General features: G+C 69.6%; 103 protein-coding genes, 1 tRNA gene, 1 other RNA gene and 3 pseudogenes (2 of these 108 running past the window's edge). 61 read left to right on the top strand and 47 right to left on the bottom strand.

All coding sequences use genetic code 11. The features are described 5' to 3' along the window. Positions 1-2 carry a 2-nt sliver of an ABC transporter ATP-binding protein gene (locus OHA30_RS15940; protein ID WP_328914503.1) on the top strand. Its footprint begins 1177 nt before the window's first position, so only 2 of the gene's 1179 nt are visible here; the start codon falls outside the window, past its left edge; only part of the stop codon is in view: it crosses the left edge, with 2 bases visible at positions 1-2. Next, a protein-coding gene (locus tag OHA30_RS15935; RefSeq protein WP_328914502.1) for an ABC transporter permease crosses the window boundary here: on the top strand, positions 1-1879 show its 3' portion. The gene continues 2 nt to the left of window position 1, outside the view; the window shows 1879 of its 1881 coding nt (coding positions 3-1881); the start codon is cut by the window's left edge — 1 of its three bases falls inside, at position 1; the stop codon is at positions 1877-1879. Before OHA30_RS15940 ends, OHA30_RS15935 begins: the two co-directional genes overlap by 4 nt. Here the strand turns inward: OHA30_RS15935 and OHA30_RS15930 are convergent. Continuing rightward, complete coding sequence (locus OHA30_RS15930) at positions 1860-2054, bottom strand: hypothetical protein (protein ID WP_328914501.1); 195 nt, start codon at positions 2052-2054, stop codon at positions 1860-1862. The two genes, OHA30_RS15935 and OHA30_RS15930, sit on opposite strands and share 20 nt — an antisense overlap. On the opposite strand from OHA30_RS15930, the gene OHA30_RS15925 reads away from it, so the two are divergent. From OHA30_RS15925 to OHA30_RS15900, 6 genes are read left to right on the top strand one after another with little or no spacing between them, the layout of a single operon-like run. Further along, a complete protein-coding gene (locus OHA30_RS15925) occupies positions 2053-3012 on the top strand; it encodes an ABC transporter substrate-binding protein (RefSeq protein ID WP_328914500.1) in 960 nt (319 codons plus the stop codon). The two genes, OHA30_RS15930 and OHA30_RS15925, sit on opposite strands and share 2 nt — an antisense overlap. Before the next feature lie 37 nt (positions 3013-3049). After that, entirely contained in the window at positions 3050-4138 is a 1089-nt protein-coding gene (locus tag OHA30_RS15920; RefSeq protein WP_328914499.1) for a cupin domain-containing protein, read from the top strand. 31 nt (positions 4139-4169) lie between these two features. Beyond that, a complete protein-coding gene (locus tag OHA30_RS15915; RefSeq protein ID WP_328914498.1) occupies positions 4170-4502 on the top strand; it encodes a hypothetical protein in 333 nt (110 codons plus the stop codon). Further along, the gene (locus OHA30_RS15910) at positions 4499-5656 is read left to right on the top strand and encodes an aromatic ring-hydroxylating dioxygenase subunit alpha (RefSeq protein WP_328914497.1); all 1158 of its coding nucleotides are present in this window, start codon (positions 4499-4501) and stop codon (positions 5654-5656) included. The genes OHA30_RS15915 and OHA30_RS15910 overlap by 4 nt, the downstream gene beginning before the upstream one ends. Then, a complete protein-coding gene (locus tag OHA30_RS15905; protein ID WP_328914496.1) occupies positions 5656-6396 on the top strand; it encodes a class II aldolase/adducin family protein in 741 nt (246 codons plus the stop codon). The genes OHA30_RS15910 and OHA30_RS15905 overlap by 1 nt, the downstream gene beginning before the upstream one ends. Before the next feature lie 5 nt (positions 6397-6401). Then, positions 6402-8000: an ethanolamine ammonia-lyase reactivating factor EutA gene (locus OHA30_RS15900; protein WP_328914495.1), complete on the top strand. Its 1599-nt coding sequence runs from the start codon at positions 6402-6404 to the stop codon at positions 7998-8000. Between the two features lie 50 nt (positions 8001-8050). Here the strand turns inward: OHA30_RS15900 and OHA30_RS15895 are convergent, their stop codons facing one another. Beyond that, positions 8051-8860, bottom strand: coding sequence for an IclR family transcriptional regulator (locus tag OHA30_RS15895; RefSeq protein WP_328914494.1), 810 nt, complete (start codon positions 8858-8860; stop codon positions 8051-8053). Positions 8861-8916: 56 nt separating this feature from the next. On the opposite strand from OHA30_RS15895, the gene OHA30_RS15890 reads away from it, so the two are divergent. From OHA30_RS15890 to OHA30_RS15880, 3 genes are read left to right on the top strand one after another with little or no spacing between them, the layout of a single operon-like run. Further along, a complete protein-coding gene (locus OHA30_RS15890) occupies positions 8917-10185 on the top strand; it encodes an FAD-dependent oxidoreductase (RefSeq protein WP_328914493.1) in 1269 nt (422 codons plus the stop codon). Between the two features lie 53 nt (positions 10186-10238). Then, a complete protein-coding gene (locus OHA30_RS15885) occupies positions 10239-11492 on the top strand; it encodes a cupin domain-containing protein (RefSeq protein WP_328914492.1) in 1254 nt (417 codons plus the stop codon). Next, positions 11489-12382, top strand: coding sequence for a fumarylacetoacetate hydrolase family protein (locus OHA30_RS15880; RefSeq protein ID WP_328914491.1), 894 nt, complete (start codon positions 11489-11491; stop codon positions 12380-12382). The genes OHA30_RS15885 and OHA30_RS15880 overlap by 4 nt, the downstream gene beginning before the upstream one ends. Before the next feature lie 560 nt (positions 12383-12942). On the opposite strand, the gene OHA30_RS15875 is transcribed toward OHA30_RS15880, so the two are convergent. Next, positions 12943-13215, bottom strand: coding sequence for a helix-turn-helix domain-containing protein (locus OHA30_RS15875; RefSeq protein ID WP_328914490.1), 273 nt, complete (start codon positions 13213-13215; stop codon positions 12943-12945). Positions 13216-13379: 164 nt separating this feature from the next. On the opposite strand from OHA30_RS15875, the gene OHA30_RS15870 reads away from it, so the two are divergent. Beyond that, positions 13380-13898 carry a helix-turn-helix domain-containing protein gene (locus OHA30_RS15870; protein ID WP_328914489.1) on the top strand — a complete coding sequence of 173 codons (519 nt, stop codon included), beginning with the start codon at positions 13380-13382 and terminating at the stop codon, positions 13896-13898. 191 nt (positions 13899-14089) lie between these two features. Here the strand turns inward: OHA30_RS15870 and OHA30_RS15865 are convergent. Together OHA30_RS15865 and OHA30_RS15860 are read right to left on the bottom strand one after the other, a co-directional pair. Then, a pseudogene (locus OHA30_RS15865) lies at positions 14090-14215 on the bottom strand (ADP-ribosylation/crystallin J1); the annotation flags it as partial. 53 nt (positions 14216-14268) lie between these two features. After that, on the bottom strand, positions 14269-15741 hold the full coding sequence (locus tag OHA30_RS15860; RefSeq protein ID WP_328914488.1) for an AAA family ATPase: 1473 nt from the start codon (positions 15739-15741) through the stop codon (positions 14269-14271). Between the two features lie 305 nt (positions 15742-16046). On the opposite strand from OHA30_RS15860, the gene OHA30_RS15855 reads away from it, so the two are divergent. From OHA30_RS15855 to OHA30_RS15830, 6 genes are all read left to right on the top strand, one after another. Beyond that, positions 16047-16613 (top strand): COG4315 family predicted lipoprotein, encoded by a 567-nt coding sequence (locus tag OHA30_RS15855; protein WP_328914487.1) that lies wholly within the window; start codon positions 16047-16049, stop codon positions 16611-16613. 387 nt (positions 16614-17000) lie between these two features. After that, positions 17001-17492 carry a signal peptidase II gene (locus OHA30_RS15850; protein ID WP_328914486.1) on the top strand — a complete coding sequence of 164 codons (492 nt, stop codon included), beginning with the start codon at positions 17001-17003 and terminating at the stop codon, positions 17490-17492. A 301-nt stretch (positions 17493-17793) separates the two neighbouring features. Beyond that, the gene (locus OHA30_RS15845; RefSeq protein WP_328917877.1) at positions 17794-18909 is read left to right on the top strand and encodes an isocitrate/isopropylmalate family dehydrogenase; all 1116 of its coding nucleotides are present in this window, start codon (positions 17794-17796) and stop codon (positions 18907-18909) included. Next, positions 18906-19538: a cysteine hydrolase family protein gene (locus OHA30_RS15840; RefSeq protein WP_328914485.1), complete on the top strand. Its 633-nt coding sequence runs from the start codon at positions 18906-18908 to the stop codon at positions 19536-19538. The genes OHA30_RS15845 and OHA30_RS15840 overlap by 4 nt, the downstream gene beginning before the upstream one ends. Then, entirely contained in the window at positions 19517-20512 is a 996-nt protein-coding gene (locus tag OHA30_RS15835; RefSeq protein ID WP_328914484.1) for a class I SAM-dependent methyltransferase, read from the top strand. The genes OHA30_RS15840 and OHA30_RS15835 overlap by 22 nt, the downstream gene beginning before the upstream one ends. Positions 20513-21219: 707 nt before the next feature. Further along, entirely contained in the window at positions 21220-23454 is a 2235-nt protein-coding gene (locus OHA30_RS15830; protein ID WP_328917876.1) for a glycosyl hydrolase family 18 protein, read from the top strand. A gap of 108 nt (positions 23455-23562) precedes the next feature. On the opposite strand, the gene OHA30_RS15825 is transcribed toward OHA30_RS15830, so the two are convergent. After that, on the bottom strand, positions 23563-24312 hold the full coding sequence (locus OHA30_RS15825) for a DUF4232 domain-containing protein (protein ID WP_328914483.1): 750 nt from the start codon (positions 24310-24312) through the stop codon (positions 23563-23565). 169 nt (positions 24313-24481) lie between these two features. Between OHA30_RS15825 and OHA30_RS15820 the strand changes: the two genes are divergently transcribed. The 3 genes from OHA30_RS15820 (at position 24482) to OHA30_RS15810 (ending at position 28863) form a co-directional block, all read left to right on the top strand. Further along, positions 24482-26023: a helix-turn-helix domain-containing protein gene (locus OHA30_RS15820; RefSeq protein WP_328914482.1), complete on the top strand. Its 1542-nt coding sequence runs from the start codon at positions 24482-24484 to the stop codon at positions 26021-26023. A gap of 567 nt (positions 26024-26590) precedes the next feature. Then, positions 26591-27280 carry a polyprenyl diphosphate synthase gene (gene uppS, locus OHA30_RS15815; RefSeq protein WP_405786095.1) on the top strand — a complete coding sequence of 230 codons (690 nt, stop codon included), beginning with the start codon at positions 26591-26593 and terminating at the stop codon, positions 27278-27280. Between the two features lie 173 nt (positions 27281-27453). Next, complete coding sequence (locus OHA30_RS15810) at positions 27454-28863, top strand: oxygenase MpaB family protein (protein ID WP_328917875.1); 1410 nt, start codon at positions 27454-27456, stop codon at positions 28861-28863. Between the two features lie 47 nt (positions 28864-28910). Here OHA30_RS15810 and OHA30_RS15805 read toward each other — a convergent pair whose 3' ends face one another. After that, positions 28911-29939 (bottom strand): aldo/keto reductase, encoded by a 1029-nt coding sequence (locus OHA30_RS15805; protein ID WP_328914480.1) that lies wholly within the window; start codon positions 29937-29939, stop codon positions 28911-28913. A 120-nt stretch (positions 29940-30059) separates the two neighbouring features. Here OHA30_RS15805 and OHA30_RS15800 point away from each other — a divergent pair, with 120 nt between their 5' ends. The 11 genes and pseudogenes from OHA30_RS15800 to OHA30_RS15750 all read left to right on the top strand — a co-directional run. Next, positions 30060-30686: a TetR/AcrR family transcriptional regulator gene (locus OHA30_RS15800; protein ID WP_328914479.1), complete on the top strand. Its 627-nt coding sequence runs from the start codon at positions 30060-30062 to the stop codon at positions 30684-30686. Positions 30687-31494: 808 nt separating this feature from the next. Then, on the top strand, positions 31495-32475 hold the full coding sequence (locus tag OHA30_RS15795; RefSeq protein WP_328914478.1) for a 2-oxoglutarate and iron-dependent oxygenase domain-containing protein: 981 nt from the start codon (positions 31495-31497) through the stop codon (positions 32473-32475). A gap of 182 nt (positions 32476-32657) precedes the next feature. Further along, a complete protein-coding gene (locus tag OHA30_RS15790; protein ID WP_328914477.1) occupies positions 32658-33413 on the top strand; it encodes a class I SAM-dependent methyltransferase in 756 nt (251 codons plus the stop codon). Continuing rightward, positions 33410-34720 carry an ATP-grasp domain-containing protein gene (locus OHA30_RS15785; protein ID WP_328914476.1) on the top strand — a complete coding sequence of 437 codons (1311 nt, stop codon included), beginning with the start codon at positions 33410-33412 and terminating at the stop codon, positions 34718-34720. Before OHA30_RS15790 ends, OHA30_RS15785 begins: the two co-directional genes overlap by 4 nt. Continuing rightward, positions 34717-35415, top strand: a complete 699-nt coding sequence (locus OHA30_RS15780; RefSeq protein WP_328914475.1) for a 7-cyano-7-deazaguanine synthase — start codon at positions 34717-34719, stop codon at positions 35413-35415. Before OHA30_RS15785 ends, OHA30_RS15780 begins: the two co-directional genes overlap by 4 nt. Before the next feature lie 19 nt (positions 35416-35434). Beyond that, entirely contained in the window at positions 35435-35797 is a 363-nt protein-coding gene (locus tag OHA30_RS15775; protein ID WP_328914474.1) for a 6-pyruvoyl trahydropterin synthase family protein, read from the top strand. A gap of 277 nt (positions 35798-36074) precedes the next feature. After that, the gene (locus OHA30_RS15770) at positions 36075-36704 is read left to right on the top strand and encodes a 7-carboxy-7-deazaguanine synthase QueE (RefSeq protein ID WP_328914473.1); all 630 of its coding nucleotides are present in this window, start codon (positions 36075-36077) and stop codon (positions 36702-36704) included. Continuing rightward, complete coding sequence (gene folE / locus OHA30_RS15765; protein WP_328914472.1) at positions 36705-37304, top strand: GTP cyclohydrolase I; 600 nt, start codon at positions 36705-36707, stop codon at positions 37302-37304. A gap of 238 nt (positions 37305-37542) precedes the next feature. Further along, positions 37543-38994, top strand: a complete 1452-nt coding sequence (gene ectB / locus OHA30_RS15760; protein WP_328914471.1) for a diaminobutyrate--2-oxoglutarate transaminase — start codon at positions 37543-37545, stop codon at positions 38992-38994. A 41-nt stretch (positions 38995-39035) separates the two neighbouring features. Continuing rightward, positions 39036-40454, top strand: coding sequence for an MFS transporter (locus OHA30_RS15755; protein ID WP_328914470.1), 1419 nt, complete (start codon positions 39036-39038; stop codon positions 40452-40454). Between the two features lie 129 nt (positions 40455-40583). Continuing rightward, positions 40584-40688, top strand: a pseudogene (locus OHA30_RS15750) (RNA polymerase subunit sigma-24); the annotation flags it as partial. A 47-nt stretch (positions 40689-40735) separates the two neighbouring features. Here the strand turns inward: OHA30_RS15750 and OHA30_RS15745 are convergent. Both OHA30_RS15745 and OHA30_RS15740 read right to left on the bottom strand, forming a co-directional pair. Further along, on the bottom strand, positions 40736-41107 hold the full coding sequence (locus OHA30_RS15745; protein WP_328914469.1) for an ArsR/SmtB family transcription factor: 372 nt from the start codon (positions 41105-41107) through the stop codon (positions 40736-40738). Further along, complete coding sequence (locus OHA30_RS15740) at positions 41104-41571, bottom strand: SRPBCC domain-containing protein (RefSeq protein ID WP_328914468.1); 468 nt, start codon at positions 41569-41571, stop codon at positions 41104-41106. The genes OHA30_RS15745 and OHA30_RS15740 overlap by 4 nt, the downstream gene beginning before the upstream one ends. A gap of 303 nt (positions 41572-41874) precedes the next feature. Here OHA30_RS15740 and OHA30_RS15735 point away from each other — a divergent pair, with 303 nt between their 5' ends. Next, entirely contained in the window at positions 41875-43356 is a 1482-nt protein-coding gene (locus OHA30_RS15735) for an MFS transporter (RefSeq protein WP_328914467.1), read from the top strand. A gap of 164 nt (positions 43357-43520) precedes the next feature. Here the strand turns inward: OHA30_RS15735 and OHA30_RS15730 are convergent, their stop codons facing one another. Together OHA30_RS15730 and OHA30_RS15725 are read right to left on the bottom strand one after the other, a co-directional pair. After that, positions 43521-43850, bottom strand: a complete 330-nt coding sequence (locus OHA30_RS15730) for a hypothetical protein (protein WP_328914466.1) — start codon at positions 43848-43850, stop codon at positions 43521-43523. A 606-nt stretch (positions 43851-44456) separates the two neighbouring features. Then, complete coding sequence (locus OHA30_RS15725; RefSeq protein ID WP_328914465.1) at positions 44457-44822, bottom strand: hypothetical protein; 366 nt, start codon at positions 44820-44822, stop codon at positions 44457-44459. Between the two features lie 151 nt (positions 44823-44973). On the opposite strand from OHA30_RS15725, the gene OHA30_RS15720 reads away from it, so the two are divergent. From OHA30_RS15720 to OHA30_RS15700, 5 genes are all read left to right on the top strand, one after another. Then, positions 44974-45333, top strand: coding sequence for a hypothetical protein (locus OHA30_RS15720; RefSeq protein WP_328914464.1), 360 nt, complete (start codon positions 44974-44976; stop codon positions 45331-45333). Beyond that, a complete protein-coding gene (locus OHA30_RS15715) occupies positions 45330-46412 on the top strand; it encodes a DUF4388 domain-containing protein (RefSeq protein ID WP_328914463.1) in 1083 nt (360 codons plus the stop codon). Before OHA30_RS15720 ends, OHA30_RS15715 begins: the two co-directional genes overlap by 4 nt. Next, positions 46409-46792: a roadblock/LC7 domain-containing protein gene (locus OHA30_RS15710; RefSeq protein WP_328914462.1), complete on the top strand. Its 384-nt coding sequence runs from the start codon at positions 46409-46411 to the stop codon at positions 46790-46792. Before OHA30_RS15715 ends, OHA30_RS15710 begins: the two co-directional genes overlap by 4 nt. 106 nt (positions 46793-46898) lie before the next feature. Continuing rightward, a complete protein-coding gene (locus OHA30_RS15705; RefSeq protein WP_328914461.1) occupies positions 46899-47444 on the top strand; it encodes a GNAT family N-acetyltransferase in 546 nt (181 codons plus the stop codon). Between the two features lie 360 nt (positions 47445-47804). Beyond that, positions 47805-49055 carry a chitinase gene (locus tag OHA30_RS15700; RefSeq protein ID WP_328914460.1) on the top strand — a complete coding sequence of 417 codons (1251 nt, stop codon included), beginning with the start codon at positions 47805-47807 and terminating at the stop codon, positions 49053-49055. Positions 49056-49194: 139 nt separating this feature from the next. Here OHA30_RS15700 and OHA30_RS15695 read toward each other — a convergent pair whose 3' ends face one another. Both OHA30_RS15695 and OHA30_RS15690 read right to left on the bottom strand, forming a co-directional pair. Beyond that, positions 49195-49839: a dihydrofolate reductase family protein gene (locus OHA30_RS15695; protein WP_328914459.1), complete on the bottom strand. Its 645-nt coding sequence runs from the start codon at positions 49837-49839 to the stop codon at positions 49195-49197. A gap of 251 nt (positions 49840-50090) precedes the next feature. Next, positions 50091-51509 (bottom strand): metallophosphoesterase, encoded by a 1419-nt coding sequence (locus OHA30_RS15690; protein WP_328914458.1) that lies wholly within the window; start codon positions 51507-51509, stop codon positions 50091-50093. A 487-nt stretch (positions 51510-51996) separates the two neighbouring features. Between OHA30_RS15690 and OHA30_RS15685 the strand changes: the two genes are divergently transcribed. From OHA30_RS15685 to OHA30_RS15675, 3 genes are all read left to right on the top strand, one after another. Continuing rightward, a complete protein-coding gene (locus OHA30_RS15685) occupies positions 51997-52644 on the top strand; it encodes a DUF4291 domain-containing protein (protein WP_328914457.1) in 648 nt (215 codons plus the stop codon). A 14-nt stretch (positions 52645-52658) separates the two neighbouring features. Then, entirely contained in the window at positions 52659-53735 is a 1077-nt protein-coding gene (locus tag OHA30_RS15680) for a hypothetical protein (RefSeq protein ID WP_328914456.1), read from the top strand. Between the two features lie 325 nt (positions 53736-54060). Beyond that, entirely contained in the window at positions 54061-55794 is a 1734-nt protein-coding gene (locus tag OHA30_RS15675; protein WP_328914455.1) for a ricin-type beta-trefoil lectin domain protein, read from the top strand. Between the two features lie 187 nt (positions 55795-55981). Here OHA30_RS15675 and OHA30_RS15670 read toward each other — a convergent pair whose 3' ends face one another. The 4 genes and pseudogenes from OHA30_RS15670 to OHA30_RS15655 form a co-directional block, all read right to left on the bottom strand. Beyond that, entirely contained in the window at positions 55982-56449 is a 468-nt protein-coding gene (locus OHA30_RS15670; RefSeq protein ID WP_328914454.1) for a hypothetical protein, read from the bottom strand. A gap of 58 nt (positions 56450-56507) precedes the next feature. Beyond that, the gene (locus tag OHA30_RS15665; RefSeq protein ID WP_328914453.1) at positions 56508-56714 is read right to left on the bottom strand and encodes a hypothetical protein; all 207 of its coding nucleotides are present in this window, start codon (positions 56712-56714) and stop codon (positions 56508-56510) included. A gap of 249 nt (positions 56715-56963) precedes the next feature. After that, a pseudogene (locus OHA30_RS33995) lies at positions 56964-57191 on the bottom strand (RHS repeat-associated core domain-containing protein); the annotation flags it as partial. 1646 nt (positions 57192-58837) lie between these two features. Then, positions 58838-60043, bottom strand: coding sequence for a DUF6531 domain-containing protein (locus tag OHA30_RS15655; RefSeq protein ID WP_328914451.1), 1206 nt, complete (start codon positions 60041-60043; stop codon positions 58838-58840). A 594-nt stretch (positions 60044-60637) separates the two neighbouring features. Between OHA30_RS15655 and OHA30_RS15650 the strand changes: the two genes are divergently transcribed. Further along, the gene (locus OHA30_RS15650) at positions 60638-62410 is read left to right on the top strand and encodes a hypothetical protein (protein WP_328914450.1); all 1773 of its coding nucleotides are present in this window, start codon (positions 60638-60640) and stop codon (positions 62408-62410) included. A 409-nt stretch (positions 62411-62819) separates the two neighbouring features. Here OHA30_RS15650 and OHA30_RS15645 read toward each other — a convergent pair whose 3' ends face one another. After that, entirely contained in the window at positions 62820-63173 is a 354-nt protein-coding gene (locus OHA30_RS15645; protein WP_328914449.1) for a hypothetical protein, read from the bottom strand. 527 nt (positions 63174-63700) lie between these two features. Between OHA30_RS15645 and OHA30_RS15640 the strand changes: the two genes are divergently transcribed. Together OHA30_RS15640 and OHA30_RS15635 are read left to right on the top strand one after the other, a co-directional pair. Further along, positions 63701-64087 carry a hypothetical protein gene (locus OHA30_RS15640; RefSeq protein WP_328914448.1) on the top strand — a complete coding sequence of 129 codons (387 nt, stop codon included), beginning with the start codon at positions 63701-63703 and terminating at the stop codon, positions 64085-64087. Positions 64088-64398: 311 nt separating this feature from the next. Continuing rightward, a complete protein-coding gene (locus OHA30_RS15635) occupies positions 64399-64623 on the top strand; it encodes a hypothetical protein (protein WP_328914447.1) in 225 nt (74 codons plus the stop codon). A gap of 987 nt (positions 64624-65610) precedes the next feature. Here OHA30_RS15635 and OHA30_RS15630 read toward each other — a convergent pair. Beyond that, a protein-coding gene (locus OHA30_RS15630) for an IS3 family transposase (protein ID WP_328911668.1) occupies positions 65611-66857 on the bottom strand; the annotation gives its coding sequence in 2 pieces (ribosomal slippage) (positions 65611-66575 and positions 66575-66857; 1248 coding nt in all). A 950-nt stretch (positions 66858-67807) separates the two neighbouring features. On the opposite strand from OHA30_RS15630, the gene OHA30_RS15625 reads away from it, so the two are divergent. Together OHA30_RS15625 and OHA30_RS15620 are read left to right on the top strand one after the other, a co-directional pair. Further along, on the top strand, positions 67808-68215 hold the full coding sequence (locus tag OHA30_RS15625; RefSeq protein WP_328914446.1) for a hypothetical protein: 408 nt from the start codon (positions 67808-67810) through the stop codon (positions 68213-68215). A 234-nt stretch (positions 68216-68449) separates the two neighbouring features. Next, positions 68450-68776: a hypothetical protein gene (locus OHA30_RS15620; protein WP_328914445.1), complete on the top strand. Its 327-nt coding sequence runs from the start codon at positions 68450-68452 to the stop codon at positions 68774-68776. On the opposite strand, the gene OHA30_RS15615 is transcribed toward OHA30_RS15620, so the two are convergent. Next, entirely contained in the window at positions 68769-69869 is a 1101-nt protein-coding gene (locus OHA30_RS15615; RefSeq protein ID WP_328913296.1) for an ISAs1 family transposase, read from the bottom strand. The genes OHA30_RS15620 and OHA30_RS15615 overlap by 8 nt on opposite strands. A 575-nt stretch (positions 69870-70444) precedes the next feature. Between OHA30_RS15615 and OHA30_RS15610 the strand changes: the two genes are divergently transcribed. Next, positions 70445-70930 (top strand): hypothetical protein, encoded by a 486-nt coding sequence (locus tag OHA30_RS15610; RefSeq protein ID WP_328914444.1) that lies wholly within the window; start codon positions 70445-70447, stop codon positions 70928-70930. 319 nt (positions 70931-71249) lie between these two features. Then, on the top strand, positions 71250-71894 hold the full coding sequence (locus tag OHA30_RS15605; protein WP_328914443.1) for a hypothetical protein: 645 nt from the start codon (positions 71250-71252) through the stop codon (positions 71892-71894). A 225-nt stretch (positions 71895-72119) separates the two neighbouring features. On the opposite strand, the gene OHA30_RS15600 is transcribed toward OHA30_RS15605, so the two are convergent. From OHA30_RS15600 to OHA30_RS15580, 5 genes are all read right to left on the bottom strand, one after another. Continuing rightward, entirely contained in the window at positions 72120-72968 is an 849-nt protein-coding gene (locus OHA30_RS15600; protein WP_328914442.1) for a hypothetical protein, read from the bottom strand. 102 nt (positions 72969-73070) lie between these two features. Next, positions 73071-73880, bottom strand: a complete 810-nt coding sequence (locus tag OHA30_RS15595) for a hypothetical protein (protein WP_328914441.1) — start codon at positions 73878-73880, stop codon at positions 73071-73073. A 195-nt stretch (positions 73881-74075) separates the two neighbouring features. Further along, on the bottom strand, positions 74076-75014 hold the full coding sequence (locus tag OHA30_RS15590) for a restriction endonuclease (protein ID WP_328914440.1): 939 nt from the start codon (positions 75012-75014) through the stop codon (positions 74076-74078). Between the two features lie 549 nt (positions 75015-75563). Beyond that, positions 75564-75896 (bottom strand): helix-turn-helix domain-containing protein, encoded by a 333-nt coding sequence (locus OHA30_RS15585; RefSeq protein WP_328914439.1) that lies wholly within the window; start codon positions 75894-75896, stop codon positions 75564-75566. Further along, positions 75893-76279, bottom strand: coding sequence for a type II toxin-antitoxin system RelE/ParE family toxin (locus OHA30_RS15580; protein WP_328914438.1), 387 nt, complete (start codon positions 76277-76279; stop codon positions 75893-75895). Before OHA30_RS15580 ends, OHA30_RS15585 begins: the two co-directional genes overlap by 4 nt. A gap of 376 nt (positions 76280-76655) precedes the next feature. On the opposite strand from OHA30_RS15580, the gene OHA30_RS15575 reads away from it, so the two are divergent. Beyond that, positions 76656-77246, top strand: coding sequence for a DUF4240 domain-containing protein (locus OHA30_RS15575; RefSeq protein ID WP_328914437.1), 591 nt, complete (start codon positions 76656-76658; stop codon positions 77244-77246). A 606-nt stretch (positions 77247-77852) separates the two neighbouring features. Here the strand turns inward: OHA30_RS15575 and OHA30_RS15570 are convergent. The 5 genes from OHA30_RS15570 to OHA30_RS15550 all read right to left on the bottom strand — a co-directional run bounded on the left by OHA30_RS15570 (position 77853) and on the right by OHA30_RS15550 (position 84878). Continuing rightward, positions 77853-78443: a hypothetical protein gene (locus OHA30_RS15570; RefSeq protein WP_328914436.1), complete on the bottom strand. Its 591-nt coding sequence runs from the start codon at positions 78441-78443 to the stop codon at positions 77853-77855. Positions 78444-78450: 7 nt separating this feature from the next. Then, positions 78451-80109, bottom strand: a complete 1659-nt coding sequence (locus OHA30_RS15565; protein WP_328914435.1) for a DEAD/DEAH box helicase family protein — start codon at positions 80107-80109, stop codon at positions 78451-78453. Between the two features lie 18 nt (positions 80110-80127). Then, positions 80128-82530 (bottom strand): ATP-binding protein, encoded by a 2403-nt coding sequence (locus OHA30_RS15560; RefSeq protein WP_328914434.1) that lies wholly within the window; start codon positions 82528-82530, stop codon positions 80128-80130. 205 nt (positions 82531-82735) lie between these two features. Continuing rightward, complete coding sequence (locus OHA30_RS15555) at positions 82736-83530, bottom strand: very short patch repair endonuclease (protein ID WP_328914433.1); 795 nt, start codon at positions 83528-83530, stop codon at positions 82736-82738. Between the two features lie 4 nt (positions 83531-83534). Continuing rightward, on the bottom strand, positions 83535-84878 hold the full coding sequence (locus OHA30_RS15550) for a DNA cytosine methyltransferase (protein WP_328914432.1): 1344 nt from the start codon (positions 84876-84878) through the stop codon (positions 83535-83537). Positions 84879-84994: 116 nt separating this feature from the next. On the opposite strand from OHA30_RS15550, the gene OHA30_RS15545 reads away from it, so the two are divergent. Next, positions 84995-85834, top strand: a complete 840-nt coding sequence (locus tag OHA30_RS15545) for a GIY-YIG nuclease family protein (protein WP_328914431.1) — start codon at positions 84995-84997, stop codon at positions 85832-85834. Between the two features lie 207 nt (positions 85835-86041). Next, complete coding sequence (locus OHA30_RS33990) at positions 86042-86377, top strand: Eco29kI family restriction endonuclease (RefSeq protein WP_405785576.1); 336 nt, start codon at positions 86042-86044, stop codon at positions 86375-86377. 344 nt (positions 86378-86721) lie between these two features. On the opposite strand, the gene tyrS is transcribed toward OHA30_RS33990, so the two are convergent. The 15 genes from tyrS to OHA30_RS15465 form a co-directional block, all read right to left on the bottom strand. Further along, positions 86722-88128, bottom strand: coding sequence for a tyrosine--tRNA ligase (gene tyrS, locus OHA30_RS15535; protein ID WP_328914429.1), 1407 nt, complete (start codon positions 88126-88128; stop codon positions 86722-86724). Positions 88129-88226: 98 nt separating this feature from the next. After that, on the bottom strand, positions 88227-89180 hold the full coding sequence (locus OHA30_RS15530; protein WP_328914428.1) for a glycosyltransferase family 2 protein: 954 nt from the start codon (positions 89178-89180) through the stop codon (positions 88227-88229). Continuing rightward, the gene (locus OHA30_RS15525; protein WP_328914427.1) at positions 89177-90313 is read right to left on the bottom strand and encodes a hypothetical protein; all 1137 of its coding nucleotides are present in this window, start codon (positions 90311-90313) and stop codon (positions 89177-89179) included. The genes OHA30_RS15530 and OHA30_RS15525 overlap by 4 nt, the downstream gene beginning before the upstream one ends. Further along, positions 90310-91032, bottom strand: a complete 723-nt coding sequence (locus OHA30_RS15520; RefSeq protein ID WP_328914426.1) for a class I SAM-dependent methyltransferase — start codon at positions 91030-91032, stop codon at positions 90310-90312. Before OHA30_RS15520 ends, OHA30_RS15525 begins: the two co-directional genes overlap by 4 nt. A 19-nt stretch (positions 91033-91051) precedes the next feature. Then, positions 91052-92131, bottom strand: a complete 1080-nt coding sequence (locus OHA30_RS15515; protein ID WP_328914425.1) for a hypothetical protein — start codon at positions 92129-92131, stop codon at positions 91052-91054. Continuing rightward, the gene (locus OHA30_RS15510) at positions 92128-93057 is read right to left on the bottom strand and encodes a radical SAM protein (RefSeq protein ID WP_328914424.1); all 930 of its coding nucleotides are present in this window, start codon (positions 93055-93057) and stop codon (positions 92128-92130) included. Before OHA30_RS15510 ends, OHA30_RS15515 begins: the two co-directional genes overlap by 4 nt. Next, positions 93051-94241, bottom strand: coding sequence for a hypothetical protein (locus tag OHA30_RS15505; RefSeq protein WP_328914423.1), 1191 nt, complete (start codon positions 94239-94241; stop codon positions 93051-93053). The genes OHA30_RS15510 and OHA30_RS15505 overlap by 7 nt, the downstream gene beginning before the upstream one ends. A gap of 74 nt (positions 94242-94315) precedes the next feature. Further along, positions 94316-95374, bottom strand: coding sequence for an alcohol dehydrogenase catalytic domain-containing protein (locus OHA30_RS15500; protein ID WP_328914422.1), 1059 nt, complete (start codon positions 95372-95374; stop codon positions 94316-94318). Next, positions 95371-96138, bottom strand: a complete 768-nt coding sequence (locus tag OHA30_RS15495) for an HAD family hydrolase (RefSeq protein ID WP_328914421.1) — start codon at positions 96136-96138, stop codon at positions 95371-95373. Before OHA30_RS15495 ends, OHA30_RS15500 begins: the two co-directional genes overlap by 4 nt. 130 nt (positions 96139-96268) lie before the next feature. Then, on the bottom strand, positions 96269-96847 hold the full coding sequence (locus tag OHA30_RS15490) for a flavoprotein (protein ID WP_328914420.1): 579 nt from the start codon (positions 96845-96847) through the stop codon (positions 96269-96271). Then, on the bottom strand, positions 96829-98064 hold the full coding sequence (locus OHA30_RS15485; protein ID WP_328914419.1) for a helix-turn-helix domain-containing protein: 1236 nt from the start codon (positions 98062-98064) through the stop codon (positions 96829-96831). The genes OHA30_RS15490 and OHA30_RS15485 overlap by 19 nt, the downstream gene beginning before the upstream one ends. A 164-nt stretch (positions 98065-98228) precedes the next feature. Continuing rightward, positions 98229-99983, bottom strand: coding sequence for a relaxase/mobilization nuclease domain-containing protein (locus OHA30_RS15480; RefSeq protein ID WP_328914418.1), 1755 nt, complete (start codon positions 99981-99983; stop codon positions 98229-98231). Continuing rightward, a complete protein-coding gene (gene mobC, locus OHA30_RS15475) occupies positions 99973-100605 on the bottom strand; it encodes a plasmid mobilization relaxosome protein MobC (RefSeq protein WP_328914417.1) in 633 nt (210 codons plus the stop codon). The genes OHA30_RS15480 and mobC overlap by 11 nt, the downstream gene beginning before the upstream one ends. Positions 100606-100976: 371 nt before the next feature. Then, the gene (locus OHA30_RS15470) at positions 100977-101975 is read right to left on the bottom strand and encodes a DUF2637 domain-containing protein (RefSeq protein WP_328914416.1); all 999 of its coding nucleotides are present in this window, start codon (positions 101973-101975) and stop codon (positions 100977-100979) included. 353 nt (positions 101976-102328) lie between these two features. Then, the gene (locus OHA30_RS15465) at positions 102329-103492 is read right to left on the bottom strand and encodes a DUF3631 domain-containing protein (RefSeq protein ID WP_328914415.1); all 1164 of its coding nucleotides are present in this window, start codon (positions 103490-103492) and stop codon (positions 102329-102331) included. 386 nt (positions 103493-103878) lie between these two features. Here OHA30_RS15465 and OHA30_RS15460 point away from each other — a divergent pair, with 386 nt between their 5' ends. The 5 genes from OHA30_RS15460 (at position 103879) to OHA30_RS15440 (ending at position 109342) form a co-directional block, all read left to right on the top strand. Further along, positions 103879-104397, top strand: coding sequence for a helix-turn-helix domain-containing protein (locus OHA30_RS15460; protein WP_328914414.1), 519 nt, complete (start codon positions 103879-103881; stop codon positions 104395-104397). Between the two features lie 126 nt (positions 104398-104523). After that, positions 104524-104829, top strand: coding sequence for a helix-turn-helix domain-containing protein (locus OHA30_RS15455; RefSeq protein WP_328914413.1), 306 nt, complete (start codon positions 104524-104526; stop codon positions 104827-104829). A gap of 10 nt (positions 104830-104839) precedes the next feature. Beyond that, the gene (locus tag OHA30_RS15450) at positions 104840-106063 is read left to right on the top strand and encodes a tyrosine-type recombinase/integrase (protein ID WP_328914412.1); all 1224 of its coding nucleotides are present in this window, start codon (positions 104840-104842) and stop codon (positions 106061-106063) included. A gap of 157 nt (positions 106064-106220) precedes the next feature. After that, complete coding sequence (locus tag OHA30_RS15445; protein WP_328914411.1) at positions 106221-106811, top strand: hypothetical protein; 591 nt, start codon at positions 106221-106223, stop codon at positions 106809-106811. Beyond that, positions 106808-109342, top strand: coding sequence for a toll/interleukin-1 receptor domain-containing protein (locus tag OHA30_RS15440; protein ID WP_328914410.1), 2535 nt, complete (start codon positions 106808-106810; stop codon positions 109340-109342). Before OHA30_RS15445 ends, OHA30_RS15440 begins: the two co-directional genes overlap by 4 nt. Before the next feature lie 5 nt (positions 109343-109347). Here the strand turns inward: OHA30_RS15440 and OHA30_RS15435 are convergent, their stop codons facing one another. Next, a complete protein-coding gene (locus OHA30_RS15435; protein ID WP_328914409.1) occupies positions 109348-109893 on the bottom strand; it encodes an NUDIX hydrolase in 546 nt (181 codons plus the stop codon). Positions 109894-110413: 520 nt separating this feature from the next. Continuing rightward, positions 110414-110501 (bottom strand) — tRNA-Ser (locus OHA30_RS15430). Positions 110502-110573: 72 nt separating this feature from the next. Here OHA30_RS15430 and ffs point away from each other — a divergent pair. From ffs to OHA30_RS15405, 5 genes are all read left to right on the top strand, one after another. Beyond that, an RNA gene (gene ffs, locus OHA30_RS15425) (signal recognition particle sRNA small type) lies at positions 110574-110670 on the top strand. Positions 110671-110958: 288 nt separating this feature from the next. Next, positions 110959-113238, top strand: coding sequence for a DNA polymerase III subunit gamma and tau (locus OHA30_RS15420; protein WP_328914408.1), 2280 nt, complete (start codon positions 110959-110961; stop codon positions 113236-113238). 148 nt (positions 113239-113386) lie between these two features. Next, positions 113387-113722: a YbaB/EbfC family nucleoid-associated protein gene (locus tag OHA30_RS15415; protein ID WP_328914407.1), complete on the top strand. Its 336-nt coding sequence runs from the start codon at positions 113387-113389 to the stop codon at positions 113720-113722. A 162-nt stretch (positions 113723-113884) separates the two neighbouring features. Then, complete coding sequence (gene recR, locus OHA30_RS15410) at positions 113885-114484, top strand: recombination mediator RecR (protein ID WP_328917874.1); 600 nt, start codon at positions 113885-113887, stop codon at positions 114482-114484. After that, positions 114477-115274, top strand: coding sequence for a DUF5063 domain-containing protein (locus OHA30_RS15405; RefSeq protein ID WP_328914406.1), 798 nt, complete (start codon positions 114477-114479; stop codon positions 115272-115274). The genes recR and OHA30_RS15405 overlap by 8 nt, the downstream gene beginning before the upstream one ends. Positions 115275-115343 lie beyond the last annotated feature (69 nt).

The following is a 115343-nucleotide window of genomic DNA, read 5'->3' as shown; positions in this document are numbered from 1 at the left end:
GACCGGCCTGCTGCCGACATCGGCCCCCGAAGAGGGCGAGGAACTGCCCGGACCCGTGCGCAGGCTGATCAGGGCCCGCCGCTCCAGCGGTTCGCGGACGGCCGGAGTGGTCGTACTGCTGCTGGTCGCCGCCGTCACGCTGGTGCCCATCGCGCTGCTGCTGGTCAACAGCCTCAACACCGCGGGCCCCGGCGACCCGGCCCACTACGGCCTGGAGAACTGGCGGACCGCGTTCGGCGACGGCGCGCTGTGGCGCTCCGGCTGGAACACCGTACGGCTGGCCGTGCCCCGGGTGCTGATCGGGATCGTGATCGCCACGGTCATCTCCTGGCTGATCGCCAGGACCGACATGCCGGGCGGCCGGATCGTCGAGGTCTTCCTCTGGTTCGCGTTCTTCATCCCCCCGCTGTCGATGACGCTCGGCTGGATCCTGCTGCTCGACCCGGCCAACGGCGCCCTCAACCAACTGGTCAGGGACATCCCAGGACTGGGCGGCGTCACCAACGGCCCGTTCAACATCTACAGCTACTGGGGCATCGTCTGGGACCACCTGACCACCACCACGGTGCCGATCATGGTGATCCTGCTGGTGCCGGCCTTCCGCCGGATGAGCCGGTCGATGGAGGAGGCCGCGCAGACCTGCGGGGCCGGCCGGCTGCGGACCCTGGTGATGATCACCGTCCCGGTGATGCGCCCGGCCATCGTCGCCGCCGCGCTGCTCAGCTTCGTCTACTCGCTCAAGACCTTCGAGATCGAGCTGCTGCTGGGCACGCCGATCGGCCTCAACGTCTACTCCACCCAGATCTACAACTGGCTGGAGGCGTCCCCGCCCGCCTTCGGCGTCGCCACCGCGCTGGGCTCGGTGTTCATCCCGATCCTGGTCATGCTGGCGATCATGCAGCGGTACGCCACCCGCAACCGCAGCTACATCACCGTCGGCGCGCACACCTTCAACGACGAGCCGATCCGGCTCGGCCCGGTGCGCCGCTGGGTGGTCGCCGGGGTGCTGGGGCTCTACACCTTCGTCGCCGTGGTGCTCCCGATGGGCGCCATCGTCGTGGGCTCGCTGATGCGGCGGTTCGGCTTCTTCCAGCTGACCCACCCCTTCACCACCGCCCACTGGTCGGCGCTCTTCGAGGACAACCTGTTCGCGTCCTCGGTGCGCAACACCCTGCTCATCGGGCTGTTCGCCACCCTGATCGGCGTCCTGGTCTACTTCGCGGTCGCCTTCGCCGTCGTCCGCAGCCAACTCCCCACCCGGGGCGGCATCGATGTGATGGCCTGGCTGCCGGCCGCCGTACCGGGCATGCTGCTCGGCCTGGGACTGCTGTGGGTCTACCTCGGCACCCCGCTGCGCACCGTGCTCTACGGCAATCTGTTCGGCCTGGTCATCGCGCTGGTCATCAGCCACATGGCCACCGGCACGCAGCAGTTGAAGGCCGCCATCCTCCAGATCAGCCCCGATCTGGACCGGGCGGCGCGGATCTGCGGCGCCAGCCCGCTGCGCGCCTACGTCCACATCCTCTTCCCGCTGCTCGGCCCCTCGGTGGCCGCGGCCGGAATCCTCACCTTCAACGCCGCCGTCAGCGATGTCAGCACGGTGGTCCTCCTGAGCAGCAACAACTCCCGGCCGCTGTCCCTGCTGTTGCTGGAGTACAGCACCAGCGGCGCGCTCGAACAGGCATCCGTCCTGGGTGTGCTGATGAGCGTGATCACGGTCGGAGTGGCGCTGCTGGCCAGGGCGGTCACCAGCGGCCGGCTGCGCAAGCCGAAGCGCCGGGTCCGGACGACCGGCGGCCTTCCCCCAACGTCCCCGCGCTCCACAACGAAAGCAGGTGCGTCATCAAGAGACACAGCACTCACCGCAACTGGAAGCTGATCTGCGCCGGTATCGCCGTCGCCTTCGCCGCCACCGCGTGCGGTTCGAGTTCCGACTCGGGATCGGGTTCCGACTCCACCGCCAAGGGCGGTACGACCGGCGAGGTCAACAGCCTCTGCCCGTCCCCGACCGGCGCGCTGGTCGCGGCGGCGAAGAAGGAGGGCAAGGTCGTCATGTCCGGCTCGCCCACCGACACCATCCGCCAGCAGCTGCCGCAGGCCTTCCAGAAGACCTACGGCGTGACCCTCGACTACATCGGCACCAGCGGCCGCAACAACGCCGCCAAGCTCCAGTCCGAGCGCAAGGCCGGGATCTACTCCCAGGACGTGTTCGTCGGCGGCGCCGACACCATGGCCAACAGCTACCACGCGCAGGGCTGGCTCACCCCGCTCACCGACGTACTGACCCCGCAGGAGCTCGACCCGAAGTCGTGGCTCGGCGGGAAGGTCCCGTTCGTCGACCCCGACCAGCAGATCCTCAGCATCAGCAAGTACGTCAGCGTCCCGATCGTCATCAACAGCGCCAAGGTCAAGTCCGGCGAGATCAGCAGCTGGAAGGACCTGCTCGACCCGAAGTGGAAGGGCAAGATCGCCATCATCGACCCGCGCACCCCGGGCGGCTCGATCTACAACGTCGGCATGTTCCAGTCCGACCCGGCCTACGGCGAGTCCTTCGTCAAGGCGCTCTACAAGGACCAGCAGCCGGTGCTGATCACCGACTCCCGGCAGGGCACCGACGACCTGTCCAGGGGCAAGTACGCGGTCGCCCTGGCACTGGGCCAGCTCGACGTCAGCAAGGCGATGGCCGACGGGCTGCCGATCGAGGTGGTCGCCCCCGACCTGGAGCAGACCACCAGCGGCTTCGGCTTCCTGGCCGTCTCCAACAAGCCCCCGCACCCGAACGCCGCCAAGCTGCTCGCCCAGTGGCTGGCCTGCCCCGACGGCAACAAGGCGTGGAACACCGCCTACGACAGCGCCAGCACCCGCGTGGACGTCGCGCCGCCGACCGACCTGCCCGCCTGGGAGGTCCCCAAGCCCGGCCAGACGTACTTCGACACCAACTCGTGGGAGTTCCTGACCAAGGGCGTCGGCGAGGCGACCACGCTCATCAAAAGCCTGATCGGCTCCAACTGACCGCGGCGCGCCAACCATTCAGCAAGGAGACATTCAGATGACGGTGGCCGAAACCGAACTGCCCACGATCAAACGCCCCACGGCATACGACCAGTGGCTGACGGACGAGGGGCTGAAGGTCGTCGAAGGGCTGTTCATCGAAGACCTGAACACCGTCGAACTGGGCGACTGGGCACGGCGCGGCTGCCGTGCCGCGGTCGCCCGGCTGGAGGGCGCCGAGGACGTCAACGACGCCCACATCATCGAGATCGCCCCCGGCGGGGAGATAGCGCCCGAGCGGCACCTCTACGAGGAGATCACCTATGTGGTGGCCGGCCGTGGACTGACCGAGGTGTGGAACTCCGCCGGGGACCGTACCCGCTTCGAGTGGAAGGCCGGCAGCGTCTTCTCGGTCCCGCTCAACGCCTACGCCCGGCACTTCAACAGCAGCGGGTCGCAGCCCGCCCGCTTCTACACCGTGACCAGCGCCCCGCTGGTGATGCGGCTGTTCCACAACCGGGCCTTCGTCTACGACTGCGACTTCGACTTCACCGACCGGTTCGGCGCCGGAAAGGACGACTTCAGCGGCGCCGGCACCGAGTACCAGTCCCGGGTCTGGGAGAGCAGGTTCATCCCGGACGCGGCCGGCATCGAGCTCAAGTCGTGGGACGCGCGCGGCGCCGGCGGCAGCAACGTGATGCTGGAGATCGCCGACAACAGCCTGTGCGGCCATGTCTCGCAGTTCCCGGTCGGCACCTACAAGAAGGCCCACCGGCACAACGCCGGCGCCCATGTGATCATCCTCGGCGGCACCGGCTTCTCGCTGCTGTGGCGCGAGGGCGAGCCGGTCCGCAAGGTCGACTGGCGGGCGGGCTCGATCGTGGTGCCGCCGGAGCAGTGGTTCCACCAGCACTTCAACACCGGCCCCACCCCGGCCCGCTACATGGCCCTGCGCTGGGGCAGCAAGAAGTACCCCATGTTCCGGCAGTTCCTGATCGACCGCCCCACCACCGAGGGCGGCGACCAGATCGAGTACCGGGACGAGGACCCCTCGGTCCGCGCCACCTTCGAGGCCGAACTGGCGAAGCACGGCGCCACCAGCCGGATGGACGAGGTCTACGCCAAGGCCGCCCGGCAGACCCGCTGACCGGACCCGACCCCCGCAGGAAGGAGGCGAGATGGTCGCCCTGGAACGCCGTTTCGACGAGGACTTCCACATCGCGGCCGACGCGTCGACGCTGTCGGTCGACTTCTGGAGCTATCTGAACGCCCTCCAGGCCCGGCTCGGCTGGACCCCGGCCGACGACCGGACCTGGGTCTGGCTCGAAGAGCTGGAACGCGACCTCGAACCGCTCATCGAGACCCTGCCGGAGGGCGACGCCGAGCCGTATCTGCGCCGCCTCGCGGACGCCTGGGCGTCGCACGGCGGGCCCGGGGAGCGCGACGACCTCCGACAGGGTGTGGCCGCCATGCTGCGGCAGGCCCTGCGGAACCAACAGGAGCAAGCATGATCAGTGAAGCCGAGAACGAATTCCTCACCCGGGTCGGCCCCGGCACCCCGGCCGGTGAACTGCTGCGCCGCTACTGGCAGCCGGTCGCCCTCACCGCCGACCTGTCCCCGGACAAGCGCACCAAGCGCATCCGGGTGCTGGGCGAGGACCTGGTCCTCTATCTGACCGACGACAACACCCACGCCCTGGTCGCCGAGTCCTGCGCCCACCGGCGGGTCTCGCTGTACTACGGCTTCGTGGAGGGCTGCGCGATCCGCTGCCCGTACCACGGCTGGAAGTACGACAGCAGCGGCCAGTGTCTGGAGCAGCCCTTCGAGCAGGAGAACCGGCGGGCCCGCGAACGCGCCAAGATCGCCGGCTACCCGGTCCGCGCCTACCGCGGCATCGTCTTCGCCTACATGGGCCCGGGCGAGCCGCCGGTGCTGCCGCAGTGGGACGTGCTCGACCGGCGCGACGGCCATCTGACGCTCTTCGTGGAGCAGGACCTCCAGTGCAACTGGCTCCAGCCGATGGAGAACGCCGTCGACACCGTGCACACCTTCTGGCTGCACGGGCACACCATGCACGTCAAGGGCATCGACCGCGGCAGCTACTACTACCGCCCGATCGAGAAGTACTCCTTCGAGCAGTTCGAGTGGGGCATCATCAAGCGCCGCGTCTACCGCGACAAGACCGGCGCGGTGGAGGAGGAGACCGGCCATCCGCTGGTCTTCCCCAACATCCTGCGGCTGCCCGAGGGCCCGCTCCAGGCGATGCACTGGCGGGTGCCGGTGGACGACGAGCACACCATGCTCATCCGGGCCGGGCTGCGCCCCGACCAGCCGGGCGAGGAGCGGGTGCACGACGAGGAGCCCAGCGTGGTGCGTCTGCCCTCGGAGATGACCGCCGACGGCGACCACGTGATGGACACCTTCACCAGCCAGGACCGGATGGCCTGGGAGACCCAGGGCGCCGTCTACGACCGCACCAAGGAGATGCTGGGCGCGGAGGACAAGGGCATCGCGATGTACCGGCGGCTGCTGCGGCAGCAGATCGAGCTGGTGCAGGCGGGTGAGGACCCGATGGGTCTGATCCGTGACCCCGCCCTGGCCAAGGTCGCGTTCGACGTGTCCCAGGGCCAGGCGCGGGTGGCCGTGGCCGAGGGCAGGGTGTGATGGCGCCGGCGGCCGAGCGCGTCGCGGCGGCGGAGCGGATCGCCGCGGCCTGCCGTGTCCTCGGCCGCCTGGGCCTGACCCGCGAGCCGGCCGGCCATGTCAGCATGCGGCTGGCCGACGGGAGCGTGGCCGTCAAGGCCCGCGGTCCCGCCGAGACCGGACTGCGGTTCGCCGGGGCCGACGACGTGGTGGTGGTCGGTCCCGACGGTGAACTGCTCTCCGGCGCACCGGGGTTGAAGCCTCCGCAGGAGGTCGCCATCCACCTCGCGGTGTACCGGGCCCGCCCGGACGTCGGCAGCGTGGCGCATGTCCATCCGCTGATGCCGGTGCTCTTCGGCGTCTGCGACGTACCGCTGCTGCCGCTGATCGGCGCCTATGACCCGTACGCGCTGCGGCTGCTGGCCCGCGGTGTGCCGACGTACCAGCGCGCCGTGCTGGTCACGGACCGCCGGCTGGGCGACGAGCTGGCCGCGGTGCTCGGGTCGGGCGGCGCCTGTCTGATGCGCGGCCACGGCGTGACGACCGCGGGGGAGACACCGGAGGAGGCGGCGCTGAACGTCATCAAGCTCAGCGAGCTGGCCGAGCTCAACTTCCGGGCCCGCCAGCTCGGTGAGCCGCGGCCGATCGACGCGGCCGACCAGGAGTCCGTCGTCGGGACCGGCCGCACCCGGCCGGAGCTGATCGAGTCCACCTGGCGCTTCTACCGCCGTCTGGCGGACGAGCCGACCGGGGAGAGGTGAGAGCGGTGTCCGACACCGACACGGGGACGCGGGCCGCGGCCGAGGTCCATGGCCACAGCCACGGTCACAACCACAGCCACGGTCACAGCCATGGCCACGGTCACGGTCACCATCACGACGACCACGCCGTGGACATCTGGTCCGACGACCCCGACCACCCGCTGTGGGAACGGGATCAGATCGTCCTCACCAGCGTCGGCATCGACATCGGCTCGGCCACGAGCCAGTTGCTGCTGTCCCGGCTGACCCTGCGGCGGCTGGGACGGGAGATGTCCAGTGCCTTCGCCGTCGTCGAGAAGCGGATCGTCCACGAGTCGCCCGTCGTCCTGACGCCGTACGCCGAGGGGCTGCGGATCGACGAGGAGCGGCTGCGGGACTTCGTGGACCGGACGCTGGCGGAGGCCGGCGTCTCGGCCGACGAGGTGGACACCGGCGCCGTCATCCTCACCGGCGAGGCGACCCGGCGGCACAACGCCCGGGCCATCGCGGACCTCTTCGCCGCCCGGACCGGCCGCTTCATCTGCGCGGCCGCCGGGCACGGCATGGAGGCGGTGCTCGCCGCCCACGGCTCGGGCGCGGTGGCCAGGAGCGAGCGCGGCGGGCGGGTGCTCAACATCGATGTGGGCGGCGGCACCACCAAGCTGTCGGTGGCCGAGTCCGGCGCCGTACGGGAGACCGCCGCGCTGCATCTGGGCGGACGGCTGGTCGTGGTCGACGGCGCGGGGCGGATCGTCCGGCTGGAACCCGCGGGCGCCCGTCTGGCGGCGGCGCTCGGTCACGACTGGTCGCTGGGGGACACCGTCCCACCGTCCCGGCTGGCGGAACTGGCCGCGCTGATGGCCGACCAGGTCCTCTCTGCGGTGCTCGGTACGTCCGCGCCCGGTTCGGTTCCCGGTGACGGTCTCGACTGGACGCGGCTCACCGAACCGTTCGCCGCCCGGGGTCCGTACGACGCCGTGCTGTTCTCCGGCGGTGTCGCCGAGTACGTCTACGGGCGCGAGTCCAGGGAGTTCGGCGATCTGGGGCCGATGTTCGGGCGTGCGCTGGCCGGGCGGGCGGGGCGGTTGCCCGGTCCGGTGGAGGACTGCGGGCGGGCGATCAGGGCGACGGTGCTCGGGGCGTCCCAGTACACCGTGCAGGTCAGCGGGAACACCCTGCACGTCAGCGATCCCGGTCTGCTGCCGATGCGCGATCTGCGGGTGCTGCGACCGGAGTTCGCGTGGACCGAGGAGGTCGACCCGGAGCTGGTCGCGGCCGCGGTCCGGCGGCGGCTCACGGAGTCGGCGGTCGGCCCGGACGACGCGCTGGCCTTCGGCTTCGGCTGGAGCGGTGCGCCGAGCTTCCGGCGGCTGGACGCCTTCGTCACGGGGATACGGCTCGGTCTGGAGGAGCGGATCGCGGCGGGCCTGCCGCTGTGTCTGCTCTTCGACGGCGACATCGCGCAGACCGTCGGCGCTCTGCTGCTCGATCAGGGTGTGACGTCCCCGGTCGTCTCGGTGGACGGCATCACCGGCACCGCGTTCGACTATGTGGACGTCGGCGCGGTGCTGGCCAAGTCCGGGACGGTCCCGGTCTCGCTCAAGTCATTGGTGTTCGCGCTGTGACCGGCGGCTCGGCAGGTGCCAGGCCGCCGCCGCGGCCAACGGTTCCCCCCTCAGGCGGACTCGTTGAGCGCCTCGCTCACCGACGCCTGGGCCTGGACCACCAGGGGCGCCAGCGCCCTGGCCTGCTCGATGGTCTCCAGCCGGGACCTCGGGACGGCCACCGCGATGGCCGCCAGCGGATAGCCGATGAGGTCGTAGATCGCCGTCCCCACCGCGCTGATGCTGTTCTCGCCCTCGCCGAAGTTGATCGCGTATCCGATCCCCCGGATCTCACGCAGATCGGCCTCCAACTCGCCCCAGGTGGAGATGGAGGCGGGCGTGCGGGTGTCCAACTGCCGGGTCGGGTAACGGCGGCCCAGGTCGGTGCTCGGCAGAGCGGCCAGTATCGCCTTGCCGCCGGCCGTGCAGTGGGCCGGCAGCACGATCCCGGTACGGGTCGCCACGCGCACCGCCCGGGAGCCCTCGACACAGTCGATGAAGCGGACGGAATTGCCCTCCAGCAGCAGCAGACTGGCCGTTTCCTGGGTCTGCTCGCTCAGCTGCTCAAGCACCGGACGCGCCGCGTGCCGGATGTCGACCCGGCCGATCGCGGCGAGTCCGATCTCCAACAGGGCGCGGCCTGGCCGATAGACGCCGTTGGGCTTGTCCTGCGTCACAAAGCTCTGCCGGCGCAGTGCCGTCAGCAGCCGATGGGCGGTGGACCGGGCGACGCCCAGCGCCTCCGCGGCCTCGGCGACGCGCAGGGCCCGTCTCTCGCCGATGAGGTGCAGCAACTGAAGGGCGTTGTCGACCGATGACAGGCCCGCCTGCGGCTCGTAAGGCGCGGGGACGTGGGGGTCATCGTGGATTGTGTTCTTCATGAAGGAATAGTAGCGCCAAATCTTCCAAGGCGCGGAATAATCACTAAGGTTGGGCTATGACATTCGTGGCGAATCATCGTGAGCTGCCCGTACTCGTGCTGGGGGGCGGCCCCGTCGGCGCCACCGCGGCATGGGCGCTGGCCCGAGCAGGCGTGGAGGTGCACGTCATCGAGCGCGAACCCCAGCCGCGTACCGACTGGCGCGCGTCGACGTTCCACCCGCCGACGCTCGAACTGCTCGACGATCTCGGCCTGTCGGGACAGATGCACGCCGAGGGGCTGACGGTGCCGCGCTACCAGTACCGCGACCGCCGCTCCGGACTGGTCGCCGAGTTCGACTTCGGCGTGCTCAAGGACGAGACAAAGTACCCGCACCGGCTCCAGCTCAACCAGCAGCACCTGGTCCGGATGCTGGTCGAACGGCTCACGGACGCCCCGAACGTCACCCTGCACTACGGCGTCACCGCCGACGCGATCACCACCGGCGCGGACGGCGTGACCGTCTCGGGCCGAGGACCGTCCGGCGAGGTGAGCCTGCGCGGCAGCTTCCTGATCGCCGCCGACGGCGCGAGCAGCACCGCCCGCGGGCTGCTGGGCGCCCGGTTCGAGGGCTTCACCTACCCCGAGCGCTTCCTGATCGCCAGCACCTCGGCCGACTTCCGCGCGCTCATCCCGGACATCGCCGACGTCAACTATGTCGCCGACCCCGACGAATGGCTCTTCCTGCTGCGCACGGTGGAGTCCTGGCGCGCGGTGTACCCGGTGCCGGTGGACCAGACGTACGAGCAGGCCACCGACGCCGCCGAGATGCAGACCCGGTTGCAGGGCATCGCGCCGCTGCCGTCCGGCTACCCGATCATCGACTACCAGGTCTACCACGTGCACCAGCGGGTGGCGGACTCGTTCGTCTTCGGCCCCTGCGCGCTGATCGGCGACGCCGCCCACATCAACAGCCCGCTCGGCGGGGTGGGACTCAACAGCGGTATCCACGACGGCGTCGACCTGGCCCGCCGGCTGGTCCGGATCCTCCAGCACGACGCCGACGAGGAAGCCGAGCTGGCGGCCTTCAACTTCGTACGGCGGCAGGTGGCCGTCGAGTATGTCCAGGCCGACACCAAGAAGAACACCGAGCGGATCGGCGAGCGCGACGAGGCCAAGCGGCAGGCCAACCACGACGAGATGCGGGCCGTCGCGGGCGACCCCGACCGGGCCAGGGCCTGGTGCCGGCGTGCCTCGCTGCTCGAATCGGTGGCCCGCTTCGGAATCGGACTGCCGCCGCAGGAGGTCCGCCGCCGTATGGACGCGGTGGCGAACTCGACCATATGAGCCGACCGTTGCCGCCGGGCCCGGCCGGGCGCGGCGCAGGCGAAAGAGACGCTATGACGTACGGAACGACCGCGTCCGCGCGGGACGGGGAAGAACTCCCTTCGGGAGAGCAGCTGTCGACCGATGGGGAGGCGCCTGGTGGTGGGGAGGCGCCGGCTGACGAGGAGGCCCAACTCGCCTCCCTCTACCGGGACCTGGCCGCCGTGGACCTGCATCCGCTGTGGACGATCACCCGCAACCTGCTGCCGCCCACCCCGCGCCCCCGCTCGGTCCCCTGGCTGTGGAGCGCCCCCGTGCTGACCGACCTCGCCGAGCGTGCACTGCGCCTCGTACCGGTCGAACGCGGCGGTGAGCGACGGGTGTTGAGCCTCGGCAACCCCGGCCTCGGCGGTCTGCCCTACGCGGCCGGCACCCTGTGGGGCGCCATCCAGTGCCTCGGCCAGGGCGAGACGGCCCCGGCCCACCGGCACACGCCCGGCGCCATCCGCTTCATCCTGTCCGGGGACGGCGTCGCGACCACCGTCGACGGCGACGTCTGCGACATGCACCCCGGCGACCTGGTGCTCACCCCGTCGTGGAACTGGCACGACCACAGCAGCACCAGCGACGGCCCGATGCTCTGGTTCGACGGGCTCGACCTGCCGATGATCGAGGCGCTGGACGCGGTCTTCTTCGAGCCCTACCCCGACCTCCGGCAGCCGGAGGAGACCCCGCACAACCGTTCCGAGACCACGGCCGGACCCGGTCCGCGCTTCGTCAGCGGCGCGGTCCGCGACGTGGTGGACGGCCGGCACTCCCCGCTGCTGGTCTACCGATGGACCGACACCGACCGGGAGTTGACCCGGCTGGCCGCCGAGAGCGCAGAGCCGCTGGTGAGCCTGGAGTTCGTCAGCCCGCAGACCGGCGCCAGCGTGCTGCCGACCATGAACTGCGGCATGCACCGACTCGCCCCCGGAGCACACACGTTGCCGGTCCGCCGTACCGGCAACGCCGTCTTCGTCGTCTACCGCGGCTCCGGCTCCTCGGTGATCGACGGTCAGCGGTTCGACTGGTCGGCCGGCGACATGTTCGTCGTACCGTCCTGGGCCGCCGCCGAGCACACCAGCGCGGAGGGCGCCGACCTGTTCAGCATCGGCGACAGCCCCGTACTGCGGGCGCTCGGCATCTACCGCGAACTGACCCTGGCCGCACCCCAGTCGGTGACCGGTGTCTTCACCCCGGCCACGCCGGCTGCTCCGGCTGTTCCGGCCACCCCGGCTGCTCCGGTTACGTCCGCCGCCACGAACCAGGACCAGGTGCGCTCATGAGACTCGCCCTCTTCGACGACAACCGGCTCGGCGTCGTCATCGGCGACGCCGTGGTGGACGTGACCCACGCGCTGCCCTGGCCGCACGACCCCGACCCGCTGCTGGCCGGCTGGTGGCGCCGGCTCTGCCGGGACTTCGCCGAGGTCGCCCCCGCCCTGGGTGCGGCGGCCGACGCGGGCCCGCGGCTGCCGCTGGACTCCGTACGGCTGGCGGCGCCGGTGCTCGGCCCGACGAAGATCATCGCCTCGGCCAGCAACTACCAGGCCCACGTGGACGAGATGCACTCGGTGCAGGAGCGCACGCTGGGGCAGGTCGAGTCGTGGATGATGAACTTCGACGTCTTCCTCAAGGCGCCGTCGTCCATCACCGGACCGCGCGGGCCCATCGTGCTTCCGCGCGCGGTGCTGGACGAGGGCAGCGAGATCCACCACGAGTCCGAACTGGTCGTGGTGATCGGCACCGGCGGCAAGGACATCGCGGTCGAGGACGCCCTCGACCATGTGCTCGGCTACACGATCGGCCTGGACATCACCGTACGCAGCCCGGCGGACCGTTCCCGCCGCAAGAGCTACGACACGTTCAGCCCGTTGGGACCCTGGCTCACCACCAGCGACGAGGCGGGCGACCCGGCCGACTTCGACATCCGGCTGACCTGCGACGGCGAACCGCGTCAGGAGGTCAACACCTCGGATCTGATCACTCCGGTGCCGCGGATCATCTCCTACGCCTCGCGCATGATGACCCTCAACCCCGGTGATGTGATCTTCACGGGGGCGCCTCCCGGTGTCGGGCCGATCGTGCCCGGTGATGTGCTGGACGCGTCGATCAGCCGCTTGGGCGGGATGCGGATGGCGGTCGAGGCGGAGGGGATCGCGGGGGCCGCGGGCTGAGCGATGGGGCTCGGTGCCGTCCGGCCGGGGGCCTCGGAGTGGGCGTGGGCGCGCGCGCCGACGCGCGTTGTGGGCGCTTCGGCGGGTCGGTCGGTGCGCGGGTGGGGGCCTGGCGGCCTGATCGGTGCGCGGTGGCATGCGGGTGACCTGCGCCGACACCGGCATTTCGGTGACTGCCGGACATGGCACGGCTGCTCGCCGTAATGTGACGAGCGGTCGGCCATTCGTCCGCTGCTTCCTCCTCCGTACACCCGGTACGGATGTAAGGAGAACGGAGCAGCACCGAGTGAAACATCGGAAGCCGAGGAGGCTCCGTAGTATCGATCGCTTACGCGTGACCTGGTGCATCATCCAGATGGCAGTCTGGATCCATCAGCACGTCAGCGACCGGTAGTTCGGCCGGCGGAGGCCGTTGTCGCCTAAAGATTGCGGCCTCCGCATTCCTACGCGTCTCATGATGGCCGATAACCCCCAGGTGCACACCCCCCGTCTCACGACTTTGGCATATGCCATTTCTGCGGGTTCGCGGGAATCGGCGATCGTCCCGGTCCTGTCGGCGGTCAACCGGTGTCCTCGGGGGACTTGGCCGTGCCGCCGGTGTGGCGTTTGCGTTCCAGGGCGACCAGGGGACAGTTCAGCGCTTCGGCGATCTTCGTGAGATTGGCCGGCGTGGCACTGCGCCAGCCGGACTCGATCTCCCCCATGAGCTGTTCGGAGATGCCGACCAGATCGGCGAGGGCGCGCTTGGTCAGCCCGGCCTTCTCGCGTGCCCATGTGACCGCCTCGGGCTCCTGGTGGAGCCTGCTCGGACGGGTGCGGGGGCGGGGTGTCATGTGGAGAAACTAGCGCGTACTAGCGCTTTTGCACAAGTAGTCCGTGCGAACTACGCGCACTGTGCCTCGTACTGACGTGCATATGCGCAGGCAGTCCGGGGTAGGTTCGGGTTCTAGCGGGGTAGAACTGGACGCGGAGCGCGTAGTTGTGCGAAGCTCGTCCTATGACTGAGCGCCCGGCCGCACCGCCCGAGGGTGAGTTGATCAAGACCGCCCTGGTGGCATCACGAATCTCGCAGCGAGAAGCAGCGCGGCGAGCAAACATCAGCGACACCCGGTGGCGGCAGATCGTCTCCGGCTACCAGTCCATCGGCGGCTCGAAGGTCAGCTTTCGCAGCCCGGCGGACACGGTGGCCCGGATGGCACGCGTCGTCGATCTGCAACCGGAGCAGTTGGAGGCAGTCGGCCGCGATGATGTCGCGACCGCGCTGCGCGCCATCGTGGCCAAGGAGCGGGAGGAGGAGTCCGCACCGTTCGTGGACGGCTCGGTGAGCCGTGTGGACGAGCGCTGGCACATGCTGGAGGCGCTGCTGCGCCAGGCCCGGGTGGGGCTCAACCCGTCCGAGTACAGCACGCTCGTCGGCCGGATCAATGTCTTCTTCGCCCAGGCCCCCGAGTGGCAGCCGCCGGACGGTCCGGCGCCCGCCGAGGGTGGCCGCCGATCGAAGAAGACGGACGCGTAGCGCGTCCTCCGCCCCAACCGTCACCTACCCATCCACCCACCCCGGCCCGCGCGCACCGCGCGCGGGCCGCTTTCTCATGCCCCGCCCCGCCGCCCGCGCGTGCGCAGTCCGCCCCCAGCGCGCTAGTACCGCAACCCCTTTACCCCCCACCGGATTTGCCGTCGGCCCGGGTCGCCGGCCCGGGTCGCGGGTCACGGCTCCGGAGTGAAGGTGTGGGTGAGTCGGATCGGGCCGACGATGTGGCGGTTGAACTCCGGCAACTCCTCGGCCGGTACCCACAGTTCGAGGATCGTCCGGCCGCCGGCCTGACGGACCGGCGCGCTCCCGGCTGCGCCATCGGATGTCCCGGCGCCCGGGCGCCGCTGACGGCTCACATCTGCCCGTAGAGCGTCGTGAGATCGATGAGGTGAAGGTCAGGGGCGGTTTCTGCGGCCGTCCGCGCCTTGCCGTTGAAACCGGCCCCGCTGAAGCAGAGGAGTTGCGTGCGCGTGGTGTCGTAGCGCCCGGTCCGGGCGATGAGCGTACGGATGTGCTGGAGCCGCTCGATATGGGCGATTCCCATCGTGTCGTTCCACTTGGCCTCGCCGATGGCCAGCAGGGGCGGCTTTCCACCGTCGGCGATGCCGACGACGGCCACGTCGATCTCGTGTCCGACATGGGTGCCGGAGTCGTGGACCGCGCCGTGCCCGACACGGGCGGGCAGCCCGCCGAAGAGGTCGGGGTCGGCGTGATGCAGGGCCCAGTCGCGGCAGACCTGTTCGAAGTGCGGACCGAGGACATTGCTGACGTAGCGGCGTCGGCTGGCCTGCCACACCCGCGCCGCGCTTCCCGGCCGCTCCAACTGGTCCCACACCGGCCGCATGACGGCGTGGTAAAAACCGATCAGCGGTTCGGCGATGCGGTACGTGGGCCGGTTCTCGCGGAAGACGTCGGCATCCCGGTGCAACAGCCCGGCGTCTTCAAGGACGTTGATGGGGTGGGCGACATCCGTTGCCTTGCGCTCCAGATAGCCGGCCATACCGCCCCGGGTCCTGTTGCCATCCGCGACAGCGGCCAGGACGCTCAGGTACAGCGCCGTGTCCCGTAGATCCGGCTCTTCGGCGAGCAGATAGCGGGCCTCGCGGAAGAGCGGCGTCTCGGGGTTGAGAACCGTGCGCACGACCCAGTCGTCGAAGTCCTCCGGGCCGCTGGGGGAGTCCCCGCGGGCGAATTCACGGCGGTAGGCGGGGGTGCCGCCGACGATCGCGTTGACCCGCATGGCCAGCTGCGGATCGGTGATGTCCCAGAACCGCGCGGCGAGGCGGTAGTCCAGGGGCCGTACGAGCAGTTCGAGCCCCGCCCGTCCCCGCAGAGGCGCGTTGCCCGACAGCAGCTTGCCCATGAAGGAGAGAGCCGAACCGCACAGCAGCAGCCGGGCACGGGACGCGGTGCGCTCTTCGCGCAGCGGCCGGAATGCCTCCTGGATGATCGAGGGGAGTTCCGGGTTGGCCTTGGCGAGGTACGGGAACTCGTCGATCACCACCGGCACCGGCCGTTCGGCGCCGAGCGCCAGTAGGGCGTCGATCGCTTCCGCCCAGTCGGCGAAGTGGAAGGGGCTGGGCGGCCGGACGTGTGCGGTGAGCATCGTGCTCAGACGTCGGAGCGACTCGGTGTCGGCTGCCTCGGTGGCCCCGAAGTAGAAACCTCCGGCCGCGCGGCATGCGGCGTCGAGCAGGAAGGTCTTGCCCTGGCGTCGCCGCCCGGAGACCACACCGAGGGTGGCCCCGGGCTGGGGGTCGCTGATGAATCGGGTCAGAGCGGACCACTCGTAGTCACGGTCGAACATCTCGGCGGGTTTGAGCACGGACACATCCTTCGCGGTGGGCCGCCGGTCCTTGAGCGGTTCGGGAGAATAGAGAAGCGTACTTCTATAAAACGTACCTCTATCTTCCTCGGTCTGCTCGGCGTGGCGGGAAGGGGTGGCTCCGGACGCGGCGGAGATCGGCTGTGCCCGGTGATTTTCGCGCCCAGGCCGCTCCCCGGGCCGCTCCCCGGACGGCTCTGCCGCGTGGCCGGACCGTGGACGCCGTTGTGTAGTGGGGACGGGCGGCCCCGATCAGCGCGGGCCGTCGGCTGCCCGTCCAGGGCGGACGGATCAGAGGAGTCCTCGTGAGGCACGTCAGAACTTTCGCCGCCGTCGCCGGAAGCGTACTCGTCGCGGTCGCGGCGACCGCCTGTTCCACCGGCACCACCAACAGCTCGTCCAGCACCGGGGCCGCCGCCGCCCCGAAGTCCTCCAGCGACGCGTACGCGCCCGAAGCCGTGGCGAGCTCCACCACGGCGACGGTCTCCACGAAGTCGGAGTCGCTGGGCAAGATCCTCGTCAACGCCAAGGGCCTGACCCTCTATCTCTTCGAGGCCGACAAGACCAGCAAGTCGACCTGCACGGGTGCCTGCGCCCAGGCGTGGCCGCCGCTGACCGTCAAGGGGAAGCCGACCGCGGGCTCCGGGGTCCAGAGCAAGCTGCTCTCGACCACCAACCGCTCGGGCGGCACCAAGCAGGTGACGTACAAGGGCCACCCGCTCTACCGCTTCGCCGGCGACAAGAAGGCCGGTGACACCAACGGCCAGGGGCTCAACAACTTCGGCGCCAAGTGGTACGTCCTGGGCGGCAACGGCAAGGCGATCACCTCGAAGTCGTCGCAGAAGCCGTCGTCCGGCGGCGGGGGCTACTGACCTCCGGCGACCCGCGCTGACCCCCGCCGACCCCCGCTGACCCTTTCGGCGGACGGCCGCCATGCCGTCCGCCCCGCCGTCTCGGCGGACGGCCGCCATGCCGTCCGCCCCGCCGTCTCGGCGGACGGCCGCCATGCCGTCCGCCCCGCCGTCTCGGCGGACGGCCGCCATGCCGTCCGCCCCGCCGTCCGCCGTACGTCCGCTGCCGCAGTACCTCCCGGTGTACCCCCGGCCGTACGTCCCCGGCGCCTCCCGCCGTACGTCCCCCGCCGTACCCCCGCCGTCGCGCCGGGTGATCCGGGTCTCCTCGGCGGTACGCCCCCTTGGCCGTCGGCGGGCGGCGCGTACGCTCGGTGGAAGGCGGGGCAGGGGACCGGGAGGTGTGCGGTGCGGCGGACGTATCTGCTGTGGGTGACGGCGGCCATCGGGCTCGCGGTGGACCAGAGCACGAAGGCGATCGCCGCGGTCGTCGTCGAGGGCCGGGAACCCACGCACGCGTTCGGCGGCGCGGTGACCTTCGCGGCCTTCCGCAACTCGGGCGCGGCCGGCTCGTTCGCGCCCCGCGCCACCCTGGTCTTCACACTCCTGGCGTGCGCGGTGCTCGTCTTCATCGCCCGCGTGGCGCCCGCCGTACGTTCCCCCGGCTGGGCCGTCGGGCTCGGCCTGCTCTTCGCGGGCGCGGGCGGCAACCTCGCCGACCGCATCTTCCGTACCCCCGGCTTCGGCCGCGGTGCCGTCCTGGACTTCATCCGGATCGGCGACTCCGGGACCTTCAATCTGGCCGATCAGTGCGTGACGCTCGGCGCCCTGCTGATCATCGTCCAGACCTTCCGCGGCATTCCCATGCGCGCCGGAGCCCCGTTGCCCAGCCACTCGTAGCGCGTCCGGCGGCCCGCCCGGCCGCTTTTTCGCGGCTCACCGTGTACGCGTCCGGAACCGCGCGGCCGCGTCTTATGCGCGGATATCTGGAATTCACCCCTTCGGGTGAACCGGACCGGCTTCCCCATAAGCGTGTCGGCCGTCGGCCGGATAGTGAGGGAATCGCCGCGCTCCGGTGTGCGACCGGACGGGAAGGGCGATATTCGGGCATTCCTGAATTTCCTCCGCGCAAACCCGTGAGCGACGACGACCGGAAGAAGAATGACGCGTCTCTGGGGACTGAGGTGATGTGAGCAGCATGGTGAACCCTGCCATCGGACTTGCTGTGGGACGGGGAACGGGAGCGGAACTCGCGGCCGTCTTCGAAAGGGTCCTGGACGGAATCGGCCGGCTGTATTCGGTCGGAATCGACGTCGTGCGGTCGCCGCGGACCTATCACTCGTATGTGTCGCTGAAGGCCGAGAGCGGGATCGAGCGGGTCCGCGAGCTGACGCGGGAGGACGCCGAGCACTACGAGCGCTTCTGCCGGACCCGGGCGGACCTCGGCACCACGGCGATCTTCCGCACGGCGATCAACGCCCAGTCGCTGTACCTCGTACGGCAGCGGTTGCAGGCGGTGAAGGTGGACGTCATCGCCGCCGGGGACACCTCGCTGCTGCTGGTCAGGGACGAGGCCCAGGGCTTCTACACCGGTGAGAACGAGCATTCCCCTGGCCTGGTCACCCGTACGACGACCTTCAGCCGGGAGATCACCGAGAAGGTCATCGCGTTCGCCCTGGAACGGGCCGGGCGGGAATGGCCGGACGGCCGGATCGACCAGATCGTCATGGCCTACAAATTCCATTTGCTGGACCGCGCTCTCGACGACTGGGTGGCGGAGATCTCCGCGCGGCACGGGGTGGAGATCAAGCTCTTCCAGCCGGACACGGTGAACCGCAATCTGATCGAGTACGGCCCTTCGGCCCGCACGCTGATCATCGCCGGAAACGAGTGGGCCGACATCATGCATGTGGTCCTGCTCGACCGTTTCGGCTCCGAGCGGCAGGAGAACCGCTGCACGGAGAATGTCCATCTTCACCCGGACGTGGCCGGGCTGGTCGAGTACCAGACCGTGCACGGTTCGGCCGACGACCTCGCGGGGCGGGACACGGTCAATCCGGTGGCGACCGTACGGGCCGCGGCGGCGATCGCGGAGCGGCACGCGGGCTGCGCGGGCGCGGTGCGCGTGGTGGAACGGGCGCTGGAGGCCGTCGTGGACAGGGGCATCGCCACGCCGGACCTCGGCGGGCGGCACTCGACCACGGAGGTGGTGGACGCGATTCTCGACGCGCTGGAGCCGCTGAGGGACGAGGTGCCGGGGCCCCGGGGCGACGGCGGGCTGACCGTGGCCGGATCTCCGCTGGCCACCGGCTCATGACCGCCCGGGAGGGGACGGCGCTGGTCGTCGTCGACGTGCAGAACGACTTCTGCGCGAGCCCGGTGGCCCTCGCCCGGTACCGCGGCGACCCCGCGCGGCTGGACGCGGTGACGACGAACGCCGCGCGGGCCGTCGAGGCGGCGCGGGACCTCGGTACGGAGGTCGTCTTCGTCCGGTTCACCGGGGACACCGAGCACCAGGGGCCGAGCTGGCGGCGCCGGGACCTCGTCCTGGGCAAGGAGCCGAAGTGCCGCGAGGGGACGTGGGGCGCCGAGTTCCACAAGGTGGCGCCCGCGCCGGACGAGGCGGTCTTCACCAAACGGGCCTGCTTCGACGCCTTCCTCAGCGACGGGTTCGAGGAGCATCTCGTCCGGCGCGGCATCGGGCATCTGGTGTTCGTCGGCCTGTTCACCGACGTCTGTGTGGACTCGACCGCGCGCACCGCGTTCCAGAAGGGCTTCCATGTGACGGTGCTGACGGACTGCACGACGAGTTTGCACCTGCCGGACGCGGAGATTCTTGGATACATGACCCGTGTGTACGGCGCCCGTACGACGACCCACGACCGGTCGGCCTTGTGGTCGCGGCTCACCGAGGAGGAGGCGACATGGTCGGCACAGCGCGTCTGAACTCCGGTGCGGCGGGCGGCGACGACGCGGGCGGCACAGTCGCGGACCCGGAGCCCGGCGGGCGCGCGGTGGGCGTCGACGCCGGCGCCGTGGGCGTCGACTCGGGTGTGGCGGCCGGTGTCGGCAGGACCGCGCTCATGGTCGCCGCGGCGCGGGCCATCGAGGCCCACCGCCCCGACGCCCTGGCACGGGACGTCTACGCGGAGCACTTCGTACGCGCCGCGCGGGCGTCCGCCGACTGGCCGGTCCGTCCCGAGGACGTGCCGGACGGGGACGGGAATCCGCTGTGGGGACGGCTGGGCCGTTACTTCGGTCTGCGGACCAGGGTCCTGGACGACTTCCTCCTCCGGTCGGTCGGCGAGGGCATCCGCCAAGTGGTGCTGCTCGGGGCGGGGTTGGACACGAGGGCGTTCCGGCTCGACTGGCCGCGGGACTGCGCGGTCTTCGAGGTCGACACGCCGGACGTCATGGCGTTCAAGCGCGATGTGCTGGGCGGGTTGGGCGCCGTCCCGAAGGCGTTACGCGTACCGATCGCGGCCGATCTGCGCGACGACTGGGTCGGGGCGCTCACCGACGCCGGCTTCGACCCGGCCGTTCCGACCGCCTGGCTGGCCGAGGGGCTGCTGCTCTACCTTCCGCATGTCGCCGAGCGGCAACTCATCGCCACGGTCGACCGGTTGAGCGGTGGCGGCACCGCCATGGCGTTCGAGATCAAGCTCGGCTGGAACACACCGGGGGCCCACACCAATCCGGTCTACGCCGCCGCGAGGGAGCAGATCGGCGTCGATCTGCTCGCGCTGTTCGACGGGGAACCGCGGCCCGACTCGGCCGGTGAACTGAGGGACAGGGGCTGGACCGCGTCGGTCCACTCGCCCTTCGACTTCAGCCGCCGGCACGGCCGGGGCCCGCTGCCGGAGCCGAACGACGCGCTGGCGGGCAACCGTTGGGTGTTCGCGCACAAACCCCCTGAGTAGCGGCGCCGTTCACGCGGGCGTCCCGGTTCGCGCGCGTCGGCCGTCGGTGACGGCCGACGACGCACCCATGACGATTCCGCCCGTACGCCACGGGCGATTCCCGCCCCGCCCCACGGGCGGAAGCTCCAGCCCGAACACGCCGACGTAGCCCCCTCCGTCCGCGCCTCCGATCCGTCGACTCCCCGACCCCCCCGCCGCGGCGCATGGTGAAGGCCCGGATCGACAAGCTCGACCGGGTGCGGTGATCCGTTCCGTGGGTGGCGGGTGGCGGGTGGCGGGTGGCGGGCGGCGAGTGGTGGGCGAGGCCGTACGTACGCGGGTGCGGCGGCTCGCCTTGACGGGGTCGGCGGGATCACGGGAAGGTAAAATTCCCGAAATTGGTCTAGTCCTCTTCTAGCAGCGGCAACGCCGTCGGAGTCGGCCGCTCCAAGCGAATTGGTATAGTCCAATCTTTGACAGGTGCATTGTCATGCAAGGGGGCTCTCCGCTGTCCTGAGAGCGCGGTAAACGACAGCGCAGAGGCGTCCGGTGCCCTGGGCAGTACGACACACCTCTGCGATCCACGGCCCGGCGACGGGCCGTGTCGGCATCCCCCCACATCAAGGAGAGACGTGTCCAGAGGACTCAGATCCCCACAACCGCCCCGGCCCCCGCGGTCCTTGGCCCACGTGCGCAAGCGGCTCGCCGCCGGACTGGCGACGATCGCCATGGCGCTGGCCGGTCTCACCGGCCTGGGCGCCCACGCCGCCCAGGCCGCCGGGCCGCTCACCGCGCAGTTCAGCAGCACCGGCAGCGGCTCGTCCTGGTCCGGCACCTACGTCGTCAAGAACGGGACCTCCAGCGCCGTCAACGGGTGGACCCTGGAGTTCGACCTCCCGGCCGGCGTCACGATCACCAGCGAGATGTACGGCACCAGTACGGTCAGCGGCTCGCACGTCGTCGTCTCGCCCGCCTACTACAACTCCACGGTCGCGGCGAACGGGTCCACGTACCCGTACAGCTACACCTTCCAGGCCTCCGGCCCGCAGACCGCGCCGACCGGCTGTCTGATCAACGGCGACAAGTGCGACGGCAGCCCCGCCGTACCGCCCAACGCGCCCACCGGAGTCACGGTCGCCGACGCCACCGCCCACACGGTGACCCTGTCCTGGACCGCAGCCGCCAAGGGCGACTTCCCCGTCGCCTCCTACGACGTGCTGCGCGGCGGCAGCGTGGTGACCTCCAGCGCCACCACCTCGGCCACCGTCCAGGACCTGTCCCCGGCGACGTCCTACCAGTTCACGGTCCGGGCCAAGGACACCCGCGGCAACCTCGGGCCGGCCAGTGGCCCCGTCACCGCGACGACCTTCGACCCGGCGACCGACACCGTCCCGCCGACCGCGCCGGGCAATCTGCGGGCCGGCACCGTCACTTCCAGCACCGTGCAGCTCTCCTGGGACGCGGCCACCGACAACAACCGCGTGGCCGCCTACGACGTCTACCGGGGCACCGCGCTCGTGACGTCCCTCCCGGCCGACACCCGTACGACCACGGTCTCCGGCCTGGCCCCCGCCACCGCCTACTCCTTCACCGTCAAGGCCCGTGACCTCGCCGACAACCCCTCGCCGGCCAGTAACGCGGTCTCCGTCACCACCAAGGACCCGGTGGCCGACGGCGGTTACGCCAAGGTGGGGTACTTCGTGCAGTGGGGCATCTACGGCCGCCAGTACTTCGTCAAGAACCTCGACACCTCGGGCGCCGCGGCCAAGCTGGACGTCATCAACTACGCGTTCGGCAACATCGACCCGGTCAACCTCACCTGCCTCAACGGCGTGACCAAGGGCACCACCGCGGACCCGGAGGACCCCAACCAGGGCGACGGCGCCGGTGACGCCGAGGCCGACTACGGCCGGGCCTTCCCCGCCTCCCAGTCGGTCAACGGCCAGGCCGACGACGGCTGGGGCAAGCTGCGCGGCAACTTCAACCAGCTCAAGGAGCTGAAGGCCAAGTACCCGAAGCTCAAGGTCGTGATGTCGCTGGGCGGTTGGACGTACTCCAAGTACTTCTCCAACGTGGCCGCCACCGACGCCTCCCGCAAGAAGTTCGTCAGCTCCTGCATCGACATGTACATCAAGGGCAACCTGCCCGCGTACGAGGGCGGGGGCGGCCCGGGTGTCGCCGCCGGCATCTTCGACGGCTTCGACATCGACTGGGAGTGGGCCGGCTCGCCCGACGGCCACCCCGGCAACCACTGGAGCACGTCGGACAAGGCCAACCTCACCGCGCTGCTCGCCGAGTTCCGCACCCAGCTCGACGCGCTCGGCGGCGACCACAAGCTGCTCACCGCCTTCACCCCCGGCGACCCCAACAAGATCGCCGCCGGGTGGGACCTGCCGCAGGTCTCGAAGTCCCTGGACATCGAGAACGTCCAGGGCTACGACTTCCACGGCTCGGGCAGCGACAACTCCTGGGAGCCCAACCGCACGGGCGACCAGTCCAACCTCTACCCCGACGCCCAGTCGCCGTACCCGAACGACTTCAGCATCGACGGCGCCGTGCAGGCCTACCTCGACGCCGGAGTGAGCCCGCGCAAGCTCACCATCGGCTTCCCGTTCTACGGCCGGGGCTGGCAACAGGTGGCCGACGGCGGTGCGCACGGCGAGTGGCAGAGCGCCAACGGCGCCGCGCCGGGCCAGTTCGCGGAGGAAGCGGGGACCCGGGGGTACAGCAACCTCATCTCCAGCGTGCCCAACCTCACCATCTACCACGACGAGCAGTCCGTCTCCACCTACGGCTACACCGGAGCGAACGGCCAGTGGTGGTCCTTCGACGACGCCTGGTCCATCGGCAAGAAGGCGGCGTACATCAAGTCCAAGCATCTGCTCGGCGCGATGATCTGGGAGATGTCCGGGGACACGGCCAACGGGTCGCTGCTCACGGCTCTCAACACCGGCCTCCAGTAACCGGGTTACCGTCGGCCCGCGTCGACCCGATGTGACGCGTCACCGGCTGTGAGGCCCCGCCCCGCCCGCGCATCCCGCGCGGGCGGGGCGGACACCGTACGGGCCGGGTCAGGTCTGGGTGTCCGCCGAGTCCATGGAGGCGACCGCGTCCGCGACCGTGGCGCGGTAGAGGCCCAGCTTCGGCTTGAGGACATGGGCGCCGGAGCCGAGCGGGAAGTTGAGCGTGTCGGCGTTGGGCATGTGGTCCCCGTCGGCGAGGACGTCCAGCTCGTCGATTCCCTTGACGGTACCGGTGGTCGCGCCGCTGGGGTCGAGGTTGACCACCGCGTAGGCGGTCCGCCCGGCGTACACCGGGTACGCGGGGGCACCCCCGAGGCCACTCGGGACCAGCGGCCGCACGGCGTGGCTGAAGTCCGCGGCGTGCGAGTCGGCCAGGTAGATCCGCGGGTAGTAGCTCAGGCCGCAGGAGGACGCGCCGACGTTGCGCACTTCGATCACCCGCTGGGTGGGCGCCGCGGCCCGGGTGACCACGTGCACGGACAACTGCCCGCTGGAGCAGGGGTGCTTGTAGGCGTAGCTGTCACTGGTGGCGTTGTCGCCGCCCCCGCTCTTGGCGGCCGGTCCGCTGCTGCCCGAGGCGGCGCTCTCCGTACCGCTCCCGCCCGCCGACGCCGGAGCGGACGGCGTGGAGACCGGCGCCGCGCTGCCCGCGGGGGCCACGGGGACCGACGAGGAGGAGGCCGGCCGCGAGGGCGCCGATTCGCTCACCGGGGTGGTGGACCCGGCCTGGCACGCGGTGAGGGCGACGGCGCCGAGCACGAGGACGGCGGTGGAGGACAGAGCGGATTTCACGGACATGGTGGTCATCCTTCACGGTGAGCGGTTGGGATGCCATCACCCTGGGCCGTGTCCTGTCCCGGATGCCACAGTCTTGCCACAGTAGGGGACGCTGGAACGATTCCACCCACTCTGAGCTGCGATGATGGCATCTCCTGGAATGTCTGCCCGGAACGAGGGGGAGGGTGGAATGACCACGCACATCGAGGATTTCGCGCGCGAACTGCGCGGGCTCAAGGAACGGTCGGGGCGCAGCTACGGCGTGCTGGCCACCCGGCTGCACGTCAGCACCTCGACGCTGCACCGTTACTGCAACGGCGCGGCGGTGCCCGGCGACTACGCCCCGGTGGAGCGCTTCGCGCGGCAGTGCGGCGCGACGCGGGAGGAGCTGGTGGGGCTGCATCGGCTCTGGCTGCTGGCGGACGCCGCTCGGCGGCGGGAGCCGCATCGCGGGGCGGCGAGGGGGTCGGGCGGGGCGGGTACGCCGGGCGCGGCGGTCGACGCTCGCGCTTCCGGTGGCGAGGGTTCGTCGGCTGACGTTGGTGCGGACGGTGGGCCGGGCGGCGCGGATGGTGCGGGGACTACGGACACTCCGGGCGGCGCGGGTCCGGGAGGGTCCGCCGCGCCGGGGGCGAGCGCTCCTGAGACGGCGGCCCCTGAGACGTCGGCCCAGGAGACAGCGGCCTCGGCGAAGGACGTTCCGCGAGTGGACGTTCGGCAGGGGGACGTTCCGCCGACGGGCGTTCCGGAGACGCGCGCCCCGGCGGCCGAGGCGCCGCAGGGAGAGATCCCGGCGGTGTCGCTCGCGCCGACGCCCGAGGCCGACGGTGAACGGCCCGCGCGTCGCCCGCGCCGGACCAAGGTCGTACTGGGAGCCGTCGCCGTCATCGCCGCCGTGCTTCCGCTGGTGCTGCACAACACCGGCCGCGAGGCCGACGACACGCGAGCCTCCGCGCCCGGCCCGCGCGTGACGGCCGGCGCGGGGGCGACGGCACCGACGAGCGCGTCCGCGCCTCCCCCTGCTTCCGCGTCGACATCGGCTGCGGCTGCGGCTACCGCTTCGGCGCCCGCGTCCGTTTCCCCTCGGACCACGCCGCCGCGGACCCCCGTGGACACGCGGCCACCCGTCCAGGTGACCGTACTGTCGAACAACTGGGACATCCAGTGCGGCCAGTGGTTCCTGCTCACGCGGCCACCGGGGAAGGTCCCGCCGCCACCGTCGTTGCAGGAGACGAACGCCTGGGCGGCCGCGCTCGGCGGCGTACCGGCCGGGGATCTGCGGTTGCAACTGACCGCGCAGGGCGTACCCGGCCGCCCGGTGGTGCTGCACGCCCTGTATGTGCGGGTCGTCAGCAGCGGCCCGGCCCCCAAGGGGAGGGGCTACACGCCCGCGTCCGGTTGCGGCGGCGGGATCGAGCCCGCGTCGTTCGACGTCGACCTCGACCCGGCCGTACCCCGCGCGCGTCCCCTGCCCGGCTCGGGGGAAGACCGGCCGGCCACCGTCACCGACTTCCCCTTCCAGGTCTCCGCCGCCGACCCGCAGGTCCTCGACGTGGACGCCCACACCGCGGACCACGACGTCAGCTGGTACCTGGAACTCGTCTGGAGCTGCGGCGACCGTCAGGGCACCCTCAAGGTCGACGACAACGGCCGGCCCTTCCGCACGGTGGGCCTGAAGGGCGCCCCCACCTACTTCTACGACGGCGAGAACTGGGCCCCGGCGATCTCGTAGAGCCCACGTAGAGCCTCGTAGAGGTGAGCCGTACGTCCACGGGCTCCCCACACGGCCGGCCCCAACGTACTGAAATCGTACCGACGTACTACGGGTGAATGTGGGCGGATCGCCACGTACCCGGGGCCGGGGAACGGCACTCTGCTGAGTGTGTGTCGAAGTGGCGCCTGCGGCGGCGGGCGCCTCGAACCGTCCGTGACGCGACCCGGTCCGCCGTTCGCGGGAACGGCACTCGCCCGCGGATTCGACCGGTTCGCGGTGGACGCGCGGCGCACGCGGAGGAGCCCGGACGCGGCAGGGCAGCGGCCGGGCTCCCCACGGCGGTGCCTCGCGGTGAGGAGGCGCCACGCGCGAGGGCGGAGCGGGGACTGTGCGGTGACGGCCGAGGGAGCACGCGTGACGGGTGAACGGGCCTCGGCCGAGCGGGCGTTGGCGGAAGGCGCCTCGGCTGTGCGGGCCGGTGGGGCTCCCGCTTCGTCGCCCACCTCGCCGTCGGCCTCGACGTACCCGGCACGTCCGGCCGGCGAGGACCGACGCGGGGCCGTACCGCGCCACGTCGCGTGCGTGATGGACGGGAACGGCCGGTGGGCGTCCCAGCGGTCCCTGCCGCGGACGTCGGGTCACCGGGCGGCGGAGACCACGGTGATCGACGTCATCGAGGCCGCGCGGACGGCGGGGGTGGGCTGGTTGAGCCTGTACGCGTTCTCCACCGAGAACTGGCGACGCCCGAGCGACGAGGTCGACTTCCTCATGCGGCTCGTGCGCCGGGTCGTACGCAAGCACGCTCCGCTGCTGCACGCGCGCGGCATCCGCTGCCGGTTTCTCGGTGTGGCGGACCCGAGGATTCCCGCGCCGCTGGCCCGGGACTTCGCCGACCTGATGACGCTGACCGAGGAGAACCGGGGCATGACCCTGACCGTGGCGTTCGACCACGGCGGACGCCGGGACATCGTCGAGGCGGCGAGGTCCCTGATCCGCAGCGGGGTGGCGGCCGAGGCCGTCGACGAGCGGCACTTCGCCGCTCATCTGCCCTTTCCCGACACCCCCGATGTGGACCTCGTCATCCGGACCTCCGGCGAGCAGCGCATCTCCAACTTCATGCTCTGGCAGGTGGCTTACGCCGAGTGGGTCTTCCCGCCGGTGCTCTGGCCCGACTTCCGCGCGCCGCACTTCCTGGAGTGCCTGCGCGGCTACCAGCAACGCGATCGCCGCTTCGGCGGCGTGACGCCGTACGCGATCGGAGAACAACACCCGTGACGGACACCGGCAACAGCCGCCCCAAGCGCACGCGTTCAGCAGCCGACGGTCACGAGGGCGGCGACGGCCCCGACCGTGCGTCCGCGAAGGAACGGCCGGGCGCGGAGGAACAGCCGGCCGCGAAGGAACGGCCGGCCGCCGAGGCACCCGCTTCCGAAGCGCGGCCCGGGTCCCTGTTCGGCCCCGACTCGCAGTTCCACCGGTTCTTCAACGATCCGCGCTGGGCCCTGGCGATGGTCAGGGCGACGGTACTCGAGGCCGCCCACCCGCAGATCGGCGCGGCGCTGATCGACAACTCGACCTTCGTGGCGCACCCTTGGCGACGGCTGCGCAACACCCTGCTGAGCCTGCAACGCATGTTCGGCGAGGACGACCACGTGCGGCAGCGGGAGGCGGCGCGGCTCAACCGTATGCACGCGCGGCTGAGCGGCACCGACGCGCGGCACCGGCCGTACGACGCGATGGACCCCCAGGTCCGCGCGTGGGTGGTCGCGACGCTGTTCGAGAGCTCGGTCACCATGTGCCGACTGAGCGGACAGCCGCTCGACCAGACCTCCCTGGAACGGCTGTACGCCGAATTCCGCGCCTTCCTCGCGGTGTTGGACGGCGGGGCCGGTCATCTGCCGCCCACCGTGCAGGAGTTCTGGCCGTACTACGACCGTGTGGTCGAGGAGGAGCTGGAGAACACCGAGGCGCTGCGCATCATCCTCTACAAGCTCTTCGACCACCTCCCGGCGCCGCCGCTGCTGGACGGCCTGCCCACCGTGTGGGCGGCCGGCCGCGCGCTCGCCGGCCCGCTCATCGGCACGATCACCGTGGCGTCCCTCCCCGAGCCCTTCCGTCGGCGGGCCTGCCTCCCCGAGATCCCCGGCGCCCAGACGCTGATGCAGAGCGCCTACATGGCCGCCGGTCTGGCCCGCTTCCTGCCCGACAACTGGCTCCAGACCGAGAGCATCACCAACCTGCTCTACCTCTCCCCGGACAGCGACGACCCCCAGGCCGCGACGCTCGCCGCGCTGCGCGGCCGGATGAAGCGGGCCGGCGCGCTGTTCCGGCTGGTCACGCCCTTTCCCGCGCAACGCGGTCCCGCCGAGGAGGGCGGGCAGCGGCGGAGCGCCGACGAGTTCTTCACGGCGGTGCTGGACCAGACCGGGGACGGCTATCTCGACTGGCCCGATCTCGCCGCCATGGCACGGGAGTTGTCCTCCCGCCTCGACCTGGACGAGCCGGAGGAGACCAGGCTCTACCAGGCGTACGCCGACTGGTGGCGCGAACTCCAGGCGGCCCTCGACGCCGACGGTGACGGCCGCGTCAGCAAGGAGGAGTACGCCGCCGCCGTCCCCTCCCTCGCCGGTCCCGCGCTGATCAGGGTCGCCGAGGTGCTTTTCGACGTCACCGACAAGGACGGCAACGGGTTCATCGACGCGGACGAGTACCGGGCGCTGTTCCGGACCGGCTTCCGGCGCACAGTGGCCGGCGCGGACCCGAGGTACACCCGCGGCGCCTTCGTGCGGGACTTCCTCTCCTTCATGTCGGCCCGCCACCACTCCACCCCCTACGACCCCCTCCTCACCCAGGCCTGACCCTTCCGCGGGCCTTTGGGAGGTGGGGTGTTGGGAGGCTGGGTAGGTCAGGAGGCGGGGCGGGATTCGGGGGTGCGGCGGCGCAGGTGGGGGTGCTCGATGGCCGGCGGGTCGTAGGCCATGTCCAGGGCTCCGATGTCCGTGCCGGGAGGCACCACCGCGTCGATCCGGTCCAGCACCTCGTCGCTCAGCTCGGTCGACGCCCCCGCGAGCAGGTCGTCGAGGTGGTCCCCCGTGCGAGGGCCGATGATCGCGGAGGTGACCCCGGGGTGGGCGATCGCGAAGGCCATGGCCAGGTGCGTCAGTGACATCCCGGCGTCCTCGGCGACCGGGATCAGCCGCTCGACCGCGTCGAGCCTGCGCTCGTCGCTCAGGTGCTTGAAGCCGTAGCTCGCCCGCAGGCTCTCGGTCGTCAGGCCTTTGCGGTAGCGGCCGGTGAGCAGGCCCTGCGCGAGCGGGCTCCAGACCAGGGCGCCGATGCCGTAGCGCTCGCAGACGGGCAGTACCTCGCGCTCGATCCCCCGGTTGAGGATCGAGTACGGCGGCTGCTCGGTGCGGAACCGCTCCAGGCCGCGCCGCTCGGCGACCCACTGCGCCTCGACGATGTCCGAGGCGGGAAACGTGGAGCTGCCGATGGCCCGGACCTTCCCCGCGCGTACGAGGTCGGTGAGCGCCGAGAGCGTCTCCTCCACGTCGGTGTCCGGCGCGGGCCGGTGGACCTGGAAGAGGTCGACGTGGTCGGTCCCCAGCCGGCGCAGGGAGTCCTCAAGCGCGCGGACCAGCCAGCGCCGCGAGTTGCCCTGCTGGTTGGGGTCGTCCCCCATCGGGAGGTGCGCCTTGGTGGCCAGTACGACATCGTCCCGGCGGCCCTTGAGCGCCTTTCCGACGATCTCCTCGGACTCGCCGCGCGAGTAGGCGTCGGCGGTGTCGACGAAGTTGACGCCCGCGTCCAGCGCCTTGTGGATGATCCGGACGGAGTCTTCGTGATCGGGGTTTCCGGCGGCGCCGAACATCATGGCGCCCAGGCAGTACGGGCTGACCTTGATGCCGGTCCGGCCCAGTGTGCGGTACTTCATGGATCTCCTTGTGCGTTGGCCCACGCCTGAGGCGGCGCGCTACGCTGCATAAACGGAACAGCGTTCAGCGTTCGGTCCAGACGATACGGAACAGCGTTCCGTTTAGCAACAGGGAGCACCGTGAGCGAGGACACGACCCGGGAAGCCGGCTCCGGCGCGTCCGAGGGGCAGCCCCACAAGCGCGTACGGGCCGACGCGCGACGCAACACCGACGCCCTGCTCGCGGCGGCCGCGGAAATCTTCGCCACCCAGGGCGTCGACGCACCCGTACGCCAGATCACCGCCAAGGCGGGCGTCGGGGCCGGCACCCTCTACCGCCACTTCCCGCTGCGTTCCGACCTCATCGCCGCGGTCTTCCGGCACGAGGTCGACGCCTGCGCCGACGCCGCGCCCTCCCTCGCGGCGCGGTACGAGCCGGTGGAAGCGCTCGCCCGGTGGCTCCAGCGCTTCGCCGTCTTCATCGCCACGAAGCGCGGACTCAGCGCGGCCCTCCACTCGGGGGACCCGGCGTACGACACCCTGCCCGGCTACTTCCAGCAGCGCTTCATACCCGTGCTCGGCGCGCTCCTCGACGCCGCGGCGCAGGCGGGCGGGATCCGCTCCGACATCGACCCCGACGACCTGCTGCGCGCCACGGGCAATCTGACCCTGCCCGCCCAGGAGGACGGCAACGGTCATACGCGACGCATGGTCGGCCTGCTCGTCGACGGACTCCGTTACGGTGCCCCCGCCCGGGAAGCGCGCTGAGCGAGCGTTCAGGTGAACGCGGTGTCGGCGTACGGACTTTAGCGTGAAATAATTCCCGCATACGCCCCCGGCGGCGGTATGCTCATACGCTCGTGGCCGTATTTCCCGCCTGCTCGACATCACGGAGTGACGGAAACGTTCCACCGGTTGAAAAAGGCCCGGTGGAATTCTCCGTGGAGATGTAAAGTTTACGGTTGGATCATCGGATAATGATCGTTATGTACGCCGGTGATAAACAGCGCGAACGGGGGGATCGTGCGGCCGGCCGCGCGCCTCGCGTCTCACGCGGAATGCGCCGTTGACAGAGGTCAGGGCAGCGGCTGAGACTGGCCGGGTGGGTGATCGTGTGCCCGAGCCGATTTCTTCGGGGAGTCCCGAAGGGATTTGGCCGGGAATTCTCGAAAGCCCGCCGATCGGCCGTGAATCGGCAGGCAAAAGAGGGGCGTTTCGGCGACATCGTGCCGCCGGCCCCGCCTGACGTCCGACCGAATTCCAGCGCACCGAAACGCCTTTCCGTACGGCCGGTGAATGCGCACTCCGACCGTACGTGGGCCCGACGATTCCCGGGCAGCGGCGGCACCCCTCCGCCCGTTGCACGTCCCCCCGATTTCCCGGCCGATCAGCCTTTCCGGGACGGGACAGGACGGACCGGACGGACATGGTCCGCCGCCGCGACGCCCGTACCCCACCGCTCGCCGATTCCGCGTGCCCGCGTCCCCTCTCCTCTCCCGCCCGCACACCCCAGCCGTACAGGTACCGAACACCCCCGGTCGCCACAAGCCCGGGCCGCTTCAAGGAGCGTCCAGAGATGAGCACCCAGATCCCCACCGTCGACCTGAAGGAATGGCAGAGCGCGGGACCCGACCGGCTCGACGAGATCGCGTCGGACGTGGACCTGGCCCTGCGACAGACCGGCATGTTCCTGCTGACCGGCCATGACGTACCGCGGGCGAGCGGCGAGGACTTCCGCGACGCGGGGCTGTCGTTCTTCCGGCTGCCCCGCGAGACCAAGCTCCGCTACGAGATCCAGGGGCAGTACGACAACGGCTGGCGCGAGGTGCACCGCAACGTCGGGATTCCCGACGCCGCCGGCGACGACAGCGCCGCCGACCTGCACGAGTCCTTCTACGTGGGCCCCACACACCGCACCGGTGACCCCCACGTCGACGGCCTGTTCTACCCGGCCAACCGCTGGCCCGACGAACTGCCGCGGCTCCGGGACGCGGCCGATGTCTACACCGCCCACATGGTGCGGGTGGCCGCGCAGGTCAACGGACTGATGGCCGATGTGCTCCGGCTCCCCCGGGATTTCTTCAACTCCCTTTCCCGGAAGGCGACGTGGACGCAGAACGTCAGCTGGTACCCGTCGCTGTCCCGGCTGGGCCAGGTCAGCACCGGCCGCATGCGCAACGCGCCGCACACCGACCTGGGCACCTTCACCCTGCTCAACCGCCAGCCCGGAAAGGGCGGTCTGGAGGCGTGGAACGAGGCGAACGGCTGGTTCCCCCCGGCCTACGACCAGGACTCCGACACCCTGATCGTCATCCTCGGCGACCTGATGGAGCTGTGGACGGACGGCCGTTGGCGGGCACTGCGGCACCGGGTGCCGGCCCCCGGCCCCGAGGCCGCCGACGAGGAACAGGTCTCCCTGGTGTTCTTCTTCGAGGCCGACCCGCTGGCCCTGATCGAGCCGATGAACGTACCGGTCGGCGGCGGTCGCGGACTGGAGGCCGAGGTGGCGGGCGAGTCGATCCTCGGCAAGCTCGGGGTCCCGCTGACCCCGGCGTAAGGGCCGTTGCCGTGAGGGCCGCCGCCCTGCGCCGGCCCCCGGCGTGAGCGACGGCGTCCCGCGGACACCGGCCGACGAACCGCCGTCGCGCCGACCGCGCCCGACAACCGCCGCCCCCAGTCCGCCCGCAGCCCGCTCCCTTGCCGACAGCCCGACCCGGCCCGAGAAAGGCGACCGACGCCGTGACCAACCCCGCGTTCTACTCGAAGGTGGCCGGACAGTTCGGCGGCTACCCCGACTGGCCTCCCCGCGACACGCATTACCCCGAGGGCGACCCCGAGGAGTTCTTCGACACCGTGCTGACCGCACTCGGCGGCGGAGGGCGCCTGCTGGACGTCGGATGCGCCGACGGACGCAATCTGCTGGCGCTGGCCGACCGGTTCGCGCAGGTCCGCGGCATCGACATGTCGCCCGAGATGCTGGCGGCCGCCCGCCGCAACCAGCGCGAGGCCGGGCTCGACCACGTGGTCTTCGAGGTGGGCGACGCCGCGGCCACCCGGCTGCCCGACGGTTCGGTGGACGTGGTCTCCTCCCGGCGCGGACCGCTGTGCCCGGCCGAGTTCCACCGGGTGCTCGGCGAGCGGGGCGCGGTGGTGCATCTGGGCATCGGCGAGCAGGACGCAAGGGCCCTCAAGGAGACCTTCGGACGCGGGCAGAACTACGGCCGCTGGCACACGGTCCCGCCGGCCCAGGAGGGTCAAGTGCGGCTGGAGGAGGCCGGGTTCTGCGTCGAGCACCGCGCGTTCCGGTTCGACGAGCACTTCCACTCGGCGGACGACCTGCGCGGATTCCTGCGGAAGGTCCCGATCTTCGAGGACTTCGACCCGGTCGCCGACAAGGAACGGTTCGACGCCTACGTCGAGCGCGCGACCTCGGAACGCGGCGTCCACCTGGCCCGGCACTGGTTCGTGCTCGTCGCCCGGAAGGGGATCTCATGACCGGCCGAGGCCCGTACGACATCCTGGTGGTCAGCTCCTACAAGCCGCTGCCGGCCCCGCTGCTGGCGAGCGAACTCATCGGCCGGGTGTCGGTCGTCACCGAGCCCGAGTTCGCCGACTTCTACGGGCCCGCCGCGCAGGTGACGACCGTCGGCAGCGTCGACGACCTGACGGCCGTGCGCGACGCGGCACTCGGCATCTTCGCGGAGGGCCGGGTCGACGCCGTCCTGACCCCCACGGAGGCCGGCATCGCCGCCTCGGGACTGCTGCGCTCGCACTACGGCGTGCAGGGCATCGGGTACGAGACCGCCAACATCTGCTCCAACAAGTACGTGATGAAGCGGACGTTGGCGGCCGCCGGAGTGCCGGTCACCCCCTTCCGACCGGTGCACCGGCTGGCCGATGTCCCGGCCGCCGCGGCCGCGCTGGGCTGGCCGGTGGTGGTCAAACCCACCTTCGGCGGCGGGGCGTTCAACGTGGTCGAGCTCCACTCGCCGGGCGCCTTCGAGGAGTTCGCCGCCGAACGGCGCTCGGCCGGTCTGCGCGGGCAACGGACACCGCTGCTGGTCGAGTCCCTGGTGGAGATGGAGGCGGAGTACCACTGCGACGCCGTGGTGCACGAGGGCGAGCCGCTGTTCGCCGCCGTCTCCCGCTACCACGGCCCGGTCCTGCGCAGTCTCGGCGGGCTGCTGGGGTCCTACCCGCTGCCCGACACGCATCCCGACCGGGAGACGGCGCTCGCCCTGCTCCGCGACGTGCTGAGCGCGGTCGGTCTGCGTTCGGGGGTCGCGCATGTGGAGATGTTCCGTACCGCGTCCGGGATGCTGGTCGGCGAGATCGCCTGCCGGCCGCCGGGCGGCGGACTGGTCGAGGGGCTCGCCGTCCAGTACGGGGTCGATCTGTGGCAGGCGTTCCTCGAAACCTCGCTGGGGCTGCCGCCGACCCTGCGCCCCCGGCACGCCGGACACATCGTGGCCAACTCCATGCTTCCGGCCAGGGCGGGGCGCATCACGGCGATCACCCCGGCCGAGAAGCTGGCGGCGGTGCCGGGGGTGCTCCGGGTCACCATGACCCGCGGCGTCGGCGACGTCGTCGACCCCGACCTCTACTCCACGTCGCACACCGGTGTGGTGCTCTTCGCGGCCGACGACGAGGACGAAGTCCCCGGTCGGCTGAAGGAGTTGGCGCGGCTGTACGAACTCGACGTGGCGCCGGTCCAGGGGCCGCGGGAGTTCGGCGTCGTGCCACTCGGCCCGGTACCTGCGGACGCCGCCGGCCACGACGCCCAGGTGGGGAGTGTCCGATGACCAAGATCGTCGCCGTTGTCTCCGGCGGAATCGACTCCGTGACGATGGCCCACCAACTGGCCGCCGAGGGACACCGGTTGCATGTCCTCGCCGTCGACTACGGGCAGCGCCACCGCAAGGAACTCGACTTCGCCCGCGCCACCGCCGAACGGCTCGGCTCCCCGTACGACGAGGTCGATCTGACCTCCGTGGGCCGCCTGTTGCGCGGTTCGTCCCTCACCGACCCCTCGGTGCCCGTCCCGGACGCGCACTCCGCCCCTGCCGGGCCCAACCCCAACATCGTGCCGAACCGCAACGCGCTCCTGCTGGCGGTGGCCTACTCGGTCGCCGTGGTCGAGCAGGCGCAGGCGGTGGCCTTCGGGGTGATGGCGGACGACGTGGGCCCCTCCGACACCTCAGTGGCGTTCCTGGAGGCATTCCTCGCCATGGAGCGGATCGCGACCCGGGGCCAGGCCCTGCCGGGACTGGATCTGCTCGCGCCGCTCATCACCCTCCACAAGCACGAAGTGATCCTGCGCGGAACGGAGTTGGGCGTTCCGTGGGGCGAGACCTGGACGTGTTTCCGCGGGGAGGAGCTCCACTGCGGGGTGTGCGCGGCGTGCGTCGAGCGGCGTACGGCGTTCACGGCCGCCGAGGTCGAGGACCCCACCGCGTACCGGAACAGCGAGAAGGACGTCCTGGAGCGGACGTTGTGAATCGGAAGGGACATCGCGCATGACAGTGCGGATCACCAAGCAGTTCGCCTTCTCGGCCAGCCACCGGCTGGAGGGCCTCGCCGAAGGACACCAGTGCGGACGCCTGCACGGCCACAACTACCTGGTCGAAGTGGAACTGGCCGCCGAGGTCGATCGGTTGACGCCGACCGGATTCGTCCGGGACTACGGCGAACTGGCGCCGTTCAAGGCGTGGATCGACACCACCGTGGACCACCAGCACCTCAACGACGTCGTCAAGGCCAATCCGACCGCGGAGAACCTGGCCAGGTGGATGTACGAGCTGTGGTCGGAGCAGTTCCCGGAGCTGTCCGCCGTCCGGATCTCCGAAACGCCGAAAACCTGGGCCGAGTTCCGGCCCTGAGACAACCCCGGGGCCGTGTGCTCGCGGGGCCTGACACCGGTCGGGTTTTACCTGCCCCGGGCCGACGGGCGCCCCGGCCCTACGGACCCGCGGGCCCGTAGGGGAACCCGGCCTCACGGGCTCGGCAGCAGCCGGGCCCGAACCGCACCCGCTCGCGCGGCGACCACATCGAGGAGGTGGTGCCAGTGGATCCGCAGATCGTCGTCAACGAAGTCTTCGGCCCCACCATAGGGCCGTTCAGGGAGAAGGCCGTTCACTCGGCCGGCGGTGCGCCTTTGTGCGCCTGGGGGGCTGCAATCTGACCTGTCGCTGGTGCGACACCCCCTACACCTGGGACTGGCGGGGGACGAGCGACGCGGGGATCGCCTACGACCCCCGCAAGGAGCTGCACCCGCGTTCCATCGCCTCCGTCGCCGACGAGGTGTCCGGGCTCGGCGTGGACCTCGTGGTGATCTCCGGCGGCGAACCGCTCGGCCAGCAGTTCCGACTGGTCCCGCTGGTCGAACGGCTCACCAAGCGCGGCATGGAAGTCGAGATCGAGACCAACGGCACTCACGCCCCCCACCAGGCACTGGTGGCGGCGGGCGTCCGGTTCAACGTCTCGCCGAAGCTGGCCCATTCGGGCGTCCACACCGACCGGCGGATCAGGCCGGACGCGCTGCGGAGTCTGGTCGGCACCCCCGGCACCGCCTTCAAGTTCGTCTGCCGCGACCTCGCCGACCTGGACGAAGTCGGCGACCTCGTACGGCGCTTCGCCATCGACCCGGTGTGGATCATGCCGGAGGGCCAGAGCGCGGAACACGTCAACGCACATGTGCAGAACCTTGTGGCCGCGGTGATCGAGCGCGGCTGGAATCTCACCACCCGACTGCACATCTTGATCTGGGGACAGGAAAGAGGCGTCTGAGTGAGCACAGATGTGGAAACCGAGTCCGTCACCGCCACGCTGGACATCCAACGCGTACGGGACCCCGATCCGCTGGTCGACCTCGCCGTCAGGCTGTTGAAGGAGATCGGGGAGGACCCGAGCCGCGACGGACTCCAGGAGACGCCGGAGCGATTCGCCCGCTGGTGGCGGGAGTTCACCGACTACAACCCCGGTACCGTGTCCACCCTGTTCGAGACGACCAGGACCGGTCAGCTGGTGCTCGTCTCGGGCATCGAGGTCTGGTCCATCTGCGAGCACCACCTGCTGCCGTTCAACTGCTCGATCAGCGTCGCCTACCGCTCCACCGAACGGCTGCTCGGGCTCTCGAAGTTCGCCCGTATCGCCCACCAGCACGCCCACCGGCTGCAACTCCAGGAGCGGCTGGTCGCCGACATCGCCGCCGACATCATCCGTATCACCGGCAGCGAGGACGTCGCCGTGGTCGGCCACGGCGAACACCTGTGCATGACGATGCGCGGCATCAAGACCAGCGCCCGGATGACCTCCACCTCCATCCACGGCGACTTCGGCCGGGCCGGGCCGGCCCGTGACGAGCTGCTGACCTTCCTCCACACCTGACCGGGCTCCGGGGCGGACGGCACATCCCGGCCGCCCCGGGACCCGTACCCCGCCCTCCACCGGCGCCGTACCCCGCCCTCCATCGGCGCGTACCCCGCCCGCCCTGGGCGCCGCCGTATCCGCCGTACCCCGCCCGTCCGCCCTGGGCGCACCTCCCGTTCGCCCCGGGCGGCATACTCCGCCTGTCCACCCCGGGCGCCACGCCCGCAGCCACCCACCTCCATGAACGGACCTCCCGATGGCCATGTCCGATGCCTTGGAATCAGAGGTACGCAGCTACTGCCGGTCCTGGCCGGTGGTCTTCGACCGCGCCGCGGGCAGTCGCCTGTACGCCCGGGACGGGACACCGTACCTGGACTTCTTCGCCGGTGCCGGAGCGCTCAACTACGGTCACAACAACCCGGTGTTGAAGGCGGCGTTGTTCGACTACCTCAACCGGGACGGCGTCGTCCACGCGCTCGACATGTTCACCGTGGCCAAGTCCGAATTCCTCGAAGCGCTGGCCGACGTGGTCCTGACGCCACGTCATCTCGACTACAAGGTCGTCTTTCCCGGCCCCGGCGGCGCCAACGCGGTCGAGGCCGCGCTGAAGTTGGCCCGACTGGTGACCGGACGGCACTCGGTCGTCAGCTTCACCAACTCCTTCCACGGCATGACGCTCGGCGCGCTCGCGGTGAGCGGCAACGCGTCCAAGCGAGCCGCCGCCGGTGTGCCGCTCACCCATGTCACCACGCTCCCGTACGACGGCTATCCGGGCGGCGGCGACGCCCCCGCGCTGCTGGAGCGGCTGCTGACCGATCCGGGCAGCGGGTACGACCTGCCGGCCGCCGTCATCGTCGAGACCGTGCAGGGCGAAGGCGGCCTCCACGCGGCGAGCGGCGCGTGGCTGCGCGCGCTGGCCGAGGTGTGCCGCCGGCTGGACGTACTGCTGGTGGTGGACGACGTGCAGATGGGCTGCGGGCGCACCGGAGCCTTCTTCAGCTTCGAGGACGCGGGCATCACCCCCGACATCGTCTGCCTGTCGAAGTCGATCGGCGGATACGGGCTGCCAATGGCGCTCACCCTGATCCGGCCGGACCTTGACGTGTGGCGGCCGGGCCAGCACAACGGCACGTTCCGCGGCGTCAGCCCGTCCTTCGTCACCGGGGCCGAGGCCCTGCGGACGTACTGGGCGGACGGCGATCTGGAGAAGTCGGTACGGGCCAAGGGGGAGCGGCTGCGGGCCGTGCTCGGCGAGGTCGCGCGGGAGTTCCCCGAGGCGGGGGCCGAGGTGCGGGGGCGGGGGATGGCCGTGGGGCTGCGCTTCGGCGCGGCCGGGGGAGGCGGTCCCACCGCGGCGCAACTGATCTGCGCCGCCGCCTTCGAGCGCGGGCTGCTCGTGGAGACCTCCGGGGCGGCCGACGACGTCGTCAAGCTGCTGCCCCCGCTCACGGTCGGCGAGGACGAGTTGGACGAGGGGCTGGAGATCGTCACCGCCGCGGTGCGGGCCGTGCTCACCAGGGTGTCGGAGCGGCCGCCGGTGGTGCCGGCGGCGGGTCGGCCGGGCGCGGGTCGGCCGGACGCGGATCGCTCCGATGCGGGCCGGTCCGATCCGGGCCGTCCCGGAGCGGATGGGACCGCATCGGATGGAAACGCGGCGGGTGGGACCGGCGCGGTTCGGCCCGGTGCGGGGGAGAGGACACCGGTGTGACTCTGGGCGGGTCGGCCCGGAGCGAGGGGGAGGAAGGCGGTGTGGCCCTGACCGGGCCGGCCACCCGCCGATCGACTCTGCGCGAACGTCTTGGGCTGCCCCGTACCCGGGGCGCCGGCCCGCTGCTGACGGCTGCCCTGGTGGACAGCCTGGGGACCGGGCTCTTCCTGCCGTACGCGCTGCTGTACTTCCTCGACACCACCAGGGTGCCGCTGCCCACGATCGGACTCGCGCTGTCCGGGGCCGCGGCCCTCGCGCTGCCGTGCTCCGCGCTGTTCGGTCCGCTGGTCGACCGCTTCGGCGCCCGGAGTTCGGTGGTGCTGGCGAACGTCGCCCAGGCGGCCGGCTTCATCGGCTACCTCGGGGCGGGCTGCGCGGGGCAGATCGTGGCCTACGGGTTCCTCGTCAACGCGGGCCAGAATCTGTTCTGGACGGCGAACGGGGTGATGGTCGCGCTGGTCGCGGAACCGGAGGACCGGGTGCGGTGGTTCAGTTTGCTGCGGGTGGTGCGCAACCTGGGCACCGGAGTGGGCGCGCTGCTGGCGACGTCGGTCGTGGCGGGTGCGGGGTCGGTCGGCGGGCGGGCGGTGGTGGCGGTCAACGCGGGCAGTTTTCTGCTGGCGGCCGCGGTGCTCGCGCGTCTGCGGCCGGGGGAGTCGCCGCCCGGGGCGGTGCCGGCCGACGTGTCCGCCCACGTATCCGTTGACGTATCCGTTGATGTGCCGGCCGCCGCACCCGCTTCTCCCGTGTCCGCTGTCGTGCCCGCGCAGGTCCGTGAGCGGCGGAGCCTTGGCGTCCGGGAGCCGCGGCGTCCCGGCTACCGCGAGGTCCTGGCGGACCGCCGATTCACGGCACTCAACGCCACCACGGTGATATTCGGACTGTGCCTGCTGGGACTTCCGCTGATCCTGGTGCTCTACGTCACCAGGACACTCGGCCAGCCCACCTGGGTGGCGGGGGCGCTGCTCGCGGGAAACACCGCGCTGATCGTGACCCTCCAGACACCGGTCACCGAGGCGCTGCGCCCGTTGCGCGGCACCCGTCTGCTGCGGCTGGCGTCCGTGCTGTTCGGGGCCTCCTTCGCGCTGCTGTGGGCGGCGCACGCGAGCGGCACCCGGTGGATCGTGCTCTGCCTGGTCACCGGTGTGGCCTGCTACACCGCCGCCGAGATCATCGCGTCCCCCGTCCTGACCGATCTGGTGGCCACGCTGGCGCCGACGGGCCTGCGGGGGCGGTACTTCGCGCTCAGCCAGATCTGCTGGAGCCTGGCCGCGGTGCTGGGCCCCAGCGTCTTCACCCGCCTGATGAACATCGGAACGGTCCCGCTGTGGGGCACCCTGCTGGTGGTGTCGGTCGGCGCGTTCGTCCTGGTCGCCGGCATCGAGGCCGCCCCCGGCACCTCCCCCACCCCCACGGAGGCCCCTCCCCCGACGCCGGCCCCCGACCCCTCCCACCCCTGACCCCCGTCCCGTCCCGACCCGCTCAGCGGAACCGTCGGCCCGCCGAAACGGCCCCCCGAAACGGCCCCCCGCCGCTGGAACGGAGTTCGGCTCACCCCCTGTGCCGTCGGCACTGAGCACCCCGGGCCTGTGCGCGCGGTGTTCGTTCTGGCGTACGACGAGATCGCCGAGGCCGTCGACGAGAGCCCGGCCGCGGTCCGCCGGATCACCCTCCGGGCACGGGCCCACGTGGCCTTCCCACCGTCCCCTGTGGCCTACGGATCAGTGTCAGTCGCTGATCTTCACGTCGTGCGGCTCGGTGCGTCCTTCCCGGGCTCGTCGTTCGCGTCCTTGCCGCGCTGGATCGTCTCGGCGATGCGCTTGATGCGCCGGAGGCGGGAGTCCCAGGCGGCGCCGACGTCGGCGAGCTGGGCTGTCGCGCGGGCGAGTTGGGCCTGATCGACGCGGAACTGCCGCTCGCGGCCGACGGTGGTGGCACGTACCAGGCCGACCCGGTCGAGGACGGTGAGGTGCTTGGCCACCGCCTGACGGGTCACCGGCAGATGCTCGCTGAGGCTGGTCGCCGTACCGCTGCCTTCGCTCAGCAGCAGGTCGAGCATCCGGCGCCGCGTCGGGTCGCCGACCGCCGACCAGAGGTCGTCGTCGACTGTCACCGTCGTACGTCCGCTCCGACCTTCGCGGCGTACGTCTCCAGCCGCGCCAGGTAGAAGTCCCAACCGGTGGTGTGATCGCCGTACTCGGCGGCGACCTTCGCCTCGTCCCAGCCGCGCTCGCGGAAGCCGCTCTCGGTCATGCGCAGGAGCGTCCCGTTCCCGGCGGGTTCGAGCGCGAAGACGACCAGGTTGGAGTTGCCTGGTGCGGCGGACTCCCCCTCCTCGTGGGTCCACCGGAAGGAGAACAGCCGCGGCGGTACGGCGTCGACGACCGTGAACTGCACCCAGGTGAGGCCCTGCGAGACGTCCCCGAAGCCGATCCGCCCCGCCCCGCCGGGCACGGCCGGGAACTCGACCTCGTCCGGCCACCACTCGCGCAGGTGCGCGGGGCTGCTGACCACGTCGAAGACGACCTCGGGTGAGGCGTCGATGTGGATCTCCCGCTCGATCGTTCCGAATTCCATGCTCTCCACCTTCTGCAACTTTTGGTTGCACCCCAACGTACTCGGCGCTCAGCTTGCATGCAACCTTTGGTTGCATAAACCTCCCGGCGCCGACGTCGGCCCTGCCCGGGGGCGGCGTCGGCGCCGGGTCCGGCCGTCCGACCTCGACCGACCTCCGGACAGGGGCAAGGAGCGGGTGGGGGTTCACCCGGGACGAGTGTCGATCGGGTGACTTCAGCGGCTGCGCCTGACGGGAGCGCGGCGGTCACGGTCCACGATGGGACGGAACGCCGCCTTTCCCACCTAACGAGGAGAAATCGACCGATGCGACAGGGCCCGCTGGCCGGACGTTATCCCGCGGTGGCGGCGATGGTCGTGTTCGCCCTGGTGCCTTACCTGGCCCTCTCGGCGGCTCTGGGGCCCATCACGCCGCTCGTCGCCGGGGATCTGCACATGAGCCCGCAGGCGATCAGCCTCACGACGGGCATGGCCAACGCCGGCTACGCGGTGGGAACGGTCCTGGCCGTGCAGTTCGCCCAACGGCTACCGCAACGGCGGATGCTGCTCGTCTACGGCATCCTGCTCGTGATCGGCTCGGTGCTCACCGCGGCGGCGACCGACTCCGCGATGTTCATCGTCGGCCACGTCCTACAGGGCCTGTGCACCAGCCTGCTGCTGATCGCGGCCGTACCGCCGCTGATCATCGGATATCCGGCGACCAGGCTGCGCACGACCGCCGTGATCATGAACGTGTGCATCTTCGGCGCCGTCGCGCTCGGTCCGGTGCTCGGCGGCGTCCAGGCCAACGCCCACGGCTGGCGGCCGCTGTTCTGGACCATCGCCGGAATCGCCGTGGCGGCGCTCGTACTGTCCGCCCTCACCTTCCAGGAGACCCCGCCGCTCAATCCGGACGCCCCCATCGACGTCATCGCGCTCGGGCTGGCCATCGTCGGGTGCGTGTCCGCGTTCTACGGCGCCTCGGAGCTGCTCACCCACCCCTTCGTCGCGGCCCCCACCTGCGGGCCGCTGATCGGCGGGCTGCTGCTGATCGTCACCCTCTTCGTCCACGAGTACACGACCAAGCGTCCGCTGCTGTGCGTGGGGAGCCTGTTCAGCACGCTTCCGGTCGCCGGCATCATCGCCGCCATCTGCGCGGCGGCCGCGTCGGTGTCGGCGATCTCACTGACCCAGGCCACGCTCGCGCACCGCGTCACGCCCCTGCACCTGGGGCTGCTCTATCTCCCCGAGTTCGGCGGCGCGGTGGTCGCCGCGGTCGTCTTCGGCACGGTCTTCCGCACCCACCTGCTGCACTACTTCGTCCTCGTCGGCCTGCTCCTCCTGAGCGTCGGCGTCGTGATCATGAACGGCGCCGCCCCGCCCACGTCCGCGCTCACCGCCGTGGGCTCGGGGCTGGTCGGCATCGGCGTCGGCGCCTCCGTCGTTCCGGCCCTGTTCATCGCGGGCTTCTCGCTGCGGTCCAGCAGTGTGCAGCGCGTGTTCGCGATCGTCGAACTCATGCGGGCGGTGGCGGCGTTCATGATCGCCCCGGTCCTGCTGTACGTCGCCGCCTCCGTCGGGAGAAACGCCGACTCGGGTACGAGGACGGCTCTGTGGATCTGCTTCGGGATCTCCCTCGCGGGCGCGGTGCTCGGCGTCGCGCTGTACGTACTCGGCCGGGTGCGCCCGCCGACTCCGTCGGTGGACGGATGGCTGACCGGCGACCGTACGGGATGGGACTCCCCGCCCCTCCTCGCCCGCTTCCCCCGCTTCGCGCGGAGCGGCGACCGCGACGACGACGCCTGCTAGTAGCGGTCGGCGGGCGTACGAACTGCTGCTCGGCGGTGCGGTTCGCCGATGGAACGACAGGTGTCCACAGGCCCGTCGAAAGGACCTGACAGGCGCCCCACGGGCGGACAGCCTCGGGAGCGGGCCGACGGTGTCCCTGGGCCTGGCAGCGTGCCGTTACGGGGTCAGTCGGCGGGCTTCGGGTCGATGCCCTGCGCGCGGGCGAGGGCGGACAGGACGTCCCCGATCGTGCCCAGCTGCCGGTCGATCGCGTCGAATCGCTCGTCGATGCTGCCGAGCCGCTCTTCGATCGTGTCGAGTCGCTGGGCGATCGTGCGGTCCCCCGTCGCGCCGATGGCGTCGCCGAGGGCGTCGATGTTCCCGAACGCGGTGCGCTGCTGTTCGCGTATGGTCGCCAGCTGCTCGCTGTGCTCGGCGAGGGTGCGGCCGGTGCGGAACGCCTGCGCCTCCAGGTCCCGCAGCCGTCCGTCGTACACCACTGTCTCGTTCGCCATGCCGCTCTCCCGCCCACCGGCCACCAGTGCCCCCACGTTACGCGAAACTACGCGCGTGCGAGGAGCAGTCCCGGTGCTCACCAGGTTGCCTCTTCCTGGCCGACCCGAACAGTGCGTAGTCCATGGAGCGGGTGCCGGGGCCCGGCGTCGTCATGGCCGCGCTGTGCCGGGCGCTGACCGACCCTTGGTCCGGTCACCCAGGCCACTCAACGCGTTGTGGCGGTGACCGCGGTATTCACCGTAACCGCGTATTCGCGGCGCGTGAGTGATCGGCGTGACGCCTGATATGCGCAGAGGCGCGGGCGCAAAACTTATGCGAAAGGCAAGAGTCGCGCAGGGCGACGTGCTTCTCACGCTGCGTGCGGAAGAGAAGTCACGCCGGTCCCGCGGTGGCCGCGTGGCGGACGGGATACATGTTTTCTGTGAGATGCACAGAGGAAATTGGTGATTTCGGCGGACGGTGGATTACCGGGGAGGCGGCGTCCCGCCGCATATTCATTTTCGGTCGATCGGCTTCAGCCGCCCGGGGCGTCGGCCGGGCGGCGCGGCGACCGTCTGTCCGCCCGTCAGTCCGGCGTTCGCCCTGCCGTGTTCCGTCCGCCGGGATCAGATCTGTACTTCCCCCTCGACCTTCCTGAGCACGTGACGGGCGAGCGCCAGGTTGGCCCGGTCGCGATCGAGGGCGAAGTAGAGGAAGAGCGACCCGCGAGTGCCGCTGAGCAGCCGGATCAGGTGATACTGCGTTCCCAGGGTGATGAGGATGTCCTCGATCGTGTCGTCGATCGTGAGCATCGACAGCGCACGGACCTTCGCACGCACCACCTCGGTGTTGCCGGCCGCGGCCACCTCCAGGTCCAGCCCCCTCCCGCCGCCGAGGGTGCCGAGCGCCATGCCGCTCTCGTAGTCGACGAGCGCCACTCCGATCGCGCCTTCGACGGTCATCGCTTCTTTGAGCGCCGACTCAATGTTCATGGGAATTCCTTTGGTTCAAGGCAGGTCCACCGTGGCCCTGACCATATGGGCGCGGGGCCGGTGTGAGCGGAGAATCACCATACGCGCTCACAGATGAAAGAGTTCGGCGTTAAAGTACTCTGCCAGGTGATCGAAAGTGAAGGGGTGCCCCGTGGACGCGCTGGAGTCGATGCTCGGCGAAGTCCTTTCTGTTGCCGGTGCGTCCGGTGTGGCTCTGGTCGACGCGGTGACCGGGTTCACCTACGCCGAAACCGGCGACTGCGCCGCGGCCGGAACCGGATTCGAGGTTTGCCATCTGCTGAACCTCATCCAAGACCGGCTGCACGAGGCGGGCGCCGAGGGCGAGTTGGAGAACGTGGTGGTGACCGGAAGCCGGACCTACCACATCGTGCACGTCGTACCGTGGCAGGGCGACCCGGTGCTGATGTCGGCCCTGCTCGACCGGTCGGAGGCAAATCTGGCGCTGGCCTCACGTCAGGTCGCGGCGGCTTGCAAGGACTTGCTCGCATGACGGCTGTTCCCGAGCACCGCCGGGAGCCCCGGAACGTACCCTCGTTGCTCTCCCGGTTGCGGCAGGACCGTTTCACCGGTGCGGTCGAGGTGGAAGGCGGCCCGGGCGGCACGCTCTTCCTCCACGACGGACTGGTCGTCGCGGTCGAGTCGCCGGCCGCCCCCTCCGCCCGCTCCCTGCTGTTGAGGTCCCAACGGATCGACGAGCAGGACTGGGAGGCCGCGCTCGCGGCGGTCACCGAAAGCGAACCACTGGCATCGGTACTGACCGGTCGAGGACTCATCACGGCCGCGGAACTGTTCGTCGTCTGCACCGCCGCGGTCTTCGACGGTGCTTTCGCGATGTCCTTGCAACCGGCGTCGGGTTGGCGAACCGATCCCGGTCGCGTTCCCGAACTGGCCGCCCGGCCAGGCCAGGAGCCGGCCCGACTCACGGAGGAGACCGCACTGCGCCTGCGGACGCTGCGCGAACAGTGCCCCTCCGTCGGTGAGTTCGCCCGTACCCCGGTCCGGCCCGCGGCCCGTGCCGATCTGGACGTGCTCGACAACCGCAGCCGTACGCTGCTGCTCAGCGCCAACGGGCGCCGTACCCCGCGTGACCTCGCCTTCGCGGTGGGGCGCGGGGTGTACCCGGTGATGCTCGACCTCGCCCGGCTGACCGCCCGCCGGTTCGTCGTGGGGGACACCGGCCTGCCCTCGTCGCGCCCCCTGCTGACGGCGCGTGCCGCCGACCCGCCGACCATGCCCCAGACCGTCGCCGCGGCGCTGCCCCGGCGACGTCCGGGCGGCAACCTGCCGCCGGGCCGACCCGCGGACGGCCCCTCCGGGACCTCGGCCGACCAGCGGAACACGGTCGGCGGCCTACGCCTGATCCGTGCCGCCCTCCTGGCCCCGACCGCCGCCATGGGCGGCGCGGAGGAGCCGCCCGGGGTTCCCGGCCGTGCCGTCGCCGGGGCGGCGGAGCCACCTGACGTCGAATCACCTGTTGTCGGATCACCTACCACCGCAACACCTGTCGCAGAACCACCTGTCGCCGTGCGTGGGACAGAGACCGGCCGCCCCGAGGAGACCGCACCATGACCAGTTCCGCCCCGTACGAAGCGCTCGTAGCCTCGCTCAAGTCCTTGCGCGAACGCGTCGTGGGCGTCAACGAGACGGTGATCTCCACCTCCGACGGGCTGCTCGTGGCCGCCGACACCGTGGCCGTGCAGCCCGAGTCGGTGGCCGCGCTCGCCGCCGCGAGCCTTGGGCTCGGCCGCCGTACCGCAGCGGAGGTCGGCCTCGGCGGGCTGCGCGACGTCGTCACCCGCTGCAACGGCGGCTACGTCGTCGTACTGGCCGTCGGCGACCACGCGCTGCTGGTGATCCTGGCGGACGAGGGCTTGGACCTGCCCGGTCTGCACCGCGAGTCACGGGCCACGGTGGATCGGCTGCTGTCCCTGCTCGGCGCCGCCGCGTAGTCCGCCGGGCCCCGTGACGTCACGTGGTGTCCGCGGATTCCGGCGAACCGACGGCCGGCCCCGGTTATCCTGCGTCGTTCCGAACAGGCCAGGGAGGTCCCACACCATGAGCAGCACCACGTCGCCCTTTCCCGATCGGATCGGGCTCACGGGGGAAGGTCTCGTCCTGCGCGACTGGACGGAAGCGGACCTGGCCGCGATGCCGGAGCTGTTCGACCACCCCGACATCGCGTACTGGACACCGATCGTCTCCCCCTTCGACGAGGCGGCCGCCCGCGCGCGACTGGACCGGGACCGGCAGTTGCGGGCGGAGGGCACGGCCATCCTTCTCGCCATCACCGTTGACGGCCGCGCGCCGCTGGGCGAGGTCATGCTGCGGCGTTCCCCCGAGGGCACAGAGCTCGGCTACGCGGTCGGCCCGGCTCACCGCGGCCAGGGGCTGGCCGTGCGCGCGGTACGGGTGATGGCCGCGTACGCCTTCGAGCAACTGGGCGCGGAGCAGGTGATCCTGGAACTGGAGGCCGAAAACGCCGCCAGTGTGGCCGTGGCCACCAAGGCGGGTTTCAGCCTGCTCGATGTGCCGCTGATCGAAGGAGAGGAGAAGGGCCGGCCCTTCGCCCTTCAGACGTGGGGCCTGAGCGCGGGCAGGTGACGGGCCGGGGACGCATCTCGCCTTCGGCGACCTTCGGCGACCTTCGGCGACCTTCGGCGACCTTCGGCGACCTTCGGCGACCTTCGGCGAGCGCTGGCGACGTCCCGCGACGTCCCGCGACCTCCGGGGCCCGGTCCCGGCGCGGTCCGCGACGCCGATGTCCTGAGAAGCCGCGTGCCGACAAGGGCCGCGAAGCTCTGTGCGAGGTCGGGCCGGTCCTCCTCGGTGGCGATGGGGTCCCGGGAATCAGGGAAGTTGGTCTAGTCCTCTTGACGCGGTGTGCTCGCGCGCTGTTTGGTACATACCAACTCAGGCCCGAGACGCACGCTCCCCCCACCACTTCACGCCCGAGGGACTTCCATGCACCTTGCGAAATGGGCGGCTTCCGCCTCCGCGCTCACGCTCGCGACCGCCGGTGCGGTCTTCGCCCTGGCCCCCGCCGGCAACGCCGCGGCGACCGGCGTCTACGCCGTGGCCCCCTACGTCGACATGTCGAACAGTCAGGAAGGTCTGCTCGACGCAGCCATCACCGGACATGGGCTCAAGTCCTACACCGCGGCCTTCGTGCTCGGTTCGGGCTGCAAACAGATCTGGGGCGACACCCTTCCCATCGGCGCCGACTCCTTCACCGATCCGCTGATCGCCAAAGCGAAGTCCGAGGGCGCCTCCGTCATCATCTCGTCCGGCGGCGCGAGCGGTCTGCCGCTGGCCTGGACCTGCTCCACCCAGAGCTCGATCGACGCCGGGTACCAGGCCCTCATCAACGCCTACGGGGTCACCCAGCTGGACTTCGACATCGAAGGCGCCGCGATCGCGGACACCGCCGCCGCGGCACGGCAGATGCAGTCGATGAAGAACCTCAAGGCGTCCAACCCCAACCTCAAGTTCTCGGTGACCCTGCCGGTCCTGACGAGCGGGCTGACCAACGACGGCGTGAACATCCTCAAGGCCGCCAAGAACATCGGCATCAAGATCGACGTGGTCAACATCATGACCATGGACTTCTACGCGGGCACCGGTACCCAGATGGGCCAGGGGTCGGTCTCCGCGGCCCAGGCCACGCTGTCCCAGATGCAGTCCGTCGACTCCGGCTACGCCTACGCCAACCTCGGGATCACCCCGATGATCGGCAAGAACGACGACGGTTCCACGTTCACCCTGGCGGACGCCCAGACCGTGGAGAGCTTCGCCGCGCAGCACGGCGTCGGACGGCTGGCGTTCTGGTCGATCAACCGGGACCAGCCGTGCGGCGGCAGCGCCAACTCGCTGTCCACGTGCAGCCAGATCAGCCAGAGCAGCCTGGCGTTCACCGACACGTTCATGAAGTACGCGGGTGGCTCGGGCGGGACGACGACCGGGGGGACGACCACGGGCGGGACCACGACCGGGGGCACCACGACCGGTGGGACCACCACGGGCGGCGGCACGACCGGTGGGACCACCGGAGGCACGACCTGCACCACCGCCTCCTGGAGTTCCTCGCAGATCTACACCGGTGGCAACACGGTCTCGTGGAAGGGCCACAAGTGGAACGCGAAGTGGTGGACGCAGGGCGAGGAGCCCGGAACCACCGGCGAATGGGGTGTCTGGCAGGACCTCGGCGCTTGCTGAGCCGCTGACCCGGGAACGTCCTACGGTCTGGCCCCCGACCCGGGGCCAGACCGACCATGGTTTACGGATCCCCGGATCCCCGGAGCGCCGAGGACGTCGACGACGCCGCCGACACGGACCCGCCCGTCGCGGGGCTGCTTCAGCCGTCGTGCCCGGCCCCGCGATCGGGTGCGCTCATGTCGCCCGTCCCGGGCGTGCCGTCGGCGAGCCCGTAGCGCAGGTACACGGTGCCCCGCCCACCGGCCGCCGGCGGTTGGAGGAGTGTGAGGTTCGTGGGCACCGCGCCGCCGTCGAAGACCTTCTTCCCGACGCCGAGCACGATCGGGTGCACCCAGAGGTCGAGACGGTCGAAGAGCTTCTCGCGCAGGAGGGTCTGCACCAGGTTCAGGCTCCCGACGACCTTCACGTGCTCGTGCCGGTCGCGGATCTCGCGCACCGCGCCGGCCAGATCCGGGCCGATCTGCGTGGACCCGGCCCACGAGAGGTCGGGCCTGCCTCGGGAGGCCACGTACTTGGGGACGCTGTTGAAGAGCGTGGCGATCTCGTTGTCCTCGCCGCCCTCCTGGTGCGGCCAGTAGGCGGCGAAGATGTCGTACGTCCGCCGGCCGAGCAGGAGGGCGTCCGTTCCCTCGTACGCGGCAGCGACCTGCGCCCCGGAGACCTCGTCCAGCAGGGGTGCCTGCCAGCCCCCGAACGGGAACCCCACCGGGTCCTCGTCGGGGCCGCCGGGCGCCTGCCCGACGAGGTCGAGGGTGGCGAACAGTTCGATGTGGATGAGGCCCATGCCTTGCTCCCGATGAGTCGGTTGTACCGGTCGGGAGGTAGACCTGTGGGCGCCGGCGGACTCATCGCTGCGACGCGCCCGGCTTCGTACCCGTCGACCGCCTCGCCCGCCTCGCCCGGTGCGTCCCGGTGCGTCGCTCACCACCCCGACCCGCGGTCAGCGTCCTTGCGACGCCCGGCAGCCGCGACTTTCGCCGCCGGCCCGGCCCTTAGTGATGCCGGGGGCGCTCGCCGCGAGGGGTGTCGGCCCGGTCAGCTGTCGTCGACGCCCGTGCCCGCCGTGAGGTCCGTGCCGTCCGCGGTCCTGCCTCCGGTGCGCTCTGCCGTGGCCGCCTCGCCGCCCGACCGCAGGGTGAGCAGCGTGATCTCGCTCGGCGCGAAGACCCGGAAGGGCGGCCCCCAGAAGCCGGCGCCCCGGCTGGTGTAGAGCTGTGTCCGCTCGCCGTGCCTGCTCAGGCCGTGCACCACCGGCTGGTCGATCCGGACGAGGAAATTGAACGGCCAGATCTGGCCGCCGTGGGTGTGCCCGGAGACCTGGAGGTCGATGCCGGCGGCAGCGGCCTGTCGGACGTACTTGGGCTGGTGGGCGACCAGCAGGACCGGCCGGTCCGGGTCCGCCCCCGCCAGCGCGCCGAGCAGGTTCGCGCGGTGCCCGGCCAGGCCGGAGGACTCCGCGGTCACATCGTCCACGCCCGCGAGGACGAGGAAGTCCCCGCCGTGCTCCACCACGACATGGCGGTTGTGCAGCGGTTCCCAGCCCAGTTCCGCCATACGGTCCAGCCAACCCTGGGCCTCACCGAAGTACTCGTGGTTCCCCGTGACGTAGACCTTCGCCAGCCGTGACCGGATCGTCCCGAGAGGCGCGGACTGCTCCCGGCGCTGGGCGGGGGTGCCGTCGGCGATGTCGCCGGCGTGGACCACGACGTCCGCGTCGAGCGCGTTGACCGCCTCGGTGACCCGCGCCGACCAGGCGGCCCGGTCGATCGGCCCGAAATGGGTGTCGGCCAGCACGACGACACGGGTGCCGTCCAGACCGCCGCCGAGCCGCGGGACGTGGACGTCCAGCCGCTTCACCCGGGGCACGCGCATGGCCTCGTAATGTCCCCAGGCCAGCAGCACCGCCGAGACCACGGCGACGGCCACGGCGATGATCCTGGCCCGGTCGGCGCCGCCGACGTCGAGCCCGATCAGCACGAGATGCGCCAGGCCGCCCAGCGCCGACCAGGTGAACAGCACCCAGACCACGCCGAGGGTGCTGTCCGCGACGCGAGCCGCCCGGTCGACCCGCCGGTGCCCGTGGCCCGCGGCCATCAGGAACGGGAAGGAGACCAGCCAGGAGGCGAAGACGACCGTGCCGGCCAGGAAGACCGGGAACGGCCAGTCGGCGCCGGAGGCGAACAGCGTCCACCAGGGCAGGAAGAACAGCATCGCGAGGACGAGGAGGACCACGGTCCCGCCCAGTCGCCGACGCAGCGACCGCCGAGGACTCGCGCCCCCGCCCGCGGCCTCGGCGCCCGGCACGGCTGCCGACTCGCCCGCGGCCTCGGCGCCCGGCACGGCTGCCGACTCGCCCGCGGCCTCGGCGCCCGGCACGGCTGCCGACTCGCCCGTGGCCTCGGCGCCCGGCATGGCTGCCGACTCGGCCTCGCCCTCGGGCCGGGCGACAGCCACGACGCTCTCCGACCCCCCACCGGCCGACCGAGGACCGGACTCCGCCCGGATGGATTCGCTGTCCGTCACTGCGCCGCCCTCACATTCGCCGTCCCGCCGTCAGTCCCCATCATCCGGCACACGCTGTCCCATGGAATCGTCCGGACCCTGCTGCCCGTCGTGCGGCCGGGCTGCCGTGGCTTCCATGCCGCTTCCACCGGCCGTCGTGACCAGGTTGTCGAGCCGCGTGCGCCGAAAGGCCGTCCGCCACCGCCGAACCCTGAGCGAATCGCGGCCGCGGGCCCCCGACTCCACCTCGCTGCTCCCGCCGGGCACGATCAGCCCCGACCTGTACGTCGCCACCACGAGACGTGCCCGGCCTCGCCATGATCCGATGCGCCGGTTCCGACCTCGGCGCAGAGAGCGCCGCCCATTGATCACCGCCGGGCGTTTGCCCGGCGGTGAAAACCCGGTGGCCTGCGGCGGTGACGGTTGCGAGCATGTATCCGTGTCTGTCGTGCCGCGCGAGATACGCGCCCTCCATTCCGCCGAGACGATCACGGTCTACCAGGCGTACTCCCCGGAGATCGCTGACCCGGCAGCGGCTCAGGGGCGCTTTCCCGATGGATACGACCGTGACCGGATGACATGGATCAAGCCGTCGTTCTTGTGGATGATGTACCGCAGTTCCTGGGGTTCTGCCGTGGGGCAGGAGCGGGTGCTGGCCATCCGGATCCGCCGTGACGGGTTCGCGTGGGCTTTGGCCCACAGCGCGTTGTCGGGCTACGACGGCCGTGTGCACACTTCGCGCGACCAGTGGAAACGCGAGATGCGTCGCAGCCCTGTGCGTATCCAATGGGACCCTGAACGGGACCTCGACCTGCGCCCGATGCCGGGGCGTTCGCTGCAGGTCGGCCTGCGCGGTGAGGCCGTCCACCGCTACCTGGACGAGTGGATCCTGGGGATCGACGATGTCACCGAACTCGCCCACGCAGTCCACGAACTGGCCCGTAAGGGGCTGGTGGAGCAGGCTTCCCGGCTGTTGCCGGTCGAACACCTCTACCCGGTGTCCGGCGTACTCGCCTCGCGCATCGGTGCGTCGCGTGCAGAGCCTCGGGTGGGCGACGGGCAGACGGCGGCTCGGACCGGCGCGTGAGGGGAATGCGGCGGGTGGGCGATCTCGAGTTCTACACCGATGTACTCCGCTCCGGTACCGTCCTGGGGCTTGATGCTCACAGCACGCCGGAGCAGGTGGAGGCCGTGTTGGGCGCGGATTTCGGTGAGCACCGGACGGGTAGGGCGATGATCCGCGATTTCGGGCTGGTCGAGTTCACCTGGGAGCTTGCGTCGGCCGGCAGGTCGTGGCGGGGACTGCACTTCGCCGTGCAGGTCCATCGCTTGGAAACGGCCGGCACGGAAGTGGTCAACCCCGCGATCCGGGCGGCGTACGGCATATTCCCCGCCACGCCACCCCGACTGGGAGACGTCAGGGCTCTGCTGGATACCGAGCACTGGCCGCTCAGGGAATTGCCGGGCGCTGACCCGGGGTTTCGCGAGATGTGGCAGCCGGAGAGCGGTTCCAGTGTCCTCGTCGGTCTCCGGGAGAGCGCTCTGTCCTCCGAGCCCGAGGATCTGCCCGTCTACCGGATCGGCGCACCGTGCACCCACGGACAAGCCGTCCGGAGGGCCATGGGTCCCGTCGGCCGACGCCCAGCGCTGGACCGCCTCGACCACCTTCGAGGACTCTCCGCAGAGACGCGCGCGGACTGGCTTGCCCGTCGAGGTCCGCGGCCTGACGAGGGGCGGGCCAACTGGTGGCTCTATCACTTGGAGGTCATCGACTTCCGCATCTCCCAGCGGGGTGATGAGCAGGGCGCCTGGATCGAACTCAAGCTCTGGCTCCTCGACCAGGGCGAGCGACAGGGGTTGTTCACCGCCATGGCCACGGCGGAGTCCCGTGCGTGGTTCGTCGCGGCCCTCCACGACCGCTACGCCCCGCTGTCCGGTCAGACCGTGGTTCCGGACGCCGACAGCCTGGTCCGGGACTGTCTGGCTACGATCCCCGGCACTCCCGCGGATCTCGCCCGCCGTGCCGACCTCCATTCGTACTCCCGCCCCGAACTGCTCCGTTCACGCCGGGCCGGCAACCTCATCCGGGCCGCAGAGCAACACCGCACCCGTCTTCGGGACCCTCTGCCGGCCGCGTGTCTGGACGGCTGGTCCGACCTGCGGCCGCAGTTGGTGTGACGGTGAGAGCAGGCGCAGCCCCCCTCGGGTGAACGGCGGACGGTCCCGGACACGCGCGAACGGGACCACGACTGAGAGCGGACGACCTCCTCGTACCTCCGTGGGAGACCTGCTCGGTGTTCCGGGATCGGTGGTGCTCAGAGAGGGGGGACGCGTCTGCCGTCTTGTCGAACCTCGAACCGATCGACAAGCTGTGTACATGACATCCTCAAGGTGTCTGTCCCGCGGCACGGGCTGACGTCCGTCGGCGTCATGCTGGGGCAGCCCGCCGGATGGGAGCGTAGCGGACACGCGAAATCATGCCTTTTCCCCGGAGGTCAGACATATGCGCTTGAATTTTGCAGGGCCGCGGCGCGGCGGGTGGAAGAGAGCGCTCGTCCTGCTTCCCGTCCTCGTGGTCACGGTGGCGGCCACCGTCGTCGTGACGCTGAACGCCGAGGCGGCAGTGCCCCCGACGCCGTCGGGCTTCACGCTCACCTGGAGCGACGACTTCAACGGCGCTTCCGGCACCGGCATCGACCAGAGCCTGTGGAAGTACGACACCGGGCCGGGCAGCAATTTCGGCACCGGTGAGATCGAGACCATGACCAGCAGCACGTCGAACGTCTACTACGACGGCCAGGGCCACCTGGTGCTCCAGGCCCAGCACTCCGGTTCCGACCCCCGGGGCGGATGGACGTCCGGGCGCGTGGAGACCCAGGCGGCGACCTTCGGCGCCCCGGCGGGCGGAGTCGTACGCATCGAGTCCGTCCTCCAGCAGCCCAACGTCACCACCGCCAACGGCGCCGGCTACTGGCCCGCGTTCTGGATGCTCGGCGCACCCCTGCGTGACGGTGTGACCTGGCCGAAGTCCGGCGAGGTCGACATCATGGAGGACATCAACGGCCGCAGCTCCGACTTCAGCACCATCCACTGCGGCGTGAACCCGGGCGGCCCGTGCAACGAGTCGACCGGCATCGGCTCGGGTGAGCGCGCCTGTTCGGGCTGCCAGACCGGCTTCCACGACTACGCGGCGGAGATCGACCGCTCGGTGTCGCCGGAGCAGATCCGGTTCTACCTCGACGGGAACAACTTCTTCACCGTCAGCGCCAACCAGGTGGACGCGACAACCTGGTCCGACGCGATCGATCACCCGTTCTTCATCATCTACGACCTGGCGATCGGCGGCGGCTTCCCGGACGCCTTCGGCGGTGGCCCCAACGCGGCCACGGTCTCCGGCGGCAAGCTGGTCATCGACTCGGTGGCCGTGTACAACAAGGGGCCCGGCTCCGGGGGCGGCGGCGGTGGTGGTTCGGTGACCGGCCAGACGATCACCGGTCCGGGCGGCAAGTGCGTGGACGTGGCGGGTGACGACACCGGCGGCGACGGCACCGCGGTCCAGCTGTGGGACTGCCAGTCGGCCGCCAAGGACCAGCACTGGACCTGGAGCGGCCAGACCCTCCAGACCCTCGGCAAGTGCCTGGACATCGCCGGCGGCAACAGCGCCGCGGGTACGAAGCTGCAACTCGCCACGTGCAACAGCGGCGGCTACCAGGCATGGGTGCGGCAGACCGACGGCTCGCTGCGGAACCCGATCAGCGGCCGGTGCGTCGACTCGCCGTCGGGCGCCACCGCGAACGGCACGCGGTTGCAGATCTGGGACTGCAACGGCTCCGGCGCCCAGAACTTCGCCATCGGCACCCCGATCTACGGTCCGGGTGGCAAGTGCGTGGACGTGGCGGGTGACGACACCGGCGGTGACGGCACCGCGGTCCAGCTGTGGGACTGCCAGCAGGCGACCTCGCTCGACCAGAAGTGGACCTGGAGCGGCCAGACCCTGCGCACGCTGGGCAAGTGCCTGGACATCGCCGGCGGCGTCAACGCGGCAGGCACCAAACTCCAGTTGGCCACATGCAACGGCGGGGGTTACCAGAACTGGGTCGCCAACGCCGATGGCTCGATGTCCAACCCGACCACGGGCCGGTGCGTCGACTCTCCGTCGGGCGCCACGGCGAATGGCACGCGGCTGCAGATCTGGGACTGCAACGGCTCCGGCGCCCAGAAGTTCGCCCTGGCATGAGAGCGAGGGGGATCCCGGCCGCCGGCGGAGACCGGCACCTGCTCGACCCGGACAGTCCGGCTGCCCCCAGGGAGCCCACCGGCCCGCGACCGTCACCGTAAACCGCTCTCCGGACCGACCGGCCCGGGCGGGTTGTCCCGACCCGCCCGGGCCGGAAGGACACCGGCCGCGGAGAAGGCCCGCCCACTCAGGAGCGGCGGCCGCGCAGGGCCCGCCAGGCATCCCCGACCGCGTCCTCGGACCGCAGCCACCAGCCCTCCAGCTTGTTCCGCACAGTCGTCACCACCTTCCGCCACTTGAACCATGGCGGCAGCTTCCCGAACGGCACGAATGTCAGCGTGTCCCCGATGGCGTCCTCGGCGAAGCCGCCGGCGCCCTCGGCGCGCAGCGCGGCGTACAACTCAGGCGTCAACTCGCCATTGAGCCGGGCGGCGACACCCGCCGCGGTGAAAGCGAACCCCCGCTGATCGGGGTCCGACAACCGCATCGCCCGGACAATCCGGGGCGCCGCCTCGGCCAGCGGGCAGGCGAAAGCCAACCCGATCACCGCCGAGCCGAGATGACGCTCACCGCGCTCGAACGCGGCGTCCACCTCGGCGGGGTTGTCGATGTGCGGGACGCCCTGGCCGCTCTCCCAGTCGTACTCGGACGCCATAGCCACCCCTCGCCCTTCGCCCGTCACCCGTCACCCGTCACCGGTCACCTGTCACCCGTCACCCGTCGCACTTGGGCGGGAGCACGCGCTGCTTCCTGGTGTTGTTGATCATGCCGGCCCTCTTCAGCTTGGTCAGATCGCCTTCCGTGATGCTGCTCGACGGATACGAGGCCTGCACATGGCCGTGGTAGATCTCCTTGATGATATTGCCGTCCTTGTCCAGGATCTTCTCGTGCCTGTCCAGGACCACGATCTCGTTGTTCACGTGGTCCACACCGAGTCGCCGGAAGCTGTTCGGGTTGTCCGGATTCAAGGCGACAGACCGGTCCAACGCGGTTTGGCCGTCGGCGGGCGCGCGGCCGATCTCGCCCTTGGCCGATGAACTGCTCGGCGAGCCGTGTTTGTTGTACGTCGAGTCTTCGAAGACGCGCATCGGCTCGGTGCTGTCGCCCTCCAGGCCGAGCGGGTCGCTCCAGCGGAAGGGATTGTCGACGTACGCGTGGTGATTGGGCGCCGGGACCAGGCCGAGCGGGTCGGGGGAGAGGAAGCTCGCGGTGTCCGGGTCGTAGTAGCGGGCCAGGTTGTAGTGCAGGCCCGTCTCGGGGTCGCGGTACTGGCCAGGGAAGGCCAGCGGGCACAGGTCTCCGCCCTCGCCGGCCAGCGGCCTTCCCCACGGACTCGTGGCGGCCCGCCAGGCGATGGTGCCGTCCTCGCCGACGAGTTCACTCGGAGTGCCGGCCAGGTCCGTGACGATCGCGTAGAACCGCCCGCTGATTCCGACCGGATGACCTGTTCGACGAGGCGATGGCCGGCGTCCCAGACCTGCGTCAGCCGGGCGGCGCCGCCCAGGCCGCGGGCGGTTTCACGGCCTGCCGCGTCGTGCGTGAAGGTCAGCTCACCGCCCGTGGTGACGAGCGAGGTGGGCAGGCCCGCCGAGTCGTACGACCAGTGTGAGGTGGCGCCGCTGGGCGTGGTCCGTGTCACCCGTCGGCCCAGCGGGTCGTACGCGCTGGTGACCGTGCGGCCGTTGAAGTCGGTCTCGCCGGTCAGGCGGCCGGCGGCGTCGTAGAGGTAACTCCACTCGTCGCCGTGCGGATTGGTCACCGCGGTGAGCCGTAGCTCGGTGTCGTGGGTGAACCGGTACCGGGTGCCGTCCGGGTCGGTCCTGGTACGGGGCAGGTCGAACGCGCCGTACTCGAACGTGGTGGTGGACCCACCCGTGTCGCGGTGCTCGGTGAGGTTGCCCTCCGCGTCGTACGACCAGGACTCCCGGCCGCCGTCGGCCCGCTCCCACCACAGCAGCAGGCCCTCGGGACTCCAGCCCTGGCGGACGGTCCCGCCGACCGGATCGTCGATCCGCACGACATGGCCGAACGCGTCCCTGCGCACAGTGGCGACGCTGCCGCGCGGATCGACCACCCGCACCGGAAGCCCCGCGTCGTTCGTGTCGAACCGGAAGGTGCTGCCCAGAGCGTCGGTCCGCGCGACGCGGTGCCCGCGCTCGTCGTAGGCGTACGAACTCACCGCGCCCAGCGGATCGGTAGTGGTCAGCAGGTTGCCCTGATCGTCGTGCGCGTACTCCCAGCGTGCCCCGTCGGCTTCCGTGACGGCGACCGGCAGGAGGTCGTCGCCGTACGCGACCCGGACGCCGGTGCCGTCTGGCCGGTCCACGCGCACTGGGCCGGCCGTGCGCGCCGAGAGTGAAGCGGTAGGTGTTGCCCAACTCGTCAGTACGGGACAGCAGTCGCCCGTACGCGTCGTGCACGGTACGCACGTCAAAGCCCAACGGGTCGACGACACGGAGGAGATGGAGCCGCTCGTCGTGGTGGTACTCGGTGCTGTGACCGAGGCCGTCGGTCATCGTGGTCACGCCTCGCACGTCGTCGTACGCGAACCGCGCGGACATCGCGCCGTCCTGTCCGATGCCGCGCGCCACGCGGTCGGTGGCGCCGTCGTACTCGTAGCGGGACCAGCGGTCGTTCCGGGCGGTCCAGGACGTGATGCGTCCGCGCCCGTCGTATGTCAGCCGATAAAGGGCGGCCGGCTGAGTCGGCTACCGCGGTGAGGTCACGGCGGTGGCCGTCGTAGGAGTACGTGCGCACGACGGTGCTGCGATGGGGATCGGCCGCGTCGTCGGCGTTTCCAGAAGACGCAAGGCTGTGACCCGACCGTCTTCGGTGTCGACAGCCAGGTGGTAGCCACCGAAGTGGCGGACAGCGACGGGTGCGCCCTCCGGGGTTCGCCGGAATTCGAGACGGTGGCCGTTGCGGTCGGTGACAGCGCACAACGGGAGCACGACGGCTGTTGCCCCGGCGGCATCGGCGGTATCGGCGGAGTCCGGGCACGGTGGCCCGTAGTGGCGGGTGATTCCGGTCAGGGGGTCGCTGATCACGCCGTGCCGCCGGGGGTGCCGTCCCAGGTCAGGGGGTGTCGCGGGCCGTGGCTCGGCAGCACCGGACAGCCGGATTCGGGTACCGGACAGACCTGGAGCATGCCGTCCGCGCTCGCGCAGACGACACCGTCGCTGTCGAGTTCGAGTCGCTCGTCGAAGGTCGACATCCATGCCGGACCGAACGAGTGCCCCGAGCGGAAACTGGACACGTGATGGCGCTCGATCACCAGAGGGAGCAGACCTGGCAGCCGGACGTCCGTGTGCGACATCAGCATCTCGCCGGTGACCATGTCGATGGGGTCACTGCCCTTGCAGCGGCCCTCCATCGACCTGCCCGCCTTGGCCTCGTCCTCAGCGCCCGACCGCAGACCCTTGTAGAGGTCCTTCATGTCCTGCGCGGCGTTCCTGAGTCCTCCCGCGCCCTTGTGGATGCTGTTGGCGATGTTCTCCAGGGTTTTGCCGGATTTGAGGAGGGTGGGGAGTTCGCGGGCCATTTTGAGGAGGCCGCCTGCGGTGGTGAGGCCTTTGAACATGGGGATGCAGTCGAGGGCGGCGAAGAGGACGTCCCAGAGGCTGGCTTGGCCTTTGAGGTATTTGGTGATGGTGTCGGCGAGGACGAGGATCGCGGCGGCGAGGACGAGCCAGGCGAGGGGTCCGCCGATGATCATCACGACGATGCCGAGGACGGCGACGATGATTTTGCAGGCGGCGATGATCTGGTCCCAGTGGTCGGCGACGAAGTCGACGGCCTTTTCCCACCAGTGTTTGTTGCGGATGCCGGCGTGGGACGCCTCGTGCAGGGCGTGTTCGGCGGTGGTGGCGGCGGTGTCGCGCAGGCCGGCTGCCTGGGCGGCGAGTTCCTTGGCGGCGTCGAGGTCGGCTCGGGCGGTGCGTCCGTGGGCCAGGGCGCGGTCGGCGTCGGCCTGTGCGGTCTGGAGCTGGGGCCAGTAGTCGTCGAGGGCGCCGGAGGCGAGGCGGTAGGAGCGTTCGAGTTTGTCGAGTTCGCCGGGCAGGTCACCGAACTGGCTGCGGTACTCCTCCCCCGACAGCCCCGCCCACTCCTGGACGGCGGTGTCACCGCCCAGCCCGCGGACCGAGCGCAGCGCGGAGGCGACGTCGTCGGCGAAGTCCCCCAGCCTGCGGGCGAGTTCATTCACCTCGTACGGATCACCCGGCACGGGGTCCCGGTCCAGATCCAGCACATGCCAATCCGTCGGCCGACCCACAGCCACCCACCCCCGCGGTCGGCTCCGCGCCGGGCCATTGTGGCACCGCACTCCCAGACACCCCCAGGACGGAACCCGGTTGCAGAACGCACACAGTGCCCCGGCCGGGGCATCGTCTGCCCTGGCGGTCGGGGCGCGGAGGATACGAGATCCGAACTCGCGAGGGGTTGCACCCCTCACGCTCTCCAACGGGTCTTGAGGCGGCACGTGAGCGAGCATTAGTGTCCTGACCTGCGACGCATTGGTAGTGGATCGCTCAGATGGACCCCCTTGAACGGCCGCGAATGCAGCCCGAACTGCAACCCTCGGGCCATCCCCACGGTCGCCTGCCTGTTGCCCCGTCTGGTGCTTGGAGCGTGTTCGCATGGAGGAGGGCCACTGACGTGTTCTCAGCGAATGATCTCCGTCAGCCGTATCGGCGACATCGCCCGCGCCGCCCTCGTCCTCGACGGAATCTGGAAGTGATCTTCACTGGGAAACGTCACTCGCCGCAGGGCGGCCTGCCGTACTGTTCGGGAATTGACGGCGGCGACGTCAGGCCGTTGTACGCCCTCTGGGGGAGGAGATCGCATGCAGGACCTTTCGGACTCGATGGAGGCCGCCGGGCCGGAGGGGAACGGTCGGAGTGATGCCATCGACTCAGCCGCTGCGGACGATCCGGCACCCCACTCGGGTGGCGACTCGGCGGGGGCATCGACGGTGCTGGTGGAGGTGCGGCCGGGGGTTGCCGTCGCCTTCGGGGAGGTCCCTGCGGAGCTCGTTGCGGAGCTCAAGCTTGATCCGGTCGACGTGGGGCTCCTGTCGGCCGACGACCGTACGCGGATCTCGGCGGCCCTCGCCTCGATCGGCAACACGGCGACCGTGGGCGGCAATCTCGCGACCGCGTTCGCCAGCGTGGAGGGCGTCTACAAGATCGGCGACACGGCGCGGGCACTGCTGAGCGCCGGCGGAACGCTCGCCGTCAAGGACGGCGCGAATCTCGGAGCGGTCTTCGTCAACGGCCGGATAGTCCATGCGGTCCGTTGGACTCCCGTAACCGCGGTGAGCGCGGCGGAGTTCGCGGTCGCGATCGGGCCGGCTTTGGCCATGGTCGCGCTCCAGATGATGCTGAGCCAAGTTGCGGGCCTTGTCAGGACCAACATCGCGCTGACGAGCGAGGTCCTCACGACGATGCGCCTCGGTCAGTGGGCCGAGCTGACGGCGCTCGTTGACACTATCGATCGCGCGGTCAGCCGCGTCCAGGAGCTCGGGTCGGTCACGACGACCGAGTGGGAGAAAATCGCGGCCAAAGAGGACGGCCTGCGTACGCAGCGCGAGACGTACCGGTTGAAAGTCGGCGAGCACGTCCGGCAGCTCGGCTGGCTCGACACACCCGGTCGGCGTCAGTATCTCGAGACGAACGCCAGGGCGATCATCTTCGACGCCTATGCCCTCCTGTCCTCGCTCAAGGCATGGGCGGGGTACCAGACGCTCCACGCTGGGCGGGCGAGAGCCGTCGGACGCGAAGAGGCCGACGAGGCCCGGCTCGTCGAGATCATCGAGCGCGAGACCGGTGAAGAGCTCAACTCCGCCCTGGCCGAGACGACAAGCCTCGTCGGCTCGCTGACGCGGGAGCTACGGATCATCGCGGAGCTTTCTGGACACGCAACAGTGCCGCTCCTGGGGAAGTGGAAAGACGCGAAGAAGGCTCGCCTCACCAGCGCCCAGCTCCTGGAGGCGATCCAGCCTCTTGCCGACGCCCTCCACCCGCCGGTCCCGCTGCCCGTAGTTCCCGGTGTTGTCTGCGTGCCCAAGTCACTGGATCCGGGCCGGTATCTGCGCATGCTGCGCTGGTTCCTGGAGGACGGTGAGACCTTGCGTGTTCTCGGTCTCGATGCCCCCGCTCGGATTGGTGCGATCTTCGACGGAGCAAAGGAGAAGGTGGCGCCGACGATGGACAAGGGGGCGGCAAGGAATCTGGTCGCCGTCACGGATCGCCGCATCATCACGGCCAAGTCGAACGCGTTCCTCGGGCAGGGCGAGATCAATCAGGACATCCCGATCGACCGGGTGCGATACGTCCGGGCACCGGCCGCACGGGACGGCAACGGGCGCGCGGCGATCGACCTCATCACGGCCGAGGACAACATCCGGTGGCTGTTCGACTCCGACGTCGACGACACGCATGTGGCCGCGCTCGCCGCTGTGCTGGCCGGGTCGATGAACATCCCGGACGACGAACGGGCTCAGCTCCAACAGCCATTCCGTTCCTCGCTGGAGGCGCGCACGGAGGGCGAGAGCGCGGGTACGAGGTTGGTGGAACCGTCTGGATCCGAGGCCCGACCGGCAGTGCCTAGTAAGTAACTGCTGGCGAACCAGGGCGTGTTGGCCACGACAGCGGCCCAGCCTTGGCGGCTGGTGTCGGGGTTGTGGAGGAGCCCGACGCCGACTACGACCGCGCCCGGCAGATCCTTGCCCGGGGCGGCCAGCAGTCGTTCGGTGAAGGCGCGGACCTCGCGCTCGTGGCCGTCGCGGCGCAGCGGTGCGGTGTCGAGTCCGCCGTGGACGGCGTACCGGCCGACGGTGGCGATCCGCTGGTCGAGTCCGGCAGCCGTACCAGCCGTACTGGCCGGTCGCCGGGACCCGGCCGGTTGCGGGTCGCGCACCGGACGCCGTACGTCCATGCCCCGACGGACCACGGCGTCGGCGAGGAGGGCGGTCGTGCTGGTCCCCTGCCGCGAGGTGAGGAGAACTGCGGCGGGTCGGTCGCCGGTCACGGCGTGGCCCGGAATTCGTGGACGACCTCGATGAGGCCGACGATGTGGCGGTTGAATTCCTCCACTTCCTCCGCCGGCACCCAAAGTTCGAGGATGGTGCGGCCACCGGCCTGCTGGATCGGGTAGCGCGCGAGGAACCCAGTGTCGACGTTGAAGCGGGTCACGTAGCCGACGCCGGAGGCGGGCACGTTCCAGTCGCGGGCGATTCGTATCGCGTAGTCCTCATTGAGCACCGGATAGAAGATCGGCTGCTCCGGCAGCCGTTGCGGCCACCGAGTCCAGCCTGACGTCTCGACCAGCGCCAGCTCCTCGGGTCCGGTGGGCCGCCACAAAGTCGTCGTGCCCGCCATCACTGTCCCCTCCGGCTGTCTCCACAGGGCGCTGACAGTACCGGCCGGTACCTCCGGCCTCCAGCGAATTCATGCCCCCGAGCCGGCTCAGCAGCGACGGCGGCGAGCCGCTCCGGCCGACGAGCTGGGTGTCGCCCCTGACCGCGACAGTCGAAGCGGGTACGGATCACGCGAACCATGGCGGACAACGGGTAGGAACCCCACCGCGGACGGTGGGAACTTGGTATGTCGTGCCCGGTGAGAGCACTGGCGGAGGACACGAGATCCGAACTTGTGAGGAGTTGCCCCCAACACGCTTTCCAACTGTTCGTCTGCGGGTTCGGCTCGGGCTGGCCTCCTGACCTGTGGCGGAACACTCCGACTAACTCCGTCCGGACCGACCAGCGGCTCGTGCCCGTCGGCACTGGCTGAGAGTGGCGAATGTAAACCAGCCAGACTTAGTTGAACCATTGAACATTTCTGGGGAGGGAGGTGAGGATTGGCAGCGCCCACAAACGAAAGGCCCACTTCGGGACAGGAGAAAAGGCATGCGCAAGCTCGGCTTCAAGCGCTCCGCCATCGGTGTGGCGACCATGTCCGCTGCGTTGCTTCTCGGCGTCGCGCCAGGATCGGCCACGGCGACGTCCGGCCCGATCGTCGTCAGCACCGGGGACAGCAGATGCACCACGTCCGGCACCCTCTGCGTCTTCGAATCGGAGCAGTTCACCAACGGGCGGGCAGCCATTTATCAGGACGTCGACAGCGAGTGCGTCACCACCCCGTTCGGCGTGCTCGCCGACCTGAACCTGTCGGACAAGTCGATAGCGTATTTCCGCAGCGCCGACTGCGGCGGCACCGCTGCCCTCATCATGCCCGTGGGGGACCTCCATTCATGGAAGAGCTACGGGCCCATGTACAGCTTCCGAGGTCTCTGAACAGCTGCTGCCGTACTCCGCTCGCCCACCGGGCCCATCCGATCGCCGCGTGCACGCGCGGCCCGGCAACGGTAACCACGCGACGACGATGCCCCGACCGCGCATCGGTCGGGGCTCACGTCTCCCCTGGCGCGTCAGGGGAGACGACCGCCTCGGCGCCGGGGCATTCCGTCGACCGAGGTGGCGTCAGGAGCGGGGTATTCGATTGCCCGATGCCGTACGATTCTGCGACGCTCGGCCGCATGTTCTCATGACGTCAGCGCCGTTCATCCTCCGCCGGGCCCGCCGGACCCCTCTTCGGCACCGCCGAGTTGGCCGAGGCATGGGCGCAGCTCGACGCCGGGGACGTACCCGGTGCGCTGCGCAAGCTGCGAGCCTGCGCCGAGAGCGCACCGCTCGGCGAGATCGCCCTGGTGACCGGGCGGGCCGCGGAGGCGGAGGGCTTCGACGACCTGCGCGACGCGGCGGCCAAGGTCGTCGGGGAGCCGGAGGACGGGCGCGCCATGGGCCCAGTGCCGAGCTCCCGCTTCAACTGACCGCCGAATGAACGGCGCCAAGCCCTCACGAACGGGCCTGGACACTCTTGGGGAACTGCAACGGCCAGGCGAGGAGCCGTGTGTTCGTCGATGACCACGCGATCAACCTGCCCCTGCCGAGGCCCTGAGCACCGGCACCATCCACCCACACCCGAGAGCGCCACGAGGGGGGCGCAACTGGACGCACTGCTCAGCCGTGCCACGTCGGCCACTTGATCCGGAGGCAGCCTGCACCGGGCGCGGCCCAAAGGCCAACCCGGAGCGCGGGTGGGGACTGGCCACGCCGCAGAGTCCTCGACGGTACGGAGGGCTCATTCACCTTGTCCGGTTCCCGGCGAACTGGTCGACGCAGAGGGACTTGCTGGTTGTGACCATGAGGACGGACAACGGATGTTCACCGCTGGGGGGCGCGAAGTAACACCACCGCGCGCAGCATCAACTCCAGCGCGAACAGGTGTGGGCTGTGCTCGTATCGTGGGCGGCATGGAGATGGGTGTCAACCGGTAGCGGTCGCACACCACATGCCAAACCAACCACTGCGGTTCGAGAGAGACTCACGCACCGTTCGAATCCTCGGTGTGCTTCGGTGCCTCCCGAGGCGGTGAACATCTGACGTAACCGGAGCCCCTGCCAACCGTGCGCTGCGGCAATGTCGCCACAATGCGGTGCGACTGAGACCAGAACTGAGACCAGCGCCCCCTCGCAAGGCCGATTCAGGTGTGGCGGGACAGTCTGGGCGAGACGCGCTGGTACGTACGAGGCGGAGTCGGGTTCAGGCGCCGGAGTGGAGGTAGCCGGCCCGCAGCGACGTATGGGCCGTGTATCGATCGTGCAGGTCGCGTCGGCGTGGTGCAGGGGCAGCGGCTTGTCCAGGAACCGCGCCTCTTCTGCGGCCTGGTGAAGTGACTCCGCAGGTCGGTCTCGGGCACAGCGACGAAGCCAGGGCAGGACGTCGGCGGTTGAACCGTTCCGGGTCCGGTGGAGACTCTAGATCTTGACTGTGACCTGGTGTTTCTTGTCGGTCTGGTGGTAGTTGGCTTCGTATTCTGCGGGCGGGATGTGGCCTATTTCACCGTGCAGGCGGTGGTGGTTGTACCAGTCGACCCATTCGGCGGTGGCCAGTTCGACGTCGGCCAGGGTTCGCCATGGCCGGCGGGGCTTGATCAGTTCGGTCTTGAACAGGCCGATCGTGGATTCCATCAGGGCGTTGTCGTATGCGTCGCCGACGGATCCGATGGAGGCGGCGATGCCCTCCCGCTGAAGGTGTTCAGCGAGGGCGAAAGAGGTGTATTGCGACCCGGCGTCGCTGTGGTGTACCAGTTGGCCGTGCTGGTGGCGGCTGCCTTCCCGGTCGCGCTGCCACAGGCCCATTTCCACCGCGGCCAGGACGAGTTCGGTGTGTTTGGTGGTAGCCGCGGACCAGCCGACGATGCGGCGGGAGAAAGTGTCGACGACGAAAGCGACATAGACCGTGCCGGCCCAGGCCGCGACATGGGTGAAGTCCGCGACCCAGGTCCGGTTCGGAGCCTTGGCGACGAAGTCGCGGTCGACCAGGTCCGGGGCCCGCTCGGCCGCCCGGTCCTGGACAGTGGTGACGATCCTCTTCCCGCGGACGGCTCCGGTGATGCCGAGTTCGCGCATCAGCCGCTCGACCGTGCAGCGGGCGACCTGGTGGCCCTGCCGGCGAAGGTGGTGCCAGATCTTGCGGGCTCCGTAGACACGGTAGTTGGCCTCGAACACCTCCTGGACCAGGACTTTCAGTTCCGCGTCGCGCACTGCACGCGCCGAGGGCGGGCGGACCTTGGCGGCGTAGTAGGTGGAGGGCGCGATGCTGAGGCCGTGCTCGGTGAGCACGGTGCAGATCGGCTCGACGCCGCCGAAGCGGTCGCGGTGCTCGTCGATGAACGTCACGAGCGAAGATGTGGCCGGTCGAGCTCGGCCGCGAAGAAAGCCGAGGCCGCCTTGAGGATCTCGTTCGCCCGCCTGAGCTCTGCGACTTCTTTCTTCAGGGCTTTGACCTGGGCGGATTCCTCCGTCGTCGTCCCGGGCCGGGTCCCGGAGTCGATCTGGTCCCGGCGGACCCACTGCCGCACCGTCTCGGCCGCGCCGATGCCGAGCTTGCCCGCGACGGCCTTCATCGCGGCCCACTCGGTCTCGTAGTCCGGCCGTACCTCGGCGACCATGCGCACCGCACGACGCCGAAGCTCAGCGGGATAAGGGGAAGGACGTGCCATGACTCGATCCTCTCAAAGAATCGAGCCTCCACTGAACCCGGAACGGTTCAGGTTGATCCCAGGCACTCTGCGTGTCCGCGTATGGCAAGATGCGACGGCCGGTCGGGTATATCCGGTCGGTACAGTCATTTCTGGGGGATTCATGCATTGTCGTGTCGCCTTGGCTGCGTTGGCCGTCCTGCATGTGAGCGGGAGGGCCCAGTGCGTCTGAACTGGCGTCTCCCACTCCCCGGTCCGTTGTCGATCAGCGGTCATGTCGGCGGCAGGTCACGCCGCCGCAGGTCGAGCACCGCTGGGGGACCGGGCTGCATCGCAGGTACGTTCATGTTGTTCGGATACCTGCTTCTCGGCGAGCTATGGCTGGCCTGGTGGACCTTCAAACCGCTCTATATCGCTGGTGTATTGATACATCGACGGGTGACCCGTCGGAACACGCCGATCTGGCGCTCCCGCAACGGGTGGTGGTGAATCTCGGATGTGGGGCGGACGCGCGACGCCTGCCCAGCGGGCGCCTCGACTTGACGAACGTCCCGCCGCGGATGGGTGGGTGGGACGCGTATGCGGCGCTGCCTTCAGCGCGCTGCTCCCCCTGAGGGCGCAAAACTGGCTGCTACTCGCGGAAGGCCAACTTCCGTCGCGGGGCAAAGGCGGCCGAACGAAGTGCCGTCAGATAGCCCGTCGCCGTCAACGAACTCGTGCAGCACTTCCCGATTACCGCGACGAACCAGACCGCCGGGGCAGCTCCGTGCCCGCGTCGGCCGATCAGCCCGCACGTGCTGCCGTTACCAGCTGATTGATGTCAACTTGTTCTCCCCGAAGTCGAACACACGGACATCGTCGCAGAAGCGGTTCCCGACCTTTCCCGGAGAACGGCATCACAAGATCTATGGCAGGGCCCCTTAATCCCCAGAGCATCGCCCCAGCACAGGGCCAGGTTGGCGAGCACGGGCATGCGCGGGCAGATCTATCGCTATGTCAGACCGGTCGCCTTGAGGGGTCTCGTCCGACCGGACAGTGCGGGGCACCGGATTCGTTCGCCGCCAGACTTCGACGAGTGGGTCTTGGCTCGGGCGGGGGAGGAGTTGTCCGAGCCCTTCACCTTTGTTGCCGATACCGTCAGTGTGCTGCGGCTCGCGCCGCGTCGCGGCGAGCAGGTGGTGTGCGCCGGTGGTGAAGCGGTCCTGGGCGCTGGTGAGATCAGCTTCCGCGAGGAGTCCGGCCCGTGGGCAGTCGACGAGGTCAGTAATCAGTCGTCCGGCTACTGCCCGGACGTCAGCTCGTGGCAGGCCGTCGCTGAGGCCTTGGTCCTTGCCGGGATCGTTCATCCGTCCGGCTTCACGCACGAGGTTGTGTTCTGACGTTGCCCCTCCTGCCTGGAACTCAGCATCGTGCGCGCGGAGGACTTCGTCTGCGTCTTGCGCGACGAGCCCCTACCACGGGAGTGAAATGTGGACCGGCCTGGATGCTGGACGGCTTGTCGGCCAGCCCCGCGGTCCGTACCGGGAATCGCGACCCCAAAGCTGGGGAGCTGTGTGGCGCTCGTGCGGCCGAAACCGGGATTCGTATGACTGCTGGGAGGGAGAATGCGTCCGGTGAGCGACCTTGAGTTCTACGCCGATGTTCTCCGCTCCGGAACCGTCCTGGGCCTCGACGCTCACAGCATGCCGGAGCAGGTGACTGCCGTACTGGGAAAGGATTTCGGTGAGCACCGGACGCGCGAGGCGATGATCCGAGATTACGGGCTGATCGAGTTCACCTGGGAACGTGGGCGAGCCGACCGGACGTGGCGGGCAGTGGGTTTCGCCGTTCAGGTCCACCGGCTGGAGACGGGCGGTACGGAAGCGGTCAACCCTGCGATCCGGGCGGCCTATGGCCCAGGGCGGTGTCGTTCAGTCGCTTGGTCCGGTTTGATCACGTGATGCCGAGGGTGGCGAGCGGGCGGGTGGCGTCGCGTGCGTGGTGGCGGAGACTGGCGGCGATGCCGGTGTGTCCGGCGAGGCGGAGGGCTCCGATGGCGAGGTTGCGGAGGCTGGCCATGGCTCGTGGGGCTGTGCCGGTGCGGACGCGGGAGGCGTCCTCGGCGTAGGTGGTGTCGCGTATGTGGTGGAGTTGGTTCTCGATGCCCCAGTGTCCGCGGACGTGGTGCGCGATTTCGTCGGCCTGTGCTTGCTCGGCGGCCAGGTCGGTGACCGCGTAGACGCGTTCGAGAGTGACCTTGCCAGTGGCGACGATGCGGCGGCGGCGCACGATCTGGACGGCCTGCGCGGCGTGCGGGAAGTCCAGGTCGGCGACGGTGGCGGTCTTGACCCGGCGGATCTCGTTGCGGCCGTGCGCGGTGGCGCGGGTCTTGTCCAGCAACGGCACGTCTCGCCAGGGCAGGTGCTTGAGGCGTTTGTGCAGCAACGGCTGGTTCCCCTTGATCACGGCGATGTAGTGGGCTTTCTTGTCCTCGACGAGGAAGCGGGCGTGCGCGGTCTGGGAGTGCAGGGCGTCGAAGGTGACCACGGTGTCGGTCAGGTCGAGCTCTGCGAGCAGGGGCCGGAAGACGGTGATTTCGTTGGTCTTGCCGTCCACCTCGCGCTGGGCGGTGACCAGGCCGGTGCCGGTCATCGCGGCAAGGAGGTGGACTTGGCTGCCGTCCGCGCGGCGGGCGCCCCGCACCGTCTTTCCGTCCACGGCCAGGGAACGCCGGGACTGCTTGAACAGGTCCTGGTCCCTCGGTGTGCGGCCGGGGTCCCGAGCGGCGAGCCAGGTGCCGATCGCGTTGTCGAGTGCGTTGCCGTCGATGCGTTGCAGGATTCGGCGCACGGTGGCCTCGGCCGGAGCGGTCGGGCCGCTGGGTTCCCGGTTCGGGCCGCCGAGGGCGGCAAGCACGGTGGCCGGGGCGTCTGCGGCCCACTCCGCGATCGCGGTCAGGGATCTCGCGCCGGCCAGCACCGCGCAGGCGGTCAGCGCGAGGACGAAGGCGAGGGGATGGCGGCGGCCCTTGGCCCGGCGCGGATCGGGTACCACGGCGAGACAGTCCAGCAGTTCCGGATGTTCCTCGGGCGCGGGAGGCCGGGCGGTAGTGAGCTGGCCCAGACTGGCAGGGATGGGCGATGATGAGCGGCCAGGCACGGTCTTCCGTTGCGGTGATCAGGGACTCGACACCTCATGATCACCCGGAGGCCGTGCCTGCCTCCGTTCCGGCCCGGTCTACGGATATGGCGGCCAGCCGAGCCACATGAATCGCCATCAAGCCGGTCAGACCGTCTGAACGACGCCGCCCTGGCCTATGGCCCGTTCCCTCCGCGCTCCCCCACCTCGGGGAGGTAAGGGCACAGCTGAATGCCGAGCGGTGGCCGCTGCGGGACGTGCCGGGCGGCGATCCGGAGTTCCGCGAGCTGTGGCAACCGGATAGCGGGGTCTCCGTCCTGGCCGGCCCGCGACAGAACTCCCTGTCATCCGGCACAGACGACCTGCCCGTCTATCGGATCGGAGCGCCGCTGACCGTTGGGCAAGCCGTCGTACGCTCCCAGGGCTCCTCCAACCGGCGCCCGGAGCTGGACCGTCTCGAGCACCTACTCGGGGCCACGCGGGAGGAGCGGTTGGACTGGCTCGCCCGTCGTGGACCCGCGCCGGAAGAGGAGCGGGCCAACTGGTGGCTCTACCACCTGCAGATCATCGACTTCCGCATCTCCCAGCAAGGGGAGAACCAGGGACCCTGGATCGAACTCAAGCTCTGGCTCCTCGACCAGGGCGAGCGGCAGGGGCTGTTCACCACCCTGGCCACAGTGGAATCCCGCGCCTGGTTCGTCGCGGCGCTCCACGACCGCTACGCTCCGGTGCCCGATCAGGTCACCGTCCCGGAGGCCGACACTCTGGTCCGCGACTGTCTGGCTGCGATCCCCGGCACTCCGGCTGATCTCGCCCGCCGTTCCGACCTCCACTCGTGCTCCCGCGCCGAGTTGCTCCGCTCGCGCCAGGCCAAGAATCTCATCCGGGCCGCGGAGCAACACCGCGGTTGCCTCCGGGACCCTGTGCTGACCGCGCGGCTGGACGAATGGTCCAACCTGCGGCCACAGCTGGTGTGATGGCGAGACCGGGCGTGGGCATCTGAGCCTGTCGTTGCCGCCACAGCCGTGTCCGGGTATCTTGACGGTAGCCATGCGGGCCCGGGCCGAAGTGCCGGGTCTGACAGCCATCTACCTGCTGACCATGCGCACGAGCGTGTACCTCGGGCGACACGTCGACACGTAAGTTCCCAGTTCCTTGTGGCGGTACCGGCATGCGTGCGTTCCGGTGCTGCCTCTGCGACGTGAGGTGAGACAGGCAGTGATTCATTCGTTCATCGCTCACACGAGCCCGGGACGGAGCCGAGTATTCGCTCTGGTCAAGGATCCCCATGACCAGTTGGAGGCTGTCACTACGCTCGGGGCGGGTGATCTTCACTTGACCGGGGAACTCGTCGATGCCCTCAACTTCTTCTTGGCTGATCGGGACGAAGTGGCCCTGCAGGAGGTGTTGGAGAAGGTTCCCGGCCCGGTGCGCATGGCCGCACAGCAGTACCTCACGAACGAGTGCGCTCCCGTACTTGGAGCTTTCAACGGGTACGGACCGATCAGCGTTGTTCGTGAGGCCGTCTATTTCTCCGGCGGAGACGGTGATCTTGAGGAGTACCTTGAGGGCGCCTACATGATCGGGCTCGGGGTCCGCATCTCGAACGAGCGTCACAGCGATGGTGGAGTCCGGTGGGTTCTCCAGCTGCTCAGTGACGAGGTCTCCGTGCCGGCCAGCGCCGAGCCTCGTACGTGGGAGTTCCCAGCGGAGGCAAAGCTCCTGCGGACCTGGACGAGCGCGCAACTGTCGCAAGGCCGCGGGCCGCCGGTCAGTAGCGCGCTCAACGTGGCGGAGGCCGCGAGCGACAAGGGGCATTGGGTGAGGATCCATACGCTGCTGCACAGCGATCGGGATGTCGACTTCGAGGGGAGCGGCACGTCGGAGTTCGTCGTTGACGTCTTCGATGCGCCCATCCCGTTGGAGCACTTGGACGAATAGGTGGCAAGCACTGCCCCGCCAACGAGTCGTATTGCTGTGCCGCGCTCGTACCCTCGGGTATGAAAAGTGTGTAACAGCGCAAGTTTCTCCGGTCTGCGGCGTACGGCATCGTACGCCGCAGGCACATCCGATTCAGGGGGAGCGGTCGATCAACCAGCAGGTTGATTGGGGAGAACGGTGCGGGTCTCCTGAACTACTTGTCGCAGAGGACAAGTAGTTCATCTGTCACGGTTGTCTCTCCTGCGTGGTTGTCGCTTCAGCGGTGGTGCCGGGAAGTGCTGTGGCTGGGCGGGTCCACGCCATCGACGGCGAGCGCACACGAGTGCCGTGCCGGCCGAAGGGGTCCCGCCCAGCCACACGTCGGTGCTCACGGTCGACTTCTACCGTTCCTGAACCCGGCTGCCATACCGGTGCTGGCGCAACAGACCAGTCAGGTGCACTGGGTCGCAGAGAATGGAGGAGATTTTCTCCCATCCCGTGGTTCGCGCCGCCGCACACGCAGTCGCAAGCAGTGTCCGGTGATGCCGTCGCGCAGGTCGGTGAGCCGCAGAAGGGGATATCGCCGTCACTGTCCGGATGCTGGCGGCACAGTCGGGACCAGCAGGGAGTCTGGAGGTACCAGTCGAGGCAGGCGACGGCACCGGTCAGCTCGCGGTCGAGGACGGCGAGCGTGATCGGTATTACGTCTTCCAGCATGGTGATGCTGGTCCAGTAGGCCAGGGGTGGCGCGTTACCGATGATCGCCTGGCGGTAGCCCGATGCGAAGGTTCGTGCCATGGCGTGGTCGCTGATGGAACACAGATCCGTGCTGAGGCCGGTGGGACGGTAGCCGCCGATTACCCATGCGTCGTCAGAGAGATGAGCCCATCGGCTGCCAGTGGGTCTGCATTCGAAACTGCCGCCGTGGATCTCCTCCCATTCGCGGGCCATACCGATGACGACGGTCTCTGTATCGCGGCCGTCCGCGAGGCGGCGCTGATCAGCAGGTGCCTTGGCGATCGTCGTGCGTATCGCGTCTTCGGACTGTCGGGTGTATTTCGTTCGGGAATGGCCTTTACCTCGTGGCGGAGTCAACGAGCACCTCTCACGGTTGGCAGAAGAGTTCGAGCTCTCGGCTCGGTGTTCGCTGCGTGCGCACGATCACTGGTTGAATATCGTCGAGGGCGGCGCTTCCGGTCAGTGGGACAGGTACCGGATTCCGGAGTTGGTGATCCACTCGGCAGCGCTTTCATCAAGCTTCCATGGGGCCTTCAACAGCGCGGTACGCAAGGCGGCGCGGTCTTGTACGGAGTGCGGCTCGGCGCCAAGCTTCGTGCGCCATTCGCCGTCGGGGCCCCAGTGCGGGTCGGTTGGTCTGTCGAGGACGGAAACATAACGCTCGACGAGAGCCGGCCAGGCAGGGTGCTTCCACCAACTCGAGCAGGCGAGAGCACCGTGGCAGGCTGTGCGGAGGAGGCCGAATCGGACTCCCTTGTCTTCCATTTGTCCGGCGAATCCGCCGAGGCTGCGGTCTGCGTGGTCTTCGTACTCTTTGAGGTCTTTCGCGGTGCGTGCCAGTTCGCCGAGCGTGATCCCAATGGGGAGCCTACGCTTGGGGTTTGTCACCCACCGGAAGAGGCGAATGGCGAAGGCATCCACATCTTCTACGTCGACCTTGGCCAGTGAGGTGCTGTTGGCTGAGGTGATGCCGCACTCGGTGGTCCACCTGGCCAGCCGCCGGCGTATGGCATCGGTGGTGTGGCTGTTGATCCGCATCATGTCGCCGTCGGACAGCCGCCCGTCAGCATGCCAGCCCTCGATGCAACTGTTGCGCCAGGTGCCGTTGGTGATGCCGATCGCCACGAGATCCAGCAACGTGGCCAGGTTGTCGGGCTCGACGGCGGCCTTGGTTCGAAGCATTTCCTCGAACACCTCCTCCGTCATCATGGCTTGGGCTTCTTCGATCATGCGTCGCACTTCAGGGGACAGGCCGTCCTCGTCACTCATCTCGGGCAGCCTCTCGCGCATAGCAGGGTTTGTCCGATCGAGCGTATGCGTAGGCATGGACAGAGCGCAGCGAGTCGTTGCGTCCCGGCAGCCTGCACCGCGACGACTGCGGCTGATCCGATCGATCCGGCCCAGTCGCCCGCAGCGTTCAGCAAATGAAGCGCAGACCGCAGGTCACGGGCGAGTCGCAACGGATCACTCGCTCATCATCAATGAGGCTGGGTAGTAGCAGCTGCCGGTGTCGTTGGCGTGTCGTTTCTTGCGGCTCAGCAGCTCATCGAGCGTGGTGTGCCCGTCGAGCACAGCAAAGAGGTCGATGCCCTCCATCGTGATGAAGCACGTCCCCTCGGCATAGCGTTCCTTGGCGCCCTTCGTGAACCCGTGCACGCTGATGTACAAGCCAAGCGCGTTCTTGCCCTTGTGCCGCACCTTCTCAACGAAGCTGCCGAGGTAATGAACCTCAACCGGCTCCTTCAACCACTTCGCCTCCACGATGTAAACGTCGGTGTCGTAGGTGATGGAACCGTCGATCTGCTCATACGGCAGGCTGTAGGACAGCCGCGGGTCCAGGTCGAACAAGCGGAAGAGCTGGTTGAGGAAGGGCTCAAACTCACGTCCAGCCTTCTGGCGGTTGGGTTCTCTCTCCAGGCGCAGGAACTCGTCCTTCAGTTCCGAAAGTCGCTGGGCAAAACTGCGGCGGCTCTCGGCCGCCGCGCGGCGGTCTGCCAGGTCGCTCGTGAAGCGGGCCTCGTTCGCGATGAGACCCCGGTGCCTGTCGATGCAGCTCTTCAGTGCTGCTACTGCTTCTCGGGCCTCCGCGATCAGCGTGTCGGCATCCTCGTGCCGCTTGAGCTTGGGGAAGCTCGGCATCTCCGAAACTTCGATCATGAGGCTGATCGCGAGTTTGCCGTACTGCCCCTCGTCCGCCTGTAGCCGGTCCACGAACTCCTCGGCGGTCCGCCATTTGTAACCAGAGAAGTCCAGGCCAGCGAGGAGTCCCGGGTACCCCTTGGCCCACCGTCGGATGAAGCCCTCGAGGTCGCTCTTGTACCAGAAAATATGCTTGAGGGCGGTTTCAAGCGCACCGTATGCGGCCGGACTGATCGGCTTCGTGGGCATCGGCTCAGCTGCCACGTTCCCCTACCTTCTCACCGCGGATCGGCTGAGGACCCGTCACCTCAAGCAGATAATGCTACTTGGCTTCAGGGCCTGCCGATGGGCCGCGAGGCAGAGCAGCGCCGCTGGCGAATCGTGAAGGTGCTCCGCGAGGGTGGACGGGCGTCGCATCCGCCAACCGCGGGTTTCCTTGGGGCGTGGTTTCGATTGCTCCGCGCTCTCGGTACCGCGGCGCGGTCCGCTCCCTGGCGGTGGGCTCAGTCCAACGATCGATCGCTGGTGGGTTCGTCCCAGCGGTTGGTCTTGGGGACTGCAACTAAAACCGCACCCCTCTGACGACGTCGACTCCGACTGCTTGGCAGTCGGGGCCGATGTCTCGGCTGGTGAACCGGTGCGGAGGATACGAGATTCGAACTCGTGAGGGGTTGCCCCCAATACGCTTTCCAACGGGTCTCGAGGCGGTACGTGAGCGAGCATTGGTGACCTGACCTGCGACGGAACGCTCGGCAGAAAGTTAGTCGGACGCGGCTGGACGCCGTCGGACGAGACCAGGAATGAGACCGGCCCTCAGGCGGCGTGCGCGATGAACTCGACGGTGGAGGTGTCACCGTCGAGAGCGATGTTGAGCGACGCGTCGAGTGCCTCGGCGAGCCGGGCAAGGAGCGGAAGGGTCGGGACGGTGCCGCCGAGTTCGAGTTTCGACACCTGGGGCTGCGTCATACGGGCTCGCCTGGCCAGCTCGGTCTGGGAGATACCCAGCTCGGTCCGGCGGTCGTACACCGCTTGTCCGAGATCGAAGGCCATCCGGATCTCGGTGCGCATCGCTTCCACCTCAGGAGGCTCGGCGTAGCCTTCCGCAGCCTTGCGCTCGCGGGCGAGCTTCCACTGGGTGTGGTTCATGGTCCTTCTCCCTTCATGACATCGCGAGTGAACTCTTCGTGCGCGGTGTGCTCCTCGGCTTCGCACAGCTTCCTGGCCTGCGTGGCGCGATCCACTTCCGCATCCTCCCGCATTCGCGTCCTGCGGAACTCGGTCAGCAGCACGATCCGGCGGTCGGGGGCGAGCCAGTGCGTCAGACGGACGGCGTTGCCGTCGTGGCGGAGGCTGAACCGGAGTTCGCGTAAGCCGTTACCCAGGTGTCGCGCATACGGATCGGACAGGGTGGTCGGCGCGTCGAGCAGACGTTCAGCCGCATGCTCAGCGACGAGACAGTCGTGGTCGGACAGGTTGTCCAGCCGATGCCGGACTTCCGGTTCGACCTCGATCTCCCAGTCATCGCTCATATAGCTGACCGTATAGATGACCAAATATAGGCAAGCAGAGCTGAACGACCTGTTCGTTGGCCTCGGACCCCGTGTGCCGGCCCACGCCGGACGGCACTGCAACGTCGGCAGCTGAGGCCCGGCGTCGGATCGCTCCTGGCCGGCAGCGGGGTTCCCCCGGCTTCCAGCCGTCGTGCTCCTCCCACTCCTCCGCCGCGATCAGCGGCGGCACACGGGGAACGTGGACGTGGTGCACAGCGTCGGGCTCCCGGTGGCGCGTCAGGCAGCGGTCTCCCCCGCGTGCGTCGCAGCACCGAGCTGGGGAGTGGGCAGAGGGGCACGTACGGTCGGCGACGCATGGGGGCTCTGTCGGACCTCGATGGCAGAGTGCCGGGTCATGGAGACGGACGCCTTCTGGCAGCTCGTAGAGACCGCGCGCTCTCGCGCCACGCAGGCCGGTACCGTCGACGAGGCGCTGGTCGATCTGCTCGCGGCCCGTTCGGAACGGGAGGTGCTCGAATACCAGGAGCGTTTCGACGAGCTCCACGGTGCTCTGTACCGCTGGGACGTCTGGGCGGCGGCGTACCTGATCGGTGGGGGCTGCTCGGATGACGGCTTCACGGATTTCCGCGCGGGCATCATCGCCGAAGGACGTACGTGGTACGAGCGCGTCGCCGCCGACCCCGACAGCCTCGCCGAACACCCGCTGGCCGCTGCAGCGGCAAAGGCGGGCGAGGACTACGTCCTCTTCTACGAGGAGGTGAACTACGTCGCCCCCCGGGCATTCGAGCAACTCACCGGTGACGAAGAGGACTTCTACCAAGCCTGGGAGCAGTACGACTCGGACGCCCAGCCTTGTGCGAAGGCCGAGCAGATTGCGGGTATCGAGAGGGACATGGGCGAGGACTTCGACTTCGACGACGCCGAACAGATGCACCATCGACTGCCCCGACTCGCCACGCTCTACCTTTCGGACAACCCCACGTGAGGAGGGCCGATGGTCATCCTCCGCTCCAGCCGGCCCAGCCCGGCCTGGTGACCGGGCCTGCCCTGCTGCGCGACTCCGCCGAGTGTGTTCCTGTTTTGGCCGGCCGAACAATCGAGCGGGGGGCGGCGTCGACTCCGGCGAGCAGAGGATTCACGCCGGCTTCATACGGAACATACGGCCGGTCGAAGAGACGGGCGCACGGGCAGTCCACACGCATTGATGGCCCCCGCTGCTCGCAGCGGGGGCCATCAACGTCGTGCCCGGTGAGGCACTGGCGGAGGATACGAGATTCGAACTCGTGAGGGGTTGCCCCCAACACGCTTTCCAACTGTTCGTCGGGGCGTTCGGGTGAGTCCGTCAGCGTTCTGAGCTGCGATGGAGTGGCTCGTTGGCCGACGGCCGGACGCCGCTGAACGGGAGTGAATGCAACCCTAACTGCAACCCTCCGACACCCCTCGGGTGGTCTGCGGACTCGCTGGCTGTCGAACCGGACAGGTTCCTGGCCGTGTTGGCGTAGCAGCGGGCCAGTGTCCCGCACTGGGCATCCGCGCAGCAGGACCAGACGCCCGAGGCCAACACACGTGCGACTCCGGTGCGACGTCTCCGTCACACTCGCTTGAGCCTCAAAGTGATGTGGCGCAGTTCGATGCCCGGCACCTTGGCGAGGAGACGGTGCCGGTGCATCTCACCCTCGCTGAGTCGCGTTCCCTGGGGGGAGGTGACGACGATGAGTGGTTCCGCTCCGCCATCCACACGAGCGTTGATGCCGGCCCAGACGAGGTCGGCGAGCTTGGCGGCCGGCCCCCAGATCATCAGCATTTTCGGTCCCGGCCCCCGAACCAGGCAGCGGTTGGGCTTGACGTCCACTGTGTCCGGATCGGCGAGCCAGTCCGGGCCGATAGCTTGATGGGCGATCTCCTCCATTCCGGGGTAGCGGCTCACCGCGAACTGCGCGTACGGGCCGATGCCGTAGCGGGCCCGAGGTAGTTCCTTGATCGGCCCGTCTTTGATCCACACGCGGACCCGGTCGCGTTCGATGAAGCGCGTCAGCTTGCCGCCGACGAGCGGGTCATCGATCCAGCGCACGTACAGCTCCGAGCGCTCCCGGGCGGCCATGCCGTCCCAGTCGAGGTCGTCGACCTGCCGGTAGACCTCGGCGATCACCTCGCGGCGGATCTCCTCGTCAATGTCACCCATCGCTACCTCATCCCCCAAAAGCGGCCGGGTCGGGAAACTGGAGGCGACTCTCCTCCGGCGAGGTTTCCAGACTGGCCGCGTCCTTGATCCACTCGCGCATCAGGCTCTCCGCGCGCTGGTCCGCGAAGTCGAAGCTCGTTCCGCGCTCCGCCAGGCGCAAGGTCTCGACTTCGTCTTCGGCGATCTGCTGGCGGATGTTCAAGATAGCGGCCACACGGCGGATGTCGCTTACGAAGTCCAGGACCTCGACGTGCGACTTTCCCGGGCGCAGGCGTAGGCCGCGGCCGAGTTGCTGGACGAAGATCCGGCGGCTGTGTGTGACCCGGGCGAAGCAGAGGATGTTCACGTCGGGGACGTCGACGCCCTCGTTGAGGATGTCAACGGCGGTCAGGATCGGGGTCTTCCCGCTGCGGAAGCTCATCAGCCGGGACTGGCGCTCCCGCTTGGTCAGGTTCGCGTGCACGGCGAGCGCTCCGCGCCACTGCGGCACCTCCGCGAGAAGAGTGGCGAGGCGTTCAGCGTGTTCCACGGTGCGGCAGAAGACGATGGCGCGGGGCTGCTGGGTGCGCGCCCAGACCTCCATCAATTCCTCGCGCACACCTTCGTCCCGCTCGGGAAGAAACAGGCGGGCGTTGAGGTCCTTGATCGAGTAGCTGTGGTCGCTGACGCCGCGGACGAAGTCCCAGTCGATGTTGTCCGCGTAGAGCCGATAGCGGACCTCGGACAGGTAGCCCAGCTTCATACCGTCCTCAATGCCAAGGGTGTAGCTGGGCTCGCCGAAGCGTTTGCGGATGTCGAAACGGTCACCGCGCCAGGGGGTGGCCGTGACCCCGAACTGGCGGCTGGCGTCGAGGACATCGAGAAGCTCGGCCAGTTGCCCGTCCTCGGCGACGTGGTGCGCCTCGTCGACCATGACTAGCGCGGGGCGATAGCCGGCGAGGGCGTAGCCGAGTGCGCTGGTGGTGGTGGCGCAGGTGACACCACGCAGGTCGTCAGGACGGTGATCTCCGGTCAGGAGCTGAGTGCGGACCGTCTTGGGCAGGTGATGCCACAGAGCCCGTTCGAGCTGCTCCACCAAGTCCTTGGCGGGCGCGACGACCAGGACCTTGTCCTGGGGGCGGTCGCGCAAATGGCGGTCGATGGCCTCTCCGCCGACGACCGTCTTACCCAGGCCCGTGGCCAGCACCAACAGGGCCCGGTCTGCGCTGTCCAGATCGCCGAGTGTCGCCCGCAGGGCTTCGTCCTGGTAGGGGCGCAGCGAGCGGGCGGGGAGCCGGGTGGCGGTGAACCGGTCATCGGCGTAGAGATCAGCCAGTTCCTGGCCTGACCACAATTCCACTCGCATGCCGACGGCGGCGAGACTGTCGCGGCGTTTTCGGATGGTCGGCCCGAAGCGGCTGTTGGTGACCACGACAGCCTGATCGGCGCCGTAATGGGCTTTGGCCTCCAGGACTTCATCGATGGCGGTGGGCGGCACTGCCGCGCCGGCCTTCCACTTGGCCTGGAACACCCATAGATGTCCCTCGCGGGTGGCGAGGATGTCACCGCCCTGGTCGTTCGCGCCGTCGATGTTGACGACGTTGGTGAAGCCGAGGTGCAGCGCCAGGCGTTCCAGTTGACGGGTGAAGCCGAACGGTCCTACCGCGCGGAGGAAGTCTGGTGCCATGAACGATGCGGTCAACGCTCACACCGGCCCGGCGACGCTGCGTTCGAGCATGTCGAAGGTGATGCGTGCCAAGGACAGCTCCAGCCGTGTCTTCCCCCCGGGGTCGGCCAGGAACTCGCCGACCACCTCTAGCGGCCGCACGGTCTGCGTGACCTGTCGCTCCTTGACCGCGCTGTCCGACCAGCCGCTCCAGGACGTTGTGAACACCGTCCCGTCAAGGAAGTCCGCCGGCCGCGTCCGGACGACGGCCGCGATTCCGGTGGCGTCGAGGTGGGCGACGAAGGCCCCGTCTTTGACGACGGTGGGCCAATCCAGGGATGCGTCGGCCCTGCCGGCGTCCTGCTCAGCGCGTAGCCTTATCCTCTCCGGGAGCGCGTCCCACAAGTCTCCGGCCATCGGTCCCACGATCGGTGTCATCAGTTCGCGCACGCGGCCCAGCAGGGAGTCGGCACGATCACGCAGCGCCGACTCGGTCACCCGCTGGTCGGGGAATTGTCGGGTGACCTCGGCGGCGACCGCCGTGACCTTCTGCCCGTCCGGCTCGAACGCGTGCAGGGTCTGTGCAATTTCCATCAGCGCGTAGTCACGGGGGTCGCGTCCGTACTCGCGGAACACCGGATGCTCGCCGTGGACGAACACTTCCAACTTCACGCCCTTGCCCATACGGGCCAGCGAGGGAACCTGCCGCTCATGGTCGTCCAGCAGGGGTGTCGGCGTGTCGAAGACCGTCACGGCCCTGCGGCCAAGTCGGGGCAAGGTCACCTCTCCCGTCAGATCGAAGACCTGGCGGGCGTCGGCGCGGTAGCGCTCGAAGCGCTGCTCCTCGGTCTCCACGGGCGCCGATGGTGGGGCGGGTTGCGGTACCGGCGACTCGCCGCCCAGGCTGGTCCCACCGGTTGAGGCGCCGCCCAGCGGGGTCAGCCCGGTGCGCCCTGTCAATGTGGGGTTGCCGGCCCCATCGGGGCCAGTCGGCCTCGTTGGGGTTCCCCCGCTGTCGCGGGCCTCGTCGTGTGCCAGGACTGCCTGGTACCAGATCTCGTCCGAGAGGAACTCGGGGTGACGGCCTGAGTGGAACTTCACGCCCCACTCTCGGGCCGCGTCATGGACGGCCACACTCCCGTTGCCGGGAATCAGGCACCCGGCGCCCGGGCGGTTCTCCTGGTACCCCTTGAAGATCTCGCCCAGAGGGGAGGCGTTCAACGGGTAGCCCAGGGCGACGGCCTTCTTCGGGCGCATCGGCCCCTCGCCTCGAAGGGCGATGACCGCCTGCCGCCAGTCGCGGCTCTCCCGGTTGAAGTCGGTCTTCTGGTAGCCCACCGGGACGTGGTCGAGATGGATCTCGCCCACGATCCGGCCCTGAGTGGCGGGGATGTCCACCGGGTACTCCGAGACCTGTGACCCGTCATCCGGGTTCTCCCAGGAGAACAGGGAGCGGTCCCCGATCCTGATCTTTCGGCCGTTGCGCAGGAAGTCGATCCCGTAGTCGGTTTCGTCGAGGTAGCGCTGAACTCCGAACCAACCGTGGATGCGGCGCTCGCGCAGCTGCATGTCGTCGCTGTCGCACTGGGCGCACTGGTCCAAGGCGAGATCCGGGCTCTGCCAGTGGCCGCACTTCATGCACGCCAACGCCGAAGCCAGTCGGATGTCGACCGGCCTGACGGCGGCGATCTCCCGCCCCTGTCGGGTTACCGTCCGCGACGCGGACCAGACGCAGGGGAGCCTCGGCGAGACGGTCTTCCCGTTCACCTTCAGCCGGAAGCCGCGGCCCGCCATCGGACCGTCCGGAACGCCCGGCACCGGGTTCTCACCGCGCAAGAGGTATGAGTAGACCCGGCCCAGGTCGGCGCGGACGGAGGTGTGCCGGTTGGCCTTCTTCAGATCGTCGGCGATCTCGGTGCGCAGATGGCGGACGATCACCTCGGTGCCGTGGTCGGAGACGTCCTGCTTGGGCTCTCGGCGAAGGGGGGCCCTGAAGCTGTCGTTCCGCGCTAGGCGGCGCAGGTCGATCTCCACGATCAGCCAGTCCGCGTCGCCCGCCCGCGTGGTCCGCACCTCGGTACGGTTCCCCAGCCGGGCCGTGGCGATGTTGAAGCCCATGCCGAACAGGCCGAGGCTGCCGTAGCGCCGTTTGCCGCTGTAACCGGCCTTCACCGCGCTCTGTAGCGCCTCTAGGCTCATGCCACGCCCGTTGTCTAGGAGGCCAACGATCGGATCGTCGTCGGTGGGTTTGGGCAGAGTGATCCAGACCTCGCGCTGCTCACCGCGGTCCGGGTCCGACAGGAAGTCGTCGAAGGAGTTGTCGATCAGCTCCGCCAGGCACTGCCACGGCTTGTAGGGGATGTCCCCCAACGCCTCCAGCAACTGAGGAGTGGGCGTGAGGTCGACCTCTTCCAACGATGTCTCCTCGGCGTTGGCTGTCAAAGCGCTGCTCCCGTCCGAAATGTGGTTCTCGAGGACGTCCGATCGTCCAACCCTCCCAAGAGATACCGCACGGCACTGACAACTGGGCGCGGTTATCTCGGACCGCCTGTTGGAGAACTCACCTACGACGGCTTCAGCGTGGTCATCCCGTCCATGGGCGTGCTCGCCGAGGCCGAGTACCAGCCTCGGCGAGGCGATGTCGGGATCAGACTGCTGTGGAGTCTCCATCGGTGGGGACGCCGCGTAGCTCATGGAGTTGTCGGTCGATTCGTTCCGCCGCCAGCGCGGGGTCGTCGTGTTCCCAGACCCGGATGACCGTCCAACCGGCCTCTAGCAGCTTCGTGTTGGTCTCTGCGTCCCTGGCACGATTGCCCTCGATCTTCTCGCGCCAGAAGACCGCGTTCTTGACCGCTGGGCGGTAGTGATCGGGGCAGCCGTGCCAGTAGCAGCCGTCCACGAACACGGCGACCCTGTCGACGGGAAAGACCACGTCTGCCTTGCGCCGGACATCGACAAGGGGTTTGGCGTCGACGCGGTAGCGCAGGCCGCGCTGGTGGAGCAGGCTCCGCAGCGCGAGTTCGGGCCTGGTGTCCTTGCCACGGTTGGCGCGCATGGAGGCACGAACCTCCGGCGAGGACGCGGTCGACTCCGGCGGCAGCGGTTCCAGCGTCACCAGCCCTTTGTCCCACGCGCGCCGCCATGCCTCGGCCAGGTTACGCCGGCGGGAGTCGTGCTCCACTTCGCAGACGTAGCGCTCCTGTGTTCGGCCGTCCTGGGACCAGCGCAGATAGGCTCTGATGCGTCGGGTGCGTCGATACAGTCGCAGGCTGATCGACGCCCGCGCGTAGCGGCCGTCGTCCAGGCTGACGCTGCGCCGGTTCCGACCTCCAGCCGCGCGATCCTGCTCAAGCGCTGGTGCCACCGCGCCAGCACGCCGTTTGTACGCCCGCTCCGGGGGCAGTTGAGCTTTCCATCGCCCCCCGTCCTCCGCCTGCGCCATGACCTCAGTGTCCCGCCGCGGAAAGGGCGTCGGCGACGGCGTTGGCGAAGAACTCTCCAAGCACGACCGGGACCGCATTGCCCAACTGGCGCATCTGCTCTCCACGGGGGCCGGCCCCGAGCCATTCGTCGGGGAACGTCATCACCCGGGCGGCCTCGCGAACGGTCATGTAGCGGTGCAGGTACCTCCAACCGTCGGGCGACTCGCGGTCGCGGACCCGGTCGTCCAGCAGCATCACGGATTCACCACCGGGCACGCCGTGTACACCGGCCTTGACCGTCTTCGCGGGCCGGTCCAGTTCATTGGGGGTGTGGCCCTTGTAGATCCGTGCGCCGGGCCAGCCGATGTGGTCGACGACGCCGATCTCCTTGCCGAAATCGAATTTCTCCCTGAGGCGGCTCAGGTCGATCTTCGGCAGCGCGGGAAGCTCGTCGTCCGTCCCGTGGCCCATGACGGCGTCGCGCAACGTGCGCCAGGGGTAGCAGTCGTCTTCCTTGATCACCTTGGGCAGGCGTGCCCGGACGCGGTCGCGCACGTGGCCCGGTACGTCGTGGCGATCCCAGTACGTGCCATCTCGCATGGAGCGGAACAGGGCGGCCTCGGAGAACCTCTGCTCCGTGACGTACTTCTCGAACGCCGGGACGTCGACGCTGAGGTCGGCCCGGAAGGCCACGATGACGATCCGGTTCCGAACCTGTGGGACACCGTAGTCGGCGGCGTTGACCTGCACCACCACCACCTTGTAGTGGTCGGGGTCGCTGTCCTCGTCGGACAGCTTGCCGAGGATGCCGGCCAGATGGGAGTCATGGTCCTGCCATCTGGCCTCACTGTCTCGCTTCTCGAACGGGAGCCGCAGCTCGTTCTGGATGTACTGGAAATAATCCGCGAATGACGGGCGTAGAAGGCCCAGGACGTTTTCGCAGATCACGGCCTTCGGCCGGATCTCGCGGACAGCCTTGAACATGGCCGGGAACATGTTGCGCTTGTCCTCGTCCCCCTTGGCGACGCCCCCGGCGCTGAACGGCTGGCAGGGCGGCCCTCCAGCGAGGACATCCACCTTCCCCTCAAGAGCACTCATGTCGAGATCCCGCACGTCCCCCGGGTAGAGGGGAGCGGGCCGCCCCGGCTCCGGGGGCTCCGGCCTGGTCCCCTCGGCGCGCAGGAGGCCGTCGACTCCGAGGGTCTTCCGCGCACTGGCCACCAGGGTCTCGCACGCCCGGTTGTTGAATTCATTGAAGAGCAGCGGGCGGAAGCCCGCCTGGTGGACCGCCATGGCAAGGCCACCACCACCCGCGAACAGCTCAACACTGGTGCGAGGCTTCTTCGTGTCTTCTGGCAGGTCAACCATTGAAGAACTGTACCGCGGAGTTGGTGATCATGGGGCCATTTCACACGAACGAGTCGCCTTGGAGTGAGTGAAACCATAGGGTTCCTGGTGATCAGCGCCGCAGAAGGAGCACGCGAATGACGCAGGCGGGTGGGCCGAATGCCTGGAGCACCTACCACGACGACTTCCGACTGAGCATCACCAGGGCACTCGGTGACCAGCTGGCCGCCGCGCTGTCCCAACTCGGACGGGCGCCATTGGCGGAGGAGAGCCTCGCCGTGCTCGATGAGCGGCCCGGGGTGTACCAGCTCTACCTACGTGGCGAGTTCGTCTACGTCGGCAAGGCAGACAAGAGCCTGCCCGCCCGGCTCGGCAACCACCTGCGCAAGCTCTCGGGCCGGTGCAACATCGATCTCGCCGACGTCACCTTCTCCTGCCTCTACGTCGCCGAGGACTTCTCCGCGCTCGCGCCGGAGCAGCTGCTCATCAGCCGCCACAAGGAGATGGGCAGCATCCCGTGGAACAACAACGGCTTCGGGAACAAGGACCCCGGGCGGCAGCGCGACACTACGATCCTGAAGAAGAACCACTTCGACGTTCTGTACCCGATAGACCTGGGCAAGGGCGTCGATGGGCTCACTCCCGGCGAGACCACGCTGCACGCCTTCCTGAAGACACTCAAGGCTGGGCTCCGCTACAACTTCCGGTACGCCGAACCTCCGGGCTCTAAGCAAACAGCGGTGACAGTCCCGGAGGGTGAACTGTCCGCCGACGGCGCGTTCCAGCTTGTCTCGGCGGCGCTTCCCGAGGTGTGGCAGGTCACGGTGCTCATGGGCTACGTGATCATGTACGCCGACGCGCCAAGCGAGTACAAGAGCGCGTGGCGGTACTACCGGTCTGGCGATGTGATTGAGGCCGTCCCCGAGGCTTCGCCCGAGGAGATGACCGTGGATGACGTCGTCGACGCTGACGAGTGAGGGCCGCCAGTCGCTCTCCGGCGCCCATCCCACAGCCCCGAGGCGTCCCCGACGGTGTGTATCCGCCCACGACCGAGCAGGAAGCCATGCCCACCGAGTACACCCCCGCGTCGTTCGACCCGCTGTCGACCGAGCAGATAGCGAACACCATTTGCGAGACCTTCGAGCGCCAGCCCTTGGTCTCCATGACCCAGGAGATCCCGCGCTTTGGAGGCTCCGGGCTGTACGCCCTCTACTACCGGGGCGCGACCGTGGAGCTTTATCTGCCCCTCTCCCCTCTCCAGCAACAGCTCCACCGGCGAGAAGGTCCAAGAGAAGTACCCCCTGTACAGCCGCCTCAAGCAGCACCGGACCTCCATAGCCGAAGGCGGTCTCCCCATCGCCGAGTTCCGGTTCCGGGCCCTACTGCTGCCGGATGTGCACGCTGACCTGGGCGAGAACGGACTGCGCGTCGGCTACCAGCCTCTCTGGAACAGCAAGTTCCAGGGCTTCGGTAGCAAGGAGCAGGGGTCCACTACTCGGCAAAGCAAGAAGAGCAAGTGAGACACCGTGCACGACGGGCGTCGCCGAACGCACGGGGGTGTCGTCCATGACGCCGCAGTGTTGATCGCGGCGGCCAAGGCCCACATCGAGCAGCAAGTCAGCGGATACGAAGCCCTCCCCTGGCCTCATCCGGCCGCCGAAGTCTTCCTCGACCTTGATTGACACGTCGTGAAGCCGACTGTGCGGTCCCACTGACGCGAGCCGGTAGACGCGGTGGTGTCGCACCGAACCACCAGCAAGGTGGGTGGGCTTGCACCGGAGGTGCCGACGATGCCTTGGACCCTGGACGTCAACGTCCTGAAGGATTCGGTGGTGGAGCCTGCCGGCCCCACCACCACCTCGGGTCACGCGTCGATGCGGGCGATCTTTCGGCCGGCCTTGAGGTAGAAGGTGGCTTCCCCGGCGGTGTCGGCCGCGTCGACGAGGGCGGACAGCGGCTGCTGGATGGTGTCCTCGCCGAGTTGGGTGGTCTGCTGTTCGACGTCCGAGGTCTCGGCGATGAGGCGGAGGCCGTTCTGGGCGGCGACGCGGCGGGCCGCGGAGTTGCTGGGGGCGAAGCCCAGGACCTGGGTCAACAGGGCGCCTAGGGTGGTCCCGGCGTGCTCCTTGAGGGAGACGGTCGGGAGGTTCTGGGTGTCGCCGAAGGTCCGTTTGGAGAAGCGGGCGGTGAACTCGGCGCGGGCGGCCTCGGCGGCCTTCAGGCCGTGGAGGGTGGCGGTGACCTCGCCGGCGAGGATGCGCTTGACGGCCATGGGGTGCGCGGTGCCGTCGGCCAGGCGCCCGGCGACGGTGGTGATCTCCTCGTCGGTCCACTCGGTGAGCTGCTTGAGGTAGGGCTCGACGAGGTGGTCGGGGATGGACATCAGGCGGCCGAAGATCTCGTCCGGGGAGGACGAGAGGCCGACGTAGTTGCCCTTGGACTTGCTCATCTTGGAGCCGGTGCCGTCGGTGCCTTCGATGAGCGGGGTGGTGATGATGACCTCGGGTGTCTGCTCGCGGATCTCCATGACCTTGCGGCACATCTGGAGGTTGAGGAGCTGGTCCACGCCCCCGAGTTCGACGTCCGCGCTGATGGCCACGGAGTCGAGGGCCATGACGACGGAGTACACGAACTCGGCGACCGACAGGCCGTCGCCGGCGGCGAGGCGGTTGCGGAAGTCATCGCGTTGGAGGGTCATCGAGACCGGGACATGCGCCAGGATGTTCACCAGTTCGGGGAGGCTGACCTTGTTCAGCCACTCGCCGTTGAAGCGCAGGTCGGCGCGTTCGAAGTCGATGAACGGCGTGACCTGCTGCTGGTAACCGCTGAGGTTGTGGGCGATGTCGGCGTCGGTGAGCGGCGGGCGCTCGGAGGAGCGGCCGGACGGGTCGCCGATCTTGGCGGTGACGTCGCCGATGATGAAGACGACGTGGTGGCCCATCCGCTGAAACCGCGAGGCGATGATGATCGGCACCGAGTGGCCCAGATGGACGTCCGGGGACGTCGGGTCGATGCCGTACTTGACCACGAGCGGTCGGCCCGCCGCCTGGGCGGCGGTGATCTTCTCCGCGAGCCCGGACGCGGAGGGGATGACGTTGATCGCGCGGTCTTCGACCAGCGCGGCCTGCTCGGCCGGGGAGAGGTCGGACAGGTCCAGGGAGCGGCGGCTATAGGTCTCTTCCAGGAGCCGGGCGACCGTATAGTCCGCGGCCAGGTCCGATCCCTTGAGGATCTCCATGGCGCGGACTACGGACTCGCTGAGACGGCTCATGGCGTCGTTACGCTCCTGGGTCTGTCGGCTGGTGTGGCCGGTGGGTATGGGGAACAGGCGATTTTAGCATCGCGGGATGTCGCGCCGCGTTTGCATGATCACATTGCGTTTTGCCGGGTGGGCGGCGGAGCAACCGCCGGGACCGGGCCGATGGCCAGTGCTGGTGGGGGCGGGGCGAGCGGTCGGTCGCGGGTGACGCTGGCGAGGGTGCGGAGCCAGGTTGCCAGCGGGGCGCGACCACGGAGGGTGTGGTGGAGCATCGCGCCCAGAGGGCGAGGCGTTCGGGCTCGGTGGCCTTGCTGAAGGTGGGCTTCGACGCGGTGTCCGGCGCCGCGGGCGCGGTAGCAGTGGGCGATGCGGCGCAGAGTGGCTGCGGTGGCCCAAGGGGGCGGGGCGGCCGTGGGCGCGGTGAGTTGGCGCGCGAGGTCTGTGCACACGTCGGCGCGGTAGTGCTGGGAGGAGCCGTTGAGAGTCCGGTCGGTCATGCTCGCCGGGTGGAGCCGGTAGTTCACGAGAGACTCGGTCAGGGTGTGGCCGTGGCCGGCGTCGCGCAGCGCGTGGAAGTGGATCTCGTTGGTGACGGGAAGGAGGGTGCGCGCGGCGTCAAGGCGTACGAGGAGGGTGCTGGTGTTGCCGCCGGGATGGGGCTCGGGCAGCAGCGGGCTGCCGTCGGGGCCGACGACGGTCTCCCAGTGGTCAATCAGGAGGCGGCTGGGAGTGATGGAGTCGGCGCAGGTGCGGAGCTTGGCGGGGTGGAACCAGTCGTCGGCGTCGAGGAACGCGATCCAGTCCCCGTCGGCGAAGAGCACGGCGTCGGTGAGCGTCTGGGCGAACCCGCGCCGGGTGCGGCGTATGACCCGGACGTGTCCCTGGTGCCGACGGCATATCTCTGGGGTGTCGTCGGTGGAGCCGTCGTCGATGACGAGGATCTCGTGGAGGGTGTAGCGGCCGGGTTCCTGTTGCAGGCAACTGGTGATGGCGCGGTCGAGGTAGCGGCCGTAGTTGTGGCAGAGGATCACGCAGGAGATCCGGGGCAGCGGCGAGTCCGTCATCGGTCGCCGCCTTCGTAAAGTGCGCGGTGGGCGCTGAGGACCTGTTGGTGCTCTTGGGCGCGGTAGTCGAGGAAGTCGTGGTCGAGGCGGCGGGGGGTGACCGCCGCACGGGCGATCGCGGATTCCAGGGCGGTCAGGAAGCGTTCGCCGAAGAGGTTGGGGTGGCCGGTGCTCCAGTCGAACCATTCGGGTTCGGGGATGGCTTGGCCGTGCTGTTGGTGCAGGCGGTGCTGTTCGGGGAGATGGCCGACGCGGGAGCAGACCGGGATGAGGCCGAGGTCGAAGGCGAGTTCCAGTTGGCCGGAGTGGCTGCCCCAGAGGTAGGGGAGCAGCAGGAGGTCGCTGGCAAGGGCGGCCTCCACGACCTCGGCGTCGGTGGGGTAAGGGCGCATCGTGACCCGGACGCGCGGGTCTCGGCGGGCGGTGTCCGCGATCACGGGCAACGGGCTGGGGGCAGTGCCGGCGAAATCGGCAGGGCTGGCGGCACGGAGGAGGAGATGGAGGGTGTGGGCGGGGTTCGTGGTGGCGAGTGACCAGTTGATGACCGGCGCGAGCTGGTCGCGGCTGGCGCGGGTGGCCCCGTAGAGGAGGGTGCGTACCCCGGCGCCGGGGAGCCGTTCACGGTGACGGAGGGCATCGGGCGGTACGACGTAGCCGTGCGGGATGACGGTGGCGGGAGGCTCGGTGCCCAGCAGGTCGGCGAGATCGGCGCGGGAGCCTTCGGTGAGGCAGACACAGGGGACGTTCGCGGTGAGAAGCAGACGCAGGCGAGCGATGAAGGCGTCGGCTTTGCTGTCGTCGCCGTCGAGTATTGGGCGGGTGTCATGCGCGGTGAAGACCACGCGGACACCGGCGCCGGCGCAGACGTCGAGGAGGCGCTCCAGGACGGCCGGGGTCTCCAGGTCGATGTGGTGGAGGTGGAGGACGTCGAGCCAGTCCAGCGGTGTGCGGTCGAGAATCCAGGAGGCGGTGACGTCGGCGGGGACGACGAGACCGGGGCGGATCTCAGCGGGCTCGGAGGCGTTGTTCAGGCCGTGGATGCCGAGACCACGCAGCTTGCGCGCGTAAGGGGTTCGGGCGGGCAGGTGGACGACTCGGAGGCAGGAGGTACCCGAGCCTGCGGGCGCGGTCATCGTCGGACCTTGGGCAGGCCGAAGGTGACGAGCTGGGTGGACAGGCCGTTGGAGGCGTCGTCGCTTCGGGTGACCCCTGCGTAGCGGATCTCGAAACCGCGGGAGCGCAGGAGGGCTTGGAACTCGTCGCTGGCCCATTCGCGGACGTGGCTGGGGTTACGGGGTGGCCCGGAGGCGTCGTAACCGCTGCGGAACTCGCGGGCCGGGGTGGAGAACACGGCGGTGGGACAGCCGTCGGACAGAAGTTTGTGAGTGAGGGCGAGGAGAGGGAGCGGGTCGAGAAGGTGCTCGATGACGTCGGAACAGATGACGACGGAGCATCGCAGGAGCGCGGAGTCGATGGGGAGTTGTTCGGTCTTCTCCAGGTCGGCGTCGATCCACTGTCCGAAGCGGTGGTTTTCGCGGCACCAGGTGAGGTTGTCGGCGAAGTCGACGCCTATGTACGTCCAGTGGGGGCGTTCGGTGGCCAGTGCGGCGAGCTTGCCGGCGCGTCCGCAGCCGAGGTCGATGAGGGTGTCGAGGTCGGCGTGTTCGGCGAGGGTGGCCGCGTAGGGGTAGACGTCGGGCTGCCAGGTGATGCCTTCGTGCGTGGTGTCGCTGAAGTACTCGACTGTGGTGCGGTGGCGGTAGCCGGCACGGATGTGGTGGGTGGTGGCGTCTCCGAGGGGCTGACGGGAGAGGACGGGGTACGGCGCGGACGGCGCGGGCGTGGTGGTCATGCGGACTCCTTCGGGCGTTTCACAGCTGGGGCCAGAGCGAGAAAATGCCGATCAGACGCTCTGTGAGCTCGCCTCGGATTTCGCGCCAGAGGCGGTCGTCGGCGCGGCGGGCTTCGGCGGCGAGGTCGTAGGCGTGGCCATCGACCTCGGGGAGGCAGGCGAACATCTGGAGCAGGGCGGAGGCGTCGTCGTCCTGTCCTGGGCCGACATCGGTGGCGAGCAGGGCGCGGATGTCGCCGGGAGGCAGCGCGGCGGTGATGCCGGAGCCGGGGATGCTCTTGCTCATCTTGGGCACGCCGCCGAGGCCGGGGATCATCTTGGTGTAGATGCCGGAGAGGCGGTCGGCGGGCAGACCCCAGCGTTCGGCTCCGCGCCGGGCCAAGGCCACGTACTTGTGCTCGTCGACTCCGAGGGAGACCAGGACGTGGCGGTCCTGGGCGAGTAGGTGGACGAAGTCGGCGGCCATGAGGAGGGTGGCCTGTTTCATGCCGTAGGTGAGGTGGTCGAAGACACCGTGGTTGCGGTAGAGGCTGGAAAGGTCCTCCTCGGCCCAGCCGAAGTCGGCGTCGTCCAGATGGCGGGAGAGGAGGAACGCGGTGGCCAGGACGTCGGTGTTGCCCTCCTGGCGACGCAGGACGCCGCGTTGCTCGTCGAAGCCGAGGCGGCGCACGAACTCCTCGTACTGGTCGGCCAGTCTCCGGACTTCGGCCAGCGGGGTGCGGCGGGCGTTGTAGGAGTCGAGGTCGCCGAGCACGATCTGGACGTGCAACCCGTGCCGCTGGAGAGTGACCGCGCGCAGGAGTTGGAAGACGGTACCGGCGTGCGGCGGACCGCCCAGTCCGACACCGGTGGTCACGGTCGCCGGCTTCCCGTCAGCGACGGCGGCGGCGAACGAACGAGCCCCGGTGTGGCACACCCACTTGGTACGCAGGTCGTTCGGACTCAGGTCGGCGAGCGGGAAGTCAATGGCGCCGAGGATGTGTGCGGCGTCCGTCTCCGGGGTGACGCCTTCGCTGGCGACAACGGTTGCCTTGGGAACGATGCGCTCGTAACTGTGGCGGTCGATGATGCCGTCGTAATACGCGGAGTCGAACTTCACTGTGCGGTCACTTCCCTGTTCGAGGATGTCGCGGTGGAGGTGTCGGCGTCGGAGCGCAGTGCGAAGGCGCGGCGGACGAGGCGCTCGAACCCGTCGGCGAGGAGGTTGCCGACGATGGTGTTGCGGGGCGCTGAGACGCTGCCGAGATCGGCGGTGACGGTGCCGTCCGCGAGGACCCAGACCCGGAACGGATAGGGGTCCTCCGCTTCTCGGGTCGGCTGGTCGTACACCTGGACGCCGGTGCCGGACATTAGGCCGCGGACCTGGACGACGGCCTCGGTGAATGCCTCCCGGTCGTAGCCGTAGAGGCCCGCCTTGCGGGAGTTCGCGCGGCCGATCGGCCGGTATTGGGAGATCAGCCAGTACTCCACCGGCGTACGGGCCGCGAGGTCGGAGATCGTCCCGGCGAGGCGGGGAAGAGCTGCCAAGGAGGCGGCGGTGGTGAAGGTGTTGAAGGCGAGGCGTCGCCGGTCGGTGGTGAGCAGTGCCGTGTTGGCCTGGAAGGTGGCGAAGTAGCCGCTGCCACGGAACCAGTCGGCGCTCTGCTCGTCGGGGCCGTCGACGGCCAAGGAGTAGACAGTGACGTGGTCGCGCAGGGCCGGGTACCGGTCGGCGAGGAGGAGCCCGTTGGTATGGAGGTTGGTCTCGAAGCCAACGGTTCGGGCGTGCTGGAGGGCGGGCTCCAGGTGGTTGTCGTAGGGCATGACGGGGTCGCCGCCAGTGAAGACGATCCGGTGGGCGTCCGACTCAGCGCGGACACGGTCGATGACGCGGCGGACGGTGGCCTCGTCGGTGTGCACGCGATTGCGTTCGCGGTAGCAGAAGCGGCATACGCCGGGGGAACCAGGAGTCTTGGGCAGGTCCCAGGCGTTGCAGTCGGTGTTGAGGACCAGGTGCACGATGCTGAGTTCATCGCTGGTCAGCATGCGGTCATCTCCTTCTCAGGGGGCGGAACGGCGAGGCGGCCGGTGGCTGGGGCGTTTTGGGGCAGGCCGCGCGGGACGGGCTCGGCCGGGGCCGCTCGGTAGTCATCGGGGACGCCCAGGAGCGCGTCGACCGCATGCGGGGTGCCGCCGGTGAGGGAGACGAAACGGCGCAGGGTGTCCAGGGCGGCACCGTCGTCGAGAATGGCGTGCGCGGTGTCCATCCCGGCTCGCAGGCTGGGGACGGAGCGGGCGGTCACCATCAGCACGGCCGCGTTCAGGGCGACCGTGCGCCGGGCCGCCGCTGGGGCGCGGTCGGCGAGGAGACGCACGACGGCGGCGACGTTGGCGCGCGGATCGGCGCGCTGTGCGAGGGATCCGAGGTCGAACGGGTCATCTGCGCCCGCGGTCTCGGCGACGGCGTCCCTGAGCTCTGGGTTCTCCCGGCCCGCCACGAGGCGGCAGACACGGACGGCACCGCCGGGGATCAGTTCGTCGACCTGATATCCAGGCAGTGGGGAGGAGTTGACCACCGTGACATCGCTGATCCCGAGCCGGTGCAGCAGCCGGGCGGACACTCCGACGGACGGGTGGGACAGGCCGTAGACGAAGCTCTGGCAGCTCACCGGGCTCAGCAGCGCGGGGAAGCCCAGGCTCGGGGCGTGCACGGCCTGGAAGCGGCTGCCGTAGCGTCGGTCGAACTCCGGCACCCGGTTCTCGATGGAGAAGAACCCGAAGCCGCACTCCGCCGTGATATCCACCATCGCCTGCGCCGGGACGGTCTCGCAGCGCGCGCCCACCAGGTCCATGAAGTCCCGTGAGCCGGTCTTGGACGAGGCGCTGCGCGAGCCGAGCTTGGCGATATGCGCGCCGCCGGCCGCGGCGACCAGAGCGGCGGCCGAGCTGAGATTGATCGTCTTGTAGGTCTTCTTGCCGCTGCCGGTGTAGCCGACCAGCCGCACCCCGGGCGGCGGTGCCAGGTACTCCCAGGACCCGCGGTCCAGCGTGCTGGCGGCCCGGATCGCGGCCTCCACCTCGGCGGGCCGCGGGCCGCGCAGGAGCAGGCCGGTCAGCACGCTGCCGAGCATCACGTCACGGGTCGGGTCGGCGGGCAGCCCGAGCAGGTGCAGCAGACCGTCGTGGACCTCGCGTGGGCTGATGTCGGCGGGGGAGTTGACCTGGTGCACGAGAGCGGGGACAGATACGAGAGGCGGAGTCGGAACGGAGGTCGAGTGCACGGCGGATCTCCCAGGGGACGTGATCAGCGGCAGGAAGTGAGGAGGGCTTTCGGCGGGCGGTGCGCGTAGTCGGGGTGGAGCGCGGCCAGAACGTCGGGCAGCCGGGAAAGCGGGTAGCGGGTGGACGTGAGGAAGGTGACCCACGCGCTGTCCGCCGCCTGGGCGAGGAACTGGAGAGCGTCCTGAAAGTCGTCGCGGCTGTCCGCACGGCAATGCGAGTACGAGCCCCGGACGGTCAGCGAGCGGCGGAACACCTCGCGCAGGGGGGTGGAGAGCCTCACGTGCGGTGCGTAGGCGTTCTGGACGAGGATCGTCCCTCCGTCCCTCACCCCTTCCAGCGCCTGGAGCAGCGGCGCGGACGACTGGCCGGACGCGGCGTCGACCACCGCCTCACACGCGCGTGCTGGAAGCCCCGGCATGGGGCAGACGGTGACGCCGGTGCCGACCAGCAGAGCACGGAGCTGTTCCCGCTGGTCCGGCCTGCGGGTGGCGAGGAGGACGTCCCATCCGGCACGGGCCGCGCTGACGGCGGTGCAGATGCCCAGGGTGCCCGCCCCGATGACGCCGAGGCGGTCGACGCCGGAGGGGGCCGGTACGGGCAGGCCGCAGCGCACACCGTGCAGGGCGACCGCCACCGGATCGGCGAGGACGTACACCGCCGGATCGACCGCGCCAGTGGGCAGCGGGACGGCGTTACGCAGCGGAACGCGGACGGATTCGGCCAGGCCGCCGGGCAAGTCCCAGCCGACCCGCCGGAGGTCGGGACATAAGTGGCCACGGCCCAGGGCGCACTCGGCGCATCCCTCGCAGCCAGCCAGGGGGTTGACCGCGACCCAGCTTCCGGTGCGGGCGTCGATGCCGACGACCTCGTGGCCGGGCACCCATCCTTCCGGCAGCGGTCCGCTCCAGGAGTCCGAACAGAGCTTCCCGGTGTCGCTGCCGCACAGGCCCGAGAACCGCACCCGGACCTCCGTCGTCCCGGCATCCGCCGGTAACGCGGTCCGGCGTACTGCCGTGAGGCGCGGCGAACGGCCCTCCCCCGCTGACCGGGCCTCCCACACGAGCGCGCCGGTGCCGGTCATCGGACGTGCCGCCGAAGTATCTCGCCGGACAGCCAGGCCGGCAGGCGCTCGACGGACGGCAGGGTGGCACCCTTCCACGCCGTCTCCTGGCTCCCGAAGGCCAGCGCGGCAGGGCCGCCGCGACGTTCCACGCGGACCACCCGCATTCCGCAGCACAGTGCGCCGACCAGCTCTGACCCGCCGCCGTCGCCGCAGTAGAGCACCGAGTCCGCCTGACATCCCAGGCGCTCCAGAATCCGCGCGTACAGATGCCGGTCCGGCTTCACCGCTCTCGCGCGGCAACTGAACAGGGCCACGTCGAACCGCGCGGCGAGCACCGAGCGACCCCATGCCTCGGCGACGTCGGGGGCCGCGTCGCTCAGCAGCGCCAGCCGCAGCCCGGACTGCCGCAGCGCCGCGAGGGTCTCCAGCACCGACGTGTCGGGGTGCAGCCGCTGGGGAGCCAGCCCCCGCAGCGCCGACTCCACCCGAGAGACGTACCCGGCCGGCGCCCCGCACAGTTCAGCGAGGTGAGCGGCGACCTCGCCGGTGGTGCGCAGCGTCCCGTCATGCCGGGCCTGCCAGCTCTCCCCGAGCGCTCGGTCGGCAAGCAGGTCCGGCACGCGCAACGCGGCGGCGACCTCCCGCACGGCCTGGGCGCGCTCACGGCTGTCCGGGGCGGGGACGAGGGTGCCGAAGAGGTCCAGGACCACAGCGGCGGGCCGCCACGCGGCTGGCTTCTGCTCCAGGTCGAACGGGCCGTACCGCTGTACGTGGGGGTCCATCGGTGCGTCTCCCGAACTGTGCTGCTCGCGCATCTCCGGCATGTGGCAAGCCTCGCTGGCCCACGAGCAGAGGACCCGGACAGTTTGTCCGGGTCCTCTGTGCACGCACTTCAAGCAGGTTGACGAACCGTCACGTGGCCGCTCGGTCGATGGCGTCCAGAACCGCCGCCCACGGCAGATCGCGCCCGGCGGCCGCCGCGCGCGGCTCATGCAGTGGCCAGACGCCCGGGCCGTAGACGAGGTAAACGCCCGCCCCCCGCAGGGCGGTGAGGTGGCCCTGCCATGCGGGGTGGCGAGCATGGGCGGCGTTCACCCGGGGAAAGACGACGACCGGTAGCCCCAGGGTGCCGATGGCCTCCCCCACCTGCGTCAGCGCCTGATTGTCGGCAATACCCGTCGCGAGCTTGGCCACCGAATTCGCGCTGGCGGGGGCGACCACATAGCAGTCCACCTTCGGATGCGGCCTCGGCTCACCAGGCAGTCGCGGTTCGTCTCGAACGGGCAGACCGGTCAGCTCCTCCAGCCGGTCGGCCTCACCGCTCATCCGCAGCCAGCGACCAGCCGTCGGGGTGAGCGTCACGGCGACCCGCCACCCGCGCGCCAAAGCCGGTTCCACAAGCCCAGTGCGCAAGGCTTCGACCCCGCCGGCGCTTGTGCCCACCACTCCGAGGACTCCGTGATTCTTCGTGCTCACTGCACCGCCCTGCATCGTTGAGCCATCATGAACAACTCCGATGAACGCCCACCGCTGGTGACCGGAGATTGCTTGATCAGGTCGCGCAGCGTGTCCCGCACACGGGGATTGTTCCGCACGAGCTGCGGTGAGACGCGCTCGGCCATGAAGAGTTCCGCGAACGCGTCGTCCCCCTGTCCTGCCAGCGAGAGGGCACGGGCGTAGTCGATGCGGTGGGACACAGCCCGCTCCGGGGGCATGTGGTCCACGTTGATCTGGCCGTGTTCCACGACGTACGAGATGTTGTCGAGGTCCAGTTCCGCGGACAGCCTGTGCAGTACGACGTTCGTCGGCCCGAAGCTTGTCTGCCAATAGTTCTCATCCGAGCCGAGCTGGTCGGCGAGCTCTTCAGCCCGGTCCAAGAGAACCGTCGCCGAGGGTCGGTCCTGGTGGCGCGCGGCGGCGATGGCTGCCCGCAGATGGATCATGCCCAGCAGACTCAGAGCAGCCGGATCGCTCGCGTCGACCCGCACCGACAGCCAGGCCGACGCCGTGCCGCCCAGCTCCATCGCGTCGTCATAACGGCCATTGGCCAGGAGAGCATGCGTGCCGGACCGTGCGGCGGAAGCCAGAACCAGCGGGTCGCCGGATTCGTCGGCGGCCCGCATGGCTCGTTCGGCGGCCAGCCAGGAGATGTCGGACTCGCCAATCTTGGCGAGCGTCGTCGCGGCCAAGTGGTGCACCCTTGCGGAGACGGCCCAGCAGTCCCGGCGTTCCGCGGAAGAGCGCGCGGCGCGGTCCTCAAGCTCCAGGGCCGTATGGAGAAGGCCCGGGAGGCCGGCGATCACCCTGCCGAGCCGACCGCCCTGGTAGTCGTTCCACGCTTGTTCCACGAGCGCAGCCGTCGGTCCGGGGGTAGGGAGTTGCGCCTCGGCCTCCGGTCCGAACAGCAGCCGGGAGAGCCGACGCGGACTCATCAACGCGTCCCGCACAGCTGGGACATCGTCTTGCTGCCTGTCGTCTTCCAGGAGCACGGGCAGGCCGACCAGATCCCCGAGTGGCACCCGGAGCACGCGGGCCAGTTCGGCAAGCATGTCGATACGCGGCGGCTTGCGCCGACCGGACTCCGCTTTGGCCAGCCAGTCGGTGCTACGACCGACGAGTCCGGCCAGTATCTGCTGCGTGTAGCCACGGCGCTTCCGGTGGAACGCGATCCGTTCGCCGATACTCAGGTGATCTCCGAGACCACGCATGCGTGCTGCCTCCTGCGCTGTAGGGGCGTCCTCCACGATAGCGACGCGGCAACCACACGGACTGGTCGAAGACTTGGACCGGCCCGAGAGCTGCTCGGCTCAGGGTGAGGGAAGCAGCGGGCGAAGACACGGACGACCTGTCCGGGTCGGGACAACCGGCGCGCTCATCGCCGCTTTGTCGGGCGGTCGTGGTCTGCCTGCGCGCTACGCGGGGCGGTCGTGGCCGTCGTGTTCACGGGCGCTGTGCCTGCCGGGGTTTTGTGGTGGGGGCGGGCGTTGGCGGCCCGGACGCGTGCCGCGTGGTGTTCGGCGGTCTGGTGGTGGAGGCGCCAGTTGAGGACTTCGGCGAGGTGGTCTGCGGTGTCGAGTTCGCGGTGCTGGGCGATCTCGGCGAGGACGCGGCGGGGGTTTTGGCCGGCGCTTTCTGCCTTGGCGAGGGTGGTGGCCAGGGCGGGCCACGCGGGGTCGGCGAGGATGCGAGTCGCGTGTTCGGGAAGGGTGGCTCGCAGGTCGGTGGCGTAGCGCTGTGCGGCCTGGGGAGTTGGGGTGCGTGAGGCGAGGTTGGCCAGGACGGGTTCGGCGGCCTGCTGGTAGGCGGTTTGCAGGTGCACGAGGGTCTGGTGGGCTGCGGTGGCCTGTTGCTGGTGGTGCCGGGTTTCGTTCCAGCGGGCCAGGGCGATGAGCGTCAAGACGGCGGTGGAGAGCAGCCCTGCGATGGCTGCGCCGTCCTTGTTGGAGCCGAGAGTGTGGAGCAGTTCTTTGGCTGCGGTGCGCAGGGCGGTGGCGCTGTGGTGTTCGGCGCGGATAGCGGAGCGGTTGGCACGGTTGAACGACGCCGCGGCTGCCCGAAGTTCGGCCCGCAGGTGAGCGGGTGCGGTGGCGGCGGCGTTGTGGAGGAGTTCGCTGAACGCCGCGGCCTGCGCCTGGATCACGCTGTCCTCCTGCCGTCCGCCCCCGACTTCCTGGTCGAGGAGGCTCATGCGGAGGTCGCGCAGGGCGGTGTCGGCCTGGTGCCACGGGCTTGGGCCAGCAGTGCTGGCGGTGGGCTGGTCGGTGGCGTCGTGGGCGGAGAGGCGTTCACGGAGACGGTTGATGGACAGGTCGGGGGCGAGGTTGTAGCCGCTGAAGTAGACGGGTTCGCCTGGGCTGTTGGTGTCGTCGGGTGCGGCCAGGCTGTAGCCGGTGATGTCGCCGCTCTGCGGGCCGAGCCGGTACTTGATCTTGATGCCGAGGGCGTGGAGGGTGGAGAAGTACTCGGCTTCGTCGCGTGCGGCTGCCGCCGCTGTGTACGCCTGGTCGCGCAGCCACTCCCGTGTCGTTTCGGTCGTGCCGGCGCGCTGGGCCTTGGCCTGCTCGGCGCTGGTGGGCGTCGGGGCTGCGGTGAAGTCGCCGGATTTCAGGCGGCGCAGGCCGAGTTCCCGTTCGATCTTGCGGCATTCTGCTTGGGCGCGCTGGCCGTCGCGGTTGGTACGGGGGCGGCGGCCGTCTTCGCGGACGCTCGTGGCCATGATGTGGATGTGGTCCTCGGCGTGGCGCACCGCGATCCACCGGCACGCGGCGTCGTCGCCGTCGGGGGCGATGCCGGTGGCGTGTACGACCCGCCGGGCGACCTGCGCCCATTCCTCGTCGGTCAGGTACCGGTCGCCCGGCGCGGTGCGGACGGGGCAGTGCCATACGTGCTGGGGCACCTTCTTGCCGGCCCGCTGCTCGCGCACGCGAACGGGCTGGTCGAGGTAGTCTGCCAACTCGTCCAGGAGGGCATGGTGCTGGTCCAGGGGAGCGCGGCCGGGGTCGGGGATGCCGGGCATGGCGAAGGCGGCCACGATGTGGGGGTCGGTGTGTTCGTCGCGGCGGCCGGGGCCGTAGAGGTAGGACAGCAGTCCGCGGGTGCGGGAGCCGGTGGAGACGTCAGGCACCATGCCGGCACCCCGAGACGACATGTTCCAGGGCCAGGCGGGCGGCGCGGGCCAGTGCGTGGACTTCGGCCAGGACGTCATCGGTGGTGTCGGGCCAGGTGCCCGTGTTGACGGCGCGGGCGATCTGGTTGAGGTTCACGCCCACGCGGTGGATCTCGCGCAGCAGCCGACCGCACAACCGGGTCAGGTCCTGGAGGGCCTGGGGTGAGGGCAGCGCCGGGACGCCGTCGGGGCGCTGGTCGGGCAGGTAGGCGTGGGCGAAGGTCAGGGCGGCGTCCATCAGGAACGCCGACCTCGACCGCCTGGCCGCTTTGGCGGCGAGGTCGATGAACTCCTGCTCGGCCTGCTCGGCGGAGGCGGTCAGCTGGATGTCGCGCTTGGTGCCGCTGCGCGGCCGGTACAGGATCTTGCTCAACGGCCGACGGCTTACGACGAGGCGGTCGGTGTCGACGGGCAGTGCGGGGACGTCGAGCGCAGCGATATGGCGGTGGACGAAGGCGTCGGGTGTGAGGGTCGGTGCGAAGCGCGCGGGATGCTCGGCGTCGTGGTCCTGTCCCGGGAGAAGGCCGCGCTCGGCCTCCCCTTCCCCGACTGTGCCCCGCTGGGCGCGGTCGGTGCACGCCACCCCCGGGGCGGAGTCAAGCGCAAAGTCCGCGTCGCCTCCGGCGATGTGGACTTTGCTCCAGCTTGCTCCGTCGTTGTCGTTTCCGGGGTCAACACCACTGCTGCTCACGGAGGTTATCGGAGCGCTGAGGGCCTGTTCCCTGTTCAGGTGATGTGGGCTGGGGGTGGCAGTGTGGGTGTCCTGCTGGGTGCGGAAGGGGTTGCGCACGAGATGGCTCCGTTCGTGGGTCGGCGGTGCTGGTGATGGTTGCCGGGATCGACGGTTTGGCCAGACCGGGGTTCTGGGATAGGGGCCGGTGGGGGCGCGGCTGCCGAGGTGTCGGCAGCCGCGCCGGCCTGCTGGTCCGTGGGGCTGTGGTGGTCCGGACGGGTTCAGGTCTGGTCAGCGAGTGGCTGCTGTTCGTCCGGCCGGTCGGGGTGCTGGCGGGGCTGGGCTGCGGTGCGGACCAGGGTGATGGCCTCGGTGAGGCGGTTGGTTCCGGCGCCCAGTTCGGCTTCGATCACGGCTGCGCGGGCGCTGTCGCGTGTGATCGAGTCGGGGTCCGGGTGGGCGGCTGCGATCACCTCGGCCAGTTGCTCCAGCGTCGCCATCGGGGGCCGCCCGCCCTGCCGCTGGGGGCGCGGTACGGAATCCGCGTCCTGGTCCTCATCTGCGTCTTCGGGCTCGTCCTGCGGTGTTCCGGCCTGGGCTGCACTTCCTGCGGCGCTGTCCTGATCGACGTCTCCGGCATTTCGGCTGGCCGCCGTATCCGCGTCGGCGGTCTGCACGGACAGGGCCTGCCGGGGCTCCGGCGGGTCGTACGGCTCGGGGTGCTCCGGTACCTGGTGAGCGGGCGGAGGGGGCGTTCCGTCGGCCTGGTGGCGCCGGTACGGAACGGGTGCGGTGGTTCCGTACGCCGGGGTGTGGGCGGTGCCGCCGCCGTAGCGGGTGATCAGGATGTGGAGGTGGGTGGCACCGGCCAGGGCGAGGGGGGCGATGGCGGACAGGACGGTGACGGTGGTGTCGCCGAGATGGAGGTCGACGGTGCCGGGCTGGTTGAGGTCGAGGGCGTGCAGGCCGTTGGCCCAGATGCTGGCGGCGGTGGCGGTGATGAACAGGGACCAGGCGTACAGGCGGGCGGGCAGCGGGGCTGCGCGCAGGACGAGCAGTGCGCGTACGCCGTAGGCGATGAAGCCGTCGATCACGATGGGGAAGAGGTAGGTCAGTTGGGGGCGGACGTGGACGGCGGTGGCCATCTGCCGCAGCGCGTCGAAGGACAGGGCGCAACCGGCGAAGCCGAGCAGGATGATCGCGAGCCGGTCCCACCAGGTGGCTCGGTGGGGGCTGGCCGGCCCTGCCGGATCGGCGGTGGGTATGGCGGTGTCGGGCATGGTGAAGGTGTCCTTGCGGGGGAGGTGTGTGGGGTGGGTGCGGTGTGCCGTCTTTGCCGTCTTGCCGTTGCAACCGCAGGTCAGGGGCGGTATGGCAAGCGGTGCGGCTGCCGTCCGGGACAGCACGCGGACGCGACCGGAGGAGCCGGTGGCTCGGTGCGTGCGGGGTGTCTGCCGGGGTGCTGGGACGGATCGTCATCCGTCTTGGGACGGATAGCCGTCCCGCCTTCAGGGCCTGTGAGCTGCGGTTTTGCGGCTGGGACGGTTGGGACGGCAGAAGACGGGTGTGCGGCTCGGGGCGGGTCCCGGCCGCCCGCGCGGTGGTTGCGCGGGTGGCCGGGACCGGTGGCCGGTCAGCCCGCGTCGGCCTGCGGGGCGCCGAGGGGGTGGACGCCGGGGCAGTAGCGCTTCCAGGCGTCGGTGAATTTGCCGCGCGTGTAGCCCTTGCGCTGGATCTCGCCCACGCGCACGTTGCCCGAGCTGATGCCGTACTCGCGCAGCATCGCGCCGAGGCCGCGCGGTGTCAGGCCGCCGCGTCCGTACTCGGCCCAGGGCGCCTCGGGGTCGCCGTTCAGCGCGTACAGGATCTCGTCGGTGCTCAGGTGCTCCTGCTCGCCCTTGGCGTGGAAGATCCGCCGTATGTCGGCGAGGATGCGGGCGTTGCTGGGGTGGTCCTGCTCCGCTTCGGCTTCGGCCGCGACCATGTGGGCGCAGGCGTGCCGGGCGCGGTCGGGCCAGGGGCCGCCTGCGAGGTCGGCGACGATCACCAGGGGTTCCCAGGTGTCGGCGGCGCGGTCCTCGACCGGCATGGACGGCTCCAGGAGGAGGGCCTGCTCGGTCAGGGAGGCTGCCCACTGGGCGAGGCGGGCGCGAAGTTCGTGCAGGGCGGTGCTGTCGCGCTTGGTGCGGTAGGGGCTGACGCGCTCGCCTGCGGCGCGGCGGCGCATGCGGACCACGATGGAGCGGTCCATGATCGTGTCCGGGAGGTCGCCGATTCCTGCGAGCGCGGCCATGGCGAAGGTGTGGAAGCGGTGCGGGGTGTGGTCGTTGCCGACCACGCGCAGGACGTAGCGGTCGCGCTGGTGCCCGGCGTTGAGAAGGCCGCGCATCTCCTCGTTCTTCTCGGCCACTTTCGGGCTGCCGAAGATGGTGTCGGCCTCGTCCACGAGCAGGGTCGGGGGCTCCTCGGTGATGGAGCGGAAGATGGCGGCTGCGGTGGAGTTCACCGTGATGACGGGGTTGTGGACGGTCTCGGTCAGGATGTCCAGGAGGCGGGACTTGCCGCAGCGCTTCGCGGGGCCGACCACGGCCAGGCGCGGAGCGTGCTGCCAGGAGGGCTGCAGGTGGGTCGCGGCGGCCCACAGCACGACGGCGTCCAGCGACTCCTCGCTGGGCAGGATCACGAAGTCGGCCATCGCGGCCTTGAGCTGGTCCAGGAGGACCGCGCCGTGGCCGGCGGTGGCCCCGTGCTCCGGTTCGTCTGGGCGGACGGGCTCGGGGCGGGTATCGTGGTGCATGGAGATTCCTCACCCGACGGCTCCGGGGGGCAACCCGGTCCGTCGTTGGTTCTGCTGTCCAGGGATGGGCGGTGTCGAGGTTTCCGATCAGCCCCCGGTGTTCGTAGCGCCGGGGGTTTTGTCGTTCTCTGGCGGCGGGACCGCCGCATTCAACCTCCTTCAGGTTGGGATTTTCAGGCTGTGAGAACATTTCTATCACGACCGACGTCCGTCAGTCAAACCGATGAGCGGTTGACTCTACGATTCTGCCAGCGCATATCAGCAAGTGGGACGCATGTGTGATCTAGGTCACTTATCGCTGTATGCGACTTGCGGTTGGCAATCCCATGCTGGTACAGTTTGACGATCATCCAGTGTGGCGTCGGTTTGACCGAGAGGAGGCGAGCATGAACCAGCCCAAGGAGCGCCACCTCATCCCCAGCGAAGGGGAGGCCCTGGTGGCGCACAACCTGAAGGTCATGCGGAAGGCCGCCCGGCTGTCCCAGGACGATGTCGCCGAGCGCATGAGGCGCCTCGGCTTCAAGTTCCACCAGACCCAGGTCGCCAAGATCGAGAACGGCACCCGGGCCATCCAGTTCGACGAGGTCATCGGCCTGGCCAAGGCGCTGAACCTGCCCGCCGAGTACTTCATGACCCAGGCTGTGGCCAACCCGGACGATCCCCACTACGAGCTGCAGGAGGCGGGCTTCCGCCTCCAGGACCTCGAGAAGGAGTGGAGAGCCGCCCAGGACCTCGCGGACGCCGCCAAGGGGCGCCTCGAAGAAGCCGAGCGCGAGTACGACGAGATCGCCGAACGCCTCGGCGTCGATGTCACGCCCGCCGGGGACGAGCTGACGTTCTACCCGGCCCCCAACTCGCCCGGCGACCCCCTCCGCAAGGACGCGGGCCCCTCCGCCGCCGAGTAGCCGCTCCCGCCCGACCCCCGGCGCTACGAACGCCGAGGGCCGACCTGCGGACCTTCTTTCCACACCGCCCATCCCGCACAGCAACCACGACGGCGCGTTGCCCTCGCGCCGCCGAGAGGTACCCCCATGTCTGCAACACCCCTGCCCATCTCCCTACTCGCGGACGCCCTCGGCGTCAGCCCGCAGGCCCTCCTGGACCTCATCCGGGCCGGCGCTCCCGACGCGCCCGACCCCACCCTGGTCGCGCTCACCGTCGAGGAGGCCGCCCGTCGGCTCGGCGTCGGCCGGACCACGATGTACGCGCTCCTCGCCTCCGGTGAGATCCCGTCCGTGACCATAGGCCGCCTGCGCCGTATCCCGGCCGAGGCGCTGAACGAGTACGTCGCCGCCCGCACGCAGCCCGCCCGTTCGGCCGTCGCCCTCGCGGCTTGAGGGGGCTGTCATGACCAAGTCCCGACAGCCCAACGGCGCCTCATCCATCTACCTCGGCAAGGACGGCAACTGGCACGGCTACGTCACCGTCGGCGTCAAGGACAACGGCAAGCCCGACCGCCGCCACGTCAAGCGCAAGACCCGCGCCGACACCACCAAGGCCGTCCGCGCGCTGGAAAAGGAGCGTGACGCGGGCCGGGTCCGCAAGGCCGGCCAGACCTGGACGGTCGAGTCCTGGCTGACCCACTGGGTCGAGAACATCGCCGCCCTGCACGTCTCCGAGAACACCATCGACGGCTACCGCGTAGCCGTCTACCACCACCTCATACCCGGCCTCGGCGCCCACCGCCTGACGAAGCTGGAGCCCGAGCACCTGGAGCGCTTCTACAAGAAGATGCAGGACAGCGGAAGTTCGGCCGGGACCGCCCACCAGGCCCACCGCACCGTGCGCGCCGCCCTCAACGAGGCCAAGCGCCGCCGCCATCTCACCGAGAACCCGGCCACCATCGCCAAGGCCCCGCGTCTGGTGGAGGAAGAGGTGGTGCCCTACACCGTTGAGGAGGTCCAACTCCTCTTGGAGGTGGCCACCCGGCAGCGGAACGCGGCGCGGTGGGTCATCGCCTTGGCCCTCGGTCTCCGGCAGGGCGAGGTGCTCGGACTCAAGTGGACGGACGTCGACTTCGACCTCGGGGTGCTCGTCGTCCATCGGGGCCGGCTGCGGCCCCGGTACCAGCACGGCTGCGGCACCCCCTGCGGTCGCAAACCCGGCTACTGCCCGCAGAAGGTCAACATCCGCCGCGAGACCAAGGAGACCAAGTCCCGCGCCGGGCGGCGACCCATCGGAGTTCCCGACGAGCTGATGAAGCTCCTCGCCCTGCACCGCGACGAGCAGGACCGCGAACGCCGCCTCGCCCGCGACCTGTGGGTCGAGAAGGGATACGTCTTCACCTCACCGACCGGCGAGCCGCTCAACCCCAACACGGACCACCACAAGTGGAAGGAACTGCTGGCAGCCGCCGGGCTGCGGGACGGCCGACTGCATGACGCCCGCCATACCGCGGGCACCATCCTGCTGATCCTCGGCGTCTCGGACACGGTTGTGGACGCGATCATGGGCTGGGAACCCGGCCAGTCCGCCCGCATGCGCCGCCGCTACCAACACCTGACCAACCGCGTCCTCAAGGACACCGCCACCAAGGTCGGTGGACTGCTGTGGTCCTCCGACGCTGGATAGCTCAGCGCTTCAAAGCCGGGCTCACCGAATTATCTTGGTCGGTGAGCCCGGCCCGCCGCAAAGGAGTTTCTGGAGAGTGGCTGTCAGCCAGTGCTGTGCTCCCATGACTGGTTTACTACCTGGTGGATCGACACATGAAGTGGGTACAGGGGGGCGCATGCGGCCGAAGCGGCTGAACGTCAAGATCACCATTCCGTTCCTGGGGGAGATCGGTGGTGAGTGGGAGCCCGACGACGCCGAGCAGAGGGCTGCCTGGGAGCTCTACGTGGAACTGGTGACGCGGGTGTCCGTCGCCCCGTTGCGCGAGGACGAAGGATCCGCGCGTGAGGCGTTGACCTCCATGTACGTCCTCTTTGCGACGGTCCGAGACATCCTCAAGCGGTACGGTCCCGACGTCGCGCCACCACGGGCGCGCAACGAGGTGTCGTTCGGGATACTTGCCGTCACCGTCCTCAACAGGGCGGTGCGGCCAGTCCTCAGCAAGTGGCATCCGCAACTTAAGGCCTGGGAGAGCTCCGCTTCGGCTGGTCGTTCCGCCGTCGAGCACGAGAATGCCTGGCAGGAGATCGGCACCCTCCGAGCCGATCTTGACTCGCTGCGTCTAGTTCTCTTGGAACTGACCCAGCTGCTGGGCAAAGTGGCAGGGGCCGCGGATCTGATCGGGACTTCAGTGGTCGTCCCCGCCCAGGCTCCACTAGCGCCCGTCTCGTCCCAGCCGCTCGCCCCGAGAGGACCGGCCGTTCCATGATCAAGGCGTTCTTCTCCTACTCGACTCAGGACGCCGCCTTTGTGCGAGAAGTGGCATCTGAGGTCGGCCGAGCCTTTGCCACGATCGACTGTCAGTCGTTCCTTGCTGGCGGCGACATCCTCAGCTCCATCGACGATGCCGTCAAGGAATCAGCGGCTTTCGTCTTCTTTCTCAGCAAGGCAGCCCTGGCCTCCCCGTGGGTGGGACATGAGATCCGTGAGGCACGCTTCCAGGCAGCGATGGGGCGAATCAAGAACGTCCTGGTGGTCCGCCTGGGCTCGGACATCCCGGCCGAGGATCTCCCGGAGTGGCTGAACCGGAGCAAGCACATCACGACGATCGCTGCGAAGCCTGCCGCGCGTAGGATCAGAGCCCTCATCGACGATCTGGTGCGTCAGGGCCAGAGCCCCCGCTTCGTCGGCCGGGCCGCCGAGATCGCGGCACTTCAGGACGTGTACTCCGCGCCGGAACCGGGAGCGGAGAGCCAGGTCGCCTGCGTGACAGGGCTTCCTCGCATAGGCCGACGCGCCACCTTGAGCAAGATGGTTCGCGAGTCGCTGAACCTAGACACCCTCCTGGTCATCGGCGTGGAACCCGGTGACACGGTGCAGGCCCTTGCCGCGAAGCTCTCCGCGCTGGTCGATCCTTCGGAGACCCCCGAAGAGTCCCTGAAGCGGACGAGAGAGATCACCGCGCTCAGTGACGCGCAGGCCCTTGCACACTCCTTGGCCAAGTTCCAGGAGATCTGCAAATACCACCAGATGCCGGTGTTCCATGACGAGGGTGGGCTCCTGGACAACGACGGCGATATCGCGCCTTACATCCTCGACCTGATCGAGTCGCTGAGCCAGTATCCTGACGTCGTCACCGCGTTGCTCACGAATCGGCGGCCCTCGTCGGATCACTTCATCGCGCGAGGAATGCGCCCGCTCGGCGTGGTCCATCTCCGACCCCTGGAAGATGCGGACATCAGCCGTCTCGTAGGCCTCACCGCGAAGGCCCGTCAGATCACCTTGTCCCCCGCGACCGTCAAGGAGATCACCACAGCGGTCCGCGGCTATCCACCCTCGGTCACGTTCGCCCTCGAACTGATCACGGCCTACGGGCCCGATCTCGGGATCCGCGGCCGGATGCTCTCGGATTTCGGCGCTTCGCCGCTCTCCAGCTATCTCAAACAGAACAAGTTCAGCAATACGGAGCAGAAAATCCTTCGCGTTATGGCGGCGAACAGCCCGCTACCGCTTTCCGTCCTGCAGGAAGCGACCAGCACTTCGGACGACGGTATTGAGAAGGCCCTGATCCATCTCATCGACGTCTCTCTGATCGTCCCGACCGCCGGTGGTTGGTACGAGGTGTCCGGGCCAGCCGTTGATGCGATCCGCCGCGAGTTCGGCGCCTGCAGAAAGGCCGAGTACGGGGCGGTCGCGAGCAGACTGGACGAGTTCCTGATCCGTTCCGAAGACGGAACCGACTACTTGGCCCTGCAACGCACCCTGTTTCGCGCGATGGAAAAGGCCGGGCAACAGTTCACCCCCCGGGCCTACGCCCTGCTCACCGACCGCGTGAAGCTAGCCGACCAGTACTACTACGAGCAGGAGTACCAACGCTCCGTCGACATGGCGACCGATGCACTTAACGCCGATTCCGGCATCCATCAAGCCCGGACTAGGCTCATTCGCGCCCATGTGAAGCTCGGCGAGTTCGCACAGGCGGGTGACCATATCGCAGAGCTCAAGAAGCGTGGTCAGATGCGCGACGCATTCTTCCTCACAGGCTTCCTCGAGAGGCACAGGGGAGAGCACCGAGAGGCCCTGAAGCACTATCAGAAGGCACTCGACAGCGGATACGGTGGCATGGCGATCCACCGCGAGATGGCCGAGTGTTGTCTTCGTCTGGGGGATCTGCCCCGCGCCGAAGAGCACATCTCACGAGCAGAGAAGAAGCAGCCCGACAACCGTTTCGTCGTGGACCTGAAGATCCAGATCGCCTGCAAGTTGGGCGACCGGGACACGGCGCTCAAGCTGCTCGTTCGACTGGCGGACATCGACCACGCCGAGATGGTTAGCCACCGCACGTCACGTGTGGAGTACCTCTGGGGCGAAATGGACACTGCCTATGAATTCGCCCAGAAGGCGGTGGAGAAGTCCGACAACGTTCGCTTCGAGGTGCTGGCCAACTACGTGCTTTGTGCGCTGCGCACCTCACGCGTCGATGAGGCAAGCACGGCCTTGGACCAACTCGACCGCAAGTTCAGCCGGCAGCGCCGTGACATTCGGACCGGCCTCAGGGCCCGGCTGAGCATTGCCCAGCAGGACTACCAGACCGCGTACTCGTATACAGAGCGGTTCATCAGCCCCGAGCGTCCCGTCCACCTCCTGATCCGGCGGGATGCTCTGCGGGGAATGCTCGACCGAACAGTGCTTGCCCCGCAGCGGCGTGCCGATCTCAAGGCGGAACTGAAGCGGTGTGACGACCGGCTCGCCGGCCGTGAGGAAGACTTCGACCTGGATGCGCGGGGCGATCTGGGCTGACGGGTTTACAGGCTCCGTCCGAGGGCCAGCATCATCACCAGGGCCGCACTCGCCGCACACCGCAGGCGGCCGTCCCGTACCGCGAACACCGCCTCGCTCAAAGAAATGTGACGGACCGCAAGGTCGGCCTCTGCGGGGTCCGGTGCGGCATCGGAAGACGTGGGATCGATCGTGCTCCACAGGTGGACGCGGGCGGGTGTGAGCCCGGGTAGGGCGTAGAGCGAGCCCCTGCCGCTCCACCGTCCGTCGAGGTAGCCGGTCTCCTCGGCAAGTTCTCGTTGGGCCGCTATACGACTGTTGCGGTCTGTCGGATCCACGGACCCGCCCGGCAACTGCCACATCGGTCCGGTGAGGTAGTGGTACTGCTCGATGACGAGAAGCGCCCCGTCGACGAAGGCAGCCACCCGCACCTGATCCGGCACCTGCACCCAGTCGTAGGTGCCTCGCTCTCCGTGCGGAAGCGTGACCTCGTCCCGGTAGGCGGTGAGGCGTGGGGTCGCGCACAGCGGCATCCGGCCGTGGCGGGTCCACGGTCCTCGTCGTTCGGTCATGACAGAAGTCCTGCCGGGGTTCGCCAGTTCGGGTCAGCGTGCTGCGATGGTACGGGCTGCGGTGCCCAGGCGATTGCCCGACACTGTGACGGCCCCGCACCAGACCGGACATGGTTTTGGCCAACAAGGCATACGCCTCAGTTAGATGAGAGCGATCTGGTCGGATCCAGCCTGCGCGCACCGGGGAGCTTTTGAGGCTTGTCCCGCAACTGGGGTGCCCTTCGTGCCATGGCTTCCGGCTGCTCTGCAGCTGCCACAGGGCGCGCGAGTACGGCGGCGTCAGCAGCGATCCTGTTCGTGCCGGCATCCACGGGAGGGACCCGGCCTGACGCACTGGCTCGCGCCCGCTCAGTCTCCCGGAGCGGCTTTAGCTCCTGCGCGAAATCTCGTGGCTGAACTTGCCGGAGCCCTGGCCGACGAAGTGTCGAAGCGGTCAACTGCAACCCAAATTGCAACCCCGCACGTCGATGGGGCCCACCGCGAGCGGTGGGCCCCATCGACATCGTGCCCGGTGAGGCACTGGCGGAGGATACGAGATTCGAACTCGTGAGGGGTTGCCCCCAACACGCTTTCCAAGCGTGCGCCCTAGGCCACTAGGCGAATCCTCCGCGAGGAACACTACAAGACGTTGGGGGGTGCTAGCGAACTCGTTCGGGGGGCGGGGGATCGGGTAAGGTGGGCGCAGCCCCTCACGTGGCGCTATCTCGCTGAACTCCCCCAGGGCCGGAAGGCAGCAAGGGTAGGTGGGCTCTGGCGGGTGCGTGGGGGGTCTTCGCATGCCCGGACGGGCTCGGGTCGGCGTACCGCCCAGGCCCGGAGCCCACAAGTCGAGCACGTCGCCGAGGCCCAGCCGAGGACGTCATCGAGGCCGCGGGACCAAGCTGCCGGCTTCCCGGCCGGCCCGCCGCCGACGCCCGGCAGCCTCCGGCCCAGTACGCCGCCGCGGCCAGCGCGTCCCGCATCGGGGGCCCAGCCGGCAGCCCCGCCGCCCCGCACCGGGGGAGCGCGGGCGGCCGGAGCCCGGGGCGGGACCGGATGTCGGTGGGTCCCGATATCGTCATAGACGTGTCCCTCGCTCTGTACCGCCGCTATCGCCCCGAGACCTTCGCCGAGGTCATCGGGCAGGAGCACGTCACCGACCCGTTGCAGCAGGCGCTGCGGAACAACCGGGTCAATCACGCGTACCTGTTCAGCGGGCCGCGCGGCTGCGGGAAGACGACGAGCGCGCGCATCCTCGCCCGCTGCCTGAACTGCGAGCAGGGGCCGACGCCCACCCCCTGCGGGGAGTGCCACTCGTGCCGCGACCTGGCGAGGAACGGCCCGGGGTCCATCGACGTCATCGAGATCGACGCGGCCTCGCACGGCGGTGTGGACGACGCCCGTGACCTGCGGGAGAAGGCGTTCTTCGGCCCGGCGGGCAGCCGCTACAAGATCTACATCATCGACGAGGCCCACATGGTCACCCCGCAGGGCTTCAACGCCCTGCTGAAGGTGGTCGAGGAGCCGCCCGAGCACCTGAAGTTCATCTTCGCGACCACCGAGCCCGAGAAGGTCATCGGCACCATCCGGTCGCGTACGCACCACTACCCCTTCCGCCTGGTGCCGCCGGGCACCCTGCGCGACTACCTCGCCGAGGTGTGCGAGCGCGAGGCGATCGCGGTCGAGGACGGGGTGTATCCGCTGGTCGTACGGTCGGGGGCCGGTTCCGTACGTGACTCGATGTCGGTCATGGACCAGTTGCTGGCCGGCGCGGGCGCGGACGGTGTGACATACGCCATGGCCACCGCGCTGCTCGGGTACACCGACGCGGCGCTGCTGGACGACGTGGTGGACGGTTTCGCGGCGGGGGACGGCGCGGCGGTCTTCGAGATGGTCGACCGGGTGATCGAGGGCGGCCACGACCCGCGCCGCTTCGTCGCCGACCTGCTGGAACGGCTGCGGGACCTGGTGATCATCGCGGCCGTCCCCGACGCGGTGGAGAAGGGCCTCATCGACGCGCCGCGTGACGTGGTCGAGCGGATGCGGACCCAGGCGTCCGTCTTCGGGGCCGCCGAGCTGAGCCGCGCCGCCGACCTGGTCAACACCGGGTTGACGGAGATGCGCGGGGCGACCACGCCGCGGTTGCAGCTGGAGCTGATCTGCGCGCGGGTGCTGCTGCCGGCGGCGTACGACGACGAGCGGTCGTTGCAGGCCCGGCTGGAGAAGCTGGAGCGGGGGGCGGTCCTGAACGCGGGAGCGGCCCCGTACGCGGGAGCAGGGATGTCACCGGGCGACGGCCCCGGGCTGCCCGCCGGACCCGCCGCCGCGCGCGCCGCCCTGGGCCGTACGGCGCCGGAGCCCCAGGCAGCGCCGCAGCCCGCTCCCGCCCCCGTACCCGAATACGCGCCGCCGCCCACGCCCCAAGCACCGGCGGAGGAGGCCCCGCCGCCCGCCGCCGCCCGCCCGGGAGCGTGGCCGGTGAGCCCGGCCGGCGGTACGCCGCAGGCCCAGACGCCCCCCGCGCCGCCCGCCCCGACGGAGCCCGCCCCCGCGCCGCAGCAGCAACGCCCCGGCGCTTGGCCGACCACCGGCGGCCCCGGCGGCTCCGGTGCCCCGTCCACGCCCGCCGCCCCGCAGCAGCCGCAGCCGACCCCGGCGGCCGCCCCGCCGCCCCCCGTACGCCCCCAGCCCGGCGGCGGCCCGGCCCTTGTCGGCGACCCCTCCCGCGTACGCCAGATGTGGCCGCAGATCCTGGAGGCGGTCAAGAACCGCCGTCGGCTGACCTGGATGCTGCTGTTCAACAACGCGCAGGTGGCCGGCTTCGACGGCGAGACCCTGCAGATCGGGTTCGACAACCCCGGTGCCCGTAACAGCTTCACCAACAGCGGTAGCGAGGACGTACTCAAGCAGGCGATCAACGACGCGCTCGGCGTGCAGTGGCGGATCGAGGCCATTGTCGACCCGTCCGGCGGGGGCGGCGGAGGGGGAGGTGGTGGCGGTACGGGCGGTGGTGGCGGCGCGCCCAGGCCGTCGGCCCCGTTCTCGCCCGCCCCGGCCCCGCAGCAGCCGTCCGCGGCGCAGGGTCCGTACCAGCAGGGCGGCCCCCAGCAGGCCGCGCCTCCGTACGGCGTCGGCGCGCAGTCCCAGCCCGAGCGTCCCGGCTCCGCTCAGGCCCCGGCGGCCGCCTCCCGGCGGGACCTGCCGAACACCCCGCCGCCCCCGCCGCCGATGGACGACTTCCCGCCCATAGAGGACGACATCCCCGAGGACGACGACCCCGGCCTGGTGGACTTCGCGGTCAGCGTCCACGACCTGTTGATCAAGGAGTTGGGCGCCACGATGGTCGAGGAGATCAGCAACGACTGACGGGCTCGGCGGGGTCGTACGGACCCGCCGTACTCCGGGTGGAGCGCACGCCGCGCCGATCCTTCGTACGGCGTAGGGCGCTGCGCCGTACGAGCACGTAGGCTCGCTCTGTCACGCAAAAAACGCACGGCACAGGCAGGAGCGATCCGTGATCCCCGGTGGTCAGCCGAACATGCAGGCGCTGCTCCAGCAGGCCCAGAAGATGCAGCAGGACCTCGCCGCGGCGCAGCAGGAGCTGGCCGAGACCGAGGTGGAGGGCACGGCGGGCGGTGGCCTGGTGAAGGCCACGGTGACGGGCGCCGGTGAGCTCCGCGCGCTGGTCATCGACCCCGCGGCGGTCGACCCGGAGGACACCGAGACCCTGGCCGACCTGGTGGTCGCCGCCGTCCACAACGCGAACGACGCCGCGCAGGAGCTCCAGCAGGCCAAGCTCGGCCCGCTCGCCCAGGGACTCGGCGGCGGCATCCCCGGCCTGTCGTTCTGACAGCGTCCATACGCCCGACGGACTAGGAACGTACAACGGACCGGGAAACGTACGAAGGTATGACGGTGCCGCGGCCGGTACGACGGGCACGACGGGTGTGACAGGTACGACAAATACGACGAGTGTGACCGGCACGACAACGGTACGAAGGAAGGCGTGGGCGTGTACGAAGGCGTGGTTCAGGACCTGATCGACGAACTGGGCAGGCTGCCCGGCGTGGGTCCCAAGAGCGCGCAGCGGATCGCCTTCCACATCCTGCAGGCCGACCCCGCGGACGTTCGCCGTCTCGCGCACGTTCTCTCCGAGGTCAAGGCCAAGGTGCGGTTCTGCGTGGTGTGCGGGAATGTCGCGCAGGACGACCAGTGCCGGGTGTGCCGTGATCCGCGCCGCGACCCCACGGTGATCTGTGTGGTCGAGGAGCCCAAGGACGTGGTGGCGGTCGAGCGCACCCGCGAGTTCCGCGGGAAGTACCACGTGCTGGGCGGCGCGATCAGCCCGATCGAGGGTGTCGGCCCGGACGACCTGCGGATACGTGAACTGCTCGCCCGTCTCGCCGACGGCACCGTCACCGAGCTGATTCTGGCGACGGACCCGAACCTGGAAGGTGAGGCGACAGCCACGTATCTGGCCAGGATGGTGAAACCCATGGGTTTGCGGGTGACACGGCTGGCCAGTGGACTTCCTGTGGGTGGCGACTTGGAGTACGCGGACGAGGTCACGCTGGGGCGGGCCTTCGAAGGGAGGCGGTTGCTGGATGTCTGACGCCGTGGTGGACAAGAAGCAGGGCGGCGGGCGCGGAGGCGGCCGGGCCGCGGGTCCGGGCACCGGCTCCGGCTCGGGTACGGGCGCGGGTTCCGGCGCGCGCTCCGGCCGGGGCGCTCTCGCCTCCGTGCCGGCGGACGCGGCTCGGGCCGCCGTACCGCAGGAGCCGGACGAGTTCGCCGTCCAGATCGGGGACCAGATCGAGAGCTTCATTCTCTCGGTCCGCGAGGTGGCCAAGGGCGACGACCCGGACAGCGCGGTGCCGTATCTGCTGCTCGAGGTCTCGCAGCTGCTGCTGGCCGGCGGGCGGCTCGGCGCGCACGAGGACATCGTGCCGGACGAGCGCTACGAGCCGGACGTCGGCCCGGAGCCGGACGAGGACGACCTGCGGCAGCGGCTCGCGGAGCTGCTGGAGCCGATCGACGTGTACTCGGAGGTCTTCGACCCGTACGTGCCGCGGTCCACGCCGGTGGCCTGCCGGATCTCGGACGACATGGCCGATGTGGTGGCCGACCTCACCCACGGGCTCGCGCACTTCCGGGCCGGGCGGGTGTCCGAGGCGCTGTGGTGGTGGCAGTTCTCGTACCTGTCGAACTGGGGGCCGACGGCGAGCGCGAGTCTGCGCGCGCTGCAGTCGCTCGTCGCGCACGTACGCCTGGACAGCCCGCTGGACGAGCTGGACGGCCTGGACACCGGCAACGAGGCCGACGACGAGGAGCAGCTCGCGAAGGAGGCCGGCCAGGTGATGGCGGCGGAGCTGGGGACGATAGGGCGTCGGCGGGGGCGCTGAGGAGTCGCGGGGCGCCTACGGGCACGGTGAGAGGCCGCGGGGCGCCGTACGGGGGCGTGAGGTGCGGCG

The organism is Streptomyces sp. NBC_00223 (assembly GCF_036199905.1).
Classification (GTDB): Bacteria; Actinomycetota; Actinomycetes; order Streptomycetales; family Streptomycetaceae; genus Actinacidiphila.
Note: the sequence above shows the minus strand (reverse complement) of the source record. Positions and strands in the feature narration are given on the sequence as shown.

What these genes read in the sequence shown, in the direction of transcription:
- OHA30_RS15925 (WP_328914500.1), top strand. Translation starts at nt 2,053, where the DNA reads ATGTCCGGCTCGCCCACCGACACCATCCGCCAGCAGCTGCCGCAGGCC.
- OHA30_RS15930 (WP_328914501.1), bottom strand. Translation starts at nt 2,054, where the DNA reads ATGACGACCTTGCCCTCCTTCTTCGCCGCCGCGACCAGCGCGCCGGTC.
- OHA30_RS15920 (WP_328914499.1), top strand. Translation starts at nt 3,050, where the DNA reads ATGACGGTGGCCGAAACCGAACTGCCCACGATCAAACGCCCCACGGCA.
- OHA30_RS15915 (WP_328914498.1), top strand. Translation starts at nt 4,170, where the DNA reads ATGGTCGCCCTGGAACGCCGTTTCGACGAGGACTTCCACATCGCGGCC.
- OHA30_RS15910 (WP_328914497.1), top strand. Translation starts at nt 4,499, where the DNA reads ATGATCAGTGAAGCCGAGAACGAATTCCTCACCCGGGTCGGCCCCGGC.
- OHA30_RS15905 (WP_328914496.1), top strand. Translation starts at nt 5,656, where the DNA reads ATGGCGCCGGCGGCCGAGCGCGTCGCGGCGGCGGAGCGGATCGCCGCG.
- OHA30_RS15895 (WP_328914494.1), bottom strand. Translation starts at nt 8,860, where the DNA reads ATGAAGAACACAATCCACGATGACCCCCACGTCCCCGCGCCTTACGAG.
- OHA30_RS15890 (WP_328914493.1), top strand. Translation starts at nt 8,917, where the DNA reads ATGACATTCGTGGCGAATCATCGTGAGCTGCCCGTACTCGTGCTGGGG.
- OHA30_RS15885 (WP_328914492.1), top strand. Translation starts at nt 10,239, where the DNA reads ATGACGTACGGAACGACCGCGTCCGCGCGGGACGGGGAAGAACTCCCT.
- OHA30_RS15880 (WP_328914491.1), top strand. Translation starts at nt 11,489, where the DNA reads ATGAGACTCGCCCTCTTCGACGACAACCGGCTCGGCGTCGTCATCGGC.
- OHA30_RS15875 (WP_328914490.1), bottom strand. Translation starts at nt 13,215, where the DNA reads ATGACACCCCGCCCCCGCACCCGTCCGAGCAGGCTCCACCAGGAGCCC.
- OHA30_RS15870 (WP_328914489.1), top strand. Translation starts at nt 13,380, where the DNA reads ATGACTGAGCGCCCGGCCGCACCGCCCGAGGGTGAGTTGATCAAGACC.
- OHA30_RS15840 (WP_328914485.1), top strand. Translation starts at nt 18,906, where the DNA reads ATGACCGCCCGGGAGGGGACGGCGCTGGTCGTCGTCGACGTGCAGAAC.
- OHA30_RS15835 (WP_328914484.1), top strand. Translation starts at nt 19,517, where the DNA reads ATGGTCGGCACAGCGCGTCTGAACTCCGGTGCGGCGGGCGGCGACGAC.
- OHA30_RS15830 (WP_328917876.1), top strand. Translation starts at nt 21,220, where the DNA reads ATGGCGCTGGCCGGTCTCACCGGCCTGGGCGCCCACGCCGCCCAGGCC.
- OHA30_RS15825 (WP_328914483.1), bottom strand. Translation starts at nt 24,312, where the DNA reads ATGTCCGTGAAATCCGCTCTGTCCTCCACCGCCGTCCTCGTGCTCGGC.
- OHA30_RS15820 (WP_328914482.1), top strand. Translation starts at nt 24,482, where the DNA reads ATGACCACGCACATCGAGGATTTCGCGCGCGAACTGCGCGGGCTCAAG.
- uppS (WP_405786095.1), top strand. Translation starts at nt 26,591, where the DNA reads ATGGACGGGAACGGCCGGTGGGCGTCCCAGCGGTCCCTGCCGCGGACG.
- OHA30_RS15805 (WP_328914480.1), bottom strand. Translation starts at nt 29,939, where the DNA reads ATGAAGTACCGCACACTGGGCCGGACCGGCATCAAGGTCAGCCCGTAC.
- OHA30_RS15795 (WP_328914478.1), top strand. Translation starts at nt 31,495, where the DNA reads ATGAGCACCCAGATCCCCACCGTCGACCTGAAGGAATGGCAGAGCGCG.
- OHA30_RS15785 (WP_328914476.1), top strand. Translation starts at nt 33,410, where the DNA reads ATGACCGGCCGAGGCCCGTACGACATCCTGGTGGTCAGCTCCTACAAG.
- OHA30_RS15780 (WP_328914475.1), top strand. Translation starts at nt 34,717, where the DNA reads ATGACCAAGATCGTCGCCGTTGTCTCCGGCGGAATCGACTCCGTGACG.
- OHA30_RS15775 (WP_328914474.1), top strand. Translation starts at nt 35,435, where the DNA reads ATGACAGTGCGGATCACCAAGCAGTTCGCCTTCTCGGCCAGCCACCGG.
- ectB (WP_328914471.1), top strand. Translation starts at nt 37,543, where the DNA reads ATGGCCATGTCCGATGCCTTGGAATCAGAGGTACGCAGCTACTGCCGG.
- OHA30_RS15740 (WP_328914468.1), bottom strand. Translation starts at nt 41,571, where the DNA reads ATGGAATTCGGAACGATCGAGCGGGAGATCCACATCGACGCCTCACCC.
- OHA30_RS15735 (WP_328914467.1), top strand. Translation starts at nt 41,875, where the DNA reads ATGCGACAGGGCCCGCTGGCCGGACGTTATCCCGCGGTGGCGGCGATG.
- OHA30_RS15730 (WP_328914466.1), bottom strand. Translation starts at nt 43,850, where the DNA reads ATGGCGAACGAGACAGTGGTGTACGACGGACGGCTGCGGGACCTGGAG.
- OHA30_RS15725 (WP_328914465.1), bottom strand. Translation starts at nt 44,822, where the DNA reads ATGAACATTGAGTCGGCGCTCAAAGAAGCGATGACCGTCGAAGGCGCG.
- OHA30_RS15715 (WP_328914463.1), top strand. Translation starts at nt 45,330, where the DNA reads ATGACGGCTGTTCCCGAGCACCGCCGGGAGCCCCGGAACGTACCCTCG.
- OHA30_RS15710 (WP_328914462.1), top strand. Translation starts at nt 46,409, where the DNA reads ATGACCAGTTCCGCCCCGTACGAAGCGCTCGTAGCCTCGCTCAAGTCC.
- OHA30_RS15705 (WP_328914461.1), top strand. Translation starts at nt 46,899, where the DNA reads ATGAGCAGCACCACGTCGCCCTTTCCCGATCGGATCGGGCTCACGGGG.
- OHA30_RS15700 (WP_328914460.1), top strand. Translation starts at nt 47,805, where the DNA reads ATGCACCTTGCGAAATGGGCGGCTTCCGCCTCCGCGCTCACGCTCGCG.
- OHA30_RS15695 (WP_328914459.1), bottom strand. Translation starts at nt 49,839, where the DNA reads ATGGGCCTCATCCACATCGAACTGTTCGCCACCCTCGACCTCGTCGGG.
- OHA30_RS15675 (WP_328914455.1), top strand. Translation starts at nt 54,061, where the DNA reads ATGCGCTTGAATTTTGCAGGGCCGCGGCGCGGCGGGTGGAAGAGAGCG.
- OHA30_RS15670 (WP_328914454.1), bottom strand. Translation starts at nt 56,449, where the DNA reads ATGGCGTCCGAGTACGACTGGGAGAGCGGCCAGGGCGTCCCGCACATC.
- OHA30_RS15650 (WP_328914450.1), top strand. Translation starts at nt 60,638, where the DNA reads ATGCAGGACCTTTCGGACTCGATGGAGGCCGCCGGGCCGGAGGGGAAC.
- OHA30_RS15645 (WP_328914449.1), bottom strand. Translation starts at nt 63,173, where the DNA reads ATGGCGGGCACGACGACTTTGTGGCGGCCCACCGGACCCGAGGAGCTG.
- OHA30_RS15640 (WP_328914448.1), top strand. Translation starts at nt 63,701, where the DNA reads ATGCGCAAGCTCGGCTTCAAGCGCTCCGCCATCGGTGTGGCGACCATG.
- OHA30_RS15625 (WP_328914446.1), top strand. Translation starts at nt 67,808, where the DNA reads ATGCGCGGGCAGATCTATCGCTATGTCAGACCGGTCGCCTTGAGGGGT.
- OHA30_RS15595 (WP_328914441.1), bottom strand. Translation starts at nt 73,880, where the DNA reads ATGAGTGACGAGGACGGCCTGTCCCCTGAAGTGCGACGCATGATCGAA.
- OHA30_RS15585 (WP_328914439.1), bottom strand. Translation starts at nt 75,896, where the DNA reads ATGAACCACACCCAGTGGAAGCTCGCCCGCGAGCGCAAGGCTGCGGAA.
- OHA30_RS15580 (WP_328914438.1), bottom strand. Translation starts at nt 76,279, where the DNA reads ATGAGCGATGACTGGGAGATCGAGGTCGAACCGGAAGTCCGGCATCGG.
- OHA30_RS15575 (WP_328914437.1), top strand. Translation starts at nt 76,656, where the DNA reads ATGGAGACGGACGCCTTCTGGCAGCTCGTAGAGACCGCGCGCTCTCGC.
- OHA30_RS15570 (WP_328914436.1), bottom strand. Translation starts at nt 78,443, where the DNA reads ATGGGTGACATTGACGAGGAGATCCGCCGCGAGGTGATCGCCGAGGTC.
- OHA30_RS15565 (WP_328914435.1), bottom strand. Translation starts at nt 80,109, where the DNA reads ATGGCACCAGACTTCCTCCGCGCGGTAGGACCGTTCGGCTTCACCCGT.
- OHA30_RS15555 (WP_328914433.1), bottom strand. Translation starts at nt 83,530, where the DNA reads ATGGCGCAGGCGGAGGACGGGGGGCGATGGAAAGCTCAACTGCCCCCG.
- OHA30_RS15550 (WP_328914432.1), bottom strand. Translation starts at nt 84,878, where the DNA reads ATGGTTGACCTGCCAGAAGACACGAAGAAGCCTCGCACCAGTGTTGAG.
- OHA30_RS15545 (WP_328914431.1), top strand. Translation starts at nt 84,995, where the DNA reads ATGACGCAGGCGGGTGGGCCGAATGCCTGGAGCACCTACCACGACGAC.
- tyrS (WP_328914429.1), bottom strand. Translation starts at nt 88,128, where the DNA reads ATGAGCCGTCTCAGCGAGTCCGTAGTCCGCGCCATGGAGATCCTCAAG.
- OHA30_RS15530 (WP_328914428.1), bottom strand. Translation starts at nt 89,180, where the DNA reads ATGACGGACTCGCCGCTGCCCCGGATCTCCTGCGTGATCCTCTGCCAC.
- OHA30_RS15525 (WP_328914427.1), bottom strand. Translation starts at nt 90,313, where the DNA reads ATGACCGCGCCCGCAGGCTCGGGTACCTCCTGCCTCCGAGTCGTCCAC.
- OHA30_RS15520 (WP_328914426.1), bottom strand. Translation starts at nt 91,032, where the DNA reads ATGACCACCACGCCCGCGCCGTCCGCGCCGTACCCCGTCCTCTCCCGT.
- OHA30_RS15510 (WP_328914424.1), bottom strand. Translation starts at nt 93,057, where the DNA reads ATGCTGACCAGCGATGAACTCAGCATCGTGCACCTGGTCCTCAACACC.
- OHA30_RS15500 (WP_328914422.1), bottom strand. Translation starts at nt 95,374, where the DNA reads ATGACCGGCACCGGCGCGCTCGTGTGGGAGGCCCGGTCAGCGGGGGAG.
- OHA30_RS15495 (WP_328914421.1), bottom strand. Translation starts at nt 96,138, where the DNA reads ATGGACCCCCACGTACAGCGGTACGGCCCGTTCGACCTGGAGCAGAAG.
- OHA30_RS15490 (WP_328914420.1), bottom strand. Translation starts at nt 96,847, where the DNA reads ATGCAGGGCGGTGCAGTGAGCACGAAGAATCACGGAGTCCTCGGAGTG.
- OHA30_RS15485 (WP_328914419.1), bottom strand. Translation starts at nt 98,064, where the DNA reads ATGCGTGGTCTCGGAGATCACCTGAGTATCGGCGAACGGATCGCGTTC.
- OHA30_RS15480 (WP_328914418.1), bottom strand. Translation starts at nt 99,983, where the DNA reads ATGGTGCCTGACGTCTCCACCGGCTCCCGCACCCGCGGACTGCTGTCC.
- OHA30_RS15470 (WP_328914416.1), bottom strand. Translation starts at nt 101,975, where the DNA reads ATGCCCGACACCGCCATACCCACCGCCGATCCGGCAGGGCCGGCCAGC.
- OHA30_RS15465 (WP_328914415.1), bottom strand. Translation starts at nt 103,492, where the DNA reads ATGCACCACGATACCCGCCCCGAGCCCGTCCGCCCAGACGAACCGGAG.
- OHA30_RS15460 (WP_328914414.1), top strand. Translation starts at nt 103,879, where the DNA reads ATGAACCAGCCCAAGGAGCGCCACCTCATCCCCAGCGAAGGGGAGGCC.
- OHA30_RS15455 (WP_328914413.1), top strand. Translation starts at nt 104,524, where the DNA reads ATGTCTGCAACACCCCTGCCCATCTCCCTACTCGCGGACGCCCTCGGC.
- OHA30_RS15450 (WP_328914412.1), top strand. Translation starts at nt 104,840, where the DNA reads ATGACCAAGTCCCGACAGCCCAACGGCGCCTCATCCATCTACCTCGGC.
- OHA30_RS15445 (WP_328914411.1), top strand. Translation starts at nt 106,221, where the DNA reads ATGCGGCCGAAGCGGCTGAACGTCAAGATCACCATTCCGTTCCTGGGG.
- OHA30_RS15440 (WP_328914410.1), top strand. Translation starts at nt 106,808, where the DNA reads ATGATCAAGGCGTTCTTCTCCTACTCGACTCAGGACGCCGCCTTTGTG.
- OHA30_RS15435 (WP_328914409.1), bottom strand. Translation starts at nt 109,893, where the DNA reads ATGACCGAACGACGAGGACCGTGGACCCGCCACGGCCGGATGCCGCTG.
- OHA30_RS15405 (WP_328914406.1), top strand. Translation starts at nt 114,477, where the DNA reads ATGTCTGACGCCGTGGTGGACAAGAAGCAGGGCGGCGGGCGCGGAGGC.